The sequence below is a fragment of the Nereida sp. genome, from assembly GCF_965655635.1.
In the GTDB taxonomy this organism is placed as follows: Bacteria; Pseudomonadota; Alphaproteobacteria; order Rhodobacterales; family Rhodobacteraceae; genus Nereida.
Genome location: NZ_CBFHHE010000001.1, coordinates 55,970 through 151,754, shown reverse-complemented (window position 1 = coordinate 151,754; position 95,785 = coordinate 55,970). Strand labels below are relative to the sequence as shown.

The following is a 95,785-nucleotide window of genomic DNA, read 5'->3' as shown; positions in this document are numbered from 1 at the left end:
CATCAAAAACGGGTCGGGGTTCACGCCCAAAGACTGCACCATCTGGATGCCAATCGGGGCCGCCACTATGGTGGTTGCGGTATTGTTCAATACGTCAGACAGGGTCATGGTTACAATCATCAGTACCGTCAAAATGGCCCATGCGGGCAGGCCTGTTGTCAGATCAATGAAGCTGTCCGCGATCAATTCTGTGCCACCTGATGTCTCAAGAGCAGCACCAAGCGGGATCATTGAGCCAAGCAGGACCACCACGGGCCATTCGATATGGTCATAAACTTCGCGGACCGGGATTATTTTCAAGAAAACAAAACCGATCACCACGATCCCAAGGGCGATGGGCAGATAAATCCAGCCAAGAGAGGCAGCAATAACCGCAGCTGCGAAAAGTCCAATCGCCACCCAAACTTTATTATCTTGGGTTACGCTGAGGCCACGGTCCGCAAGGGGCAGACATCCAAGCCAATCAGTAACATCCGCCTCAGTTCCGTCAGGCAGCAACACCAGTAAGATATCACCGGGCTTAAGGGGGGTTTGGCGGATTTGGCTTTTGATTGCGCGGCCTTCGCGACTGATGCCCATCAAAATAGCCCGCCGTCGCCATGACATACCAACGGCCTGCGCGGTACGGCCGTTCAAACGTGACCCATCGGTCATAACTATCTCTATAACGTTTAGCCCAGCCCCATCAGCGCGCAGCAATTCTTCGCGGCGTTCATCTGCAAAATCCAACGAAAGGGCTGCACGGAATTCATCCAACGCCTCTGGGGAGGCTTCGATCACTAAGGCGTCCGCAGCTTTCAACGTGCGGGTTTTGGACAGCCCGCGCAGGCGTTTGCCATCGCGTATCAGCCCCAAAATTGCCACGTCGTTCTTCTCGGCCACCTCATCAAGCTCGGCCACGGTTTTGCCGATATGTTTGCGGTCCTCGGGCACAGTCAACTCAGCGATATATGAGGCAAACTCATCTGTGGTGTTGCTGCTATCACCTTTGCTGGGGATTAACCGCCACCCGATTAGCGCGATGAATGCCAAACCGGCGATGGCTGTGATCCCGCCGACAGGGGCGAAGTCGAACATCTTGAACGGCTCACCAAGGCTTTCTTCACGGATCGTTGCAATGATAATATTCGGGGGTGTCCCAATCAGCGTGGCCATGCCCCCAAGAATTGTAGCAAACGACAACGGCATCAGAGATAGCCCCGGCGCGCGGCCTGCTTTGCGCGCTGTTTGAATGTCGACAGGCATCAAAAGTGCCAGGGCCGCCACGTTGTTCATGAATGCTGATAACACCCCGCCGATGCCGCCCATCAACGCGATATGCCCGCCAAGTCCCCGTGTGGCGTCCACCAAAGTGCGGGTGATCAAGTAAACCGCGCCTGATCGACCAGACCTGCGGAAACGATCAAAACGAGTGCGACCACCAAAGCGGCTGGGTGCCCGAAGCCGCTGAACGCATCCTTTGTGGGCACAACGCCCAAAACCACCCCTATCATTAGGGCCGCAAACGCCACCAGATCATAGCGAAACCGCCCCCAAAGAAGCATGCCAAACACAGCACCGAAAAGAGTGAAAAGGATAATTTGATCAATCGTCATAAGGCACGCTCCGTTTGGGGCATGTGAAAGCAAGCCCCTGCCCATTGCAACCCGCTTTCACGCAGGGCTATAAGGCAGCAATACTAGATTAAAGAGGGAGGATGGCACATGGCTGGCCACTCAAAATGGGCGAATATTCAGCACCGCAAGGGCCGTCAGGATAAGCTGCGCTCCAAGCTGTTTTCCAAGCTCGCAAAAGAGATCACAGTGGCTGCCAAAATGGGCGACCCTGATCCAGACAACAACCCGCGCCTGCGTCTTGCGGTGAAAGAAGCCAAATCGCAATCGGTTCCCAAGGACGTAATTGATCGTGCGATCAAAAAATCCCAAGGTGGTGACGCGGAAAACTATGATGAGATCCGCTATGAAGGCTATGGCCCAGGTGGCGTCGCTGTGATCGTCGAGACGATGACCGACAACCGCAACCGCACGGCCAGCACCGTGCGTTCAACGTTCACCAAATCAGGTGGCAATTTGGGCGAGACCGGCAGTGTGGGCTTTATGTTCGACCGCAAAGGTGCGGTTAGCTACCCTGCATCCGTGGGCGATAACGACACGGTTATGATGGCGGCAATTGAAGCAGGTGCCGAAGATGTAGAGAGCGATGAAGAAGGCCACGTGGTCTATTGCGCCGACACAGATTTGCATGCGGTCTCACAGGCACTTGAGGCAGAGTTGGGCGAGTCAGACAGCACAAAACTGATCTGGAAACCCACCACGACGACTGAGCTTGATCTTGAAGGTATGCAAAAGCTAATGCGCCTGATCGAAGCACTTGAAGATGATGATGACGTGCAAACAGTCACTGCCAACTTCGAGGCCAGCGACGAGGTCATGGAGCAACTGGGGAGTGAGTAAACCCAGCTACTAGCTCTGTAAGGTTCCAATGTCGCGGCTCTGGGTCGCGGCATTTTTTATTTTGGATATTTTTAAACAAAAGAAGAAGAGGCTGTACCCATGGTGAACGGTGCGTTTTTCGCGGGCTATGGTGTTGCTTTGTCATTGATCGTGGCGATTGGCGCGCAAAACGCTTTAGTGTTGCGCTATGGTGTGCGCCGTGAGCATGTCCTGCCACTTGTGCTGTTCTGCGCAACTTCAGATGCCATCTTGATCACAGCAGGTGTCATGGGATTTACGGCCATGACGAATGCGGTACCATGGGTTGAGCCGCTTTTTACATATGGCGGTGCGGCGTTCTTGATCGCCTATGGCGCGCGTAGTTTTGTGTCCGCCTATAAAGGTGGGCAAGCGCTGGTGCCCTCTGAAGGGCAACGCACCCCACTGATCGGAGCTTTGGCTGCGGTGGCAGCCATCACATGGCTAAACCCGCATGTGTATCTTGATACGGTCATCCTGATCGGATCGGTGTCGGCGGAATGTGATGATAAAATGGCTTTTGGTATTGGGGCAATTTTGGCCAGCTTTTCGTTTTTCTTCACCCTCGGCTATGGCGCGCGGTTACTGACGCCTTTCTTTGCCAGGCCGCGCAGTTGGCAAATCTTAGATGCCGGTGTGGGGCTGTTGATGTGGGCGATTGCGCTGAAGTTGTTGCTGCCATGACCCAACCTTCTGCGCGCCGAGGTATTTTCTGGATGGTCGTCACGGGTGTAATGTTCGTGACAGTCACGGCATTGGTCAAATATACGGATGGCCGCGTGCCCGCCGCGCAAAGCGCGTTTTTGCGGTATCTACTTGGGTTGGTGTTCCTGATCCCAATGATCAAACCCATCTTTGATGCGCATTTGACCAAGCGCCAGTTGGTCCTGTTCTCGGCACGCGGGTTTGTACACACGCTTGCGGTGATCTGTTGGTTTTATGCGATGACGCGCATCCCCTTGGCCGAGGTCACAGCGATGAATTACCTAGGCCCTGTTTATGTCACCATCGGTGCAGCGCTGTTTTTGGGTGAAAAGCTTGCCTTGCCGCGCATCGCTGCGATTATCTGTGCGCTGATTGGCGCGCTGATCATTCTACGCCCCGGATTTCGGGAAGTTGATATCGGTCATATCGCAATGCTGTTTACGGCTTTTGGTTTTGGTGCGGGATATCTTTTGGCCAAACAACTCAGCGGACAGCTTGGACCGGCGGTGATTGTTGGCATGCTCTCGATAACGGTGACAATTGGCCTTGCGCCTTTTGCCTATGCAGTCTGGGTGCCGGTCAGTTTCCACGACACCGTTATCTTGTTTGGCGTTGCGTGTTTTGCCACCGCTGGCCACTACACCATGACACTTGCATTCGCGGCGGCTCCGGTCACCGTGACTCAGCCCGCCACGTTCCTGCAGCTTGTCTGGGCAACGCTTCTGGGGGTTGTGGTTTTTGGCGAACCTGTTGATGCTTGGGTCGTTTTTGGCGGGCTGGTCATTGTCGCATCCGTCATATTTATCACGTGGCGCGAGGCGCAGAAAAAGCGTGCCGTCACGCCAGTTACTCATGAAACGAAGGTATAAATAATGAAGCCGAATATCCTAATTCTTATGGTTGATCAGTTGAACGGCACACTCTTTCCCGATGGTCCCGCAGAGTGGCTTCATGCACCGAACCTCAAAAAGCTTGCGGCGCGTTCAACACGTTTCAAAAACGCCTACACGGCAAGCCCGCTTTGCGCGCCGGGCCGCGCTGCGTTTATGTCGGGGCAGCTGCCTTCCGCCACAGGTGTCTACGACAACGCGGCCGAGTTTCCGTCAAGTGTGCCAACTTATGCCCACCATCTGCGCCGCGCTGGCTACCGGACCTGCCTGTCAGGCAAGATGCACTTTGTTGGCCCAGATCAGATGCACGGCTTTGAGGAACGTCTGACTACAGACATTTATCCCGCTGATTTCGGTTGGACCCCCGATTACCGCAAACCTGGTGAGCGCATTGATTGGTGGTATCACAACATGGGCTCTGTGACCGGCGCCGGCGTGGCTGAAACATCCAACCAAATGGAATATGATGACGAGGTCGCCTATAATGCAAAGACCAAGCTTTACGAGTTTTCCCGTGGGCTTGATGAGCGTCCGTGGTGCATGACGGTCAGCTTCACGCACCCCCATGACCCTTATGTGGCGCGCAAGAAATATTGGGACCTTTATGAGGATTGTGAGCATCTTGAACCGGAGATTCCGGCGATGGATTACAAAGATCACGATACCCATTCTAAGCGTATTTTTGATGCGAACGATTGGCGCAGTTTTGACATCACGAAAGAAGATATCCGCCGCTCGCGCCAAGCGTATTTTGCCAACATCTCATACCTTGATGACAAAGTTGGTGAGCTGCTTCAGGTGCTTGAAGATACCCGCCAAGAAGCGATCATCGTCTTCGTTTCAGACCACGGTGATATGCTTGGCGAGCGTGGGTTGTGGTTCAAAATGTCGTTCTATGAAGGATCGTCGCGGGTGCCTATGATGATCTGTGCGCCGCAAATGGAAGCTGGCCTTCACGAAACCCCGGTTAGCAACATCGACGTATGCCCGACCTTATGTGATCTGGCAGGTGTCAGCATGGATGAGGTCATGCCATGGACCGCGGGACAGTCACTTGTTCCTATGGGGCAGGGCGTTGAGCGAACCGAGCCTGTGGCAATGGAATACGCCGCCGAGGCCTCTTACGCGCCACTTGTCTCGCTGCGCTATGGCCCGTGGAAATACAACCGCTGCACGCTTGATGCGGATCAGCTATTCAACCTTGACGATGACCCGCACGAACTGACGAACTTGGCGGAAGACCCCGCGCATCAAGGCAGGTTGCAAACCCTGCGCGCCAAGTCAGAAGCCCGTTGGGACCTTGCCCGTTTTGACGCAGATGTGCGCCACTCACAGGCCAAACGGTGGGTGGTTTACGAGGCGCTTCGCAACGGCGATTACTACCCTTGGGACTATCAACCGCTCAAGCGCGCGTCCGAGCAATACATGCGCAATCATATGGATTTAAACGTGCTGGAAGAAAACAAACGCTTCCCGCGCGGCGAGTAAGGAGAGCATCATGCAAACCCAACCCAAGGCGAGCCATTTTGTGGATGGCAAATACCTCGAAGATACTGCTGGCACGTCGATCGACGTGATTTACCCCGCTACTGGTGAAGTGGTGGCCACGGTTCATTCGGCCACGGATGCAGTGATCGAAGCGGCGGTGCAAAGCGGTCTGCGGGCGCAAAAAGAGTGGGCCGCGATGACCGGCACAGAGCGTGGCCGCGTGCTGCGACGGGCCGCTGACATCATGCGTGCGCGAAACCATGATCTGTCCGTCCTAGAGACTTATGACACGGGCAAACCCTATTCAGAAACCTCTGTCGCGGATGCCACGTCTGGCGCGGACGCGCTTGAGTATTTCGGCGGGCTGGCAGGCTCATTAACAGGCGAGCACATCCAGCTGGGCGATGATTTCGTCTACACCGTGCGTGAGCCCTTGGGACTTTGCGTTGGCATCGGCGCGTGGAACTACCCCACACAGATTGCGTGCTGGAAAGGCGCGCCCGCACTGGCCTGCGGCAATGCGATGATTTTCAAACCATCCGAAACCACACCGCTTTGTGCGCTGAAAATTGCGGAAATCATGATGGAAGCGGGCGCCCCTGCGGGCCTTTACAACGTGGTCCAAGGCTTGGGCGATGTGGGGGCAAAACTGGCGGGCGAACCGCGCGTCAACAAAGTATCGCTGACGGGTTCTGTACCGACGGGGCGCAAGGTCTACGCGGCCGCTGCGGCGCAGATGAAGCACGTCACGATGGAGCTTGGGGGCAAATCACCCATGATCGTTTTTGAAGACGCTGATATTGAAAACGCCGTAAGTGGCGCAATTTTGGGTAATTTCTATTCCTCGGGTCAGGTGTGCTCGAACGGCACGCGTGTCTTCGTGCATGCAGACATTCTTGAGCGGTTTCTTGAGCGGCTCTGCGCGCGCCTTGATACGGCAATCATCGGTGATCCGATGGACCCTGAAACAACTTTCGGCCCCATGGTCAGCGCCGCGCAGATGGAGATCGTCAAAAGCTTCATCGCCAAGGGCGAGGCCGAGGGCGCGCGTCTGGTCTACGGTGGTAAACAGCTGGCCCAAGACGGGTTCTACCTTCAGCCGACTGTGTTCGCGGACGTAACAGATGACATGACAATTGCCCGTGATGAAATTTTCGGCCCCGTGATGTCTGTGTTGTCATTCACCTCAGAAGACGAAGTGCTGGCCCGCGCAAATGACACGGAATTTGGGCTGGCCGCAGGGGTGTTCACCAAAGACATTACTCGCGCGCACCGCGTGGTGAAGGGCTTTGAGGCGGGCACGTGCTATATCAATACCTACAACCTTGCCCCTGTTGAGGCCCCCTTTGGCGGTGCGAAAGCGTCCGGTGTGGGCCGCGAAAACTCGAAAGAGGCGATCAATCACTACTCGGAAGTAAAGACCGTCTACGTGGCAATGGGGGACGTTGAGGCCCCGTTTTAAACGGTTAACCTTTCGCCCGATTTGACTTGCGCCACGGCGCGTTGGGGCACATCTTAACCAAATCGTAAGATGTGCCTTTTTCCTTTTTCTGACCCTCTTTTCAGCAACACTTGCTGCCGCTGACCAGTCAGGTGTTATCCGTGTGATTGATGGCGACACCTTTGATGTGGGCGGTGAACGTGTGCGGCTGCATGGTGTTGATGCTGTCGAAGTAGGCTAAACTTGCCGCTCTGCGCAGGGCGTGCGGTGGGACTGCGGCAGCTATGTCCAAGACGAAGTGCGCGCCCGTTACCAAGGCCAGCGCGCAACCTGCAAAATCCGTGACGTGGACCGGTATGGCAGGATCGTGGCCAAATGTTTTGTAGCGGGCCGCGACGTGGGCGCAGAACTTGTGGCTGATGGATTGGCGCTGGCCTACGTGAAATACTCGCGCGATTACGTCACCCTTGAAAAATCGGCTTCCGTACAAAACCGCGGGCTTTGGTCAAGCACCTACGAACGTCACGCCGTGGCGCGCCAGCAAGCGGCCCGTGGCCGTGACGCACCGGACCCAAGCTGTGCACTCAAAGGCAACATCTCAAAGAACGGCCGTATCTATCATATGCCCAGTGACCGGTTTTATGCGCGCACGGGCATCAATGAGAACCGCGGAGAGCGGTGGTTTTGCTCCGCATCCGAAGCGCAGCGCGCAGGTTGGCGGCGTGCGGGGCAATGACGGTCGGTTACGGGTCCAACGTATAAGGCAGGATTTCACGACTATTGGGGTCCGCGTTCAAACTACGCTCAAGGGGCGGAACGGATCGTTGGTGGCAATTTGATCGCTCACAAATGCGGCACGACACGCCGATTGGTTCAAAAACATGGGGCCCCGAAATATCCATTCCGTCGGCGTAAATGATTTGCGGGGCGTGCTGCACCTCGCAGCCAAGGGCAATGGCATAGCGGCGCGTTGGTGCATCAAAAGCACCACCTGATTTGCTGACGTCGCGGGCAATGCTGATATAGCGATGCCCATCGGGGGTTTCGGCCAGTTGGCGCAAGAAACGCCCCGGTGTTTCAAAAGCGCGGTGGACATTCCAAAGCGGGCAGGCCCCGCCGAAACGGGCAAATTGCAACCTTGTAGAGGAGTGACGTTTGGTGATCGTGCCCGCCGGATCAACGCGTACAAAGAAGAACGGAATCCCCTTGGCCCCAGGCCGCTGTAGGGTGGAAAGCCGGTGTGCGACCTGCTCGATTGACGCGCCGAAATGCGCAGCCAACCGTTCAAGATCATGGCGAGTACTGCGCGCTACATCCAAAAACTCGCCGTAGGGCATCATCGCAGCACCGGCGAAATAGTTAGCCAAACCAATCTTGGCGATGTCGCGCGCTTCAGTCGTTTGAAAGCGGGCCAGATCAAGGGTCGCCTCAAGCAGCTTGTCGTGGGTGAGCAACGCAATTTGCACCAGTGCTTGAAAGCGGTAAGTGGCGGGGCTGGCGCGTTCCGAAATGCGCAAAAAGCGCGTGGCCGGATCATAGCGCCGCAACGGGCCTGTGTCCGTGCGCAGCAACATTACACCGATCTCGTCAAATGCCTCATCTAGGGTCAGCTTACGCAACGCAAAGTTTTCAGCGGCCACATCGACTGCGTCAATGTAGTTATCGCAATAGTGAAAAAAGTCGCGCACTTCTTCCCAAGGCGACAGGCGTAGCCCCGTGCCATCGCGCCCAAGGGCCTCGTCGAGCGAGGCAAGCCTGTCGTGTACTTCGCGGTAGGCTTTATGCAAATCCAGAAACGACTTAGCAAAAGCCGGTGCGTTTGAGCTGATCAATTGAAGGTCGGGCAGGGGGACTTGATCGGGGAAAACAGGATCGGCCAAGGCTTCGCGGATATCAGTGACCATCCGCTCGGCCTCGCCCATGGATAGGCCGCGCACGTCATATCCAAACTCTGACGCCAGTGCCAAGACAACCCCCGTCGCAAGGGGACGGTTGTTGTTTTCCATCTGGTTTAGATAGCTCAAGGATACGCCCAACCGCTCGGCGAAAAGCTTTTGGGTTAGCCCGTGTTTGGTTCGGATGTCGCGTAGCTTTACGCCAGCGTAGAGTTTTTGCTGTGCCATCCCGAAATATTTGCAAATACGCTGCGGTTAATCAATGGGTTTGCAAAGTTACGCTTGGCGGGCCAATTGGCGCTCTCTGTGGATTGTGTGCAGGATGCACGCCAGTGCGGCGAAAGACGTCAGCATCATGATCCATAACAGTGGCCACGCGCCGGTCTCTTCATTCAGCATGATGCCTGCCAGGGCCGACAACGCAGCGCCCCCACCGATCATGATGGCGCTTCCCAGACCTGATGCGGTGCCCGCGAGTTGTGGGCGCACGCTTAGCATGCCCGCAGTGGCATTGGGGATGACCATGCCGTTGCCCAATCCCACGGTCGTCATGAAGCCGAAAAAGACCAATTCCGTTTGGATGCCGGCCATAAATGTCAGGAACAAAAGTGTCATCCCAACAGTGATCAAAATCGCGCCCACAAGCACCATCATGTTCACGCCGACGCGGGCTGCGTACTTGCCTGTGATCCAATTGCCCGCAAAATATCCCAACGCTGGCGCGCCAAACAGAAAGCCAAGCATCGCTGGATCAAGGTCAAAAAGGGTCGTTCCCACAAACGGCGCGCCACCGAGGTAGGCGAAAAACGCGCCCGATGCGAAGGCAGATGCAAGGCAGTAGCCCCAGAAGCGTTGTGAGAGTAGCAAGTGCGGATAGTCACGAATTTGGGCGCGAAAACTTTGGCCTGCGCCCAGACGGTCTGCGGGAAGTGTTTCTCCCAAATCCACGTAGACGGCGTAAAGCATCGCCACACCAAGCCCGAGGAGCAGCCAGAAATTTGCCTGCCATCCAAACGCTTGATCCAGCACGCCACCGATGCCGGGGCCAATCATCGGCACGATCGACATGCCCATGGTCACATATCCGATCATGCTGGCAGCTTGATCCGTGGGCACCATGTCGCGGACAACGGCGCGCGACAGCACGAGCCCTACGGCCATCACCGCTTGTGCCATGCGCGCGGCCAGAAACCATTCGGTCGTTGGGGCCACAAGCGTGCCAACCGTCGCCAGGCAAAAAAGAGAAAGCCCCCACAGCAGCACGGGCCGGCGGCCGTATCTGTCGGACAGCGGTCCAATAACGATCTGCAGTGCGGCGCTTACCGCAAGATAAAGCGCAACGGACAGCTGCATCACTGCGTAGTCCGCCCCGAAGTGTGCCGTCATTGTGGGCAGCGAGGGTAGAAAGATGTTCATCGTCAGTGCAGAGATGCCTGCGAGCGAGATTAGGGTTGCGATGTGGGGAGCCGTACGCGCTGGCTGCATGGTAAACTTCATGACTTTGCTTTAGCGGGTTTGGGGCGGCAAGGGGAAGCGGTTTCGTATGTTTGCAATTTCGCAATTGGCATATGCTACTATATGCAAACTACGCAGCTTGGCGAAATAAGCCTTCTGTTGGGGCTCGGTTAAGCCTATGGTCAGCGCAACTTTGTGCAGTCGCAGCATTTGTGACACTCCATGCGTTGATAAAGGGGACACCCGATGAAAGATATTCTGAGTGAACTTGAGGCCCGCCGTGACGAGGCCAGCATGGGAGGTGGCGAGCGCCGTGTCGCCGCGCAGCACTCCAAAGGCAAGCTAACCGCGCGTGAGCGTATTGACCTGTTGCTTGATGAAGGCAGTTTCGAAGAGTTCGATATGTTCGTGGCGCACCGCTGCACCGAATTTGGCATGGAAAAAACCAAGCATCCGGGTGATGGCGTAATCACCGGTTGGGGCACGATCAATGGCCGCATGGTCTATGTGTTCTCGCAGGATTTCACGGTTTTGGGTGGCTCGGTCTCGGAAACTCACGCCAAGAAAATCTGTAAGATCATGGATATGGCCGTGCAAAATGGCGCACCCGTGATTGGCCTGAACGACAGTGGCGGCGCGCGCATCCAAGAGGGTGTCGACAGCCTTGCTGCCTACGGCGAGGTGTTCCAGCGTAACATTATGGCCAGCGGCGTTGTCCCGCAAATCAGTGTGATCATGGGGCCGTGCGCAGGTGGTGCTGTTTACAGCCCTGCGATGACTGACTTCATCTTTATGGTCAAAGACACCAGCTACATGTTTGTAACCGGTCCCGATGTTGTGAAAACTGTCACGAACGAAGTGGTCACTGCAGAAGAGCTGGGCGGTGCGTCGACGCACACGCGTAAATCGAGTGTTGCGGATGCGGCATTTGAGAACGACGTCGAAGCGCTAACCGAAGTGCGCCGTCTGGTGGATTTGCTGCCGCTGAACAACAAAGAAAAGCCGCCGGTTCGCCCGTTTTATGATGATGTGCAGCGCATTGATGACAGCCTCAGGACGCTGATCCCTGACAATCCGAACACGCCTTATGATATGAAAGAGCTGATCACCAAGCTGGCGGATGAGGGTGATTTCTACGAAATCCAAGAGGATTTCGCCAAGAACATCATCACCGGTTTTGTGCGTCTTGAAGGCTCAACCGTGGGTGTTGTGGCCAACCAGCCGATGGTTCTGGCGGGGTGTGTAGACATTGATAGCTCGCGTAAGGCGGCCCGTTTTGTGCGCTTCTGTGATGCGTTTGAAATTCCGATTTTGACACTTGTTGACGTGCCGGGCTTCTTGCCGGGGACCAGTCAGGAGTACGGTGGCGTCATCAAGCATGGTGCAAAGCTGCTCTTTGCCTACGGCGAGGCGACTGTGCCGAAAGTAACAGTGATCACGCGCAAGGCCTACGGCGGTGCCTATGATGTGATGTCGTCCAAACACCTGCGCGGCGACATTAACTATGCATGGCCCACAGCCGAGATTGCTGTGATGGGTGCCAAGGGTGCGACAGAAATTCTGTATCGTTCTGAATTGGGTGACGCGGATAAGATTGCTGCGCGCACAGCGGAATATGAAGACCGTTTTGCCAACCCGTTCGTGGCCGCCGAGAAGGGCTTCATTGACGAGGTCATCATGCCCCAGTCAACACGCCGCCGCGTGTGCCGTGCGTTTGCGTCCCTGCGTGGCAAACAGTTAAGCAACCCTTGGAAAAAGCACGATAACATTCCGCTATGATCCGAGCTTGTCTGCCATATCTGATCGGCGCTGCGCTGCTGCCATCGTTTGCTTTCGCGATGGCGGATGTGGCGGACTTAGCGTTGCCGTCCGGGCAAACCGTGCAGATGCATGAGGTTTTGACCCAAGAGGATGTGGTGCGGTTCCGTCTGATTGCCCCAGAGATTACACGCGACGCCGGCGGTCTGAAATATGCGGATGTTGAGTTGGATTTTCAGCAACTCTGCGAGGGATATGCGCTTCATTGGCTTGATGAGAAAGCGCTGCGTCCCGAGCAGATTGTGATCTCCCTTGCGGATCGTGTTGTGCCGTTTGGGGCTGCGGACGCAAGTGCGACGCAGTTCTTTGAGGCGTTCTCACGTGATGGTGCGCGCTGTGTTTGGGAGCAATTCTGATGCGGTCCTGTGCAAGTACTCTTGATACGTGCCTACGCCCAACCTGTGACCAATTTGCAGCGGGATTTCACGCGATTTTGCAAATGAAGTATCTTTTGATCTCTGGGGTGGCTATGGTTTTGGATATGTCTGCATGGGCAGGCTTTAACACGTACGCAGTGTGCTGGCGAAACGCTGGTACAGATGCATTGGACACTGGGAGTATTTCATGTCGCAAACACTTAAACTCGTCGCCGTTCTTGGGGTTACTGCATTCTTGGCAGCATGTGCTGGCAAGCAAGCGGATGATGTTGTCATCATCGAGCAAGAGCCGATCAGCCAAGAGCCTGCTTTCACAGGCAAATACAAGTAATTACTCATGCGGGATGGCGGTTACGCCCTCCCGCTTCCATGCAGCATCTTATCTAGGGGGTGCGGTATGTTGAAACACCGTGGCTTTCCGGGCCGTTTACCTGGGACTGATTTCCAATTTGTCATTCGCCGTCCCGCAAAAGCAGGGCCAACCAAGCTTGTCTCGCGTGAGCGGTTTCGCGACCGCCGTCCGCCCGATAAGCGTGCAGACGAAGGCTTTATTCGCGCCCTTTGGGAGCATTTCGGCGATCAACCTTTTGAGCGCGGCAATCTTGATGCGGGTCGCCTAAGCTGGTTTTTCGAGCGTGAGGTGATCCCTGCGGAAGACCCGTTTGATCCTGAAAGTTACGAGGCGATGTTGGTGATTGATGTCGCCCGCGCGCAGGCTTCGTTTCCCGAGGTGATTGTGTGATGCGCTCTTTTGCTATTGAATTTCTGACATTTAAGACCGGTGCTGCCTCTGGGTTAGCCCATGAAAGGACACCCGATGTTTAAAAAGATCCTGATCGCAAACCGCGGTGAAATTGCATGTCGTGTTATCAAGACCGCACGCAAAATGGGCATTGCGACTGCCGCTATTTATTCTGACGCCGACCGCAATGCGCTGCACGTGAAGATGGCCGATGAGGCGGTTCACATCGGTCCTGCGCCCGCCAATCAGTCCTACATCGTGATCGACAAGGTGATGGATGCAATTCGCCAAACGGGCGCGGAAGCGGTTCATCCGGGATACGGCTTTTTGTCCGAGAACAAACTTTTCGCCGAGGCGCTTGCGGCAGAGGGTGTTGCGTTTATCGGACCGCCTGCTGGCGCGATTGAGGCCATGGGCGACAAGATCACATCCAAAAAGCTGGCCCAAGAAGCAAACGTATCGACTGTGCCGGGGTACATGGGGCTGATCGAGGACGCGGATGACGCGGTCAAAATCTCAAACCAAGTGGGCTATCCTGTTATGATCAAGGCCTCTGCCGGCGGCGGCGGTAAGGGGATGCGTATTGCATGGAATGACACCGAAGCCCGTGAGGGGTTCCAGTCGTCCAAGAATGAGGCGGCCAACAGTTTTGGCGATGACCGCATTTTCATCGAGAAATTCGTGACACAGCCGCGCCATATCGAAATTCAGGTGCTGGCGGATGCGCATGGAAACACGCTTTATTTGGGCGAGCGCGAGTGTTCTATTCAGCGCCGTAACCAAAAAGTCATCGAAGAAGCGCCTTCGCCCTTTTTGGATGAGGCGACCCGCAAAGCCATGGGCGAGCAGTCCTGCGCCTTGGCCGCTGCGGTGGGCTATACGTCCGCTGGTACAGTTGAGTTTATCGTAGACGGCGACCGCAACTTCTACTTCCTCGAGATGAACACACGCCTTCAGGTGGAACACCCTGTGACCGAATTGATCACCGGTGTTGATTTGGTTGAGCAGATGATCCGCGTGGCATACGGCGAGGCACTGGCGCTGAAGCAAGAGGACATCAAATTGAACGGCTGGGCGATGGAAAGTCGCCTTTATGCGGAAGATCCGTATCGCAACTTCCTGCCGTCAATTGGACGTTTGCAAACCTATCGCCCGCCGCTTGAAGTGGCCGAGGAAACCCGTGTTGTGCGCAATGACACTGGTGTTTTTGAGGGCGGTGAAATCAGCATGTATTACGACCCGATGATCGCAAAGCTGTGCACATGGGGCCCTGATCGTGCGACCGCAATTGAGCATATGCGCAACGCGCTTGACGGCTTTGAAATGGAGGGGATTGGTCACAACCTGCCGTTCCTTGCAGCAGTTTATGACCACGAAAAATTCACAAGCGGCAACATCACGACGGCCTTCATTGAGGAAGAATATCCTGACGGTTTCGAAGGTGTGACCCTTGCCGAAGCTGACCTTAAACGCCTCGCGGCGTCGGCGGCGGCGATGTACCGTGTTGCCGAAATTCGCCGTACGCGTGTTTCAGGCCGCATGGACAATCACGAGCGTAAAGTCGGCCTAGACTGGGTCGTCATGACGGGCGGGACAGAAATGCCTGTGCACATCGATGCAGACCAAGCTGGCGCCAGTGTACGTTTTGATGATGGCAGCACGCACCGTATTGAAAGCACATGGACCCCTGGCGATACGCTTGCAGAAGTCTTCGTCGACGGTGCGCCGATGCTGATCAAGATGAACAAAGTGACCGCAGGTTTCTGCATGCGGTGGCGTGGTGCTGAGGTTATCTTGAAATGCTACACCCCGCGCCAGGCCGAGCTTGCCCGATTGATGCCTGAAAAAGTGGCGCCTGACACGTCGAAGCTGCTGCTGTGCCCGATGCCAGGATTGATTGTGAAAGTGGATGTGGCTGTTGGCGATGAAGTGCAAGAAGGCCAGGCCTTGTGCACCGTGGAGGCGATGAAGATGGAGAACATCTTGCGCGCCGAAAAGACCACGAAGATTACCAAAATCAACGCTGCCGCGGGTGACAATCTGGCGGTTGATGACATCATCATGGAGTTTGAATAACCCAAATGTCTGCGCAACGGCTGTATCATAACATGCCGTATTCGGTGGTTGCTTTCGTGGCGCTGGTGCCCGTTGCTGCAGTCTGGGTTTTTCTGATCGGTGGGGGAATTTTGCGCGCCGGTGGTGTATTTGAATACCCCCTTGATGACGTCTACATCCACCTTGCCATGGCCGAGCAGATTGCGCGCGGTGGTTACGGCGTGAACGTAAATGAGGCGGCCAGTGCGGCCTCATCGCCTCTCTATCCCTTTCTTCTGGCGCCGTTTGCCCAAGATAGCATCGGGCGGATGGTGCCGTTTGCGCTTAATCTGATTGTGATGGTTGGTGCGGTTTTGGTTTGGGCGCTGATCTGTTGGCGGGCATTGCCTGAAGACAATGCAGGACGCGCGTGGGTGTTGATCGGCGCGGGGCTGGCACCTGCGGGTTTGAACCTTGCAGGCGCTACAATGACAGCGATGGAACACACCCCCCACATTGCGGCAACGTTGATGATTGTGGCCGGTTTGCAAAAATGGGCGCAGGGGCGCGGTGTGTCGTGGATGTTGGTGGCGGGTATTTTGCTTGCGCCGGCGTTGCGCCTTGAGGGGCTTGCCTTGGCGCTTGCCGCAGCAGTTGTGATTGGCGTTGAGCGGCCAAAGCGGGGTGCGATATTGGGTGCGGTGGCTCTTTTGCCGATTGCAGTATTCATGGTGTTCTCAAGCAGCCTGGGGCTTGAAGCCCTACCAAGCTCAGTGGTTTCAAAGCTAAGTGATGGGATCAGCCCAAGTGGCGGGGCTGTAGCGCAACTTTTCGGCGGTGTGGCGCAAAACCTTAACCAAACGGGCGGGTTGTTTTTGGCTGTGCTAAGCGGTTTGCTGTTGCTGTCAGCACGCGGCGTGTCTGGGCGGATGCGTAGTGCGGCTTTGGCTATTTTAGCGGCGGGGTTTGCCCAAGATTTTGCGAGAACTCCCGTGGCGGTAAATAACTTAGGTCGCGTGGCATGGGGCAACGAGAATTATGTGTTGGATCTATGGGGCCTCGCCAATGCGCAGGCCCGTGCGAAGCGCCTGAACCAACCGCAAGTTGGCTGGGCGGGCGAGTTGGTACGCGCGCAGAATGTTCCGCTGGTTATGGTCTATGATCACTGGATTGATGAGGGGCTGGGCGATGATTGGACGCGGCTTGGTGCTTTGCGCATGCAAAACCCAGCTGGTTTTTTGGGCGGCGCAGAGGTGCAGTTTTATGCAGCTGATCCCGCGTCTATACGGTCGCTAAACGCGGCGCTTCGTTTGTGGGAAAAAGGATTGCCGCGGGACGCGGTCTTCGAATTTTCGAAGGAGGGCGTATGAGTTATTCCGCCGTCAGACCTTCGCGGATTTCACGCTTGCGTACGGGCATTTTATCGATGGTCCGTGACAGTTCGCGTACGTCCCACGGAAACGGTTTGCGCAGTTTGATGCCACCGTCTTTGCCGATCAACGCCAGCATAAATCCGCGTGGTCGCAGCTTTTTGCGCAGCGCAGAGTTAGCAGAGGGCGCTGTATCCACCATCACAACCACGTCGCGCTCGGCCAGATCATCTGCGCGGGCGGCAAGCAGCTCCATTTGCTCGATGAAACGCGGGTCATTCGGGCTGTCGGCGAAGACAACAATGGGCCGTGCGAGCCATTTGAAATCATCAAGGGTAACTGCGTCTGTGGACAGTATCACCGCCCGATCAGCGCGCCATTCATCCACTGGCGACAGCGCGGGTGACAAGGGGGTGTCAGCCGCAAGGGCCGGACCACAACTGATAAATGCGCCAAGCGCGAATGCCAAAACTCGTTTCATACCCAATGATATAATCACCAATTTCCCGTTGCACAGCCCAAGGAGGCTCAGATGACGAAAAAGACCGAAAACAAAACCGAATGGACTGAATTGGCCAACAAAGAACTGCGTGGCCGTCCGCTTGATGATCTGAAGTGGCAGACGCCCGAAGGTATCGAAGTGCAGCCGGTTTACACAAGTGATGACGCCGAAGGGCTTGAGCATATGGGCGGCATGCCCGGGAGCGCGCCGTTTACGCGCGGGCCGCGTGCCACGATGTACACAGGCCGTCCCTGGACGATCCGGCAGTATGCGGGCTTCTCCACCGCGGAAGAAAGTAACGCCTTCTACCGCAAAGCACTTGATGCGGGGCAGCAGGGCGTCTCGGTTGCGTTCGATCTGGCAACGCACCGCGGGTACGACAGCGATCATGAACGTGTTGAGGGCGACGTCGGCAAGGCCGGTGTGGCGATTGACAGTGTTGAAGACATGAAAACGCTGTTTGATGGCATCCCGCTTGATAAAATCTCGGTCTCTATGACGATGAACGGCGCGGTTATTCCTGTGTTGGCAAGTTTCATTGTGGCGGGCCAAGAGCAGGGCGTGCCCACCGAGCAGTTGTCCGGAACCATTCAGAACGACATTCTCAAAGAGTTCATGGTGCGCAACACCTACATCTATCCGCCGGAGCCTTCGATGCGGATTGTAGCGGACATCATCGAGTTCACCAGCACCGATATGCCCAAGTTCAACTCGATCTCGATCAGCGGGTACCACATGCAAGAGGCGGGTGCGAACCTTGTGCAGGAGTTGGCGTTTACGCTGGCTGACGGGCGTGAGTATGTACGCACGGCCATAGCTAAGGGGCTTGATGTTGATGCGTTTGCAGGGCGGCTTTCGTTCTTTTTCGCTATCGGGATGAACTTCTTTATGGAAGCAGCAAAGCTACGGGCAGCACGCTTCCTTTGGCACCGCATCATGGAAGAGTTCGAGCCCAAAAAGCCAGGCTCACTGATGCTGCGTACACACTGTCAGACCTCTGGCGTGTCACTGCAAGAGCAAGACCCCTATAACAACATCGTTCGCACGGCCTACGAGGCGATGTCGGCGGTGTTGGGCGGCACGCAGTCTTTGCATACCAACTCATTTGATGAGGCGATTGCGCTGCCGACAGAGTTCAGCTCGCGGATTGCGCGCAATACCCAGCTTATCTTGCAAAACGAAACTGGTGTCACCAATGTGGTCGATCCACTGGCTGGTAGCTACTACGTTGAAAAACTGACCGCTGATCTTGTGGATGAAGCTTGGAAGCTGATCGAAGAGGTCGAGGAAATGGGCGGGATGACCAAAGCGGTTGCCTCGGGCATGCCGAAACTGCGCATCGAAGAAGCTGCTGCGCGCCGTCAGGCGGCTGTGGATCGCGGCGACGAAGTGATCGTTGGGGTCAACAAATTCAAGCTGGATAAGCAGGACGAGATCGACATTCGCGATATCGATAATGCGTCTGTGCGCGACAGCCAGATCAAACAACTTGAACGGATCAAAGCGAGCCGCAATCAAGCCGATGTAGATCACACGCTGCATGCGCTGGCCCAAGCCGCTGGGGACGGCACTGGCAACTTGCTGGCTTTGGCCGTGGAGGCTGCGCGTGCGCGGGCGACTGTAGGAGAAATTAGTATGGCGATGGAAAAAGCGTTTGGCCGTCACCGCGCCGAAGTTAAGACATTGGCAGGTGTCTATGGTGCCGCATATGACGGTGATGCAGGGTTTGCGGCGATCCAGAAATCTGTTGAAGATTTCGCCCAAGAGGAGGGCCGCCGCCCACGGATGCTGGTCGTTAAAATGGGCCAAGACGGACACGATCGGGGCGCCAAAGTGATCGCGACCGCCTTTGCAGATATCGGGTTTGATGTGGACGTTGGACCACTATTCCAAACGCCGGAAGAAGCTGCACAAGACGCCATCGACAATGACGTACATGTGATCGGTATCAGTAGCCAAGCAGCGGGTCATAAGACGCTTGCACCCAAACTGGTTGAGGCGCTGAAAGCTGCAGGTGCTGGGGACATCATTGTGATCTGTGGTGGCGTGATCCCGCAGCAGGACTACGACTTCTTGTACAACTCAGGCGTGAAGGCGATCTTTGGGCCAGGGACAAACATCCCTGAAGCCGCGCAAGATATCCTGCGTATTATCAAAGAGACGCGCAGTTAAGCCGTCTCAAGCGAAGGTAGGAAACGAAAAAGCCCACGCGTGATGCGTGGGCTTTTTGTTGTTAGTTTAAGAGCGTGCCCTAAGCGGCGACGGCTTGTTCTTTTTCGTCGCGTCGCGCGGCAATCTTGAGGGCCGTAAAGCCAAGAATTGCAGACACGACAGAGCCTGCCAGAACGCCTACGCGGACTTGGTTCATCAAGGCCGGATCATCAAAGCTGAGTGAGCCGATGAACAGCGACATTGTGAAGCCGATACCGGCAAGACAGGCAACGCCGTAGATGTGCAACCACTTGGCACCAGCGGGCAATTTTGCCAGCCCCGATTTGACCATCAGCCATGTTACGCCGAAGACACCGACCTGCTTACCGACAATCAAGCCAAGCGCAATACCAAGTGGTAGCGGTAGGAAGATGTCGGTTATGGACATTCCCTTGAAGACCACGCCTGCGTTAGCAAAAGCAAAGATCGGCACGATCAGGTACAGCACGTAAGGTGACAAAGCGTGCTCAAGCGAGTGCAGCGGTGACTTGCCCCATTTGTCCTTGAGCGGGATACAGAACGCCGCAACAACACCGGCCAGCGTTGCGTGAACGCCTGACTTCAAAACAAAGACCCACATGATTGTTGCAAGCAAGATGAACGGCGCAATACGGTGCGCACCTTTGAGGTTAAGCATCACCATACCAGCCAGCGGGATCAGCGCGAGATAGAGATAATCGACCTGCAGATTGGCTGTGTAGAACAACGCGATAATGATGATCGCACCCATGTCATCCAAAATCGCAAGGGTCAGCAAGAACACCTTAAGCGAGGACGGCACGCGGTCACCCATCAGTGCAAGGACACCTAGGGCAAAGGCAATGTCTGTTGCGGCGGGGATGGCCCAGCCTTTGATGCTGACAAGGCCAAAGTTCAAGGCGAAGAAAACAAGTGCTGGAACAACCATACCACCAACAGCGGCCATACCCGGAAGCACCACATCGCGCGGATTTTTCAGTTTGCCTTCAAGCAGCTCTTTCTTCAGTTCAAGACCGATCAGAAAGAAGAAGATCGCCATCAAACCATCGTTGATCCACAAGATCAGAGGCTTGGCGATGCCCTCATCGTTAAGTTTGACCGAGAAGTAGGAGTTCAACCAGCTCTCATAAAATGGTGCGAGCGCCGAGTTTGCGACGATAAGCGCCGCCACGGCAGAGAGCATTAGTAAGATCCCGCCGGAGGCCTCGGAGGAAAAGAAGCGATCGATAGCGCGTTGTAAGGGCATTTGACTGTCCACTTGGTTATTGTTGTGGGGAACAGCTTTTGCTGTCACATGATTTTGAAATGGTGTTTAGCAGGTGATTTTCAAGATATCTGACCTGCGAAATCGTCCGAAATTAACCGTAATTTCACCGTTGTAGCAAGCCTGTCTGATTTACATGTGTTGGAACGGCGCTTTGCACTGACAAAGGTCTCAAAAAGGCGTAACTTGGCGGTATGTCGATTTGGTCTCGAATAGCTGATGCGTTGTCTGCGCTCACCTTGGGTGAGGGCCTGTCGAGCGTATTTGAAAAGCTGCGCACCCCGCCCGAGCGGACTGTTGGTTTTACCATTGCGGTAATCGCTTTGGGGGCCAAAATGGCGAAAGCTGATGGGCATGTTACCCGTGACGAGGTCACTGCTTTTCGCGAAGTTTTCCATATTCCCGCACAAGAAGAAGATCAGGCTGCACGGGTTTTTAACCTTGCCCGTCAAGACGTTGCGGGCTTTGATATCTATGCTGCGCGAATAGCCAAGATGTTTGAACGCGACAGTCATGTGATTTGCGATTTGATGGAGGGGCTGTTCCATATCGCATTGGCGGACGGTGTTTATCATCCCAACGAGGATGATTTTTTGCACGAAGTCTCGAACATTATGGGGCTGTCTGAGGCACAATTCCGACAGCTTCGCGCGCGGTTTGTGGAAGGCGCGCACAAAGACCCCTATGATGTTCTAGGTGTCACGCCGAGCACTCGTTTGAGCGAAATCAGAACCGCATGGCGTTCCCTTGTGCGTGATACCCATCCAGACCGTCTGGCTGCGCGCGGCTTGCCCGCAGAGGCTGTGCGGATGGCTGAAAAACGTCTGATAGATGTAAATGCTGCTTGGGACGAAATTGCGGGTCAAAAAGTACACTGAGCCTTTTGGGACTTCAAATTTGGACAATCGATTTTAGGTGAATGGTATGAAAAGTATTCTTTATGTCGCAACGCTAACCTTTGCTTTGACGCTTTCGGCTACGGCACAGGACGTGGCGCAAGAACAGCCAGAGCAAGACGAACGATCGTTGATGCAGCGCGGTTTTGAGATGTTCTTTGAGGGGCTGTTAGACGAAGTAGAGCCGCTTAAGGAAGATTTGAATCAGCTGTCGGACGCTCTTGAGCCATCTTTGCAGGCGCTGATCGAAGAGTTTGGCCCTGCGTTGCGTGATTTAGCAAACAAGATCGACGACGCGACACGGTATGAAGCGCCCGAGGTTTTACCGAACGGGGACATTATCATCCGCCGCAAAGATGACGCGGCGCCGAACTCGGACGCACCCTCAGCGGACGGGCAGATCGAGATTTAGCGGCGGCGGCGCATGTTCACTTGTGGCGTAGCATCTAGGCTGCTGCACAGAGACATAAAGCGCGCTTCGGCGACCTCCCCGTAAAGGGGCTGCGCATCCGCTGATAGAACCAGCTCTAGAACCTTTTTCTTGGGATACCACTTCAGCTCGCCCATAGGCATGCCTGCTTGCATCCAAAGCATCGCGCCAAAACGAATGGCTTTGCCCAGAATTTCAGCCTCGCGCTGGGCCTCAACAGGGAGCAGGGAAGACAGCTCCTCAAAGCGCGTGCCTTCGCGGTTGTTGCGGTAGCGGTGGAGCAGGGCAAGGCCAAGATAGACGCGCTCTGCGTGCTTCAAACCACCAAGATTTGCGCGTGTTGCAGTGTCAAAACACACCTCCGCGCGGTAGTCAGGGTGGGCACGCCAGCTGACGTCATGAAGCAGACAGGCGGCTTTCACCATACGCTTGCGTCCATCGGGTAGGGCGCGAAACAGCGGTTTGATAAAGGCATAAAGCGTGCGACCAAAACCGGGCAGGCGGGCGTCTTTATCTTCTGCAAAGCGGCAGGCTTCGATCAATGGATCACGTTCGCGCAGGCGCTGTGGCATCTGCTCATACAGCATGCCTTCACGGATCCCATAGCTTGAGATGGCGATGTCTTTGGGCTTGAAACGGTTGGTCAGCACTTTGAGCACCTCAAGGGCGTAGGGCACAAGCGCCATCCGGCTGCCCGAAATGCCGCACAATTGGCGCAACTCCTCAAGGTCGTGGCCAGCTACAAATTGGGTAGTGGCACGCAGGGATCTCGATGTCATCCGGTATTCGTGCAGCACGTGCAGCGGATAGCCCAAGCGCTCCATATCAATGCGTGCGATGGCCCGCCACGAACCGCCTACTAAGAATAAACGGTGATTTTGGTCGCCCATTTTTGCGTGCAACTCATCCATGACCGCTTCGATGTGGGCCTTGCGCCCTTTCTTGCCGCCTTTGATATCGCGCAGCTTGAGGGGACCCAAAGGCGATGTTTCGCGCTTACCAACCCGTCCGTCACGCAACTCGGCCAACTCAAGCGAGGCGCCACCGATGTCGCACACCAGCCCATATGATTTGGGCCAGCCAAGCAATACACCTTGCGCTGAAAGGCGCGCCTCTTCTTTGCCGTCGATGATCCAAAGCTTCAGGCCGGTTTGCGCCTCGACCTCGTCTCGAAAGGCCAGCCCGTCAGAGGCTTCGCGCACGGCGGCCGTGGCAACGGCTGTCAGTGGTGGGATCCCCAAGCCTTCGGCAAGTTTTACAAAGCGCAAAATAGCGGCCAGCGCACGGGTTCGTCCTTCGGGATTTAGATGACCTGTTTCGGCAAGCCCCGCCCCCAAGCCGCACATGATTTTTTCGTTGTAGAAATAGGCGGGTGACCGTGCAGCGCCATCAAAAATGACCAAACGAACTGAGTTTGAGCCAACATCAATCACACCAACCCGTGACAAAGCACGCGCCGACGTCTCTTGGAAAAGGGGCCTGCCGAAAGGGCCCCATTCGGAAATGTCATCGCCAATACTGTCTTGACGCGGAGCGCTTTTGGGGGTGCTGGTTTTGGTCATTGCGCATCCGTCTTTGGCCACTTGCGCCCCTTGTATGGCCGATTTTGGTCTTGGCGCACAATCCTAGAAACAGCGCCGCGACGTTAGTCTTCGGTGTGGGTTAATTTGGGCACGTCTGCTGCACCTGCGGAGCCCCGCCCAGAAAGCGACGGGTTTTCCATAAAGAAACGGTGACAATTAAACGCAAAGCTGTCTTCAGGGATGTCGGGGCGGGTCCAGTTGCCGTTGCCGTCCATCACCCAGCTTTGCGCAACGTCAGCCAAATTAGCCGCCATCACTTGGCTGACAATCTGTGCTTTGACGGTGGGGTTTTTGATCTCAACTAAAGTCTCGACGCGTCGGTTAAGGTTCCGCCCCATCCAATCTGCGGAGCTGATGTAGACCCGTGCTTTTTTGCTGGGCAGGCCTTTGCCATTGCCGAAACATACAATGCGGCTGTGCTCCAAGAAGCGTCCGACGATTGACTTGACACGAATATTTTCTGACAGCCCTTTGATACCGGGCTTCAGTCCACAAATACCGCGCACCACGAGGCTGATTTGCACACCGGCTTGGCTGGCGGCATAAAGCGCGTCGATCACATTTGCCTCGATCAGGCTGTTCATTTTGGCCCAAATGGCGGCAGGGCGGCCTTCGCGGGCGTGTTTTGCCTCTTCCTCGATCCGCTCAAGCAGTGTTGATTTCAGGGTCATAGGGCTGATCGATAGGTTTTCCAGAACTTCGGGCTCTGCATAGCCCGAGAGGAAATTGAACACTTTGGTGGCATCACGCCCCAGGGCGGGATCGCACGTAAAGAGCGATACATCAGTGTAAATACGGGCTGTATCAGGGTGATAATTCCCAGTGCCGTAGTGGGTGTATGTGACCAGTTGGTCACCTTCGCGACGAACGACAGTGCTGATCTTGGCGTGGGTCTTAAGGGTCATAAAGCCGTAAACAACATGAGCGCCCGCGCGCTCAAGGCGGCGCGATTGGCGAATGTTGGCAGCCTCATCAAATCGCGCTTTTAGTTCCACCAGTGCGGTGACGGATTTGCCGTCCTCTGCCGCTTCGCAAAGTGCTGACACGATCGGGGAATTCTTGGACGTCCGATAAAGCGTTTGCTTGATGGCCAACACATTGGGGTCACGGGCGGCCTGCTGAACAAACCTGACCACCATATCGAAAGTCTCATAGGGGTGGTGCAGCAGCATGTCTTTTTGGCGGATGGCCGCAAACATATCAGCGTCGTGGTCCATAACCCGTTCAGGCACGCGTGGCTTGAACCCAGGCCACATCAAGTCGCTTCGGTCTTTGATGATCAGCGCTGACAGGTCTGCAACGCCAACAACCCCTGATACGTCAACGATCTCACTGTCTTCGACATCAAGGTTGTGCATCAGCATCTTGCGCAGTGCCGCGGGTGCGCCGGTAGACAATTCAACTCGGATAACCTCACCACGGCGGCGGCGTTTCAGCGCGGTTTCAAATTCGCGCACAAGGTCTTCTGCTTCTTCTTCAACTTCCAAATCACTGTCGCGCAAAATGCGAAACAGGCATTGCCCAACAGTTGCATAGCCGGGAAAGATCGTATCAAGACGCAGCAGCATAAGGTCTTCGACAGGCAGGAAACGCACAGCATCACCGGGCATGCGGACAAAACGGTCAATCTGCGCGGGGATCGGCAACAGGGCTTGCAGGGGTTCTTTATCGCGGCGGCGCTCAAGTTGCAGGGCAAGTGACAGACCGGCATTTGGGATAAATGGAAACGGGTGGGCTGGATCAATGGCCAGCGGTGACAGGACCGGAAAAACCTGACTGAGAAAATGCTCGTTCAAAAATTCCAGATCAGAAGGGGTCAGCTCATCACGCTCAAGAATGGTGATGCCTTCGTGTTCCATTTGATCGCGCAGCACACTGAACACGTCTTGTTGTTTGGCCATCAAAGCACCAGCATTGGTGTTGATCATGGCCAGCTGTTGTGCGGGCGTTAGCCCGTCCGCGGCGGGCGTCAGATTGCCTGCATCATCAAGCTCGCGCAGTCCGGCCACTCGCACGGTATAAAATTCGTCCAAGTTAGTTGCTGAAATGGACACAAACCTAAGCCGCTCAAGCAGTGGGACTTTGGGGTTTGCCGCTTCCTCAAGTACCCGCCAGTTGAATGCCAACCACGAGGCTTCGCGGTTAAAAAAACGGTCCGGTCCGCTTGTGTTTGCGTCGATTTCGATGGGCGCAGGAAAAGGGTGATCAAGGAAATTTGCGTGAGTCATGGCATAGTTATACATGGATATTTGTAACACCGAAGTAACGATTGCCACTTTGGTTACGTGCAGCGCGATTTAGTGTGCAAGGTCAGCCAAAACATCCCGTGCCAAATCACGGTTGATCGTTCGGCGCTCTGACAAGGCGCGTTTATCCATAGCGGCGACGATCTGGTGGGCGTGGGCAAAGCTACGCTCGGAATGGCGCAAAAGGTAGGTCAGCACGGCAGGTGTGGGTTGCAACTGTCGGTCGGCAAAGCCCTTAACCAAGACCGCCATCAGCAACATGTCGTCCGGCTCATCTATTTGTACGAGTGCCGTGCCCTGCAGACGGCTGGCCAAATCCGCAAGTGCGATGGGCCAGTGGTTTGGCGCGCCGATCCCTGTAAAAAGAAGCCGTCCCCCACGGCCCAAAACCGCGTTATGGATGTGAAACAGCATCTCTTCGGCGTCACGGTGGCCCGCAATAGTGTGCACGTCTTCAACGACAACAGCATTTTCTTCGGGCATCTCAAGGCTGGCGGCATCTATGATCTTGGCGCCTGACTGGCTGGCCCACACGTGGGATAAGTGGGTTTTGCCCGCACCTTTTGGTCCACTAAGGACAAGCTTGCCGTTTGGCCACAGATCGTCTTGTTCTACTTGGGCAACGGCTAGCGCATTGGCCTCGCTTATGAAAAAGTCATCGCGTCCAAGCGCCGTGCGGGACGGCAGATCAAAGCTTAGCTGTTGTGGCATTAAAAGTGGTTAGTCCTGCTTATCAAGGCCGCGATATAGCCGGCCATCAGTGTATTGCTCAAAGCCAAAGCGTACCAAAACGCCGATCATTGCGGCTAATGGTACCGCGACAAGCATGCCGACAAAGCCGAATATTGACCCAAAAACCGACAGTGCAAAAATAAGCCAGACGGGATGTAGACCTACGGACTTGCCGACGAGTTTTGGGGTAAGTACGTTGCCTTCAACCACCTGACCGATAACGAAGATCACTCCCACAGCGCCGATACGGAACCAGTCGGTTGCTACCTCAACGCTTGTGCCGTCGATCATTTGTGTGCCGCCCCAGAATTGGAAAAGGGCCAACCCGATCGCCAGAATGCCGCCCACCAACGCGCCCACATAGGGAATAAACGTCACAAGCCCTGCGATGAAACCAACGATCAGACCAAATTGCAGCCCCACGGTCATAAGGGCCACGGCGTAATATGCTCCCAAGACCAAACACACCGTGCCCATGCCGCGAATGAAGCTTGCCAAGGTCGCGTCAATATCACCGGCAAGTCGGCGGATCGTAGGGGCGTGGTCACGGGGCAAAAGCTCATCGACGCGGGCGGTCATGTTGTCCCAATCGAGCAGCAGATAGAATGCAACCACAGGCACCAATACGAGCAGGACCAAAATATTGATCAGACCCTTTGCGCTGGTCAAAAGCCCTTCGACCAATGCGCCGCCCTTGGCTTGGATTGCTTCGCCGATGCTTGAGAGTTGTTTGCGCATCACGGATTGGTCGTCAATCAACGATGGGAAGCGTTCGGTCAATGCCACGCGCAGGCGCTCGAACACGTCAGGCGCGGTGTTCACCAACAGGCCTGCTTGTTCAAGCAACGACGGTATTATCAATAAGAAGGAGAGACAGAAGATCAAGATCGCGACGATGGTGATGGTTACGGTCGCCAGAACGCGGCTCACGCCTAATTTTTCCAGCCGGTCCGCGAGGGGATCAAGGCAGTAGGCGATCGCGCTGCCAAGCACGAAGGGCAGGATTACGTCGCCCAAAAACCACAGGATCGCAAAGACAACCGCCGCTGCAATTCCCCAGTACTTTGCTTGTTGTTCGATGGGCAGGGCCATTGCCGTCTCCTTTGGACCTACATCGCGTCTTGCACGAGCGGTTTCAAGCAATATCGCCTGTTAAGACGGTGCTGGCAATCCGACGGCTGCGCGGCCCTCTGGGGTTTTGATGCTGAAGTCTGTGCCTGCGTATTTCGCACCGTCCGGCCCGCATAAGTATGCGATCGCTTTGCCGACCCATTCAGCAGGGATATGTGCGTCCCATGACATTTGGCTGACGGCGTTGATGCCACTTTTGGCGATGTCGCGCTGCATGTCCGTGGCGACTGTTCCGGGGCTAAGGCCTACACAGACAATTCCGCGGGATGCGTTTTCCAGATGCGTACATTTGGTCAGGCTCAGCACTGCGGCTTTAGTGGCGCAGTAGTGTGACCACCCTTCCAGCGCGCCCGTCGCTGCACCTGAGGAAATATTGATGATCGTGCCTTGGTCCATTGCGGGAAGCGCCGCGCGGATACCATAATAGACGCCCTTAAGGTTCACATCGACGATCTGCCCCCAAGCGGCAGGGTCGCTGTCTTCAATGCGCGCAATCGGGTCGATCAGGCCTGCGTTATTGACCAAAACATCCAAGCCGCCCCACTCAGCAACCACTTTCGCCACGGCTTTTTCCATTGAGGCGAAATCGCTAACGTCTGCGGTAATTGCGATGCCACCTATGTCTGCGGCAAGGGCTTCAAGGGCAGCGCCGTTCCGCGCAAGAACCGCAACCTTCGCACCGCGTTCGGCCAAAACCCGCGCGGCCGCTTCGCCAATGCCGCGTGACGCGCCGGTGATCAATATGCGTTTACCGTTCATAGCTTTGTCCCATCCTCTGTTTCGTAGTTTGCACCATTGTCGAACAACCGAAAGCCGCCCACAACATAAATAAAGCCCCGCCAGTTTGCACCGACGGAGCTTTTTCAGTTTACCGTTGTTTGATTAGTGGCAAGCGGGCCGTGTCCCGGGCAGCAACACTTTGTCGATCACGTGGATCACACCATTGTCTGCTTTGATGTTGGCGATGATGACATTTGCGCTTTCACCTGTCCCATCTGCAATGCTGACGCCGCCCGCACCTTTGGTGATGCACATCCTCTCGCTTGCCAAAATCGGCTTGAAGTAGTTTGAACCAGCAGGGATTTGCTCGGCGGTCAGGTTGCGATCATCCACATGATAGAGCAGCACATTCGTCAAATCACCCTTGTTTTCGGGCAGCAAAAGCGTCTCAATTGTGCCTTCTGGTAGGGCCGCAAACGCATCATTTACGGGTGCGAAAACGGTGAAAGGACCAGGTCCGGACAGTGTGTCGACCAAGCCTGCCGCGGAAACAGCGGCCACAAGGGTTGAGAACCGTTCATCGCCAACGGCGATATCAACGATTGACTGTGCGGAGGCTACTGTTGCCATTGTTGCGGCAACTGCACCTGCTGCGGCGGCTTTTAGAAAACGGTCCATACTCTTTAACTCCCATAAAATATACCAACGGCAACCAAACCACGCGGTACCTGTTGTATTTAGTTTACGGCGGGCAAGGAGAATGGATCACAATGAGTTTCCACAGCCATTTGCTGCTAAGCCTTACTGGCCACTAATAATCGTTGATTGCCAACGCTGGCCACATTGCCTAGACCTGCTTTAATTCAACACACAAAGGCCCCAAACACATGCGTATGTCCCTCTATTTCCTGCCCGTCCTGAAGGAAAACCCCTCTGAGGCGTCAATCGTGTCGCACCGTTTGATGTTGCGGGCGGGGATGATCAAACAGGCTTCTGCGGGGATTTATTCGTGGTTGCCGATGGGTCTGAAAGTTTTGCGCAATATCGAGACCATCGTGCACGAAGAACAGCAGCGCGCTGGGCATATTCCAGTTTTGATGCCAACGCTGCAATCGGCTGATTTATGGCGGGAAAGTGGGCGTTATGACGACTACGGAGAGGAGATGTTGCGCATTTCAGATCGCCACGGTCATGACATGCTGTACGGCCCTACCAACGAAGAACAAATCACCGATATATTCCGCGCTCACGTGGGCAGCTACAAAGATCTGCCGCTGACCCTTTATCAAATCCAGTGGAAATTCCGCGATGAACGTCGTCCGCGTTTTGGTGTTATGCGAGGCCGTGAGTTCTTGATGAAAGATGGCTACACGTTTGATTTGAGCAAAGAAGACGCGCTTCACGCCTACAACCGCCACTTGGTGACATATCTGCGCAGTTACGAACGGATGGGGCTACAAGCGATCCCGATGCGTGCGGACGGTGGCCCGATTGGTGGCGATTACACGCATGAGTTTTTGGTACTGGCTGAAACAGGCGAGTCCGAAGTGTTCTATGACAGTGAGATCACGGACCTTACGTTTGGCGACCGCGCGATTGATTTTGATGATGTTGCGGCTTGTGCTGGGGTACTGGATGAGTTCACATCACGCTATGCGCGCACGGATGAAACCCACGATGCGGAGTTGTTTGCTCAAGTCCCAGCTGATCGTCAGCGTACTGCGCGTGGTATTGAAGTGGGTCAGATTTTCTACTTTGGCACCAAATACTCCGAAGCCATGGGCGCCACTGTTGTGAACGATCAACAGCAAAAAGTACCTGTGCACATGGGCAGCCACGGCATTGGTGTTTCGCGTCTGTTGGGCGCAATTATTGAGGCCTCGCATGATGATAACGGTATTATCTGGCCCGAAGGTGTAACGCCGTTCCACTGTGGCATCGTCAACCTCAAGACTGGTGATGCCGAGGCCGATGCGGCCTGTGAGGCGCTCTATGATAGCATGGTCGCGTTGGGGCTTGAGCCACTTTATGATGACCGCAACGAACGGGCAGGCGGTAAGTTTGCCACGATGGATCTGATAGGTTTGCCATGGCGCATTACCGTCGGGCCACGCGGCTTGAAGAACGGTGTTGTTGAGCTGACATCGCGCCGTGCCGGCGAAAGTGAGGAGCTGTCACCGGAGCAGGCGCTTTTGAAGATTGCACAAATCTATGGCAAGGCGGCGTCTTAAATCCCAAGTTGGCGCGCTTTGTGATATTAAGCGCGTCGACACATTTTGAGTAATTAATACAGGGGTCGATCTTCATGCCCAAACCCTTTGCGGCATTTGAATGGATAATCGCTTGGCGTTATTTGCGCGCCAAACGGGCGGAGGGTGGCGTCTCTGTGATGACATGGATTTCGCTGATCGGGATCACCCTAGCCGTATTTGCGCTTATTGCGACATTGGCAGTACGCGCAGGTTTTCGGGCGGAGTTTGTTGATACGATTCTTGGTGCGAACGCCCATGTGACTGTCTATCAATCGTCTGAAATCACACCGAACGGTGGTGCCAGCCGTGTGATCGAGGATTATGACGCGGTGGCCGATCGCTTGCGCCAGATCGATGGTGTAACCCGTGCGGCGCCGCTCATTCGTGGCAATGTCATGGCCAATCAGGCAGATCGCAACACAGGCGTTCAGGTTTACGGCATCAGTCTGCCTGACCTGCTGACCATCCCGCGCATCGCCGCGCCCGAACAGAGCATCGGTGCGATTTCGGATTTTGAGCAAGGTGTGGCCGTTGGCTCAGGTGTTGCGCGTGAATTGGGTCTGGGCGTCGGTGACAAGATCAAAATCATCTCGCCCAATGGCGCACGCACGCCCTTCGGCACGAAACCACGGGTTGGCGCGTTTGAAGTGGTCTATATCTTTAGCGCCGGTCGCTATGACATTGACCAAACCCGCGTCTATATGCCGTTTGCCCAAGCGCAGGAATTTTTCAACCGTGAAGGCGTTGCGGATGAAATTGAAGTAATGGTGGATACGCCCGAACAGATTGAGCGGTTTGCGGGCTCATTGATGACGGCTGGCGGGGATCGCGCGATGCTGTGGACGTGGAAAGACGCAAGTGGGTCGTTCCTTCAGGCGCTTGATATCGAAGACAACGTGATGTTTATCATCCTGTCTATCCTTGTGTTGATTGCAGCCATGAACATTGTCAGTGGCTTGATTATGTTGGTGAAAAATAAAGGCCGCGATATTGGTATTTTGCGCACGATGGGCCTGACAGAAGGTGCAGTTTTGCGGGTCTTCTTTATCTGCGGCGCGTTTACGGGCGCTATCGCTACGGCGCTTGGGGTGATCTTAGGGTGTTTATTTGCGCTCTATATTGATCCGATTTTTGGGTTTGTGAACACGGTTGCTGGCGGTGGTGTGTGGGATCCATCGATCCGTGGAATTTATCAATTGCCCGCCAAACTAGAGCTTGAAGACGTCTTGTCAGCTATCGGTTTGTCACTGCTTCTGTCATTCACGGCGACAATTTTTCCTGCGCGTAAAGCAGCGCGCATGAACCCCGTTGAGGCGCTGCGTTATGAATGATCCTGTGCTGGAACTTAAGGGCGTAGCCAAGACCTATAATGCGGGTCAGCCGAAGCAGATTGATGTGCTGCGCGGTATTGATCTGTCTATTTCGGCCGGCGAGGTGGTGGCCCTTGTGGCACCGTCGGGTGCAGGCAAGTCGACGTTACTGCATATCGCGGGGCTGCTCGATACGCCCACAAGCGGAGATGTTTTGCTGGCGGGGCGCGAGATGACACGGCTTAATGACCGTGCGCGCACATCTGCGCGCCGCGATGACGTGGGGTTCATTTACCAGTTCCATCATTTGTTACCCGAGTTTTCGGCGACCGAAAACGTGACCTTGCCACAACTTGCAGCCGGTACCCCGCGGCGGGTGGCTGATGCGCGCAGTCTGGCGCTGCTAGGGCGTGTTGGGGTTGCGCACCGCGCAGATCACCGCCCCGCAGAACTGTCAGGTGGTGAGCAACAGCGCGTTGCGTTCTGCCGTGCGTTGGCCAATCAGCCTAAGTTACTGTTGGCCGATGAACCCACCGGCAACCTTGATCCTGAAACCTCTGAACGGGTGTTTTCAACGCTGTTGGACTTGGTGCGCGAGACGGGGTTATCGGCCTTGATTGCGACCCATAATCTTGAATTGGCCGCGAAAATGGACCGCCAAATCAGGCTCGATGCAGGCGCGCTTCGCACTGCCTGAAACTAACGTTCAAGACCAGCCACATCAGATGGCATGTGCGGTGGCATTGCCATTTTGGGATTAGGGGGTAAACCTGCGGCCAAAGAACAAAATCACTTCCCAACAGCGTGCAAGGATTTCGCCAGATGACCACAACACCCCAGTCGATCAATGATATTTATCAAGCGGCGAAAGAAGCACTGGTGGCTTATGGCGCGACGCAAAGCGTAGCCCACCATGTGGCGGATGCGACGGCGCGCTCCGAGAGCCTTGGCAATGTAATATGTGGTCTGGCGTATTTGGAAAGCTACTGCATTCAATTAAAAAGTGGGCGTGTAAACGGGTCTGTTGAGCCACGTGTGGAGCGTCAAAAACCTAGTGCAATTTACGTCGATGGTGGCTTTGGTTTTGCACAGCCTGCCTTTGCCGCAGGGCTTGAAACGGCTGTCGCTGCAGCCAAAGAAAATGGCGTGGCCAGTTTGGCTGTGGGGCATACGCATACTTGCACGTCGCTTGGGTATTTTACCGAACAAGCCACCGCGAAGGGTGTGATTTGTATCGGGATGACGAATGCTTCGCCTGTTGTTGCGGCTCCGGGTGGCAAAACACCAGTGATCGGTACGAACCCGATTGCACTTTCAGTGCCGGACGGGGTTGGCGGCATGGCGATGCATTTTGACTTTTCGACCAGTGCTGTGGCTTTGGGCAAGATCGCGATGGCTAAAGCTGCAGGTCAGCCGATCCCGCTTGGCTGGGCGGTTGATGCACAGGGCAATCCAACGACTGACCCAGAGGCTGCGTTGGCAGGCTCGCTGGTGTCGGCTGGCGGCTACAAGGGCTGGGGGCTTGGTCTGATGGTCGAGATCTTGGCCGCTGGCATGACCGGCTCCGTCAACTCGCTTGATGTAGGCGGGCTGAAAAAAGCTGAAGGCAGCCCACATGATTTAGGGCAGTATTACTTGATGATTGACCCAAGCGGCGCACCTGAATTTGCAGCGCGCATCGCACGAGTCAGTGACGCAATTGCCGCCGACGAAGGTGCGCGTGTGCCGGGCAAAAAACGCAACGTGATGAGCCGCGTCGAGGTCCCTGCAGCCCTATGGACACGGGTTCAGGAGTTGGCCAAAGGCGTGTAACAGCGCCCTTGGTTAAACGTCCAGCTCTTCAACGAACTGGGCGTTTTCCTGAATGTATTCAAATCGTTTTTCTGGTTTTTTACCCATCAAGCGCTCAACCAGATCACCAGTTTCACCGGCCACATCCTCGTCAATCGTGACGCGGATTAGCTTGCGGGTCATTGGGTTCATCGTGGTGTCTTTAAGGTCTTTGGCGTCCATTTCACCCAAGCCTTTGAAGCGCGAGACATCGATTTTGCCTTTGCCGCCCAGACCTTTTTCGAGCCATGCGTCGCGCTCAGCTTCATCAAGGCAATAGACACGCTTGGCCCCTTGGGTAAGTCGGAAAAGCGGTGGGCAGGCCAGATAGAGGTGGCCTGTGTCAATCATCGGGCGCATTTGTGTGAAGAAGAACGTCATCAGCAACGCGGCAATGTGTGCGCCGTCTACGTCCGCGTCGGTCATGATGATAATCTTGTCGTAGCGCAGATCATCGACGTTGAATTTGGTCCCAAGACCGACACCAAGCGCTTGGGTCAAATCAGAAATTTCGGCGTTGCTGCCAAGTTTAGAGGACGCCGCGCCAAGCACGTTCAGGATTTTACCGCGCAGTGGCAACAGTGCTTGGGTTTTGCGGTCTCGGGCCATTTTGGCTGACCCACCCGCGCTGTCACCCTCAACGATGAAAAGTTCCGTGCCTTCGCGGTTTGTCGCAGAGCAATCCACCAGTTTGCCCGGTAGGCGCAGTTTTTTGGTGGCTGACTTTCGCGCTGTCTCTTTCTCTTGGCGTCGGCGCAAACGTTCCTCGGCACGCAGGACGAGGAAATCCAAAATCGCGCCCGCGGATTTGGTGTCTGCGGCAAGCCATGTATCAAAGTGATCGCGTATGGCGTTTTCTACCAACCGTTGCGCCTCAACAGTGGCGAGGCGGTCCTTTGTTTGTCCGACGAATTCTGGCTCGCGGATGAAGCACGACACAAGCGCAGAGCCGCCGGTTGTCAGATCATCACGGGTGATGGAGGCGGCTTTTTTGTTGTTGGCCAATTCGCCGTAGGCACGAATGCCTTTCAAGATTGCCGCCCAAAAGCCTGCTTCGTGGGTGCCGCCTTCGGGGGTGGGCACGGTATTACAATAGGACTGGATGAAACCATCGCGCGAGGGCGTCCAGTTGATGGCCCACTCAACTTTGCCTGGCGTGTTGAACTTCTCTTGGAAATCAACTGTGCCTGCAAAGGGCCGCTCGGCATAAGTTGATAGCCCCGAGAGGGTCTCGCCCAAATAGTCTGCAAGGCCGCCGGGGAAATGGAAGGTGGCCTCTGTGGGTGTTTCGCCGTCATCAATTGCCGATTTCCAACGGATCTCAACGCCCGAGAACAGATATGCCTTAGAGCGGATCGATTTGAACATCCGCGCAGGCTTAAAGCGGTGCGAGCCAAAGATCTGCTCGTCCGCGTGAAACGTCACAGTAGTGCCGCGCCGGTTGGGGGCGGCTCCGATTTTTTCGACACCACCCAACGGTACACCGCGTGAAAAGCTTTGCTCGTAGAGTTTTTTGTTGCGCGCTACTTGCACGACCATGCTGTCAGACAGCGCGTTGACAACGGACGCCCCCACACCGTGCAGACCGCCTGATGTTTGATAGGCCTTGCCAGAAAATTTGCCGCCTGCGTGAAGCGTGCACAAAATAACCTCAAGCGCGGATTTGTCTGGAAACTTTGGGTGCGGATCAATTGGGATGCCGCGACCGTTGTCACGGATGGTCACGCTGTAATCAGCGTTCAGTTCGACCTCGATGCGGTTTGCATGGCCTGCAACGGCCTCGTCCATAGAGTTGTCGAGCACTTCGGCGACCATGTGGTGCAAGGCGCGCTCGTCCGTCCCGCCGATATACATACCCGGGCGTTTGCGAACAGGCTCGAGGCCTTCGAGCACTTCGATGCTGTCTGCGTTGTAGTCATCGGCTTGGGCGCCGGACAGAAGATCATTGGCCATGGTACTGCTTCTTTTTATACGTGTTTGGCCGCACTATGACACGCCGTGGGCAGCGGGGGAAGTGCGTCTCGTTTATCTGGACAGTCAGATTTTTGTTGCAAGGCCCACTGGGATGGATCAACGGTTTTGCGATGAACGCATCCGCACACCTTAGCGCCTTGTTGCGCCTCGGCATTCCGTTGATCGGCAGTTTTCTGGCAGGCTTTTTGCTGGGGCTGACCGACACGATTATGCTGGGCTGGTATTCGGTTGAGGCACTGGCCGCGGCTACGATCGCGGGTAGCTTTTTCATGACGCTGCAGGTGGTAGGCTCTGGCTTTGCATGGGCGATTACGTCGCTGGTGGCGGAAGCGGACGCGAGGTCAGATACGGTTCAGGTGCGCCGCGCCACGCGCATGGGGATGTGGTTGTCCGTTGCATTTGCAGGTGCTGTGATGCCGGCGCTTTGGTTTTCGGAAGGTTGGCTGATTGGGCTGGGTCAAACCCCTGAGGTCGCATCAGGCGCACAAACCTATTTACGTATCGCGGGATGGGGGCTTTTCCCTGCACTTCTGGTACGGGTTTTGGCAAGCTATCTAAGTGCTGTTGACCGCGTAGGACCCGTGCTTTGGGTCACGCTTTTCGGGGCGGCTATCAACGTTGTGTTCAATTATGCCCTGATCTTTGGGAACTTGGGCTTACCGGAACTTGGCATTCAGGGGGCAGCTATTGCCTCAGTTTTGGTTCAAGTTGCGATGCTGGTCGTCTTTATGGGCTATGCCCAACGGGTTCTGCCGCAATACGATCTGTTCCGCAGCCTATGGAAAATTGATGCATCTGCGTTGCGGCAGGTGTTTGCGTTGGGCTGGCCGATTGCGCTGACGTCCTTGGCTGAGACAAGTCTGTTTACGGCGGCGTCCACAATGATGGGCTGGCTTGGCACCGATGCTTTGGCCGCACATGGCATTGCACTTCAGGTGGCCACGGGAACGTTCATGGTTCATCTGGGGCTGTCCCAAGCCACGACCGTGCGCGCAGGAAACGCCGTTGGACGTAGGGATGCGGCCGGTTTGATTCTGGGCGGTAAAGTTGCGGTCGGTGCGTCTTTTGCGGTTTCTGCGGCGACGATGGTTGTGTTTTTTGGCGTGCCAGATTTGTTCGTCACAGCGTTTTTGGCCCCCGATGATCCTGCCCGCGATGTGATTATCCCTATTGGCGTGTCGCTTATTTATATGGCAGCGTTGTTTCAGTTTGCAGACGGGCTGCAGGTTATCTGCTTGGGCCTTTTGCGCGGTGTGCAAGACACCCGCGTGCCCATGTGGTTGGCGGCGCTAAGTTATTGGGGGCTTGGATTGCCCGCAGCGTATGTTCTTGGGTTTGTCTTGGATTTTGGTGGTGTTGGGGTATGGGCCGGATTGATCGTTGGCTTGCTCGGGGCGGCGGTTTTGTTGGTTTGGCGATTTACAGCGCGGCGCGGCGTTTACATCACGGCGTGACGGCGCCCTGAACAGAGGCTAGGCTGTGGGCACTTATTTGAGGAGCGTTTTCGATGAAGCTTGAATTCCACCATATCAATTTTGTGTCCCGCGATGTTGACCGCATGCACGATTTTTACACTGGTTTACTCGGGCTTGATGACATTCCTCAAGATAATTTTCCGCGCACGGATGAGACCGAAGAGGCGGGCTATAGTGGTTCAATCCGCTTTGCCACAGATGGCGCGATGCAGATGCATTTGGCCGAGCGGAATTTGGATGTAGCATTCAAGAATGGGCAAACCATCAACCCCGTTGATCGCGGACACATCGCATTTCGAACCGATGATATCGCGGCGTTTTTGAAGCTTTTGGATGAGAATGATGTGCCGTACTCAGATTACGGAACGGCTTTTGCCAAGGAATGGCATCAGGTTTTTTTTCATGATCCCGAAGGCAATGTGATAGAGGTACACCAGCAGGTGGGCTAGTCTTTGACCACGATGCGGTCGGCTTTTTTTGCGTACCAATACGCTGCGTAGGTCGCGCATCGCGAGTAGCAGCGAGTTGGTTACTTCATCAAGTTGATCGTCACTGGCTTTGGATTGCGCCCATTGTGCAGTCAAGTTCAGACTGTCGATCGCGCGGTGGATGTCATCCATATCACGGGCTGCGAGCAACTCTTGACGCTCTTCCATCCATTCGCGGATCACCGCAAGATCAGCCTCGCTTAGCTCACGCTCGCCTTGCGGTTTTATCTCGCCGTTGCGAATGTCGAGAACCGCCAGCGGCTCCATATCGATGCGCCGTTGACGGTTTTCTGCGTCCACCCGAAATACTAGTGCGCCGTTTTCACGGATGCGGAAATAGTACTCGGGTAGATCGCTACTCATAAAGTCTCTCGTTTAGCTTAGGGCTGCGCAGAAAGTCTGGATACGTGTGCAGGCTTCTTTCAAGTTATCGTCTGACGTAGCGTAGCTGACGCGGAAGTTTGGTGAAAGTCCGAATGCCGCACCGAACACCACGGCCACACCGGTGTCTTCCAAAAGCGCGGTTGAGAAAGCCTCGTCGCTTTCAATAACAGTGCCTTTGGGCGTAGTTTTACCAATCAGGCCGGTGATGTTGGGGTATACATAGAACGCACCTTCGGGCGTGGGGCAGGTAACGCCATCAATCGCGTTCAGCATGTCCACAACCATGTCGCGGCGGCGTTTGAAGACCACGTTATGCTCGGGCAAAAAGTGTTGCGTGCCGTTCAGTGCCTCAACGGCGGCCCACTGGCTGATAGAGCAGGGGTTCGATGTTGATTGCGACTGCACTTTACGCATCGCTTTGATCATGTGCTCTGGACCCGCCGCATATCCAATGCGCCATCCGGTCATCGCATAGGCTTTGGAGACGCCGTTGCATGTCAGGGCGCGCTCATAAAGCTTGGGCTCTACTTCCGCAGGGGTCGCAAATTTGAAATCATCATAGGCCAGATGCTCGTACATATCATCTGTCATGATCCAAACATGCGGATGCTTTAGCAGCACGTCTGTGAGTTTTTTCAGCTCATCGGCTGAATAGCCCGCACCCGTTGGGTTTGAGGGCGAGTTGAAGATGAACCATTTTGTTTTAGGGGTAATCGCTGCTTCAAGCTGTTCTGCTGTAATTTTGAAGTTGTTCTCAAGGGTCGCTTCAACGGCCACAGGCGTGCCGCCACCCAGCAGAACCATATCCGGATAGCTGACCCAGTATGGGGCGGGGATAATTACCTCGTCGCCTTCGTTTAGTGTTGCCATGAAGGCATTATAAAGCGTCTGCTTGCCACCGGTGCCCACGCTGATCTGTGCGGGTGTGTACTCAAGTCCGTTATCGCGTTTTAGCTTGTCACAGATTGCTTGCTTCAGCTCAGGAATACCGTCAGGGGCCGTGTATTTGGTTTTCCCTGCAGCGATTGCAGAAACGGCTGCGTCTTTGATGTTTTGCGGGGTGTCAAAGTCTGGCTCACCTGCGCCAAGGCCGATCACATCCATGCCTTTTGCCTTTAACTCACCAGCAAGGGTGGTCACGGCAATCGTCGGTGACGGTTTGACGCGATCGAGTGTTTTGGACAGAAAAGACATTGTAGGCTCCGTTTTGCTCGGTGATAAGAATGTGTTAGAACGATTAAAATATCCCTTAGACGGAAGAGGCATGTAATGGAAGATGTGACACAGCAAAACGAAGATTGGTTTAGCGAGGACACCTCTACTTTCGGGGATCGTCTTGCCGGCGCGCGTGAGGCGGCTGGCATGACCCAAGCACAACTGGCCAAGCGCCTTGGTGTGAAACTGACCACGATGCAATCGTGGGAGGAGGATCTGTCCGAGCCCCGCGCCAACCGGTTGACCATGATGGCGGGCATTATCGGCGTGTCTTTCAGCTGGTTGTTGAACGGCGAAGGCGAGGGTGTAGAGGCCCCAGATATGGGACAAGACCTGCCTGATGGTGTTGATGACTTGTTGTTGGAACTTCGCGCAATTAAAGCACGGGTTTACCGCGAAACCGAGCGTATGGGCATTGTAGAAAAACGCCTGCGCGCTGCGATTAAGGCGGGCACATGAGCGAACTTCCCCAAATTCCACAGCCGATCCCGCCCGCGGACGAGCCGCGCGAGACGCAAATCAAGCGTCTTTATATGCGATCAATCAGGCGGGGCATCAAAGAGATGGACGTCATTTTGATGGACTATGCGGATAGTAAACTACGTGAAATGACTGACGGAGAGTTGGCCACATATGATGCGCTATTGGCTGAAAATGACCACGATCTGTATCAGTGGATCACGGGTCAAGTCGAAACACCGCCAGCATTTTTGGATATGATTTCAGAGATTTCCGCACATATGCTGAAAGATGGCGGCGTTTTAACCGGTAATTAGCGATTGGTCTCTAAGCCTTGCGCAACATTTAGTTGACAGAGGCACGGCCATGAGCATGCAAGGAAATCTTCCCGGATCGGGCATTACCCAGCAAAAAGACCCATTTGCCTCAAGTTACCTTGATGCGTTGTCACTGGTGGAGCGGCTGCATAGGCTGCTCCTCGATGTTTTGAAAGACGAGTTTGAGCGCGTTGGTCTGCTCGATATCAATGCTGCTCAGGCACTGCTGTTGTTCAACATCGGTCACAATGAAGTCACCGCCGGAGAGCTTAAATCACGCGGGTACTACCAAGGCAGTAACGTAAGCTATAACCTCAAAAAACTTGTTGAGATGGGGTATATGCACCACCAACGGTGCGAAATTGATCGCCGCTCTGTTCGGGTGAAATTAACTGAAAATGGCAGGCATGTCTGTAAAGTGGTGGACGAGTTGTTTGCACGCCATTCAGATGGTCTGCAGGCCCATCAGGTGCTTGATCTTGAAAGACTAGATGACATTACGCACGGGCTGAAACGCGTGGAACGTTACTGGACTGATCAAATCCGATACATCTATTAAATGTGGCTGCGTCCATTTGGGCAAAAGGAGCGCGGGCTATCCGCACTCCTTTCAATTCAAGTTAACGAATGTTCAGCAGAACCAACCTAACGTCAGTTGTAGTAGGGCTGGTTAGAACGTGGTGTCTTCACCAGTGACCAGTGGTTTTCATGCTGGCCCATGGTTCTGCCGGAGCCAACGCGTCACCTGCTTGTAGCAATTCAATACTGATATTGTCTGGTGAGCGAACAAAAGCCATGCGCCCATCATGGGGCGGGCGGTTTATAGTTACGCCGTTATCCATAAAGTGCTGACAGGCTTCGTAGATGTTGTCTACGCGGTATGCCAGATGTCCAAAATGGCGGCTATCTGAAGGCAATTCATCATCGCCATCCCAGTTGTAGGTCAACTCAACAGGCGTCTCTTCCTGACCGGGAGCGGCCATGAAAACCAGAGTAAAGCGGCCCCCTTCGTGGTCAGTGCGGTGCGTCTCTTTCAGGCCCAACAGCTTGAAAAAAGCCATTGATGCCTCCAGGTTTTTCACGCGAACCATCGTGTGCAGGTAAGTTAAGGCCATATTTTTGGCTCCTTCGCTTTGAGAATTCGATTGCCGATCAGAAGACCGACGCTATCCCCAATGATACACCTGTTTGCCGGATATCATAGCGGTTGATGTTTGATTCTGTGCTTGAGGCGGACAGAGTTACGAGCGGTGCAAATCCGTAGACGTTGATCTTTTCCACTAAAAACTGTGCTCGGATCCCTGCTTGCCTATCTTTGCGGCTATCGGGACCAAAAATGCTAACGACTTGTGCATACTTGCGCTGACCAAATGAAACGCCAAATTCCGCTGTGGCGCCAAGTATCGGTTCCGCCGGCGCGTAGGTGATATTTGCAGAAACGCTTGCGTGCTCAATGAGGGCTGAACGTGAGGCTGTGTTTGAAGTGTTTGCTGACCAGCTTAGGCGTGAACCAACCGATAGGGTCTGTGTTCTTTTGAGCGTTGCCGATGCGACAGTGGAGGACCGCTCATCGGCGTCTAGCCGTTCGTTGCGCGTAATTCCAAATCCAATTGCGCCAGTTGCCGCATTCCCCCAGCGAAAGCGCCGTTCTGCTTCTACTTTTGCAAAATTCGTCAGCCTTCCGCCGCCGTACCAGTTTGCGCCAACTTCAAATCTGACGGTGTCGGCTGCATTTGCTGTGGGCTTTGCGTCGTAGCTTGCGTCAATTCCGACCTCATAAAACGCAAAGTCGCTTGGGTGCGCATCAGGGGCTTGGGCCTTTGCGGAATCTGAAAGTCGGTAATTGATGGCGTTCAGCCGCGTGCCAAAAGACAAGGCGGTGCCGTCATTTAATGGGCGTTTGTGACGAAGCTTAAGCCCGTACGAAATTTCGGTGCCGGAAAGCGCAAGGCTGGCACCGCTTGCCGCGATTTCGATCCCGTTGAAAATTAGGCTGTCTGACTTGGGCGCGTTGTTGATGTTGCTGTTCGGTCCTGCGCGAAATTCCAATTCAAACGTAAGCGGGTTCGCCCGCGCAACTTGCGCATAGTTTCTGGCAAGTGCCGCTTGTTGCGCCGGACCACGCGCAAAAGGCTCGGAACGTCTTAGCCAAATTTGGGCGCGCGTATGTTGCCCATGACGAAGATAACTTTCAGGAATAAGGATCGCCGCTGCAAATTTCTCTGACGGATTTGCGGTTTTGCGAAACGCTCTTTTGCCAGCAAACCGTGCGGCAGTGGACCGACCCAGTAAACGCTCGGCTGCCGCCAGTGAAAAAAGTGCTGAAACATCGTCAGGGTCGGCACGCAAAAGTCCAAGTGCCACCTCACGTGCGGCGCGTGGTTCGGATTGATTAACCAAGGTTTGCGCAAATACCCGTGCTTCTTCTTTGCTCAAACGTAACTGATCTGAGCTTTGGGCCATCACTGTTTGGGGCGCGCCTATAGCAAAAGCCACTAGGCAAACGCACAATAAGATGGGGTGCCTCATCACCACGTCACGGATCGCGGTTGACGCTATCTGTGCTGAAAGCACCAACTTCACGGGCGTTGAATTCTGAACTGAGCACAATCGTATCGGTTTCACGTTCAACCAAAGTAGCACCCGCAGGCAGCTGGAATACGAAATCTGCAATGACTTCACCGCGCCCAATACGCTCGCGCACAAGGCGCAAATCATTCGGTAGACTTGTTTGAGTAAAGAGCTGTGGTTCTTCATCAATGACCTGCGAATATGTGACCGTATCGAACCCCACACGTTGAATACCTGCGACACCTTCAATCTTTATAAACCCAGCAACGGCTGCGGCATCTTTGCCGTTAAAGCCCCCGTCATAGATACCGTTGTCGCGCGGGTCGCCCTCAAAGGCAGTTCCGGCCTCGGCTTCGTTGATTTCTCCGTCACGATTAAATTCGGTGTCCACAAGCAACACATTAGGTAGCGCATTTGGGATCGCAGCGCCGCCACCGGGGGCAGCACGTTGCCTATTTGTGATTGCGCCGCGCAAAGTGCCGCCAATGTTTTCGACTACATCAATATCTGCGAAATCGACATCAATGCGAAGGTCACCGGTCACCAGTTCAATTCCGCCGCGTCCCTGATCAAATGTGCGATACCCCGCATAATCGCCCGCGTAGGTGTAGGTGGCAACGCCTGGTAGCGTGATCGTGTTGCCGATGCGCCGAAGGTTTGCACCGCCATATCCAAACCCAAGATAATCGCCAGAGGCAACCGCAGTTGCTTCGTATTCGGGCGAACGTATGAAGACGGCGTAGTAGGTGTCAAAAGGCTGATCGCCTGCGCGCTCATTGCGGTATTCGATGGTGCGCGCGTTAATCTGTTGAACCTGCTCGTAAATACCGCCGGTTATGTCAGAGTTGTCGAATGGAAGGTTATTCAGGACCAACTGATTGGTTGTCTCGTCAAAATCCACTGAATTTAGAATGAGGTTCTCGGAGGGACTGAACAAAAAGCGATTGTCGGGCGTGGCTCCTGCACCCGTGTTTGGGTCACTTGTCGTGTCTTGTGCTGGAATGCCGTCGATGATGAACGGGTTCGTCCCGTCACCGCCACATCCTAAAATTGGCGCAAAGCCTAGGGTTGCAATCAACAATCGCGGAAAAATACCCAACATTTCAACACTTAAACTGGCAATCATTACACAGCCCAATAGTCTAATTTCTGGTGATTTAAGTCAACAAGCCAGCGGCGAAAAACCCCAGCATATGGCCGTTTATTGATGGGCAGTTCCCAGATATAGTGCAGAAGCGAATCTGGACAGAAAGACAACACCATGCCTGTAACGCCCGAGCAACAAGCCGAAATCGATGCACAACGCGCTATGCGTCACCAAACAGCGCGCGCCACAGTGCCTGGTATGGAAGCACATTTGTATGAGTCGAAACCTGTTCTGGATCACGGCTTTATCCGCGTCATTGACTACATGGGCGATGACAACGCGATTACGCAAGCGGCACGGGTAAGCTATGGTAAGGGTACCAAGTCAGTGCAAAATGACGAAGGCCTGATCCGGTATCTGATGCGCCACTGGCACTCCACGCCGTTTGAAATGTGCGAGATTAAGTTGCACGTGAAGTTGCCGGTTTTTGTAGCCCGTCAATGGATCCGTCACCGCACAGCGAACGTAAATGAGTATTCCGCGCGCTACTCAATTCTTGACCGCGAGTTTTATATCCCCGCACCCGAGCATCTTGCAGCTCAGTCTGTGATCAACAACCAAGGTCGCGGCGAAGCACTGCAGGGGGATGAGGCAGCACGGGTGCTTGAATTCCTGAAAGCCGATAGCAACCGCGCTTATGATCACTACGAAGAGATGATCAGTGAAGATGGCCAACAAGGGCTGGCACGAGAGCTTGCGCGGATGAACTTGCCTGCTAACATTTATACCCAGTGGTATTGGAAAGTGGACTTGCACAACCTTTTCCATTTCCTGCGCTTGCGCGCGGATAGCCACGCACAATACGAAATACGTGTTTACGCCGATGCGATCTGTGATGTGGTCAAAGATTGGGTGCCATTTGCGTATGGTGCTTTTGAAGATTACCGTATGGGCGGAGCACAGTTCTCTGGTCGCGGCGTTGAGTGTTTGCGTCGTATGATGTCAGGTGAAGAAGTGACCCAAGAAACATCGGGCATGTCCAAAGGTGAGTGGCGCGAATTCATGGCAATTGCCAAGCCCGACTAGGCAAAGCGTCGTAGTTTTGGAAACAGACCGTTTCCGTTGTATAGTTTGACCTATGCGGGGCAACGCGTCACCGTAGGAATGTTAACGAGTAATGCGCGTCGGTGCAGGGAGTTATTATGATCAAAACAATTGCAATGTGTGCCGGATTGGTCTGTACAACGACCGTCGCAGCATCAGCGGGAGACCGTGTTTACCGCTATGACAGCGCTGCCAATTATTGCCCTGCGGGTCTACAGCCTGTCACAATGAGTGGTGTTATTTGCTGCGGTAAGCCAAATGCTGGAAGCTATCAGCAGGCGATGATGCACCCTGTTTGGCACGCTCGAAAGCGCCACAAAGATGTAATCACCCATAGTCATGTAAAGCGCCACGGCTATGTCACATATCATTCGCATGGTGGGACTTCGCACAGTCAATAGGTACAGGTACCCCGTTGCAAACAAAAAAGCCCGCCACGATCAATCGTTGCGGGCCTTCGAATTTAGTAACGCGTGATTGACGGTTACAGCAGAACCAACTCACCAGCGCTTTCACGGCCATCACGGCCTGAAATCATTTCGTACTGAATTTTTTGGTCGTCGTTCAAGCCGCGCAAGCCAGCGGCCTCAATAGCTGAAATATGTACAAAAATGTCTTTGCCGCCATCATCCGGTGCGATGAAGCCGTAACCTTTTGTTTGGTTGAACCATTTTACGGTGCCAGTAGCCATCCGCTATCTCCTTAGTGTCGAACCGCGCTTGGCGGCAATCTTGATTGTATTCAAGCGGTGCGCCGCTGGAACAAACTGTGTAAGAAACTAGCTAGCACCGTAGTTTGAAAATCAAGTAACAAGAATGCAGGAGCTTCGAAATAAATGACCATCACAATTTACGGGATTAAAGCGTGCGATACGTGCCGCAAAGCTCTCAAAGAGATTGAGGGTTCAGTATTGCACGATGTGCGTGATGCTCCGCTGAGCGAGGCACGGCTTAAGATTTTCCACGATATGTTTGGCGAAAAGCTGTTGAATATGCGCTCAACCACTTGGCGTGGCTTGTCGGGAGAGGACCGTCAGATCGCACCGATCCAACTGTTGCTGGCGCATCCCACATTGATGAAGCGACCGATTATTGCGTCCCACGACCATACGACAATTGGTTGGGATGCGGCTGCGAAGGCTGTTTGGCTTTAGACGACGGCACGCTTTAATAATCGGTCCACTGAAAACGGACCGGCACCGCGTACGACCAAAACAAGCAACACAAAAACCCAAAGGGTGCGCTGATCCATGATCAACGCGCCTGAAGCTTTATCAAACCATGCGCCCAAATCGGCCCCGCCCACATTATGTCCGGTAATGTCGACGATCGATTGTACCAACACAAAGCCGATCATACCAATTGCTGCGAGGCGCGTCAGAAGACCAATGATAATCAGAAGCGGCAGGGCGTACTCCGCGTATGTCCCCGCCATCACGACCACCAAGTGAAAGACCCCAAGTTGTGACGTATCATAGCCAGCTGCTTCAACAGCTTTGGGAAATATTTGGATGTAGCCACCATCAGATGGACTGAAAAAGCCGTCAAGTTTTGTGCCTGCTGATGCCCAATAGTATTGCAGTAGAACCGCGCCAAACACGAACCGCGCCAATGTGGGGGTGATGATGTCACCGGCGGCAGAGAGACGCGCAAAAACCGCGTTATGCAGAGAGATAAGCGTATTCATGTCAGGGGGCTTTCTGTGATGGAGGTGATCGCATTTCCCGCCAGCAGCACACCAAGGGCTGCGCTTAGGTCAAAGCCCGGTGCTGCGGCTAGGGCAGTGTCGTGGGCGTTGCCGAAGTTATGTTCTGCGAGGGCGCCAATAAAGGTTGCTGTACCAACACCGAGTAGATGTGGCACCGGGTCAAATTCGGCGCGGGTTATCAAGACGGCTTGGCCTCGCGCTCCGTTGGGCAGTTCCGTACCCAACATATTTGCCGCCCAGATACTGTAAATAGGCCACCTAGAGCGTAAGATCTGAACCGCTGGCGCCAGTGTGAAATACATGCTCATCAATGCATCTGGCTCAATTGACCCCAGCAAGTCAGCAGCAACTGGGCGCGCATCAGCTGCGTGGTAACTTCTGCGCATTGCTAACTCGAGACGTGCCACATCGGACAGGTAACCAAGCTTCGTTGCGGGGGCAAAGCTGGTCAGAAACTTGGGCAGTTCCGCACCATAATGCATCATCATGGGGCTTTCAGGGGGATGTTTGCGAATGAAAACGCTGGCCATCGCCGTAAAGAAATCATCGCCGACCAGTTTGTGTACCACTGGAAACCCTTCTTTCAGGGCATTGGTCAGGCTAACTGCAACGTTGTTGCGATAGACAGCAAAGCGTTTGGGGGCCGTTTCGCCCTTCGGATCGATCAATCCCGCAGGCGTTGCTGCGTTTGGATCAAGCAGCGCCTGCGTGAATGCATCTTGGGAAAGCACGCAGGGACCGCCGTTTGCAAAGCGGTTTTGGCGCGTGCGGCCTCGGCTGCTAGCACGGGCCATTCGGGCACATCCGTATCCCATTCTATCAAAACGGGGCGCAACCCAGCCGTGCGCAACACATGATCTAGGAGCACCCAAACGGGTTCAGCTACCTCACGCCCGTGGCTATCAATAAGCAACGGTGCGCCGTGGTCATCAATATCATGATCATGGCCACTGATATGTATTTCGCCCACATGAGCCAGTGGAAACGCGTTTAAATATGAGAGCGGGTCTGTTTGCTGGTTGGTAGCTGAGATAAACACATTGCTTACATCCAGCAGCAGCCCGCAGCCCGTACGTTCGACCAGTTCTGTTAGAAACTCTACCTCAGGCATTTGGGTTTCTTTGAACGCGAGATAGTTGGACGGATTTTCCAACAGCATTTGACGACCAAGGGCATTTTGCACCTGATCAATATGTGCGGCAACTGTGTTCAGCGTTTGGTCTGTGTAGGGTAGGGGCAATAGGTCGTTTAGAAAGCCCATGTTATGGGTCGACCACGCAAGATGTCCTGAAAAACTTGCGGGGTCCACGCGGTCACAAAGTTTCTGGAGCCGTTTCAAATGCGCAGGATCAAGGGGCCCTTCGGAGCCAATAGACAGCCCAACACCACGAATGGAGAGAGGGTATTTCGCGCCAAGCGCCTCAAGCTGTGCAAGGGGACGCCCGCCGTCATCCATGTAGTTTTCTGCGTGTATCTCAAGCCAATCAACCGCGCCTCCGGATGGCATAATGTCAGAGAAATGCTGCGGTTTATAACCCACGCCAACGCCGTGCGTTAGCTTGGCAAAATCAGGGGTGTTGGAGTGGTCAAACATGAAGAAACTTTCGGCGATCTTTAGAATGTACACGCGCAAGGTCGTTCCCCGCGCGTGTACCAGTGCATCAGATTATGCTGGTAGGTCATGCTCAAGTGGCTCAAGTGACCCCATGCGGTCGCCGTCAACTTCAAGAGTGTCGCATGTGCCAGCTGCAACAAGTGTCCACGCGTTGCCTTGATAATCAACTGTTGAGGTGCCTGCGCACGTTGTACCAGGGCCTGCGGCGCAATCGTTTTTGCCAGCAAGAGATACGCCGTAGCATTTCTCTTTTGCGCCAGCAGCTTCAGAAACGGTTGCGTGAGAGGTCAGCGCTGCTGCGATAGAAGCGGCTACTGCAAGTGATTTAGCTGTTGTCGACATGTGAACGTCCTTTCAAGAGTGTGTGTCAAGGTCCCTAAAACATCAGGAATGACTTCAGATTGCGCTTGAAGGCGATAAGTTGCCACTCACGGGCGCGTGATGCACGGTGCCGGGATCTAACGTTATGGTTTGGGCCGCGCTTTTGCGCCAATCTGGGCTGTTTGTGTCAGTACAAACAGCAAAAGGCCGCCCCGTGCATGGACACGGGGCGGCCTTTGTAACATTTTCAGTAGTCAAATTTAGCACATCTCTGTGCAATGACTACAGATGTTTCAGTTCCGCAAATCGGGCGGTGTCGCGTCTTGGGCAAGCTGTGGAAGGGTCTCTGCAAAACTTTGCACAGACGTCTGCTTTTCACCGAGGCGGCGGATTGAGACAGTTCCTTCTTCAACTTCGCGGGCGCCAACCGCCAAGATCACAGGCACTTTACCCAAGCTGTGTTCGCGCACTTTGTAGTTGATTTTCTCATTGCGAATGTCTGCTTCAGCGCGGATGCCAGCGGCGCGCAGTTCCTCAACTTTTTGCAATACATAGTCATTCGCATCCGAGATAATCGCCGCCACAACAACTTGACGAGGGGCCAACCAGAACGGCAGCTTGCCAGCGTGCTCTTCGATCAAGATGCCGATGAAGCGTTCAAAACTGCCCAAAACAGCGCGGTGCAGCATAACGGGGCGGTGGCGTTCGTTGTCAGAACCAACAAAAGTTGCATCAAGCCGCTCGGGTAAGTTGGGGTCAACCTGCAGCGTGCCGCATTGCCAGTTGCGGCCAATGGCGTCTGTCAATGTGAACTCAAGTTTCGGGCCGTAAAATGCGCCTTCACCCTCCAGAAGTTCATAGGCGTAGCCTGCGTTTTGACATGCGTCACCTAGTGCGGCCTCAACGCGGTCCCAGCTTTCGTCCGATCCGATCCGCTTTTCTGGGCGCGTAGAGAGCTTGATTGTCCAATCTGTAAACCCAAGGTCGGCGTAGATTTCAGCAAGAAAGTCGATGAACTTCTTGGTCTCTGCCGTGATGTCGTCCTCAGAACAGAAGATGTGCCCGTCATCTTGTGTGAAACCGCGCACGCGCATGATGCCGTGCAGTGCGCCTGAAGGCTCGTAACGGTTACAGCTGCCAAACTCTGCCATGCGAAGTGGCAGGTCGCGATATGACTTCAGGCCTTGGTTGAAGATCTGTACGTGACACGGGCAGTTCATTGGCTTCAGTGCGTTCACCGCTTTTTCACGGGCGTGTTCTTCGTCGACTTCAACGATGAACATGTTCTCTTGGTATTTGTCCCAGTGCCCTGAGGCTTCCCACAGTTTGCGGTCAACCACTTGCGGTGTGTTCACTTCAACGTAGCCGCCGCCACGCTGTTTGCGGCGCATATAGTCCTGCAGCAGTGTGTACACCGTCCAGCCGTTGGGGTGCCAGAAAACCTGACCTGGCGCTTCCTCTTGCATGTGGAACAAGTCCATCTCGCGGCCCAGTTTACGGTGATCGCGCTTTGCGGCCTCCTCAAGCATGTTGAGGTATTTACGCAGGTCCTCTTTGTTCTGGAATGCCACGCCGTAGATACGTTGCAGCATTGCGCGGTCGCTGTCGCCGCGCCAGTAGGCGCCCGCCACAGACATCAATTTGAACGCATCTGCGGGAACTTGACCTGTGTGTTGCAAGTGCGGGCCACGGCATAGGTCTTGCCAGTCGCCGTGCCAATACATCCGAAGCGGCTCATCGCCCGGGATCGCTTCGATCAATTCAACTTTGTAAGGCTCACCGCGATCTTCGTAATGTTTGATCGCAACGTCGCGCTCCCAGACTTCGGTGCGCACTGCGTCCCGCAAGTTGATGATCTCTTTCATCTTCTTTTCTATGGCACCCAGATCTTCGGGTGTGAAAGGTTCTTTGCGGTCAAAATCATAATACCAGCCGTTGTCGATAACTGGCCCGATTGTGACTTTGACGTTTGGCCAAATTTCTTGAACTGCGCGCGCCATGATGTGCGCCAGATCGTGACGGATCAACTCAAGCGCAAGCTCGGCGTCTTTCATGGTGTTGATGGCAATCGCCGCGTCGGTGTTTATGGGCCATTGTAGGTCCCAGTGTTGGTCGTCGACAGTTGCGGAAATAGCCTTTTTGCCAAGGCTTGTGGCGATGGATGTCGCAACTTCGGCGGGTGTGACGCCTGCGTCGTAGCTGCGCTGTGATCCATCGGGGAGGGTGAGGGTGGTTTGGGCGCTCATTGGCGTGCCCTTTCGTCAGTTTCGCGCCTACAAAAGCGCGCGGTTGCGGGTGGGGTTCGGCACCGTTGTGCCGTTTGTTGCGAAACTCGTCAAGCGCAGGTTTCGACCGTGCGAAGGGGGCGTGCGCCGCGCCGCGTCAAGACTACAGCTGGCGCAGCGCAGAAACGTGTTGTCAGCTAGTCTTTTGCAAGCTTGTCTTGAGTTTTCGTGCTAAAATCTGAGGCATCATGGCGCTCATGCAATTGGTTTTCGGGCTCACCCCACGCACGATTTACTTTGTTGCCACGCACATAGGCAGGGCGCGCCATGATGTTTTCTGCCCAACGGGTCACATTGGTATAGCTTGCCGCATCCAGAAACTTCTGTGCGCCGGGATAAACCAAGTCTTTGACCACTGCGCCGTACCACGGAACCGTTGCAATATCCGCGATCGTGTATTCATCGCCTGCCAAATATTCACGGTCTTCAAGGTTACGTTCTAGCACGTCGAGTTGGCGTTTAGCTTCCATCGTGAAGCGGTTGATGGCGTATTCGAATTTTTCAGGTGCGTAGGCGAAAAAGTGGCCAAAGCCGCCGCCCAAATAGGGCGCGGAACCTTGCAGCCAAAAGAGCCAGTTCAACGTCTCGGTCCGTGCCTCGATATCTTTTGGGAGGAACGCATTAAATTTCTCTGCCAGATACAAAAGGATCGCACCGGACTCGAACACGCGCACGCCAGTGTCTTTGTCAAAAAGCGCGGGAATTTTTGAATTGGGATTAACGTCGACAAACCCGGTAGAGAATTGATGGCCTTCTTGGATGTTAATCAACCACGCGTCGTACTCAGCGCCAGTGTGACCTGCGGCCAACAGCTCTTCGAGCATCACTGTGACTTTGACGCCGTTTGGTGTTGCTAGTGAGTGAAGTTGCAGCGGATGTACGTCACTTGGCAAATCTGCGAAGTGTGTAGGGCCCGCGATGGGGCGGTTGATTGAGGCAAATTTGCCTCCAGATGCGCTGTCCCATGTCCAGACTTTTGGGGGCGTGTAACTCATGTGCGACCTCTTGGAATTGTGACCAGCCGGTTGGCCGGTGATGATCTCAGTCCAAGACCTAACCCGTTGTGAGCGGACTGCAATGGGACGGGCGCAGCGTTTGAATAAACTTAGGCTGCCCTACGTCACGTCGCGAATTGTGAAGTGCCGTGGGTAAGAAAGGCATTCAGGTTGGTGATATACCGCGCCCACGCTTCGGGCATCGCGGTGTCTGACGTGCCCAGCTTATCGTGCGCAATCGTAAGCCGTGTGTGACCTCCCGCGTCCCGAAGCGTAAATGCCAACAGCGATGTCTGCGTCTCGCCACCCCAAAGCGGGCGGAAAGACTGCTCAAGCCGGCGCTCAGGATCAACGTTTAGGTCAATCGTTTCAAGCAAGGTCGCCCCGTCACTCGCGTGGTGGGCCAGTCGTGCGCTGTCGCGCAAAACTTGGCCTGTGATGAAGTGGTAATGCGGAATTTCATCTGGATTTGTCAGCGCTTGCCAGACCCGCTTAGGCGCTGCTGTAAGTGTGCAAGACATCTCAAAATCAGGCGTGTGATCGGGCAGCGCGGCATCGGCCAGATGTGGTTTAAGGGTCATGACATCACGAACGGCTGGATGAATGCGCATCGGATCAAGCCACGTATCAAGCGCATCAAGAAGCGCCAATGGGGTAAGGGTGTGATACTTGAACCGCCCTTGCTTTTGGGTCTGGATAAGGCCCGCTGCTGTCAAAACTTTAAGGTGTTTCATCACGCCGAAACGGGTCATATCAAGGCGTTCTTCAAGCGCGGTAAGCGTTTGACCGTCTTGATCAAGAAGTGCGTGCAGCAGTGCACGGCGTGAGGGGTCAGCGATGGCTTTGAATATGTTGTCCATTTGTAGTGGATACGCTTAGGACATACAGGTGACAATATAGTCACAAGATAATCCAAATGCGCTTTTGGTTTAATCGCATTATGCGCCTGCTTGCGGTTGAACTTACGCGGGAAAGTCTTAGCCTAGGCGTATGAAAATGAGTTGGGGCGCTGTGCGATGAATAAGATTTTAAGCCATAACATGGTGAAGGGTGCAGTCGCATTCGGTCTGTGCCTTGGCCTTACAGCTTGTGGCGAAACCTCGGGTAGTGTCGCAGGGACATCCCCAAGCACACCGGCGAGTATATCCAAAAAAGCCGTACGTGCGCTTCCTGAGGGTGTTGGCGCGTCATCGCTCTATAAATCGCCTAATGGGTGCTATTCGGTCAGCCGCCGTGGGAGTGACGGGGCCTATCTGGAGCCGTTGATTGACCCGCTGTCCGGAGTTTTGGTCTGTGACTAAGCCGTCTGTTTGGCAGGCCCCCACGGGTCGCAAAATTGCCTACCACCTGACCGAAGGCAAAGGGCCTTTGGTCGTGTTCTTGGGCGGCTTCATGTCTGATATGTCAGGCAGCAAAGCCGTTTATTTGCAAGAATGGGCAGCACGCTCAGGCCGCGCGTTCTTACGCTTTGATTATTCAGGGCACGGTGTATCCGAGGGCGCATTTGTTGATGGGGCAATCGGTGATTGGTACGCTGACGCTGAGGGTTTGATCGCCCATGTCAGTTCGGGTCCTGTTGTCCTTGTTGGTTCATCAATGGGGGGCTGGATTTCGTTTCTGATTGCGCGCGCAGGTTTGGTGGATGTGGCGGGTATGGTTACCATCGCGGCGGCCCCTGATTTTACCGAGGACGGCTTTTTCGCAAGCTTTGATGCGCCAACCCGTGAGACCCTTGACCGCGAAGGTGTCGTGCATGTCCCGTCTGATTATGGCGCGCCATACCCGATTACCAAACGCCTGATCGAAGATGGCCGAAATAATCTGGTGATGCGGCAGCCTGTGGAATTACCATTCGTACTGCGCATGGTTCAAGGCACCGAAGATGCATCAGTCACCCGGGAAACTGCACTTGGTTTACTCGACCATGTAAGCTGTGAAGACGTTCGGCTGATGCTGGTCCGCGGCAAAAACCATTCGTTCAGCGATGATGATTGTCTCAAAATTATTGAGCAACAAATCGAAGACGTATTGGGTCTTGCCGGCTTGTGATTCTGCAACTTCAAGACTGCGTAGATTGAATGAGCCCGTTACGCGCCCCCTAAATGCTTGGCTGCACACTGCTTTGCATACCTTTGCAAAAACTGCTTGAGCCACGGGCGGAACGCTCTATTGTCACGCGAAAGGTGACATGACGCCAACCAAATTGGGGGACCTAAAATGGCTGAATATCTTAAGCGCGGCAAATCAGCAGAAGACGTAGCGGCTGATGATAAACAGACCCGTGACATCGTTGAGGGCATATTGTCCGATGTCGAAGCACGCGGTGATGCGGCGGTGCGCGATTTGTCCGTCAAGTTTGACAACTATTCACCGGAACGTTTTGCCCTGAGCCAATCTGAAATCGAAGCAGCCATGTCAAAACTGACCAGCCGCGAGATTGATGATATTAAGTTTGCCCAAGCGCAAATTCGTAACTTTGCCGAAATTCAGCGCGCCTCAATGACCGATGTTGAGGTCGAAACGATGCCGGGTGTTGTGCTAGGACACAAAAACATTCCGGTGCAATCCGCGGGTTGCTATGTGCCCGGTGGCAAATTTCCCATGATCGCGTCTGCGCATATGTCCGTTCTGACGGCTAAAGTGGCGGGCGTGCCGCGCGTTGTGGCGTCAAGCCCGCCCGTAAATGGTGAGCCCCACCCAGCTGTTGTGACTGCGATGCATTTGGCCGGCGCTGATGAAATCATGATTTTGGGTGGTATTCAGGCCGTCGCCGCTATGGCCATCGGTACCGAAAGTGTGAAGCCTTGCGACATGATCGTAGGCCCTGGCAATAAATTTGTGGCGGAAGCTAAGCGTCAGGTGTTTGGTAAAGTGGGCATCGATCTGTTTGCAGGCCCAACTGAAACCTGCGTGATTGCTGATGACACCGTAGACGCAGAAATTGTGGCCACGGATATTTTGGGTCAGGCGGAACATGGTTACAACAGCCCTGCAGTTTTGATCACAAACAGCCGTAAACTAGCCGAAGAAACACTAGTTGAGATTGAGCGTTTGCTCGAAATTTTGCCAACACGCGACACGGCACGCGTGAGCTGGGAAGAGTACGGCGAGGTCATTTTGTGCGACAGCTACGATGAGATGTTGAAAGTCTCTGAAGAGATTTGTTCCGAGCACATCCAAGTCATGACCGACCGTGATGAATGGTTCCTTGAAAACATGACCAGCTACGGCGCGCTTTTCCTTGGACCCCGCACAAACGTTGCAAATGGTGATAAAGTAATCGGTACAAACCACACGCTGCCGACCAAGAAGGCGGGTCGCTATACTGGTGGTCTTTGGGTTGGTAAGTTCCTGAAAACACACAGCTACCAGCGTGTCCTGACAGACGAATCTGCGACCCTTGTGGGCGAATACGGCAGCCGCCTGTGCATGATGGAAGGGTTTGTTGGGCACGCCGAACAGTGCAACGTGCGGGTGCGCCGATACGGCGGTGTCAACGTGCCATACGGTGGCGCAGCCCCTTACCGCGACGCGGCTGAGTAAGTTGAGGTCGCTCAAGGTAGTCTAAAAAGGGGCGCGCCGTCTGGTGCGCCCTTTTTGTATGGAGCCAATTTTACGGAGCAAAGACTATTCGTCGCGCACCAGCTTAGTCGTTGTCGGTCAAGCCTGCGCCTGCACCCGCCAGCCGTGATGCATCGCTTGCGGGGACATATGTTTTTGCGGCCAGCGTATTGAGGTGCGCGTTGAGCCCGTAAGACATAACAATACGCCCGATCGCAGGACGCGCTGTTGCTGTTTGAAAATAGCTAAGCGCCAGTCCCGTAAAGACGCCACATCCATCCGATGTGGGGTCAAGTAGATCGTCCATCATGGCGGGCAGCGTTGTGATTGGGCCAACGGAATGGGTCAATGCGTCGATCAAGTCGCCTTCGCTTCGTGACGCGTAGAGATGGAGGGCCGCTGCGATGCCAAAATCACGGGCTTGAGCGACGCCAAACCCTGCACCGCGGGCGGCTTTTTGAAGCAACATGCTTGCTTCATTTGCTGATTTTGAGGAAGTGCTCATGATCCAAATGTTGGCAGCCACCAGTCATCAGCAGCACTAAGTTCATTTGCAAGCGGCGCTCCTTGGTAAAGCGTCACGCGGGTCCAGCGGTCAGACTTCGGATCAAATTTGGAGGCCCCGAAAAATGATAACTTACACCGCAGCATATCAATTGGCAGGCATGTGTCGGCGATCAGGTTATCGCGGATTTCGGAATAAGGATGCTTGTCCAGACATTGCACACGTTCGGCAGCAAAGCGGTGTTCTGGGTGTGTAGCCAAAAACGCAGTCAATGAGCCGGACGCAGGAAGGTCTTTGGCCAAAGCCGCAACGCGGCGCGCAATATCAAGAGGGCTTTCAAGCTCCGCGCCATCTTCTTCGTGACGGTTGCCAAGACGGGGTTCTAACTTTTCTTCTGATACGTACCAAAACTGTGCACATTCGTCCCGTGCGCTGTAGTCGCGCGAAGTTGCCCAAGCCCAGTCCCGATTGATCAAGGCGTGTAGCTCTGAGGTGTCGCATGGGGTTAGCCGGGGCGCGCCAAACGGGTCGGCCATGCACTCTTCCAGCCCGTCTACCAATTCACCAAACGGCTCGATTATCATAGAGTAGAGCAATTCTTGCGCGTCCTCTGATAGGTCTTCGGCCTGCTGTAAAAGCGCCTCTATCGGAAAGGGTTTTTCGGCGGCTTCATGCCATGCTTCGCTATTAAGGTAGCCAACAATCGCTTCCCATTCTGCTTGCAGGGTCGATATGCGCGTTGCGGCGATAGCATCGGGCACAATCCATTCTGAAAGATGCTTTGCGGCGCGCTTGGCAAGGTTTTGCAACGTTGAGGCTGCACCGTTGGGCAGCTCTTCTAATGCTCTGATACGGGCCAATGCTGTCTCGCGGACCATAATCCAATTGTTCAACAAAACAGGGTGGGTGACCAAAAATGGGGCCATCCCAAGCCCTGTGGAATTACCGATCCCAAGGTGACGTTTAAGATGCGGATCAAGGGGGGCTTGGCCCACATGTTCGACCAACAGATGCGTGAAATGTCGGATCAGCCAAACAGTGAGCATTTCTGCTTGGAACGGACCTGAAAGCCCATCGCGTTCCGCTATGTCAGCGCGGTCTGCGATCCCGAATTTACCGTTTCCGTATACGGCCGTTGTGCGCATCAAATAACCTGTCTCGCGAACTATATGCTCATCTGGCTGCAGACCTGCCTGAAGGCGTTCAACCACATGCGACCAAAGCCGCACAGATTTATTCGCACGGCTCAAAACTAAATCAGAAGCGGTGAAGCGCGAGGCTTCCTGATGGGGCGCTGTAGCCACGATGCGATCAATTTCGGCTTGGGGTGGGATGCCGTCATAAAGGACAAATGCTGTGTCCCACGCCGTTGCAATTACGCGGTCGGTGCGTGCATCCGGATCAAGTTCAGTGCTGACAGCAACGAGGGAGTATACGTGCCCGCCAAGCGGTACGCTAATGACCGCGTGGCCGTATCCATCCGCGCTTATCTCCCAGACAGGGCAGGTGACAGTTGCATTTTCTGACGAAAGCCTGCGCAACAACGTGCGCAAAAAAGATAACCTTGTGGGGAATGATGCACCCAAACGACGCAGGCGCATCACGTCCGATGCGGGGCGCAGCTTAGCCTGTGGTGGGGGTGCAAAATCCTTCATGCAGGTCCAAACGCGTCAGCATAAAAACGATGCCAATTCGCGCCCATAATGCCGTCCACTTCGCCGGTTGTCATACCCGTAGCAAGCAATCCTTGGCGAATGTTGTCGAAGTCTCTGTTGTCTTTGAACCATGTGGGCATTGGGGGGAAACCTGCATCGGTGGCACTTCCCTCACCATAGTCAATGACCTTCGACCATCGTCCTACACGCATCCACTCGACAACGCTGTCAGGTTGATCTTGGCATAGATCTGTTCCGATGCCCAAATGCTCGGCACCATATTTTGAGGCAGCTTCTGCGATCATTTGGCAGAAACTTTCAAGCGTACATGCCGGGCCGCCGCTGAGGTGGTGGGGATAGATCGAAAAGCCCAACATGCCACCAGCAGAGGTGAGCGCGCTGAGAACCTCGTGGGACTTGTTGCGTTTTGCCGCATGCCACCAAGCGGGGTTTGCGTGGGTAATCGCGATCGGGCGGGTCGAATGATCAATCGCCTCAAGAGTTGAGCGATCAGCGCTGTGCGACATGTCGACAACCAAGCCAACGCGGTTCATTTCGGCAATGGCCTGTTTACCAAAGCGGGTCAGGCCCGTATCTTCATCCTCATAGCAGCCCGTCGCAAGCAGCGACTGATTGTTATACGTCAGCTGCATGAACCGCACACCAAGTTGGTGGCAAATCTCAATCAATCCAATGTCATCTTCGATGGGCGACGGGTTTTGAAATCCAAAGAAAATCGCTGTGCGGCCAGTCTCCATTGCGCGTGTGACTTCTTGGGCAGTGGTGCCGCGCATGATAAGATCGCCACAGGTCTCAAACCAACGGTTCCATGCTTCAAGTTGCAGAACCATTTCACGAAACGACTCGTGATAAACAATAGTAACATGAACAGCATCAACGCCGCCTTCACGCATCTGTTCAAAGATGCTGCGCGACCAGTTGCAATACTGCAGGTTATCAATCAGGGGCGTTTTCATAATTGCCACAAAAACGTGCAACTTGCGTTCTGTCCAGTCTATTTACGACAGTTCGTGAGTTTGAATTGCCGTCATTCTGTTTGATTGATTTTGGACCCACAAGGCTCTTGCCATTTGTGCCGCCAAGTCATTTGATGCTCGGATAACTATGGGAGACAATTACATGAAAACGACTACCGCTCTTTTTGCGGCCACTCTTTTGGCGTCTACCTCGCTGGCCTCAGCCGAGAGCCTGCGTTGGGCGCGTGCTGGCGACAGCTTGACGCTTGACCCCCATGCGCAAAACGAAGGTCCAACACATACGTTGGCACACCAAATCTATGAACCGCTGATCATTCGTGACACAGCTGGCGCGTTCCAGGCTGCCCTCGCAACTGAGTGGGCGCCTAAAGAAGGCGACGCAAATGTCTGGGTCTTCAAGCTGCGCGAAGGCGTGACTTTCTCTGATGGCTCTGCATTCACATCAGAAGATGTTGTGTTCAGCTTCGAGCGTGCAAAATCCGAAAAGTCAGCCATGAAAGAGCTGCTGACTTCCATCGTGGAAGTGCGCGCAGTAGACGACATGACCGTTGAATTCGTCACCGATGGTCCAAACCCGATCCTGCCCAACAACTTCACCAACCTGTTCATCATGGACAAAGGCTGGACTGAAGCGAACGGTGTTGTGAATGTGCAAGACATCGCCAACGGCGAGACAACATTTGCCGCAACAAATGCGATGGGCACAGGCCCATACACTCTTGAAAGCCGCGAGCCTGACGTCAAAACCGTCTTGAAAAAGCGCGATGGCTATTGGGGCGCAGGTGAGTTCCCACTGGAAGTAACTGAGATTGTCTACACACCAATCCAAAACGCCGCGACACGTGTTGCAGCACTTTTGTCAGGTGAGGTCGACTTTATCCAAGACGTGCCGGTACAGGACTTGGGCCGTGTTGATTCATCAGATGGCCTGAGCGTGAAAACAGCGCCGCAAAACCGCGTGATTTTCTTTGGTATGGATCAAGGCAAAGCGGATCTGGAAAACGACAACGTAGAGGGGGCAAACCCGCTGGCTGATGTTCGCGTTCGCCGTGCGATGTCCATGGCGATCAACCGCGATGCGATCAAACAGGTCGTTATGCGTGGTCAGTCACAGCCAGCAGGCATGATTGCACCGCCATTCGTTAATGGTTGGACTGCTGAGATGGATGGTTCATCGGCGACGGACGTTGAAGGCGCAAAAGCGTTGATGGCAGAAGCTGGTTATGCAGATGGTTTCTCCATCCAACTGGATTGCCCGAATGACCGCTATGTGAACGACGAAGGCATCTGTCAGGCGTCAGTTGGTATGCTGGCCCAAATCGGCATTACAGTTAACCTTGATGCGAAACCCAAAGCACAGCACTTCCCGCTGATCCAAAACGGCGAGACAGAGTTCTACATGCTGGGTTGGGGCGTTCCGACATACGATTCCGAATATGTCTTCAACTTCCTGACACACTCACGTTCTGGCGATCGTGGTTCTTGGAACAACACAGGGTTCTCTGATGCGGCGATTGATGCAAAAGTTGTATCCCTTGCGTCTGAAACTGACCTTGCCAAGCGCAACCAAACCATTGCCGATATTTGGGCCGTGGTTCAGGAAAACCAGCAGTACATCCCCATCCACCACCAAGTGTTGAACTGGGGTATGAGTGATGCAGTTGTCACAGAAGTGTCCCCTGAGGATGATCCCAAGTTCAAGTTTTTCACAATGAACTAATGACTGACGCGGCTGAAATACCTTCAGCCGCGTTTGTTTCTGTTATCAGAAATGACAAACGGCGGCTTTCATAGGGCCGCCGTTTTTTCGTGTCCAATGCCGCTGAAGTCAGTGGCGCATTTACATGGTGTCTTTTTCGGTAACCTGCTGCACCGCACCGGCAAAAAGCAGATATAGCGTCGTCAGGATCAAGCCCCAGTAAACGACGGGCTGCAAATCAAACTGTACCCAAGCGGCCCATCCTGCAAAGAACGTCCACGCCAGTGCCGTAGGTAGCGTGAGTGTACGCCAACGCTGTGTGCGTACAGGGTGGACGAATTTTACAGGGGCGAACATGGCGATTGCCAGCACAACGACTGCGGCCAAGATGACCCAGTGACCCGGTTGCAGCGCGAAGAAAACAAGCACAGCCATGTTCCAGCACCCTGGAAATCCCGAGAATGAATTGTCTTTAGTTTTCATGCGCGTATCACAGAAATAAAGCGCCGATGTGAACGTAATCACGATGATTGTGGCCCAGCCGGTCCACCCCTCGAGCAAACCTGATGTGAACAGCGCAAATGCCGGAATGAACACATACGTCAGGTAGTCAATGATCAAGTCCAGCAGCACCCCATCAAACAAGGGAGCGTTTGTTTTCACGTCATATTTACGGGCAAGCGGGCCGTCGATGCCATCTACAAAAAAGGCGACAACCAGCCATAAGAACATCATTGGCCAATCGCCCTTAACGGCCTCAAGCATAGCGAGCATTGCGAAAACAGCGCCAGTGGCGGTGAACAGGTGAACAGCGAGAGCTTTATTTTTAATCGACATTCGGTGGTGCTAATCGTTTTTTTCTAAATTGCAAAGCTTTCTTAACGCCTTCTCACCGTCGCGGGTGCGCGCGCTCGTAAACGTCCATCAAATGCGCAGTGTCGACTGCGGTGTAGGCTTGGGTTGTTGAAAGGGATGCATGCCCAAGCAGTTCTTGAATGGCGCGCAAATCTCCACCGGCACCAAGCAAGTGGGTCGCAAACGAATGTCGCATGGCGTGCGGAGTTGCGGTGGCCGGAAGGCCAAGTTGAAGCCTTGAGCGTTCCATTACTTTTTGAATGAGCCGTGGATTAAGCGCACCCCCGCGCGCGCCCCGAAACAGCGCCATGTCAGGTTCAGATGGGTGGGGACAGAGCGTTATGTAGGCGTCAACGGCCTCACGTGCAGCGCTTATCACAGGGACAATGCGTTCTTTGCCGCCCTTACCTTTGATGCGCAAAACATCTGCAAGCGGTGCGTCGCGTCCCTTGAGCCCAAGAGCCTCTGAAATACGCAGACCACAGCCGTAAAGCAGCGTAACAACCGCCACATCCCGCGCCCCGATCCAAGCCTCGGTTGCCTGAACCTCGAGATTATCCAGAACTTTGACAGCCGCGTCTTTGGTCAACGGGCGGGGTAATTTGTTTTGAAATTTGGGCGCGCGGGTTGATAGAAGGGCGGTAGGTTCAAACCCCTCGCGCTCGGCCAGCCAAGCATAAAAAGACTTCACCGCAGATAACGACCGCGCCAGCGAGCGCGCACCAACGCCGCGCCCGCGTTCAAACGCCATCCACGCGCGCATGTCTTGCACAGTGATTTCCTTTAGCGCGTTTAAGCCTTGTGGTGCGGGTGTGTGCTGGGTGATGAAAGTCAGAAAGCCAAGGATGTCCGTTTGGTATGCTTCGGTTGTGTTCTTGGCAGCACCTCGCAGCGCTGTCATTTGGCTTAGAAACGTCGCAAGGGCATCCGTCGCCGCCGGACTGATTTGAACGCCAAGGGTTGGTTTTTCTTGGGTCACGCGAGCCAGCGGCGTAGAGCACGCTCAAAAACACCACCAAAGAACGCAAGCAAATCAGTACCTTGCTGTGGTTTGAACATATGTGGATGTTCCGCGCCCATCACCAACATTCCTCCGAGGCGATCTTTTCCAAGGTCCAGCTTTATGCAAGCCTCAGAACGGATCCACTCGTGCTTATCGCCATATACGGCCGCACTTTTAGGGCTGACTTGGCGCAGGGAAACAGCACGGCTTTCACCACCTTTGCCGGCTGTCACATAGTCTTCGATAAAGCCCGCTTCATGGACGCTTAAGACATCTGCAAGTGTTTGCGCGGCTACTGTGCTGTCAGATTGGCTGCTTTCAAGAACAAGGCGGACACAATCTACGCGCAGAATTTCAGCGACCTCGCCGTCAAGGTTTTGCAAAAACGTCTCAAATTCTGTGGGGTCTAGCATCCGCAAAATTGCGCGCTGCACTTGGTTGGTGCCTGCAAGGTTTTCATAAGCTGCGGCAATAACACTGCGATGGGTGTCTTCAAGCCGGTCAAGACGTGCCTCAAGGCGCTCCATTGCAGCACCGCGCAGATCAACCACATTCGTGCCTTGCCCACGATCGTTTGCGGCGACCAAAGCCCTCATCACGTCATGATCCTCCAAAACCAGTTCGGGAGTTTCGATAATCGTTTTGCGTAGCGCCTCTTGGGCATCTGTCAGTTTATTTGTGTCAGTCATGGAACCTGCTCGTGCCGAATGCTGTCGTTGTTTTTTGCTCTTATAGCATGGTTGCGCAAAGCCGTGCAGGGGGTTTTGTGCGCATATGGCTTTGACGCAACAAAAAGGCCGCACCACCGTAATATGGTGCGGCCTAGTTATGTGTATTCGCAAGCCCTGAAAGGGCGAAATCTTAGACGATCTTGATGCCTGCCGCTTCGGCGTCTTTCATGAAGGTCGCCAGACCAGCAGCAGTCAGCGGGTGACCTGCCAGCTTTTCGATCACTTCGGGCGGAGCCGTCATGACGTCTGCACCGATCCGTGCGCAGTCTGCCACGTGGTTCACTGTACGGATTGACGCGGCGAGGATTTCAGTCTTGTAGCCGTAGTTGTCGTAAACAGTGCGAATATCTTCGATCAGCTCAAGACCGTCGATGTTGATGTCATCGAGACGACCAATGAACGGGCTGATAAAAGTCGCGCCCGCTTTGGCAGCCAACAATGCTTGGTTGACTGAGAAGCACAGAGTGACGTTAACCATTTTGCCTTCGTCTGACAGCACTTTACACGCCTTAAGTCCGTCCCAAGTCAGAGGCAGCTTTACAACGATGTTGTCAGCAATCTTGGCCAACTCGCGGCCTTCTGTGATCATGTCATCGGCGGTCAGCGCCACGACTTCTGCAGAAACTGGGCCACTGACGATGTCGCAAATCTCTTTGGTCACCTCAAGGATGTCGCGGCCTGACTTTTTGATCAGCGATGGGTTGGTTGTTACACCGTCTACCATCCCGGTTTCGTTCAGTTTCGCGATTGCATCGATATCTGCGGTATCTACAAAAAACTTCATTGTGGCATCCTCTGGCTTGGCCTTTGTCGCGTCAGCGTTTACCCCAGTAGAGGCACGTTTGAAAGGGCGCAGCGTGGGAGAGCAAAGGTATTTTCAACAAGGCGAGATCGTGGGCGTTTTGCCTGCCGGTGCGCTCGACCGCGTTTTGGATTACAAAGCGCCGGAGGGCGGCTGTGGACTTGGTGCGTTTGTTGAGGTGCCGCTTGGGCCGCGCAAGATTGTTGGCGTTGTGTGGAAAGAAGGTGCGGGTACTTGGGATCCTGCCAAAGTGCGTTCCATCAAGCGGGTGCTTGAGGCTACGCCCATGCAGCCCAATATGCGTTCTTTTCTGACCCGTGCAGCGGAATATACTCTGACGCCCATGTCTGCGATGCTGCGCCTTGCTACCCGTGCACCAGGTTTGGGTGACACGCCCGCGATGCGAAAAATCTACCGCCTTGGCGCAAATGTGCCAGAGCGTCTTACCCCGACCCGTGAACGCGTTTTGCAGGTGCTCAAGGACTATCCGTCTTTGTCTTTTTCGCTCAAAGAAGTGGCTGAAATGGCGGGGGTTACGCCATCTGTGGTTAAAGGCTTGGCAAAGATGGGCGCTGTGGTCGAAGCAGACGCTCCCCGTGACACGGCTTATCCCAAGCTTGATCCGAGCTATGCAGGCAAAACGCTTTCATCGGATCAAGACGCAGGTGCGCGTCAATTGCGCAGCGCAGTTGCGGCAGGCAGGTATGGGACCACGCTTTTGAAGGGCGTCACGGGTTCCGGCAAAACCGAGGTGTATCTTGAAGCGGTGGCGGAGTGTTTGGCGCAGGGCTGCCAAGCTTTGGTACTGCTGCCCGAGATCGCGCTGACGTCTGAATTTCTAACCCGCGTTGAGGCCCGTTTTGGCGCGCGCCCTGCCGAGTGGCACTCAGGCGTGACCATGGCCGAACGCCGTCGTGCGTGGAAAATGGTGGGCGAGGGTGCTGCGCAATTGGTCGTCGGCGCGCGATCTGCGTTGTTCTTACCGTTTCAAAACCTTGGGCTAATCGTCGTCGATGAGGAACATGACACCTCGTATAAACAAGAAGATGGGGTGCTGTATAATGCCCGCGACATGGCGGTTCTTCGCGCCTCAATTAGTGCGGCACATGTGGTTTTGGCAACTGCGACCCCAAGTTTGGAAAGCTGGGTCAACGCGGAGCAGGGCAAGTATGCCAAGCTAGAGCTTAAAAGCCGCTTCGGCCCCGCTGTGATGCCCCAGATGCGCGCCGTTGATATGCGTGAGCAAGACCTGCCGTCTGATCGCTGGATTAGCCCTGCTTTGGCGGATGCGGTGCGCAGCAGGATCGAAAAGTCAGAGCAGTCATTGCTGTTTATCAACCGTCGCGGCTATGCGCCGATCACGTTGTGCCGCGCTTGCGGGCACCAGATCGGGTGTGATGATTGTGACGCCCGCATGGTCGAGCACCGTTTTCTGAAACGCCTTGTTTGCCATCAATGCGGCGAGACGAAACCCATGCCGGCGGTGTGCCCGTCTTGTGAGGCTGAGGATAAACTGGCCCCCGTGGGCCCCGGTGTGGAACGTCTGACTGAAGAAGCTGAAGCGCTTTTTGAAGGCGCGCGTGTTGTCACGTTGTCATCTGATCATTTTGGATCTGCGCGGGCCATGAAAGAACAAATTGAAAGCATCGCAGCGGGTGATGCGGATGTGATTATCGGGACGCAACTGGTGGCCAAGGGGCACAATTTTCCCAAGCTGACGCTGGTGGGAGTGATTGATGCGGACCTTGGCTTGCAAGGAAGTGATCTGCGTGCGGCAGAACGCACGTTTCAGTTAATGCGCCAAGTTGCAGGGCGGGCAGGGCGCGCAGAAGTTGCGGGGACCGCTTTGCTGCAGACTTATCAGCCGGATCATCCGGTTATTCGCAGTATTTTGTCGGGGGACGAAGACGGTTTCTGGGCCGCTGAGGCCGCGGAGCGTGAAGCCGCAGGTGTGCCCCCTTACGGGCGCATGGCTGGGATCATACTGTCGTCTGAGAACGTGCAAGAGGTCTTTGATCTTGGTGCGGCCATGGCCCGCAATGATGGCCCGCTGCGCCAAGTCGGAGCAACTGTTTACGGGCCTGCACCTGCGCCAATCGCACGGATCCGGGGGCGGCACCGCGTGCGGATGCTGGTTAAGGCCGATAAAACTGTACCCTTACAGGCGGCGCTATCGCGGTGGACTGCGCAGTTCAAAATACCAAATTCAATTCGCTTGGCGATTGATATTGATCCGCAAAGTTTTTTCTAATCTCGCAAGTAGCTGTCTGCGCATCCTAGTGAGCGTAAGTTGTTGTCAATTTGATGTGCGGGTTCTAGGTCTTTGCATATGAAAATGATTATAGATACTGACCCCGGCGTGGATGATGCACTGGCGATTGCGCTGGCTTGCGTGATGGATGAAATCGAGCTGATTGGCCTGACGACGGTGTTTGGCAACACCTATGTCGAACAGTCTGCCCGTAATGCGCGCTATATGCTGGATATGCTGAAACATAAGGCACCTGTGGCCAAGGGGGCTGCGTTTGCATTGGGCCGCGACAGCCATGACCCGTCTGATTATGTGCACGGGCCCGAAGGATTTGGTGCGCTCACTGATATTCCTCAGATTGGTCTTGATGATCCGCGCAGTGCGGCACAGTTTTTGGTGGATGCAGCGGCTGAACATAAAGGTGAGCTGGTCATTTGTCCTATTGGCCCGCTGACCAATATTGCTCTCGCGCTTGAGCTTGATCCCAATTTTGCAGCCAACGTAAAAGACATCATATTGATGGGTGGCGCTTATCAGCATGCGGGCAACATTACGCCCCATGCGGAGGCGAATATCTATAATGATGCCGTTGCCGCAGATGCGGTGTTTGCAAGCGATCTGAACGTGACGATGGTGGGACTTGATGCCACGATGCAAACTCTTTTGACGTGGGATGACTTTGTTCAGATGGGCAAAGATGCCCCGCGCGTTGGTGGATTTATCCGTGATATTTCAGATTTCTACCTGCGGTTTTATCGCTCGATTGGTATTGAAGGCGGTTGTGCGATGCATGACAGCATGGCGGTTCTTGTTGCTGCCGTCCCTGAGCGGTTCACTTTTGAAGACAGTGGCTTACAGGTCATTCTTGACGGGGATGAGTTGGGCCGCACCTGTGCTGATCCAAGTCGCAAGAAAACCCGCATTGCCATGGGCGTTGATACCTCTTGGGCGGTACCTTACGTCAAAAGTGAAATTGCGCGCCTGTCGTAACGCTTGATTTATGCCGCTCCTGTGCCAGATTATGGCGCATGCGAGTACTTATTTCATCCAGCCTGGTCGCCGCCGTAGTTTTGTATGCGGCACCTGTCATGGCGCAAAATGCGCCACAAGATGCCTGCCCCGAGGTGCCCGACACTTTACGCGAACGCGGCGCACTTCACGCGGGGCTCTTGGAGGCGCCGAATGCAGCAGCCGCGCAAGTGCTCCAAGCACAGCTTTGGGAAGAATGGTTCAAAGCCCCTGATGCGCGGGCGAAAGACCTTTTGACTCATGGGCTGACCGAGCGTGAAAGCTTTGCGTGGGCAGAAGCCGAGGCGACGTTTACGCAACTGATTGAGTATTGTCCTGAGTACTCGGAAGGCTGGAACCAGCGTGCGTTTATCCGCTATTTGCGTGAAGATTATGCCAATGCACTTCCCGATTTGGACATGGCGCTGAGCATCACGCCAGACCATATTGGTGCGCTGTCGGGCAAGGGGCTGACGTTGCTCCGCATGGGGCGCGCGCGATTGGCGCAAGACACAATCCGCATCGCTGTCAGCCTCAATCCGTGGTTATCAGAACGTGCGCTGCTGGTCGAAGATCCCGCGACCGATCTATAGGCGCGAGGGTCTGACTGATAGCTGCCGGAGGCTTCGCCGTTAGGTTCGGGGCATTCTGCGCAGATTATGCCTTTACCTTTGTTTTGCGGTCAGTATGTAGGGATCACCTCTCGCCCTGACGCGACGCGTGCCTGCGTGGTGGAATGGTAGACACAGGGGACTTAAAATCCCTAGGCAGGAATGCCGTGCCGGTTCGAGTCCGGCCGCAGGTACCAGGTGTCAGGGCGAGGGGGCACCATCATATTGCAAAACACGACGGTGCGCACCAACGCGCATGACTTAGTTGTATGTTATCAATGCATTACTGGTTGTCTCACATTTAGCTTTGATTGCATGAATCTCGACTACAACACTGTAGTGTGTGCATCTGTAGTCGAATTGTGTGCATGAGTGGCAAGCAAGATGTTGAACCATCTGCTTAATAGCTGTCAGTGCTGTCAGCACTAGATTGTCCTGAGAATGATGCGAGACAGGGCTAAGCTGCAACTAAGCTGGCCAAGCAGTTCCAAGGGGCACAAGCTATATGTGAACTCACTGGAGCCAAAACCTACGACAGGGTCGTGGGATACTGTTCTATTGGTGGAAACGACTTTGGCTCATACATGATGCAGAACTCATCATGTAAGGTTTGGCCTAAGTACGATGTATGGGATAGGTACTAATGGATAATCTTCTAAACCCAGCTAATGCATACAAACAACGTTGCCCTAGATGTCAGTCACCACTGAACACTGTAGTCGTACATGGGCATGAGCAGTGTGCTGTTTGTAAGTCCAACATCTTTGAGTGCTGCTCAGGTGATACTTGCCTGACAGATTACAACCTGAGTGTTGGGTATAAGAGAGGGTGAACCTCTCGAGCAGTTAGAGCGGGTGCTCACGATTAACCCTGAGCTGCGAGGCTGAGGACCATACGTACCCAGCCTCACATTCTATTCTTACTTAGCTGCTTTCACCAGTTCAGAAGTTTGGTCGCCTTCTAAATACTCACTAAGTTTTCTGGATGATTTGTTACCGTTAAGTTCAAAGGTCACCATGGTGTCAGACTTAGACATAGCAAAGCAACGTTCTCCTTTATCAGAAGTGATGCAAATCTCATCAGGCTCCTTGGCATACCAAGTTCCATGGGTCACCTCACCAGTCTCAAGATCGGTAGACTTGTAACGGCCGTCAGCATAGTAGTAATTCGCATTGGCCTTGTTACCAGACAGAGAAGTGGTGTCTGAGTATAGTTCTGAGATTTGGTTGGTTGTCATGGTTTCCATCGTGCAAGCACTGATTAAAGGCAGTGTTGCTAGTGCAATTAGGTACTTTAGTTTCATCTCTCAAATCCGTTTTCTATCAATGATCTTTAACCCAGCGGTATCGGCTTTAGTTTCAACTTGATATCTATGTTGCCACAATCAATGCACAAAAAACTTCAAGCCCATCGATCGTCCTGAAAGGACTTAACAACAAGCTTATGCGTTGGAAGGTGAAGATTATGTGAATGCAGGGTGATCCAACTCAGGTATTGGCCCGCAGTAGGTACGTCTATTGCCCTGTAGACACTTCCACACTGGGCTGGGCCTTCGGGTCTGGCTCTTTTCTTTTGGTTCTACCACCAGTCTCACATGCCACTGAGAACCTCCCAGCCCTGCTGACAGCCAGAACTAAAGCCTCCCCCTAACCTACCCAGCCAAATGGATGTCATCGTCCCGTCAGCAGGTCCTCAATAGTGACAAAAGCAATAGAAGAAGAACTACTAAGATCACTAAGGATTCTAATTAAAGGCAATACCCTTAGCCACGACTACTGACCAACAATTGCGACGCATATCTACAAAGTTCCCACCCTCAACAACAGAAGTAAGCCTTAGCCATCATATTGCAAAGCACGACGGTGCGCGACAACGCGCATGACTTAGGTTTTAGTCACGTGTGCCCGCAAACCGCTCTGACCATTCTGCGACTTGATCATCGCTAATTTTTGCGAACAACACATCCGGTACATTAAATTCATGGCCTTGAGGCAGCGCGGTTAGGGCCGTGCGTATATCTGTGGGCCACGCCATATCAAGGGTATTCATATCTGCGCACACCCGCGCTGCAGCCGTTGGGATGAACGGTGCTGACAGAACTGCGTAAATTCGGATCAGGTTCAGGGCTAGTCGAATTTGTGCCGCAGCTTGGTCGGGGTCCGTTTTGAACGTGGACCATGGTGCCACGTCCTGCAGATACTCATTGCCTGCAGCCCACATGGCCCGCAATTCGGCTGCGGATTTGCGGACTTCCATGGCTTCCATATGCGCTTCATAAGCGTGCAAACGGCTTTCCAACTCCTCGATCAGCGCTTCTTCACGGTCGCCCCAAGTACCACCTGCAGGGATGGCTGGTTCGAATTTTGAGTTACAGAATTTGGTGACGCGGCTGATGAAGTTGCCCAACACATCTGCGAGGTCTTTGTTCACGCCGCCTTGGAACCCGTCCCACGTAAATTCGGCATCGCTGCTTTCAGGGCAGTTGCTCAGGAGCCACCAGCGCCAGTAATCGGCGGGCAAAATTTCAAGCGCTTGGTCCATGAACACACCGCGTCCCCGCGATGTTGAGAACTGTCCGCCGTCGTAGTTAAGGTAGTTGAAAGACTTGATGTAATCCACCAGCTTCCATGGCTCATTCGAGCCCATGATTGTGGCTGGAAAGCTCAGGGTGTGGAAAGGTACGTTATCTTTGCCCATGAACTGCGTGTAGCGCACATCATCGGCGCCTTTGTCAGTGCGCCACCAACGTTCCCAATCGCTGCCTTTGCCGGCTTCAACCCACTCGCCTGCGCAGGCGATGTATTCGATGGGCGCGTCAAACCAGACGTAGAAAACCTTGCCCTCCATACCGGGCCACAGGCCGTCGGCGCGCATCACTGGCACGCCCCAATCCAGATCACGGGTGATACCGCGGTCTTGCAAGCCGTCCCCGTCGTGCAGCCATTTTTTGGCGATCGATGTGGTGAGAACGGGCCAGTCGGCTTTCTGGTTGATCCAGTTATCCAACGTGTCGCGCATTTTGGATTGCTTCAAAAACAAGTGCCGCGTCTCGCGGACTTCAAGATCAGTGCTGCCTGAAATCGCTGAGCGGGCGTCGATCAAGTCTGTTGGGTCAAGCTGCTTGGTGCAATTATCACATTGATCACCGCGTGCGCTGTCAAACCCGCAGTTGGGGCAGGTACCTTCTACATAGCGGTCAGGCAGGAACCGGCCATCCGCTTCTGAATAAACCTGCTCTGTCACGATTTCTTCGATCAAGCCTTCCTCAGACAAGCGTTGCGCAAAGTGCTGCGTCAACGCGTGGTTTTGCGGGCTGGACGAGCGCCCGAAATGATCAAATGACAGCCCAAAACCTTCGGCAATCTTGGCCTGCACTTCCCACATATCGGCGCAATATTCAGCAACGGGCTTGCCAGCTTTTGCAGCTGCCAGTTCCGCGGGCGTGCCGTGTTCATCTGTGGCGCATAAAAACAGCACCTCTGCGCCACGTGCCCGTTGGTAGCGCGCAAACAGATCTGCCGGCAGTTGGCTTCCCACAAGGTTGCCTAAGTGCTTGATCCCATTGATGTATGGGATTGCTGAAGTAATCAGGTGACGTTTTGCTTGGCTGCTCATGTGGGGCGACATCCTACTGGAATACGAGAAATTTGGGCGTTGGTCACTCCGTGTAACCGCCTTGGTTGGCTTGCGCAATTACTGAGGGGGCCTGCGGTGACCCTTTCCCTTTTGGCATTCGCGCATTAGCAATACTGAAACGTTTGTCTGGCAGTTGGGTCGGGCGCCTGAATTTAAGGAGAAGCCGCAATGAAATACGTCACTCTTGGGCGCACCGATCTGTCTGTATCCGCCCTTTGTCTGGGGTCTATGACGTGGGGGTCGCAAAACACGATTGAAGACGCACACGAACAGATCAACACGTCCCTTGCGGCAGGTATCAACTTTGTCGACACAGCCGAGATGTATCCGGTCAATCCTGTGAAAGCTGAAACCGTAGGGCGGACAGAGCGTATTATTGGCCAATGGTTTGAGCGGGTAGGTCAGCGCGCAAACATTATCTTGGCGACCAAACACTCTGGTGAAGGTCTTAAACACGTACGCGACGGCGCGCCGATTACGCCCGAGAGTATTCCGCAAGCCATCGAAGGTAGCCTGCGCCGTTTGAATACTGATTATATCGATCTTTATCAGTTTCACTGGCCGAACCGCGGCAGTTATATGTTCCGCCAAAACTGGAGCTACGATCCATCGGGGCAGAAACCTGATGAGGTGCGCCAAAATATGGCAGATTGCATGGGCGCGCTGCAAGACGAGATTAAACGCGGCACCATTCGCCATTTTGGTCTTTCTAACGAATCTGCTTGGGGGATGTCCGAGTGGCTTAAAGCGGCGGAAGCAACAGGTGGTCCGCGGCCTGTATCGCTGCAAAACGAATACTCTTTGATGTGCCGCCTTTATGATACTGATCTGGGCGAGCTGTCGTGCAATGAAGACATCACTTGCTTGCCGTTTTCTCCGCTGGCGGCGGGTCTTTTGACCGGCAAATATCAAGGGGGTGCGATCCCTGAGGGCAGCCGAATGGACCTGAATGGTGATTTGGGTGGACGTAAATCCGCGAATGGTTTTGCCGCTGTTGATACCTATCTGAAAATTGCAAAGAAGTTCGGCCTTGATGCGACGCAAATGGCGCTGGCATGGTCAATGCAGCGTCCTTTCAAGACGTCTTCGATTTTTGGTGCAACAACGATGGCGCAGTTGGACAATTCTTTGAAAGCCGCGGATCTTGTTCTGTCGGATGAGGTGATGACGGCACTTGATGTGGCGGGTCGTGCGCATCCACAGCCATACTGACCTGTGTTAGGTGACTGGGTCGATTAATGGGCGGACGATGTTGCGGTCGTCCGTGTTGTCCATAAACATCGGGTAGGCGGGCCATACCTTGCGTGTCACAAATCTTTGCACCTCTGCCAAGACCACATCAGTGACAAATGGTAAATCGAGCTGCCTTGCCTCGGCCAATGGGACCCACCGCAGATGCGATAACTCGTCTTGCGCGCGATCAAAACAATCGGGGTCCGTCCGCAAGGCATCTGCATTCGCCACAAAAAACCGCGCATCGAAACGCCTTGGACGACCTTGCGGTGTTATCGCCCGAAAGATGAAGCGCAAATCGGTGCCGTTTGGTACGTGACCTGTCTGCGCATAGCTTGCCCATCCCTCGGGGACCTGATCGAATGGCCAGTCTCCAACCATGCCTAAAATCTGACCAGTTTCTTCCCAAAGCTCACGGATTGCTGCTGTGGCTAACGCGTGGGTGGGCACGCCACTTGCATCTCGCGCGCCGGCTATCTGTCCTTGCTGTGCTAATCCTACATCATAGTCGTCCCCATCAACCGCACCGCCGGGGAAGACAAATTTAGAGGGCATGAAAGCTGCCGCCGCACCCCGTTGGCCCATTAAGACTGCTGGACCGTCATCTGATTGCCGCAGCACAATAATGCTTGCTGCGTCTTTGATTGGTTTTTTGCAGGGGCTGCCGCTCATGACATATGCACGTTAGTCTTGTGAGAAACCATGCATGCGCTTGGCCCACTGTAGGCCAACGATTGCCCCTTTAAGCCGCGGCAAAAGATAAAGTGACAAAGCAACACATCCAACGGAAAGGCTTGTTGCTAAAATTAGGGGGTCAGGCTGCCAATGCGTGAATGCGATGTGCAAAAACGGCGCCATCACGTGGCCAACAATCAAAATGGTTAAATAGGCGGGTCCGTCATCGGCGCGGTGCCCGCTTAGGTCTTGCTGGCAATTCATGCACGAGCTGTCGACGGTCAGATATCCCTTGAACATATGCCCGACGCCGCATTTCGGACAGCGGCGTTTCCAGCCCCTGATCATGGCTGGCTTCGCGGGGCGTTCGGCGACGTCGTAGGTATCTTTCATTGGGTCGGCCAATCATTCAACTGCTCAGGTTTTCTTTATTGCACGGCTGTCCGCTGTAGCGAAACAGCGCATTTCCAATCGCGTCCCCATGTCGCGGAAATTGGGCTTCGGAAAATAATTTCCGTATTTTGCGACAGAAACTTTGGGATCCACCGTTTGATGAATATAACCGCCCCGAAATATCGATGGGGCACATCAGAGAAGAAAGAAGTAACAATGTCTCCCATTACCAAAATGAGCCTCGCCCTTGCTGCGGCACTGAGCTTGACAATTGGCATAGCCGAAGCACGCAAAGGCCCACCAGAGCCGGTAGCGTTTGAAGTAATTGATTTGGATAGTAACGGTCAAATTACGGCGCAAGAAATGAACGCGCACCGCAGCACACGCGCCGTCGATCGCATCGCCAAGATGTTTGAGCGGGCAGACGCTAATGAGGATGGTCTGTTGAGCATCGAGGAAATGCAGGCTGTGGCGCCGCACGCAAAGAAAGGGAAAATGCGTGGGTTTGGGCGCATGGACGCAGATGCGGATGGCGCGATAACCAAACAAGAATATGAAACAGCTTTGGAAGCGCGTGCAGAGCGTTCAAAGCAGGGTGGCAAGCAAAAGGAACACCGCGGCGAGTAACAAATGGTGCAGACGCGGTCTTGTTACAGGTCCGCGTCTGCGTCACGGTTATATTAGATGACAGCGCTTCCCAAACACACGCCTGAGATCGTGCATGAACATGATCCAAACGCCGCACTTCTCGCGGCTTATGTTGCGGGAGACGTCCATGCAGCGGCGGCTTTGACGCGGGCGGTAACGCCCATGATTTATGCGTTGGCTATGCGGATGCTGGGCGAGCAAGCTGCAGCGGAGGATGTGACGCAAGATGCGATGTTGCGGCTGTGGCGCCATGCGCCCAAGTGGGAATATGGTCGGGCTAAAATCTCAACGTGGCTCTACCGTGTGGCGTCTAATTTATGCACGGATCGGTTGCGCGCGCGGCGGGACTTTGTACAGCCCGACGCGGTTGCTGAAGTCATGAGTGATGATCCATCCGCGGCCGATGCGCTACAGGCGCAGGCGCGGGCGTCAGCACTTCGAGACGGCATCGCACAACTGCCTGAACGCCAAGCCAAGGCTGTGGCCCTAAGACACCTGAGCAATTTAACCAATCCAGAGATTGCCGAAATCATGGAGTGCAAAGTTGAAGCTGTAGAAAGTTTGCTTGCCCGTGGAAAAAGACAATTGGCGGCCGTGTTGGCGCCTCAGAAAGATGCATTAGGATTTAATGATGACTGATAAATCGAGATCTAAGCCACTAGACGTCGCGCAGCTGGACACCATGTTTGAGGCTGCATCAGACGTGGAAATCGCACCGACAGGGGCTTTTTTGGCGCGACTGACTGAGAATGCCGTAGGGGTGCATAACGGCGCTTTGGTTGCGTCTTCTGAACAAAGTACCAAAGCCGCATCGCTCAAAAGCAAACTGCAAAACTTATGGCAGGAGATGGGTGGCTGGCGTGCGCTGGGTGGCTTGACGGCAGTCTTGGCGATTGGCGTCATGATCGGGTTCAACCCACCGGATGTTGCCATGGCGTCTCTGGAAGATCTTGGTTTAGTGGCCAGTGACGAGGTGTTGCTGGTCGGCCTTGAAGGCGATTGGTTTGGATTTGACGCGATTGAAGGGGCAGAAGGATGACTGAGCAAATGACAAAACGAGTGAGCAATAAATGGCGCGTTGCTTTTTTCGTATCTCTGGCTGGAAACATCGCAATTCTAGGGATCGTTTTGGGTACTCTTCTTGGTGGTGAGCGTGGCCCTCATGGCGGGCCAGGTGGGGCAACGTCTGCTGCGCGTATGGGGCCTGTGGGTCAGGTTGTGCGGGCATTGCCACGCGAGGATCGACGCGCACTTGGGCAGGCCATGCGGCAATTGCGCGACGATAACCGCGCCAGTTTTGGCACGCCGGCTGCGCAAATAGACGCATGGATAAGCGCTTTATCTGCACAACCATTTGACGCTGCGCGGCTAAGTGATTTGCTTGCAGTATGGCGGGAGAGCCAAAATGCACGCGGCCTACTTGGTGGTGACTTGTTAATCGAGAAAATTACGGCGATGAGTGATGCAGAACGCGATGAATTGGTCGAAAATCTGCGTCGGGCCCGTGAGCGCGGTTTTGGGTCCAAAAGTGGTTTAGGCCGCTGATCGTTGGACCGTGACTTGGTCGCGACCGCCTTGCTTTGATAAATACATGCCGCGATCCGCTTAGGCGATCAACATGTGAACATCCGGCTCAGTCGTGCTGAGGCCGCCCAAAACCATGCCAATGCTGACGCTGATTTTGAGAGGGGTGTGATCTGCGGCGCATTCGATGCGGGTGTCATAAATAATCTGCCTTAGCCGGTTGGCTGCCGCGCGCCCCTCATCAAGGTCTGTGGCGGGCATTGCGACCAAAAACTCTTCACCACCAATGCGAGCGACCAGATCAATGGCGCGCAAATTGTCCCTTAGCCGATTTGCCACTTCGATAAGGACGGCATCGCCCACAGAATGCCCAAATGTATCGTTCACCAGCTTGAAGTGATCGAGATCCAAGAGCATGAGGGTAAATGGTTTGCTTGTTACCAGTGCCGTTTCCTGCATTCGTTCCAGGTGGGGAATGGCGTAGCGGCGATTGTAAAGGCCGGTCAGCGGATCACTCACAGCGGCACGCAGCCCATCGGCGACGAGATTGCGCAGGTAGGCACCCGCTTGTGCGCGGCGACCTTGTCGCCCAAGGCGCAGGGCCAATTCTTCTTGAGTGCAGTTTTGGCTGACCACATCATCCGCACCCAGATCTAGCGCGAAACTTACGATGGCATCTTGGTGCATCGGCAACACCAGCACGATCGCCGCGTGACGGGTGCTGCTGCGGCTGCGTAGGTCCGTAATGACCGAAAGATCGCAACCCGCGCCCAACTGCGGCGGTGTCACCAAAAAGATGTCAGAGGCCGCAACGCTTTCATGCTCAGGGTCGAATTCATTCCACATAAATGTCTGTGTATTGAATTGGTTTCTGCCTTTAAGCTGTTGTTTGGTATGGTATAAAATCTGCGGGTTCGGTGACAACATAGTTAGGTTGATGCGGCGTTCAAAAGTACTGATGGGGTCTGCAAACCCTAAAACGCGGTCGGTATCTTCGCGAAGGCGTGCTTCCTCGCGTGTGGTTTTTGCCCGCATGACACGGCGGATGCCTGCCAAAAGATGCTGATCGGCAACAGGACGGAAAAGGACATCCTCAGCGCCCGTACGCAGAACATCTGTGACGATGGAGCCATCGCCCTCGGCTGCCAGAATAAGTACGGGCACGCTGGCGAGCGCGTGATCTGAACTGACATGCTGGCAGCTTTTGAGCGGTCATATCACCGCAGTCAGGAGCACAGATCACCAGATCGGCACCTTGTTTGCGCAGAATACGCAGAGCGTCGTGTCCATTCTCCGCAAGCATCACATCATAGTTTTCCCGCGCGAGCCGCACTTTCAGAACGATACGGTTTGTGGCAACTTGATCAATGATGAGAATGCGTTCAGTCATAGCGGGGCGATCACTAAGGTTAATAGGGTTAACTCTTTGAACGCTAAAAACGTTAACAAACCATTATTTGTCGTAAACTTTTAAAGGATTGCTTCATGATTTCGCACGACGCCGCCGAAACGTTAGGGCTTAAGGCTTTGGCATTCCTGATTGGTGATGAGGATTTGCTGCCAGTCTTTATGGGGGCGAGCGGTACTAGTGCGGATGATTTGCGAACCCGCGCATCGGAGCCCGAGTTCTTGGGATCAGTTTTGGATTTCTTATTGATGGATGATGCGTGGGTCATCCGTTTTGGCGATGCAGCGGATGTCAGGTATGATCAAGTGATGCAGGCGCGTGCAGCCTTGCCCGGCGGGGGGCAAGTGCATTGGACCTAAGCCATATTCGCGGAATTGTGTTTGATAAAGACGGAACGTTATTTGGTTTCAATGCAACGTGGACGGTCTGGGCCAAGACGTTTTTGACCGATCTTGCCAAAGGTGATTTACAAGTTGCCACGGATTTGGGGCAGGCCATTGGCTACGATTTTGAAGCTGAAGCATTTCTGCCGACCAGTGTTGCGATTGCAGGAACGCCAGAAGACATCGCCGACGCCCTGTTGCCGTATGTGCGGGATCGATCAAAAAAAGACCTGATCTGGGTTATGAACGTGGCGGCAAGCGAAGCACCTCAGGCAGAGGTAACGCCTTTGGCTCCGTTTCTTTCTAAATTGCGCGATCGGGGCCTTGTGTTGGGCGTAGCTACGAATGATGCTGAGATGCCGGCGCGCACGCATTTGCGTTCGGCTAATATTGAAGGGCTATTTGCATTTATTGCGGGATCAGATAGCGGGTTTGGTGGAAAGCCGTCAGCGGGTCAACTAGAGGCGTTCTGTCAACAAGTGGGCCTGACGCCAGACGAAATTTTGATGGTTGGCGATAGTTCTCATGATATTGCAGCGGGCCGCGAGCTGGGCTGTTTGACATGTGGTGTTTTGACCGGGTTGGCGGCACGCAAAGATCTGGAGCAGATTGCTGATTTTGTATTGCCCGATATTTCGCATCTGTTTGTGGCATTGGAAAACGGCATAGAGGCTGATCCGTAAATTAATTCATCACTCCCTGTGAACTGTGTCTAGGGTGACTTGGGTCCCTTAAAGCCAGATGAATGGAAACTGGGTTTTAACTTTATAAATAACGACAATTTGAAGTGTTGAGGGCGTATTAACTTAGTCCATGATATAGCTGTCACCAACAGTCTGGAGGCGGTATGCACGGGTTAATAAATCGGTCAATTCAGTGTTTTATACGTGACGCGTACGGCGTGTCTGCCTGGCAAGATGTTGTGCGTCATGCTGATCTGCCCGTGAGTGAATTTGAGGCAATGTTGCATTATGACGACGTGTTGACCGAGAAAATATTGATGGGCTGCGCTAAGGCGCTTTCCCGTGATGTTGAGGATGTTCTCGAAGACCTTGGAACTCATCTGGTCAGTCATCCGACGACTGAACCGCTGCGGCGCTTGCTTCGGTTTGGTGGGTTCGATTTTGTTGATTTTCTGCATTCGCTTGATGAACTGCCTGATCGCGCGCGGCTTGCTGTTGCTGATCTGGAAATGCCGATGCTGAGTGTTCGTGATTGCGGAGGTGGCGCGTATACCTTGCAAATACGAGGCGCGATCCCGGGATTTGGCGCAGTTTTTGTCGGTATTTTACGCGCGATGGCGGATGATTATGGTGCGTTGGCGGTGATTGAGAGGCGTGCATTGGGTGATCGGTTTGACGCACTTGATGTGCGTTTGCTTGACGCGGGCTTTGCCGATGGGCGCAGCTTTGATTTGGCGCGAGGGGCCTGACATGAATGTCGCGGTGTCCCCTTCGTTTGGTGTTGTTTCAATTAACTTGTTACGGACGCTTTTGCCTCTGCACATCGTGGTGTCGGATGGCGGGGTAATTACCCAAGAAGGGGCTACTTTAAGCAAAATTTCAGGTGATGGCTCGTTAGTTGGCGAATTGTTCGACGATGTATTTGAGGTGATCAAACCTGCTGGTTTGCGGGGCGTCGTGCGCTGTTTGAGGCGGTTGGATCTGCGGTTTATCTGCGCTTCAAAAAGCCGCCCTACACGCGCCTTAAAGGCGTGGTTGCGGTCGACCACCGCGAAGGACTCATGGTTTTGACGCTGTCATTTGGGATCGGTGTTGTGGACGCTGTTCAGCGCTTTGGTCTGACTAGTCGTGATTTTGCGCCGAATGATCCAACGATTGAGATGCTTTATGTCGTGGAGGCAAAGTCTGCCGCGATGAACGAGTCGCGAAAGCTAAACGATCGGTTGCAGCACGCTAAACTTTCAGCGGAACACGACGCACAGACGGACCCGCTGACCGGGCTATATAACCGCCGTGCGCTTATTCAGGTTTTGGAAAGTGTCATTTCTGCTGCGCGGAAGTTCACTTTGATCCATATGGATCTAGACTAATTTAAAGCTGTAAATGACCAGTTCGGTCACGCGGCTGGTGACGCGGTGCTGTCAGCGGCAGCTGGTGTTATGCAGTCGCATTTTCGCGGCTCAGACTGCATTGCGCGCACTGGGGGTGATGAATTTGTCGCGGTCATGATGGATACGACAGACGGCAATGCAGTTAAAAAACTCTGTGAAAAATTAATCACAGCAATCGAGGTCCCAATTGAAGTTGATAACAATTCGGCCGTAATATCGGGGAGTATCGGGTTTACGTGTTCTGCCCAGTATAATGTGCCCCAGATTGAATGCATGATGAACGATGCGGATCATGCTCTTTATGCCTCAAAGCGTGCTGGTCGGGGCAGGGTAACTCAGTTCAAGCATCTGAGTGACGAGGCTACAAAAAAGGACGGCGGCCCACCTTAGGACCGCCGCATATTGGTATATATTAGTGTCTGAGTAACGCTATTCCCAACCAACTTTCGCAAATATTTTTTGTGCAGCAGGGATTTGTTTTGCAACTTTGCTAAGATCGACAGCGTCCGCTTTGAAGTCACCAAGCTTTGCTACTGATGGTGCAAGGTCGGTGCCCTTAACGGCTGGGTATTCATCGTTACCTGCGGAGAAATAGACCTGTGCTTGATTGCTGGCCAGATATTCCATGAACTTGACTGCGTTGTCTTTGTTCGGCGCGTGTTTGGCGACTCCTGCACCAGATAAGTTCATATGTGCCCCGCGACCGTCTTGATTTGGAAATACCCAGCCAATGTTGTCGATGCTGTCAGAGACACCTTTCACATCACTGCGGATTGCGCGCGCGAAGTAATAAGTGTTGGACACAGCAATCCCACATTCACCGGAAACGACCCCGCGAATTTGGTCAGTGTCACCGCCCTGTGGATCCCGCGCCATGTTGGCGACCACCCCTGTCGCCCATGAGGTTGCGGCTTCTGGGCCGTCGTTTTTGATGATCGAAGCGAGAAGCGTTTGATTATACGTGTTGGTCGAGGAGCGGATGCAAACGAGCCCTTTGTACTTTGGGTCTGCCAAATCGGCGTAAGTTTGAGGTGGGTTTTCTACAGTTGCTTTGTCGTAGAAAAAGATGCGTCCGCGCTGTGAGAAGCCGAACCATTCGTTGTCACTGTCTTGAAGGTTGGCAGGGATTCTTGCTTCAAGCACGTCGCTATCGATGCTTTGCAAAATATCTGCGTTTTTGGCGCGCTCAAGCCGGGATGTATCAACGGTCAGTAGAATATCGGCCGGTGAGTTGATGCCTTCGGCTTCCATGCGGGCAATCAGCTCGTCTGCTTTTCCCTCGATGCGGTTGATTGTGATACCGGTTTGGTCCTCAAAATCCGTATAAAGACGTTCGTCTGTATCATAGTGGCGCGAGGAGTAGAGGTTCAGTTCTCCATCTGCGAAAGCTGGAGCCGCCGTAAGGGCGGTAGCTGAAATAAGTACGGCGCGAAGCGCGAAAGCGGCCATTGGTCAGGATCCTTTTATATCTGATTGTTTTTATCAGATACATCGAAAGGCCAATTCAGCGCAAGAAAAAACTTATAAAAAAAGTCAGGAACAAAACTGAGCACACAAAAACATCAATCAGAGCGGAATTCTACGCTGCTTGTCTGAGTATATTACTATTTCCGTGGGGGGGGAGGTTCCGCATGGCAGCCCGTAGGGGAATCGAACCCCTCTTTCCAGGTTGAAAACCTGGCGTCCTAACCGATAGACGAACGGGCCACTGTGCGTGAGGGGTGAATAGTGCAAACTGCTGGTGATGCGCAAGTGGCTTTTTGCGAAAAAATCACAAAAATTTTATGACTGTTTTTGCGCTATTGCGCGAGTGCTGCATCCTCAAGGCGCAGCTGTACAGAACGCCGTCCACCCCATGTGTTTAGCTCAAGCCGACCTGCCAAATGGAACCGTTTGCCGCCGTGTTCCAGCAGCATTTTGCCCAAATCTGTTTCCATTGCGCCAAAGCAAATCGCGTCAATCCGCTGGCCCATGCCGTCGCCAAAATTAATCTTTAGGTGGGTCTCGCCCACGCGCTTGGCAAATCCGATTGCTACATCGGGAAACGCAAAACGTGGTGCGCGGGCACCGGCGCCAAACGGACCTGCATTTTCCAACTGTTCGATCAATTCAATCGTGGCCGCGGCAGGCATCAACATGCCGTCAAGTTTCAGATCAGCAGGGCCTGCTGTGCCCGCACCTTGCTTTTCAAGCAGATCAGACAATCGTTCCATCGCGGGTGCAAGCATATCTCGGGTAAGGCTAAGGCCCGCCGCCATTTTATGACCGCCGCCTTTACTCAAAAGCCCCTCGGAAGCTAGTTTTTGAATGGACGCCCCAAGATCTACACCAGACACACTTCGGCCAGATCCTTTGCCATCATCTCCGTCGAAACCAATTAGGATCGCGGGCCTATTGTAGGTTTCCTTTAAGCGCGAGGCCACAATCCCCACGACTCCAGGATGCCAGCTGTCGCCAGCTGCCCAAATGAGCGGCGCAGAGGTGTCACGGCTTTCGACCTGCTCAATCGCGGCCGCGCGGACGGCTGCCTCAATCTCGCGGCGTTCTGTGTTCAACACATCAAGACGCTCGGCCATTGCGGCGGCGTCATGTGAATTGTCGGTGGCCAAAAGGCGCGCGCCTAAGTCGGCTTGTCCAATGCGCCCGCCTGCATTCACCCGTGGCCCCATGACAAAGCCTAAATGATAGCTGTTTGGCGCTGTGTCCAGTTTTGCAACATCAGACAGCGCAACCAATCCGGCCCGCGCGCGTTTGCCCATCACCGTAAGGCCTTGGCGGACCAACGCGCGGTTGACACCAATCAAAGGCGCTACGTCGGCAACAGTTGCAAGGGCGACAAGATCAAGCATGGCCAACAGGTCGGGCGTTGCGCCACCTTCGGCGCGCGCTTGCCGGTTAGCCTCAACCAGCATCAAAAAGACCACCGCCGCTGCGCATAAATGTGCAAGATCGCCGGTTTCATCCTGCCTGTTGGGATTTACAACTGCCAACGCGGGGGGCAGTGTTTCGCCGCCTAAGTGGTGATCAAGAACGATCACATCCGCAGCGGTTGCGGCTGCTAGCGCCTCGTGGGACAGGGTCCCGCAATCGACGCAGATAATTAGATCATGATCCGCTGCAAGGCTTGCCATGGCGGGTGCGTTTGGGCCGTAGCCTTCGTCTATGCGGTCAGGAATATAAAGGGTCGCGCGAAGGCCGACCGAGCGTAGATAATCAAGAAGTAGAGCAGATGACGCGCCGCCATCCACATCGTAATCCCCAAAAACCGCAATGCGTTCGCGGTTTTTGATGGCCTGCAAAAAACGCTGTGCAGCCTTTTCCATGTCGCGCAAACAGCGCGGGTCGGGCAGCAAATCGCGCAATTGCGGGGCAAGGTAGCTCTCAGCAGTGTCCGGTGTCACGCCTTGGCGTACCAGAACATTGCATAGCACGCCTGGCAGGCCCGTTTGCTGGGCCATAGCGGATGCGTGCCTGTCGATGTCCGCGGTTGGGCCTACCCACTTGCGGCTCGATAAAGACGCCTCGACCCCTAAAAAGCTTTTGGCTGTGTCACTGGCGCCCAGCATCACAACTTAGACAGGGCTGCGATATGTCATGCGCCGAACGGATCCGGTTTTGGAGCGCATGAGGATCGTTTCAGTGGTGATATATCCAACTTCACGCTTGATGCCCGATACAATTGAGCCGTCGGTCACGCCAGTTGCTGCAAAAATCACGTCATCGGTGACCATCTCATCGCGGGTGTAGACGCGGTCAAGGTCAGTGATACCTGCTTTTGCAGCACGCGCTTTTTCATCAGCGTTGCGGAAAAGCAGACGGCCATACATTTGACCGCCCATGCATTTTAGCGCAGATGCGGCAAGCACACCTTCTGGTGCACCGCCTGAGCCCATGTACATATCAATACCCGTCAATGCAGGTTCGGCGCAGTGCATCACACCTGCCACATCACCGTCTGTGATCAGGCGAATTGCAGCACCCGTTGAGCGGATATCCTCAATGACTTGCTCATGGCGGGGACGGGTCAGAACGCACACCGTAATGTCGCGTACATCGCCGCCTTTAGCAGCGGAAAGTGCTGCAACGCGTTCTTTTGTGGTCATATCAAGGGTAACCGTGTCGGTGGCGTAACCCGGGCCGATGGCCAGCTTATCCATATATGTGTCAGGCGCATGCAGCATTGAGCCGCGCGGCCCCATGGCTATGACTGTCAATGCGTTTGGCATATCGTTGGCGGTCAAAGTTGTGCCTTCAAGCGGGTCCAGTGCGATGTCCACGCCGGGGCCTGTGCCGCTGCCGACTTCTTCACCAATATAAAGCATTGGGGCCTCGTCCCGCTCACCTTCGCCGATCACAACAACACCCGCAATTTCGAGACGGTTGAGTTGTTGGCGCATCGCGTTCACGGCCGCTTGGTCTGCTGCCTTTTCGTCCCCACGCCCGATCCAATCTGCGCTTGCGATGGCTGCTTGTTCTGAGACGCGGGCCAAGCCCAGTGACAGCATACGGTCGTGAAAGTCTTTGGGTGCGGTCATGTTCTTGGCTTTCTTAAGGGAAGTATTCGTGTAGCGGGTTAGACGTTTTCGATGCGCAGGGCGACAGGTGCATCATCAACAACACCGGTTGTTCCAAACGCCGCAAGTGCTTCATCAAGTGTGGCGCGGGTCGTGTCATGCGTGACGATGATGACCGGCGCACTTGTGCCTTCGTGATCGATCTGGCGCATGCGATCGATGCTAATGCCATGGTCGCCCAAGACGGCGGCCACTTTGGCCAGCGCACCTGGTTTGTCTGTCAGATGCAGGCGCAAATAATATGGCGCTACGGTGCTTGCTTGGGCACGCAGCGCGCTTGTTAGTGTGTTCGCAGGTTGGCCGAACGTGCTGATACGAATGCCACGGGCAATATCCATCACGTCTGACATAACCGCACTAGCCGTGGGGCCTTCGCCCGCGCCCGGGCCGCGCAGTACGATTTGCTCAACACTGTCGCCTTCCAGAACCACCATGTTCGTGCCACCCTGAAGCTGGCCAAGCGGCGATGTTGCTGGGACCAAGCAAGGCGTCATCCGCTGAACCAAGCCGCGGTCAGACATCTGTGCGACGCCAAGTAATTTGATCTTAAAGCCCATCTCACCTGCGCGGGTAATGTCATCAAGGCTGACGCGTTGGATGCCTTCAAGCTCAACGCCGTCAAAATCTACCTGCGTACCAAATGCAATAGATGCCAGCAGGGCAAGCTTATGACCTGCATCGATGCCGCCCACGTCCAAGTTTGGATCGGCCTCAAGGTAGCCCAGTTTGTCAGCTTCGGCGAAAAGCGCATCATAGCCTTGGCCGGTAGCTTCCATTTGGGTCAAGATATAGTTGCATGTACCGTTCATCACGCCCATCACGCGGCCCATCGCGTTGCCTGCAAGACCTTCGGTCAGTGACTTCACAACGGGAATACCGCCTGCGACTGCGGCTTCAAAACGGATGACACGGCCTGCCGCTTCTGCTGCCAAGGCAAGTGACTGCCCATGAATAGCTAGAAGTGCTTTGTTGGCAGTGACGACGTCTTTACCAGCCGCAATTGCGGCCTCGGTTGCATCTTTCGCAGGGCCTTCTGAGCCGCCCATGACTTCGACAAACACATCGATATCATCACGTTTAGCCAATGCAACAGGATCGTTTTCCCACACATAGCCATCAAGAGGCGCGCCGCGATCTTTGCCTTTTGAGCGTGCAGAAACAGCGGTAATTTGCACAGCCCGACCACTGCGAGAGGCCAGCAAATCTGCGTGCTGTTGAATGATTTTCACTACGCCAATGCCAACAGTTCCCAAGCCAGCAATTCCGAGACGAAGTGGGGGGAGGGTCGTTGTCATTATGAGGTCTCCGCGCGCATCGCGAATGCGCTGATTAGTGAACACTTTCGTCCCTGTTATCGCAGGCGCAACAGGCTTGCAACGCGCCAAAGCAGACAGGCGCCGTGGTTTGCGCTAACGCGGTTTTGTCCGGTCGTTTGGAGCTTTATTTTCGCTTAGTTGCTTTAGGTGCCACCCGTAAGGCGGGACTGGTCATCCGGAGTAATCACCTCTCCGTTCAGCCGGGCTGCTTTGGCGCGCAGGGACGATGACCGCGTGGCAAGGTTGTCAGCTGTGGTTTTACTGGCCTCATCGTCTGTTGCTGAGGCGATAATATCTTCTAGTGAGATCAGTACGGGGTAGGGGGCGTCTTGGGCGCGCGCAGAGACTGATTGTCCCAATTGCGGAACATCTGTGCAGCCTGCGATCGTGCTCAGGGCGGCTGTTGCGAAGGCAAGTGTGGTGGTGCGAAACATGCGTCCGTTAGATCGAAAAACACATACCAATACAAGCGCGCCGCGTAGGTGCCGGAAAAACAGCAGGGGTCGCGGCGCGCTTGGATCGTTTATTTTAATGCGCGGGTTTGATGAATGTGCCGTTGCGCAATTCACGCACGGCTTGGCGTAATTCATCTTCGGTGTTCATCACGATCGGCCCGTGCCAGGCGACGGGCTCTTCAATTGGCGCGCCTGAAATCAGCAAAAAGCGAACACCTTGCTCGCCTGCCTGAACTGTCACTTCATCGCCTGTGCCAAACCGAATTAATGTACGATCGCCGGACATGTCGCGGATGTTGACTTCCTCGCCCATGACTTCTTTTTCGAGCAAGACGCCAGATGGGGCAGACGCATCTGCAAACGCACCTTCACCCTCAAAAACGTAGGCAAACGCGCGTCGGTAGGTGTCAATCTTGAAGGTTTTCTTCACGCCAGCAGGCACGAAGATATCCAAGTACTGTGGGTCGGCGGCGATGCCATCAACCGGACCGGTTTTCCCCCAGAAGTTGCCGACAATGATTTTGACCTGAGTTCCATCATCGTCCGTAACCACAGGAATGTCCTTGGCGGTTACGTCCTGGTAGCGCGGTGCGACCATCTTTTGCGACGAAGGTAGGTTACCCCAAAGCTGAAAGCCGTGCATTTGGCCGGCGGCGTTTCCGTGTGGCATTTCTTGGTGCATAATTCCGCGACCAGCAGTCATCCACTGCACGTCACCCGCGCCCAAGGTGCCCCTGTTGCCAAGGCTGTCGCCGTGATCCACGGTGCCATTCAGCACATACGTAATGGTTTCGATACCGCGGTGCGGGTGCCATGGAAAACCTTTCTCAAAATGCGCCGGCAGGTCATTTCGAAAATCATCAAACAGCAGAAATGGATCAAGCTCTGACGGGTCCTGAAAGCCAAATGCGCGGTGCAGGTGAACGCCAGCACCTTCCATGGTTGGAACGGCGGGGCGGGTTTCTAGAACAGGACGGATCGACATATTTTTAGCCTCCAGGTTGTAGGATCGACATGGGGCGCTTCCCAAGTGTTAAGCCTAATTTACTCCTTAACAGAGGCGCACACAATTGGCATGTTTCGCAGATCAGTAGTGCGTAAATGCACATAGGCGATGTGCTCTTTCCCTTGGCGCATTGGGGGGGTATCAGGTCGCATGGAATTTCCTTTTGATATCCCCGCAGATGGTGTGATTGCACGTGTTCGTGCCAGCGCCGGTCGTCGCTTTTTTGGTTGTGGAACACTGCTGGCGTTAGGCGCCTTGTTGGTGCTGTTGGGCTTTACCCGCGCCGAGACAGGTTTGGGCTACCGTCTGTTTTTGATACTTGGCGGGGCAGGCGTGCTGGCGGCAGCAACGATCATGTGGCGCTCGACCCTCATCGCGGTTGAGCTGACGGTTGAGGGGCTGCGCGACACGACGGGCCGCGTCCTTGCACCGCTGGATGATATTGTGGGCGTTGACCGCGGCGTCTTTGCGTTTAAGCCATCGAACGGTTTCATGGTGCGTCGCAAGACAGCGGGCCTTAAAGGGTGGTGCCCTGGTATTTGGTGGGCGACATCCAAAATGCTGGGGGTCGGTGGGGTGACGCCAGCCGGAGAAGCCAAGTTTATGGCAGAGAGCCTGTCTATGTTAATTGCTGCGCGCGATGCCGGAAATTTGCCGCGCGGCTAAGCCGCTGATGTTAAGACGCGGTGTATGTTGGTGGGTTAGGCGCGCGTGAGCGGGCAAATGTCCGCGCTTTTAGATAGAGGTTGTTTTCAAAGAACCGGCCCCATGACAGGCTGAACCGCGAGACAGTCTCAACCATGACAATCTGATCCCCTGCTGCGATTGGCGGCATGTCTTCTTTCAAAACGTTGATGCCGTCATGGCTATAACTGCTAAGATCGGGGCCGCGGGCCTGTGACCACGCGGTTTTGTAGGGCTTGTCGGTTTTGCGAGTCGGAACCACCATGGTGATACTGATCGAGGTCCCTTGCGCCGCAGGCGTCATATACTGTGCGGTTTGTTTCATGCTGGTCATAAATGTCGGGGTAATGGTGCCCAGTTCGCGGCTGATCACATCGGCCACCACGTAGCTTGCCTTCGTGTTTTGCGCGTTTGTCCGGAATGCCTCAAAGAACGTAGCCATTGCCATAAAGCTCCAAAACAACAGCGGAAAAACCAGCACGGTTTCAATGGCAAGCGTGCCTCCTGTGTCATCGCGGAAGGCTCTGATGCGGGCGTTGAAGAGGCTCAACGAAGGCGGATGGAAACGGCGCATCACGCGGGCTCCGTCACATAAGAGGTGATGGCAACAAGACGGTATTCACCTGTTTCGGTTGTGGGCAGATACGGGTTTAAGCCGATGGTTGGCAGCAAAGGTGGCTGCAGCACGCAAACCCGCAGGAACATTAATTCATTCTGTCCGCCCGATAAAAATGGTCCGGCAGGGTTCACTTCACTTGGTTCATCATGGCATTGGGGCGCGTTCAGGGTCACGCTCACGCGCGTGTCGCGGCGTACCATTTCAAGCCTAAGGCTGTTTGAGCAATTATTTAGAAAAGTGGCCTCGGCACACATGACATCCCGCAAATCTTGATAGGAGGGGGCGCAATCGTGTTGAGGCGCACGTGGCGCACTGTCCTGTCGAGCGCCATTCCCAACATTGCTTGACGTGCTTGCATCACACCAAGTTCAACGCCCATGAACAACATCCAGTAGAACAAAGGATAAAGGATCACGAACTCAATCGAAGACACGCCGTCTTCGTCGCGCCAAAATTGGATGATGCGGCTAAATGCGCGGCGGCCCAACATCTACTTCACCAAGCGCAACTGGTTGATGTGGTTTGCGATGGCTGCGAAAGCGGTGCTGATCTCGCGTCCTGAAACGTCAAAGTAATAGGCATCCCCTTCCGTTGCGCAGTCACGCATTGGGCCTTCCCCAGTGTCTACTTCAAAGCCGATCGCGTAAATTAGGATGCCTTTCGCGCGGGCTGCGGCACAGATCTCGGACAAGTTTGTATTTGCTTGCCACCAATTCGTTTGGGTAACCATGGATGCCTTTAGCTTGTCCTCCATAGGATCTTCGCGGGTGCTCCAACCGTAGTAGCTGTGGTAGTACCGTTCAGCTTTGTCCCAGAAAAATTCGGCCATGTAATCCACATGGAAATCATCAAGCAGGTCAACCCAGTCCATCTGCGCAACACCGTCCCATGGGATTTCGCTGGTGCTGTACCGTTGATCATCCCAAGACGTGTTAGGGTCGCCTGGGCGGTACCAGCGGTTGGACCAGCTATTGCCGGGCACGTAGACCAAATACTGATCATACCATTCCATATTGCGATTCACGCTCCAGCGATCGTGACGCTTACCTTCATGTGTCGACCAGTTTTTGAAGCGCCAAACCGGTGCTGGGCTGTTTTTGAAGTTGATGTAGGGATACTGGTTTTCCGTTGTTTTCCCGTATTGGGTGGTATTCACACCGTCGGTCATCAGAACGATTACTTTGAGAGTTTCATCTTGTGGGTTCGCACTAACAGACGGCACCCAGTAGTTTGCTGGTCTGTCGTTGACCCGTGAAGGCACTGGAATTGTAGTGTCATCCGCAAGTGTTTTAATGCCAAAGCTTGCGTAACAGGTAAGCCAACCCACGCCGGTGGCATTGCTGGCCGTGTCGAGGCGACGGGACGTGGTGTGCAATATGCGCTACGCCAGTTTTTCCGTGATGAGCGGGGTATGAAAGCCGCAGGCTTAAGCGGGTCATTGAAAGGTAAACGGGTCATTGTGCAGGGGCTGGGCAACGTCGGCTATCACGCGGCCAAGTTTTTGGCAGAAGAAGATGGCGCGTTGATCGTTGGCGTCATTGAGCGTGACGGAGCTATCGTTGACACGAACGGAATTGATGTTGAGGCCCTTCGTACTTGCGTGGCCGAGACCGGAGGCGTGGCACGGTTTGAAGCAGGTAAGTACATCAAAAACGGTGCCGAAGTGCTTGAGCGGGGCTGCGATATTCTTATTCCAGCGGCCCTTGAAGGTGTGATTAATAAATCCAACGCCGAACGCGTTCAGGCACCACTTATTATTGAGGCCGCTAACGGTCCGGTGACGGCGGGGGCAAATGATATTCTTGCGGTTAAAGGCTGTGTGATTATTCCCGACATGTATGCAAACGCGGGCGGCGTGACAGTGTCGTATTTTGAATGGGTCAAAAACCTGTCGCATATCCGGTTTGGCCGGATGCAGCGCCGCCAAGAAGAATCCCGCCACCAGTTGATCGTAGATGAGTTAGAGCGTCTCAGCGCCGATAGCGGTGTCGGCTGGCAGCTTAGTCCGGACTTCAAGGAGCGATATTTGCGCGGTGCGGATGAGTTGGAATTGGTGCGTTTGGGGTTGGATGACACAATGCGGATTGCTTATCAGGCGATGCGTGACGTCTGGCATGGCCGCGATGATGTGCCCGATCTGCGCACCGCTGCATATCTGGTTTCCATCGATAAAGTTGCACAGTCTTACCGCGCCAAGGGCCTTTAGCATTTCACCTTTGGCGGTGTAGACTCTGCGCGCGAGACAGCAGATATTAAGCACATGAGTCTGCCGCCCGGTTTCCTTGATGAATTACGCAGCCGCCTGTCGATCTCCGACGTGGTGGGACGCAAAGTTATGTGGGACGCGCGCAAGTCGAACCAAGGCAAGGGTGACATGTGGGCACCATGCCCGTTTCATCATGAAAAAACGGCCAGTTTTCACGTCGATGACCGAAAAGGATATTACTATTGCTTTGGCTGTCAGGCGAAAGGTGATGCACTTTCGTTTGTGAAAGAAACCGAGAACGTTAGTTTTATGGAAGCCGTGGAAATTTTGGCAGGCGAGGCGGGGATGCAAATGCCTTCGCGCGATCCAAAGGCGGCTGAAAAGCTGGACCGCGCCAGCAAACTTGCTGAGGTCATGGAACAAGCGGTGCAGTATTTCCGTTTGCAGCTGCGTACATCGACGGCCGCCGAGGCCCGCAGATATTTGCAAGGGCGTGGTCTATCAGAGGCAGCACTTGAGCGCTGGGAAATCGGTTTTGCACCTGATGCGTGGCAGGGACTTTGGGATCATCTCGTTGGCAAAAACGTACCTGAAGACCTGATTTTAGGTGCTGGTTTGGCCAAGCCCAGCCAAAAAGGTGGCAAGCCATATGATACATTTCGAGGTCGGATCATGTTTCCGATCCGTGATGCACGGGGGCGCGCGATTGCTTTTGGGGGACGCGCGATGGACCCCAACGACAACGCAAAATACCTCAATTCTCCAGAGACTGAACTTTTTGATAAGGGCCGCAGTCTTTATAACCACAAGCCAGCTCGCGAGGCTGCAGGCAAAGGCCAGCAATTGATTGTGGCTGAAGGCTACATGGATGTCATCGCGCTGGGTGAGGCGGGATTTGCCGCGTCTGTTGCTCCCCTCGGGACGGCGGTTACAGAGAATCAACTGGCGCTTTTGTGGCGGGTCACCGACGAGCCTATCATCGCCCTTGATGGTGATACGGCCGGCTTGCGGGCGGCGATGCGCTTGGTTGATCTAGCGCTTCCGTTACTGCAATCGGGCAAGTCTTTGCGCTTTGCAATCATGCCAGAGGGACAAGACCCCGATGATTTGATCCGTGCTTCAGGGGCTTCGGCGGTTCAAAATGTGATCGATGGTGCTATTCCGATGGTTCAGCTGCTGTGGCGACGTGAAACTGAAGGGCGTAACTTTGACAGTCCCGAGCGTAAAGCGGCATTGGACAAGGCACTGCGCCAGAAAATTATGCTGATCACCGATCCAAGCATTCGTAGTCACTACGGTCAGGCCATTAAAGATTTGCGGTGGGATTTGTTCCGCCCCCAAGCAAAAGCGCGCCCATCCGGTGGCTTTACGACGCGCGGTGGGAAGCGCGGTGGCGGTTGGAAAGCACCTGCTGAGGGTGCTATGCCGACGACGCAATCAAGCTTTTTGGTAAGTTCTGAACGGGCCGCCGAGGGGCATTTGCGCGAGGCAGTGGTATTGGCAACTTTGCTGAAAAACCCAGCCGTTCTGCCCGAATTCGAAGACGCGCTTGAGCGTCTTGAGTGTCATGATCCCGATCATCGCCGTATTCAGGGGGCTCTGCTGCGCCATATTGAGGCCGATGCTGATATGCTGATCGAGAGTGTTGAGCATGAGATCGGTGTGGCGCTTTTGGAAAAACTATTTGCGCATAAGCACGTGGCGATCGCACCGCCCGTACGCCGCCCCGGAAACATCGATCTGGCATCCATGTGCGTGAACGACGCCCTCGCGAAACTTACGGCACAACGCGGTCATGAAGTTGAAGTACGCGAAGTTTCCCAAGACCTTGACCGAAACGATGGCGAACCCGTTGAGGAAAACCTGACGTGGCGGTTGCGAGAGGCCGCAGAAGGTCTGCAAGGGGGCGGTGGCGGTGATGACGCGGATGACACAGCAGATTTTGACGTGGCCGATAACGGCGCCAAACTAAGCCGCGATGAACGTGATGCATTTGCAGCACTCCTGGGCAGCATCGGTAAGGCTGAAAATAGTAATTAACGAAGGGTTATCCTCTTACAATTAGGGTTTTCAATGCCCATCTCTCAAGGCATGTGGTTAAGCTCACACCGACCCATGGTCGAATCAGTCAAAATGTTAGATGAGTCGGAGAGGGGTTGATTCGTTTTCCTGAGTCGCGTGCGCGTGGATTAAGGCAGCCTAAAGTTACACCGCGCGGCCTTCACGCCGCGTCGCCTCCGCCGCAAAGGACTTTGCTCATGGCCAAAGACACCGACGACCGCAAAAACGAAGATCAGGAAAACGCGCACAACTTGGACATGTCCCAAGCCGCCGTAAAGAAAATGATCTCCGAGGGGCGTGAACGGGGCTACATTACGTATGGGCTACTTAATCAAGTTTTGCCGCCAGAGCAGGTAAGCTCGGAGCAAATCGAAGACGTGATGTCGATGCTGTCGGAAATGGGCATCAACATTATTGAAGACGACGAGGCCGAAGAGGAAGACGCCAAAGGCTCGACAGCTGTCGTTACCAAAGATGATGCGCGTGAAGTTGCCCTTGCTGGTGCTGAAAAAGAAAAGCTGGATCGCACTGATGATCCCGTGCGCATGTATCTGCGCGAGATGGGCAGCGTTGAGCTGTTGTCCCGTGAAGGCGAAATCGCGATTGCGAAACGTATTGAGGCTGGCCGCAACACGATGATTTTGGGCCTTTGCGAAAGCCCTCTTACATTCCAAGCGATCACTATTTGGCGCGACGAATTGCTTAGCGAAGATATTTTGCTTCGTGACGTTATCGACCTGGAAACAACGTTTGGCGATCAGCTGGCAGAGGAGGAAGAAGCCGTTGTGCCGACGCCCGGAGCCGAGCCCAAGCAAGAGAGCACGACACAAGAACTGGATGCCGACGGTAACCTGATCCAGTCTGATGATGACGATGATGAAGATGAGCAGGCGAACCTTTCTCTTGCGGCGATGGAAGCTGCGCTTAAGCCACGCGTTCTGGAAGCGCTCGAAATCATTGCGCATAACTATGGCAAGTTGAGCGAGATGCAGGATCTTCGGATGTCTGCCACGTTGAATGAAGGCAGCTCTTTCAGCGAGAAAGCTGAAAAGAAATATCAAAAACTGCGCTCTGAAATTGTTGCCCAAGTGAACGAGCTTCACTTGCACAACAACCGTATTGAAGCGCTGATCGACCAGCTTTACGGCATCAACCGCCGCATCATGTCCATTGACAGTGCAATGGTGAAACTTGCGGACCAAGCGCGTATTAACCGCCGGGATTTCGTTGATGCGTATCGTGGTCGCGAGCTTGATCCAAACTGGCTGACTGACATGGGTGATAAACCCGGCCGTGGCTGGCAGGCGCTGATTGAGCGCTCGACTGATAAAATCGAAGAGTTGCGTTCTGATATGGCGCAAGTTGGCCAGTATGTTGGTCTGGATATTTCTGAATTCCGCCGTATCGTACAGCAGGTGCAAAAAGGCGAGAAGGAAGCCCGTCAGGCCAAGAAGGAAATGGTCGAGGCAAACCTTCGTCTCGTTATTTCGATCGCCAAAAAGTACACCAACCGTGGTCTGCAATTCCTCGACTTGATCCAAGAGGGTAACATCGGCCTGATGAAGGCGGTTGATAAGTTTGAATATCGCCGTGGTTATAAATTTTCGACCTATGCCACATGGTGGATCCGTCAGGCTATCACGCGCTCGATTGCCGATCAGGCGCGTACAATCCGTATCCCTGTGCACATGATTGAAACGATCAACAAGCTGGTGCGTACGGGTCGTCAGATGCTCCATGAAATTGGTCGTGAGCCGACACCGGAAGAATTGGCCGAAAAGCTTCAAATGCCGCTCGAAAAAGTGCGCAAAGTGATGAAAATCGCCAAAGAGCCAATCAGCCTTGAAACGCCCATCGGGGATGAGGAAGACAGCCAGCTTGGTGACTTCATCGAAGATAAAAACGCGATCTTGCCGCTTGATAGTGCTATTCAGGAGAACCTGAAAGAAACGACAACACGGGTTCTGTCATCGCTCACGCCGCGTGAAGAGCGGGTTTTGCGGATGCGTTTCGGTATTGGCATGAACACAGACCACACCCTTGAGGAAGTTGGCCAACAGTTCTCGGTCACCCGTGAACGTATTCGCCAGATTGAGGCTAAAGCATTGCGCAAGCTCAAGCATCCGTCGCGTTCACGCAAGTTGCGGTCTTTCTTGGATCAATAAACTACCCTGCTAAACTCTGGTTTTGCGGATATATTGACAAAACGGCGCCTATTTCAGGCGCCGTTTTTGCATCTGACGGCACAGCCTTCCCCCAGATGTTGTTTGTGAATTTTTCTTCTACCCAAATCTAGATTGCTGTCCTATAGTCTGTTGATAAGTAGGGCGCAGACCCTATCGAGGCAGTAATAAACGAGAAGGGGCATAGCCAATGCGCTGTCCATTTTGCGGTAACGTAGACACACAAGTGAAAGATTCCCGTCCCGCTGAGGACCATGTCGCAATTCGCCGCCGGCGTTTTTGTCCCGCATGTGGTGGACGTTTTACGACTTACGAACGTGTTCAGTTGCGTGACTTGGTTGTCATCAAATCTAACGGACGCCGTGAAGATTTTGACCGCGACAAGCTGGAACGCTCAGTTCGGATTTCTCTGCAAAAACGGCCTGTTGAGCCTGAGCGCGTGGACCAGATGATCTCTGGAATAGTGCGCCGATTGGAAAGCATGGGCGAGACTGACATTAGCTCCAAGCAGATCGGTGAGATCGTCATGGAGGCTTTGGCCCGCATAGACACCGTTGGATATGTGCGATTTGCGAGCGTGTACAAAAACTTCCAAGCAGCTGATGATTTTGATAAATTTGTTAGTGAACTGCGCCCGAACGTGTCGCCGGAAAACGATTGATCAACAAAGCCTTAGCATCCGTGGATGAGCAACACATGCGCCACGCGCTTGCCCTCGGGCGGCGCGGGCAGGGGCGTGTGTGGCCAAACCCAGCGGTTGGTTGTGTCATTGTGAAGGACGGCGTTATTGTTGGGCGTGGCTGGACCCAAGACGGTGGCCGCCCGCACGCCGAGCCGATCGCGTTAGCGCAGGCAGGACATCTGGCACGTGGTGCGACGGCATATGTGACGCTCGAGCCTTGCGCGCATCATGGTAAGACGCCGCCCTGCGCGCATGCGCTTATTGAGGCGGGAGTGTCTCGGGTCGTTTGTGCGATTGAGGATGAAGACAACCGTGTTTCAGGGCTCGGATTTCAAGCGCTCCGCGATGCAGGGATTTCGGTAGATATCGGCGTGCTCTCGGCAGAGGCCGATGAAGATCATCGTGGGTTTTTCAAAGTTGCGCGTGAAGGTTTACCTTTGGTGACACTCAAGATGGCAACATCTTTTGACGGAAAAATTGGGACATCAACCGGAGACAGCCAGTGGATCACTGGGGCACATGCGCGGCGCGCTGTTCATATGATGCGGGCCCGACACGATGCAGTGATGGTTGGCGC

Annotated in this window: 92 protein-coding genes, 2 tRNA genes and 4 pseudogenes (1 of these 98 only partly in view); 50 read left to right on the top strand and 48 right to left on the bottom strand. The window is 54.3% G+C overall.

Annotated features, from left to right (window positions below):
* Window positions 1-1,595 (bottom strand): annotated as a pseudogene (locus ACTF5M_RS00770) (SLC13 family permease); the annotation flags it as partial.
* A 108-nt stretch (window positions 1,596-1,703) separates the two neighbouring features.
* Between ACTF5M_RS00770 and ACTF5M_RS00765 the strand changes: the two are divergent.
* The 6 genes from ACTF5M_RS00765 (at window position 1,704) to ACTF5M_RS00740 (ending at window position 7,731) form a co-directional block, all read left to right on the top strand.
* Window positions 1,704-2,453, top strand: coding sequence for a YebC/PmpR family DNA-binding transcriptional regulator (locus ACTF5M_RS00765; RefSeq protein ID WP_048597319.1), 750 nt, complete (start codon window positions 1,704-1,706; stop codon window positions 2,451-2,453).
* A gap of 99 nt (window positions 2,454-2,552) precedes the next feature.
* Window positions 2,553-3,155 carry a LysE/ArgO family amino acid transporter gene (locus tag ACTF5M_RS00760; RefSeq protein WP_438959206.1) on the top strand — a complete coding sequence of 201 codons (603 nt, stop codon included), beginning with the start codon at window positions 2,553-2,555 and terminating at the stop codon, window positions 3,153-3,155.
* Window positions 3,152-4,045, top strand: a complete 894-nt coding sequence (locus ACTF5M_RS00755; RefSeq protein WP_438959213.1) for a DMT family transporter — start codon at window positions 3,152-3,154, stop codon at window positions 4,043-4,045. Before ACTF5M_RS00760 ends, ACTF5M_RS00755 begins: the two co-directional genes overlap by 4 nt.
* Window positions 4,046-5,554, top strand: a complete 1,509-nt coding sequence (gene betC / locus ACTF5M_RS00750) for a choline-sulfatase (RefSeq protein WP_438959212.1) — start codon at window positions 4,046-4,048, stop codon at window positions 5,552-5,554.
* A 10-nt stretch (window positions 5,555-5,564) separates the two neighbouring features.
* The gene (gene betB / locus ACTF5M_RS00745; RefSeq protein ID WP_438959205.1) at window positions 5,565-7,016 is read left to right on the top strand and encodes a betaine-aldehyde dehydrogenase; all 1,452 of its coding nucleotides are present in this window, start codon (window positions 5,565-5,567) and stop codon (window positions 7,014-7,016) included.
* Window positions 7,017-7,257: 241 nt separating this feature from the next.
* Window positions 7,258-7,731 (top strand): thermonuclease family protein, encoded by a 474-nt coding sequence (locus ACTF5M_RS00740; protein WP_438959204.1) that lies wholly within the window; start codon window positions 7,258-7,260, stop codon window positions 7,729-7,731.
* Window positions 7,732-7,738: 7 nt separating this feature from the next.
* On the opposite strand, the gene ACTF5M_RS00735 is transcribed toward ACTF5M_RS00740, so the two are convergent.
* Entirely contained in the window at window positions 7,739-9,118 is a 1,380-nt protein-coding gene (locus tag ACTF5M_RS00735; protein ID WP_438959203.1) for a helix-turn-helix domain-containing protein, read from the bottom strand.
* Between the two features lie 48 nt (window positions 9,119-9,166).
* Window positions 9,167-10,387 carry a multidrug effflux MFS transporter gene (locus ACTF5M_RS00730; RefSeq protein ID WP_438959202.1) on the bottom strand — a complete coding sequence of 407 codons (1,221 nt, stop codon included), beginning with the start codon at window positions 10,385-10,387 and terminating at the stop codon, window positions 9,167-9,169.
* Between the two features lie 204 nt (window positions 10,388-10,591).
* Here ACTF5M_RS00730 and ACTF5M_RS00725 point away from each other — a divergent pair, with 204 nt between their 5' ends.
* The 6 genes from ACTF5M_RS00725 (at window position 10,592) to ACTF5M_RS00700 (ending at window position 16,686) form a co-directional block, all read left to right on the top strand.
* Window positions 10,592-12,124, top strand: coding sequence for an acyl-CoA carboxylase subunit beta (locus ACTF5M_RS00725; RefSeq protein ID WP_438959201.1), 1,533 nt, complete (start codon window positions 10,592-10,594; stop codon window positions 12,122-12,124).
* Complete coding sequence (locus tag ACTF5M_RS00720) at window positions 12,121-12,519, top strand: DUF6497 family protein (RefSeq protein ID WP_438959200.1); 399 nt, start codon at window positions 12,121-12,123, stop codon at window positions 12,517-12,519. Before ACTF5M_RS00725 ends, ACTF5M_RS00720 begins: the two co-directional genes overlap by 4 nt.
* Before the next feature lie 208 nt (window positions 12,520-12,727).
* Window positions 12,728-12,871, top strand: coding sequence for a hypothetical protein (locus ACTF5M_RS00715; RefSeq protein WP_177193447.1), 144 nt, complete (start codon window positions 12,728-12,730; stop codon window positions 12,869-12,871).
* 66 nt (window positions 12,872-12,937) lie between these two features.
* Window positions 12,938-13,282, top strand: coding sequence for a hypothetical protein (locus ACTF5M_RS00710; protein WP_347198281.1), 345 nt, complete (start codon window positions 12,938-12,940; stop codon window positions 13,280-13,282).
* A gap of 75 nt (window positions 13,283-13,357) precedes the next feature.
* Window positions 13,358-15,358, top strand: coding sequence for an acetyl-CoA carboxylase biotin carboxylase subunit (locus tag ACTF5M_RS00705; RefSeq protein ID WP_438959199.1), 2,001 nt, complete (start codon window positions 13,358-13,360; stop codon window positions 15,356-15,358).
* Between the two features lie 5 nt (window positions 15,359-15,363).
* Window positions 15,364-16,686, top strand: coding sequence for a hypothetical protein (locus tag ACTF5M_RS00700; RefSeq protein WP_438959198.1), 1,323 nt, complete (start codon window positions 15,364-15,366; stop codon window positions 16,684-16,686).
* Window position 16,687: 1 nt separating this feature from the next.
* Here ACTF5M_RS00700 and ACTF5M_RS00695 read toward each other — a convergent pair whose 3' ends face one another.
* The gene (locus ACTF5M_RS00695) at window positions 16,688-17,167 is read right to left on the bottom strand and encodes a DUF4174 domain-containing protein (RefSeq protein WP_438959197.1); all 480 of its coding nucleotides are present in this window, start codon (window positions 17,165-17,167) and stop codon (window positions 16,688-16,690) included.
* A gap of 51 nt (window positions 17,168-17,218) precedes the next feature.
* On the opposite strand from ACTF5M_RS00695, the gene scpA reads away from it, so the two are divergent.
* Window positions 17,219-19,360, top strand: a complete 2,142-nt coding sequence (gene scpA / locus ACTF5M_RS00690; RefSeq protein ID WP_438959196.1) for a methylmalonyl-CoA mutase — start codon at window positions 17,219-17,221, stop codon at window positions 19,358-19,360.
* A 79-nt stretch (window positions 19,361-19,439) separates the two neighbouring features.
* On the opposite strand, the gene nhaA is transcribed toward scpA, so the two are convergent.
* Window positions 19,440-20,624, bottom strand: a complete 1,185-nt coding sequence (gene nhaA / locus ACTF5M_RS00685) for a Na+/H+ antiporter NhaA (protein ID WP_438959195.1) — start codon at window positions 20,622-20,624, stop codon at window positions 19,440-19,442.
* A gap of 212 nt (window positions 20,625-20,836) precedes the next feature.
* On the opposite strand from nhaA, the gene ACTF5M_RS00680 reads away from it, so the two are divergent.
* Both ACTF5M_RS00680 and ACTF5M_RS00675 read left to right on the top strand, forming a co-directional pair.
* Window positions 20,837-21,520, top strand: a complete 684-nt coding sequence (locus ACTF5M_RS00680) for a TerB family tellurite resistance protein (RefSeq protein WP_438959194.1) — start codon at window positions 20,837-20,839, stop codon at window positions 21,518-21,520.
* Between the two features lie 46 nt (window positions 21,521-21,566).
* Entirely contained in the window at window positions 21,567-21,950 is a 384-nt protein-coding gene (locus ACTF5M_RS00675) for a hypothetical protein (RefSeq protein ID WP_438959193.1), read from the top strand.
* On the opposite strand, the gene ACTF5M_RS00670 is transcribed toward ACTF5M_RS00675, so the two are convergent.
* The 6 genes from ACTF5M_RS00670 to ACTF5M_RS00645 form a co-directional block, all read right to left on the bottom strand.
* Window positions 21,947-23,530, bottom strand: coding sequence for a Ppx/GppA family phosphatase (locus ACTF5M_RS00670; RefSeq protein ID WP_438959192.1), 1,584 nt, complete (start codon window positions 23,528-23,530; stop codon window positions 21,947-21,949). The genes ACTF5M_RS00675 and ACTF5M_RS00670 overlap by 4 nt on opposite strands.
* A gap of 83 nt (window positions 23,531-23,613) precedes the next feature.
* Window positions 23,614-25,779 (bottom strand): RNA degradosome polyphosphate kinase, encoded by a 2,166-nt coding sequence (locus ACTF5M_RS00665; RefSeq protein WP_438959211.1) that lies wholly within the window; start codon window positions 25,777-25,779, stop codon window positions 23,614-23,616.
* A 69-nt stretch (window positions 25,780-25,848) separates the two neighbouring features.
* Complete coding sequence (locus tag ACTF5M_RS00660; RefSeq protein WP_438959191.1) at window positions 25,849-26,508, bottom strand: chromosomal replication initiator DnaA; 660 nt, start codon at window positions 26,506-26,508, stop codon at window positions 25,849-25,851.
* A 9-nt stretch (window positions 26,509-26,517) separates the two neighbouring features.
* Window positions 26,518-27,621, bottom strand: coding sequence for an AI-2E family transporter (locus tag ACTF5M_RS00655; protein WP_438959190.1), 1,104 nt, complete (start codon window positions 27,619-27,621; stop codon window positions 26,518-26,520).
* A 60-nt stretch (window positions 27,622-27,681) separates the two neighbouring features.
* Entirely contained in the window at window positions 27,682-28,419 is a 738-nt protein-coding gene (locus ACTF5M_RS00650) for an SDR family oxidoreductase (RefSeq protein WP_438959189.1), read from the bottom strand.
* A 123-nt stretch (window positions 28,420-28,542) separates the two neighbouring features.
* A complete protein-coding gene (locus ACTF5M_RS00645; protein ID WP_438959188.1) occupies window positions 28,543-29,058 on the bottom strand; it encodes a fasciclin domain-containing protein in 516 nt (171 codons plus the stop codon).
* A 209-nt stretch (window positions 29,059-29,267) separates the two neighbouring features.
* On the opposite strand from ACTF5M_RS00645, the gene proS reads away from it, so the two are divergent.
* The 4 genes from proS to ACTF5M_RS00625 all read left to right on the top strand — a co-directional run bounded on the left by proS (window position 29,268) and on the right by ACTF5M_RS00625 (window position 33,754).
* The gene (gene proS / locus ACTF5M_RS00640; protein ID WP_438959187.1) at window positions 29,268-30,611 is read left to right on the top strand and encodes a proline--tRNA ligase; all 1,344 of its coding nucleotides are present in this window, start codon (window positions 29,268-29,270) and stop codon (window positions 30,609-30,611) included.
* Between the two features lie 74 nt (window positions 30,612-30,685).
* Window positions 30,686-31,963, top strand: a complete 1,278-nt coding sequence (locus tag ACTF5M_RS00635; protein ID WP_438959186.1) for a lipoprotein-releasing ABC transporter permease subunit — start codon at window positions 30,686-30,688, stop codon at window positions 31,961-31,963.
* The gene (locus ACTF5M_RS00630; RefSeq protein ID WP_438959185.1) at window positions 31,956-32,639 is read left to right on the top strand and encodes an ABC transporter ATP-binding protein; all 684 of its coding nucleotides are present in this window, start codon (window positions 31,956-31,958) and stop codon (window positions 32,637-32,639) included. Before ACTF5M_RS00635 ends, ACTF5M_RS00630 begins: the two co-directional genes overlap by 8 nt.
* A gap of 125 nt (window positions 32,640-32,764) precedes the next feature.
* Window positions 32,765-33,754, top strand: a complete 990-nt coding sequence (locus ACTF5M_RS00625; RefSeq protein ID WP_438959184.1) for an Ldh family oxidoreductase — start codon at window positions 32,765-32,767, stop codon at window positions 33,752-33,754.
* Window positions 33,755-33,766: 12 nt separating this feature from the next.
* On the opposite strand, the gene parE is transcribed toward ACTF5M_RS00625, so the two are convergent.
* Window positions 33,767-35,725 (bottom strand): DNA topoisomerase IV subunit B, encoded by a 1,959-nt coding sequence (parE, locus tag ACTF5M_RS00620; RefSeq protein WP_438959183.1) that lies wholly within the window; start codon window positions 35,723-35,725, stop codon window positions 33,767-33,769.
* Between the two features lie 131 nt (window positions 35,726-35,856).
* Between parE and ACTF5M_RS00615 the strand changes: the two genes are divergently transcribed.
* Together ACTF5M_RS00615 and ACTF5M_RS00610 are read left to right on the top strand one after the other, a co-directional pair.
* Window positions 35,857-37,200 carry an MATE family efflux transporter gene (locus tag ACTF5M_RS00615; protein ID WP_438959182.1) on the top strand — a complete coding sequence of 448 codons (1,344 nt, stop codon included), beginning with the start codon at window positions 35,857-35,859 and terminating at the stop codon, window positions 37,198-37,200.
* A gap of 53 nt (window positions 37,201-37,253) precedes the next feature.
* A complete protein-coding gene (locus tag ACTF5M_RS00610; RefSeq protein ID WP_438959181.1) occupies window positions 37,254-37,670 on the top strand; it encodes a VOC family protein in 417 nt (138 codons plus the stop codon).
* Between the two features lie 21 nt (window positions 37,671-37,691).
* Here the strand turns inward: ACTF5M_RS00610 and ACTF5M_RS00605 are convergent.
* Both ACTF5M_RS00605 and ACTF5M_RS00600 read right to left on the bottom strand, forming a co-directional pair.
* Window positions 37,692-38,072, bottom strand: a pseudogene (locus ACTF5M_RS00605) (hypothetical protein); the annotation flags it as partial.
* A gap of 12 nt (window positions 38,073-38,084) precedes the next feature.
* Window positions 38,085-39,287 carry a pyridoxal phosphate-dependent aminotransferase gene (locus tag ACTF5M_RS00600; protein ID WP_438959180.1) on the bottom strand — a complete coding sequence of 401 codons (1,203 nt, stop codon included), beginning with the start codon at window positions 39,285-39,287 and terminating at the stop codon, window positions 38,085-38,087.
* Between the two features lie 75 nt (window positions 39,288-39,362).
* Here ACTF5M_RS00600 and ACTF5M_RS00595 point away from each other — a divergent pair, with 75 nt between their 5' ends.
* From ACTF5M_RS00595 to ACTF5M_RS00585, 3 genes are read left to right on the top strand one after another with little or no spacing between them, the layout of a single operon-like run.
* Window positions 39,363-39,767, top strand: a complete 405-nt coding sequence (locus ACTF5M_RS00595) for a helix-turn-helix domain-containing protein (RefSeq protein ID WP_438959179.1) — start codon at window positions 39,363-39,365, stop codon at window positions 39,765-39,767.
* The gene (locus tag ACTF5M_RS00590; RefSeq protein WP_438959178.1) at window positions 39,764-40,084 is read left to right on the top strand and encodes a succinate dehydrogenase assembly factor 2; all 321 of its coding nucleotides are present in this window, start codon (window positions 39,764-39,766) and stop codon (window positions 40,082-40,084) included. Before ACTF5M_RS00595 ends, ACTF5M_RS00590 begins: the two co-directional genes overlap by 4 nt.
* Window positions 40,085-40,139: 55 nt before the next feature.
* Window positions 40,140-40,643: a MarR family winged helix-turn-helix transcriptional regulator gene (locus ACTF5M_RS00585; RefSeq protein WP_438959210.1), complete on the top strand. Its 504-nt coding sequence runs from the start codon at window positions 40,140-40,142 to the stop codon at window positions 40,641-40,643.
* Window positions 40,644-40,770: 127 nt separating this feature from the next.
* Here the strand turns inward: ACTF5M_RS00585 and ACTF5M_RS00580 are convergent, their stop codons facing one another.
* Genes ACTF5M_RS00580 through ACTF5M_RS00570 form a run of 3 tightly spaced genes read right to left on the bottom strand, consistent with a single transcriptional unit; the run spans window position 40,771 to window position 43,781 of the window.
* Entirely contained in the window at window positions 40,771-41,199 is a 429-nt protein-coding gene (locus ACTF5M_RS00580; protein WP_438959177.1) for a VOC family protein, read from the bottom strand.
* Window positions 41,200-41,236: 37 nt separating this feature from the next.
* Window positions 41,237-42,580, bottom strand: coding sequence for a surface lipoprotein assembly modifier (locus tag ACTF5M_RS00575; protein ID WP_438959176.1), 1,344 nt, complete (start codon window positions 42,578-42,580; stop codon window positions 41,237-41,239).
* A gap of 40 nt (window positions 42,581-42,620) precedes the next feature.
* Entirely contained in the window at window positions 42,621-43,781 is a 1,161-nt protein-coding gene (locus tag ACTF5M_RS00570; RefSeq protein WP_438959175.1) for a hypothetical protein, read from the bottom strand.
* 135 nt (window positions 43,782-43,916) lie between these two features.
* Between ACTF5M_RS00570 and thyX the strand changes: the two genes are divergently transcribed.
* The gene (thyX, locus tag ACTF5M_RS00565) at window positions 43,917-44,828 is read left to right on the top strand and encodes an FAD-dependent thymidylate synthase (protein ID WP_438959174.1); all 912 of its coding nucleotides are present in this window, start codon (window positions 43,917-43,919) and stop codon (window positions 44,826-44,828) included.
* 502 nt (window positions 44,829-45,330) lie between these two features.
* On the opposite strand, the gene ACTF5M_RS00560 is transcribed toward thyX, so the two are convergent.
* Window positions 45,331-45,537, bottom strand: coding sequence for a cold-shock protein (locus ACTF5M_RS00560; protein WP_438959173.1), 207 nt, complete (start codon window positions 45,535-45,537; stop codon window positions 45,331-45,333).
* A 144-nt stretch (window positions 45,538-45,681) separates the two neighbouring features.
* Between ACTF5M_RS00560 and ACTF5M_RS00555 the strand changes: the two genes are divergently transcribed.
* Window positions 45,682-45,999: an arsenate reductase family protein gene (locus tag ACTF5M_RS00555; RefSeq protein ID WP_438959172.1), complete on the top strand. Its 318-nt coding sequence runs from the start codon at window positions 45,682-45,684 to the stop codon at window positions 45,997-45,999.
* Here the strand turns inward: ACTF5M_RS00555 and ACTF5M_RS00550 are convergent.
* The 7 genes from ACTF5M_RS00550 to ACTF5M_RS00520 form a co-directional block, all read right to left on the bottom strand.
* Window positions 45,996-46,532 carry a hypothetical protein gene (locus ACTF5M_RS00550; protein ID WP_438959171.1) on the bottom strand — a complete coding sequence of 179 codons (537 nt, stop codon included), beginning with the start codon at window positions 46,530-46,532 and terminating at the stop codon, window positions 45,996-45,998. The two genes, ACTF5M_RS00555 and ACTF5M_RS00550, sit on opposite strands and share 4 nt — an antisense overlap.
* The gene (locus tag ACTF5M_RS00545) at window positions 46,529-47,284 is read right to left on the bottom strand and encodes an HvfC/BufC N-terminal domain-containing protein (RefSeq protein WP_438959170.1); all 756 of its coding nucleotides are present in this window, start codon (window positions 47,282-47,284) and stop codon (window positions 46,529-46,531) included. The genes ACTF5M_RS00550 and ACTF5M_RS00545 overlap by 4 nt, the downstream gene beginning before the upstream one ends.
* Window positions 47,218-48,147: an MNIO family bufferin maturase gene (gene bufB, locus ACTF5M_RS00540; RefSeq protein WP_438959169.1), complete on the bottom strand. Its 930-nt coding sequence runs from the start codon at window positions 48,145-48,147 to the stop codon at window positions 47,218-47,220. Before bufB ends, ACTF5M_RS00545 begins: the two co-directional genes overlap by 67 nt.
* A gap of 72 nt (window positions 48,148-48,219) precedes the next feature.
* The gene (locus ACTF5M_RS00535; protein ID WP_438959168.1) at window positions 48,220-48,510 is read right to left on the bottom strand and encodes a BufA1 family periplasmic bufferin-type metallophore; all 291 of its coding nucleotides are present in this window, start codon (window positions 48,508-48,510) and stop codon (window positions 48,220-48,222) included.
* 272 nt (window positions 48,511-48,782) lie between these two features.
* Complete coding sequence (gene thrS / locus ACTF5M_RS00530; RefSeq protein WP_438959167.1) at window positions 48,783-50,735, bottom strand: threonine--tRNA ligase; 1,953 nt, start codon at window positions 50,733-50,735, stop codon at window positions 48,783-48,785.
* A gap of 176 nt (window positions 50,736-50,911) precedes the next feature.
* Complete coding sequence (yghU, locus tag ACTF5M_RS00525; protein ID WP_438959166.1) at window positions 50,912-51,769, bottom strand: glutathione-dependent disulfide-bond oxidoreductase; 858 nt, start codon at window positions 51,767-51,769, stop codon at window positions 50,912-50,914.
* 125 nt (window positions 51,770-51,894) lie between these two features.
* Window positions 51,895-52,629 carry an ArsR/SmtB family transcription factor gene (locus ACTF5M_RS00520; RefSeq protein WP_438959165.1) on the bottom strand — a complete coding sequence of 245 codons (735 nt, stop codon included), beginning with the start codon at window positions 52,627-52,629 and terminating at the stop codon, window positions 51,895-51,897.
* Between the two features lie 156 nt (window positions 52,630-52,785).
* Between ACTF5M_RS00520 and ACTF5M_RS00515 the strand changes: the two genes are divergently transcribed.
* From ACTF5M_RS00515 to hisD, 3 genes are all read left to right on the top strand, one after another.
* Window positions 52,786-53,070, top strand: a complete 285-nt coding sequence (locus ACTF5M_RS00515) for a hypothetical protein (protein ID WP_438959164.1) — start codon at window positions 52,786-52,788, stop codon at window positions 53,068-53,070.
* Window positions 53,063-53,818: an alpha/beta hydrolase gene (locus tag ACTF5M_RS00510; RefSeq protein WP_438959163.1), complete on the top strand. Its 756-nt coding sequence runs from the start codon at window positions 53,063-53,065 to the stop codon at window positions 53,816-53,818. Before ACTF5M_RS00515 ends, ACTF5M_RS00510 begins: the two co-directional genes overlap by 8 nt.
* A gap of 168 nt (window positions 53,819-53,986) precedes the next feature.
* Window positions 53,987-55,312: a histidinol dehydrogenase gene (hisD, locus tag ACTF5M_RS00505; protein ID WP_438959162.1), complete on the top strand. Its 1,326-nt coding sequence runs from the start codon at window positions 53,987-53,989 to the stop codon at window positions 55,310-55,312.
* A gap of 103 nt (window positions 55,313-55,415) precedes the next feature.
* Here hisD and ACTF5M_RS00500 read toward each other — a convergent pair whose 3' ends face one another.
* Genes ACTF5M_RS00500 through ACTF5M_RS00490 form a run of 3 tightly spaced genes read right to left on the bottom strand, consistent with a single transcriptional unit; the run spans window position 55,416 to window position 58,467 of the window.
* Window positions 55,416-55,835, bottom strand: coding sequence for a hypothetical protein (locus ACTF5M_RS00500; RefSeq protein ID WP_438959161.1), 420 nt, complete (start codon window positions 55,833-55,835; stop codon window positions 55,416-55,418).
* Window positions 55,832-57,490 (bottom strand): hypothetical protein, encoded by a 1,659-nt coding sequence (locus ACTF5M_RS00495; RefSeq protein WP_438959160.1) that lies wholly within the window; start codon window positions 57,488-57,490, stop codon window positions 55,832-55,834. Before ACTF5M_RS00495 ends, ACTF5M_RS00500 begins: the two co-directional genes overlap by 4 nt.
* Window positions 57,487-58,467 carry a membrane dipeptidase gene (locus ACTF5M_RS00490; RefSeq protein ID WP_438959159.1) on the bottom strand — a complete coding sequence of 327 codons (981 nt, stop codon included), beginning with the start codon at window positions 58,465-58,467 and terminating at the stop codon, window positions 57,487-57,489. The genes ACTF5M_RS00495 and ACTF5M_RS00490 overlap by 4 nt, the downstream gene beginning before the upstream one ends.
* Window positions 58,468-58,630: 163 nt before the next feature.
* On the opposite strand from ACTF5M_RS00490, the gene ACTF5M_RS00485 reads away from it, so the two are divergent.
* Window positions 58,631-60,208: an ABC transporter substrate-binding protein gene (locus ACTF5M_RS00485; RefSeq protein ID WP_438959158.1), complete on the top strand. Its 1,578-nt coding sequence runs from the start codon at window positions 58,631-58,633 to the stop codon at window positions 60,206-60,208.
* Window positions 60,209-60,328: 120 nt separating this feature from the next.
* Here the strand turns inward: ACTF5M_RS00485 and ACTF5M_RS00480 are convergent, their stop codons facing one another.
* From ACTF5M_RS00480 to fsa, 4 genes are all read right to left on the bottom strand, one after another.
* Window positions 60,329-61,024: a CDP-alcohol phosphatidyltransferase family protein gene (locus tag ACTF5M_RS00480; protein WP_438959157.1), complete on the bottom strand. Its 696-nt coding sequence runs from the start codon at window positions 61,022-61,024 to the stop codon at window positions 60,329-60,331.
* Between the two features lie 52 nt (window positions 61,025-61,076).
* Complete coding sequence (locus ACTF5M_RS00475; RefSeq protein ID WP_438959156.1) at window positions 61,077-62,021, bottom strand: tyrosine recombinase XerC; 945 nt, start codon at window positions 62,019-62,021, stop codon at window positions 61,077-61,079.
* Complete coding sequence (locus tag ACTF5M_RS00470) at window positions 62,018-62,734, bottom strand: DUF484 family protein (protein WP_438959155.1); 717 nt, start codon at window positions 62,732-62,734, stop codon at window positions 62,018-62,020. Before ACTF5M_RS00470 ends, ACTF5M_RS00475 begins: the two co-directional genes overlap by 4 nt.
* A gap of 172 nt (window positions 62,735-62,906) precedes the next feature.
* Window positions 62,907-63,560, bottom strand: coding sequence for a fructose-6-phosphate aldolase (gene fsa / locus ACTF5M_RS00465; protein WP_438959154.1), 654 nt, complete (start codon window positions 63,558-63,560; stop codon window positions 62,907-62,909).
* Between the two features lie 73 nt (window positions 63,561-63,633).
* On the opposite strand from fsa, the gene ACTF5M_RS00460 reads away from it, so the two are divergent.
* The 4 genes from ACTF5M_RS00460 (at window position 63,634) to ACTF5M_RS00445 (ending at window position 67,645) form a co-directional block, all read left to right on the top strand.
* Window positions 63,634-65,829, top strand: coding sequence for a primosomal protein N' (locus ACTF5M_RS00460; protein WP_438959153.1), 2,196 nt, complete (start codon window positions 63,634-63,636; stop codon window positions 65,827-65,829).
* 78 nt (window positions 65,830-65,907) lie between these two features.
* Window positions 65,908-66,819, top strand: a complete 912-nt coding sequence (locus ACTF5M_RS00455; RefSeq protein WP_438959152.1) for a nucleoside hydrolase — start codon at window positions 65,908-65,910, stop codon at window positions 66,817-66,819.
* Window positions 66,820-66,857: 38 nt separating this feature from the next.
* Window positions 66,858-67,430, top strand: a complete 573-nt coding sequence (locus ACTF5M_RS00450) for a tetratricopeptide repeat protein (protein ID WP_438959151.1) — start codon at window positions 66,858-66,860, stop codon at window positions 67,428-67,430.
* Between the two features lie 129 nt (window positions 67,431-67,559).
* Window positions 67,560-67,645: transfer RNA gene (locus ACTF5M_RS00445), tRNA-Leu, on the top strand.
* A 722-nt stretch (window positions 67,646-68,367) separates the two neighbouring features.
* On the opposite strand, the gene ACTF5M_RS00440 is transcribed toward ACTF5M_RS00445, so the two are convergent.
* Window positions 68,368-68,694 carry a hypothetical protein gene (locus ACTF5M_RS00440; RefSeq protein ID WP_438959150.1) on the bottom strand — a complete coding sequence of 109 codons (327 nt, stop codon included), beginning with the start codon at window positions 68,692-68,694 and terminating at the stop codon, window positions 68,368-68,370.
* 644 nt (window positions 68,695-69,338) lie between these two features.
* Complete coding sequence (gene metG, locus ACTF5M_RS00435; RefSeq protein ID WP_438959149.1) at window positions 69,339-71,063, bottom strand: methionine--tRNA ligase; 1,725 nt, start codon at window positions 71,061-71,063, stop codon at window positions 69,339-69,341.
* Between the two features lie 189 nt (window positions 71,064-71,252).
* Here metG and ACTF5M_RS00430 point away from each other — a divergent pair, with 189 nt between their 5' ends.
* On the top strand, window positions 71,253-72,296 hold the full coding sequence (locus tag ACTF5M_RS00430; protein WP_438959148.1) for an aldo/keto reductase: 1,044 nt from the start codon (window positions 71,253-71,255) through the stop codon (window positions 72,294-72,296).
* 6 nt (window positions 72,297-72,302) lie between these two features.
* Here ACTF5M_RS00430 and ACTF5M_RS00425 read toward each other — a convergent pair whose 3' ends face one another.
* Together ACTF5M_RS00425 and ACTF5M_RS00420 are read right to left on the bottom strand one after the other, a co-directional pair.
* Window positions 72,303-72,989 carry an NUDIX hydrolase gene (locus ACTF5M_RS00425; protein ID WP_438959147.1) on the bottom strand — a complete coding sequence of 229 codons (687 nt, stop codon included), beginning with the start codon at window positions 72,987-72,989 and terminating at the stop codon, window positions 72,303-72,305.
* A gap of 12 nt (window positions 72,990-73,001) precedes the next feature.
* Window positions 73,002-73,385: a DUF983 domain-containing protein gene (locus ACTF5M_RS00420; RefSeq protein WP_438959146.1), complete on the bottom strand. Its 384-nt coding sequence runs from the start codon at window positions 73,383-73,385 to the stop codon at window positions 73,002-73,004.
* Between the two features lie 159 nt (window positions 73,386-73,544).
* Here ACTF5M_RS00420 and ACTF5M_RS00415 point away from each other — a divergent pair, with 159 nt between their 5' ends.
* From ACTF5M_RS00415 to ACTF5M_RS00400, 4 genes are read left to right on the top strand one after another with little or no spacing between them, the layout of a single operon-like run.
* Window positions 73,545-74,012, top strand: coding sequence for an EF-hand domain-containing protein (locus ACTF5M_RS00415; RefSeq protein ID WP_438959145.1), 468 nt, complete (start codon window positions 73,545-73,547; stop codon window positions 74,010-74,012).
* Window positions 74,013-74,069: 57 nt separating this feature from the next.
* A complete protein-coding gene (locus ACTF5M_RS00410; protein WP_438959144.1) occupies window positions 74,070-74,672 on the top strand; it encodes a sigma-70 family RNA polymerase sigma factor in 603 nt (200 codons plus the stop codon).
* Window positions 74,665-75,072, top strand: a complete 408-nt coding sequence (locus tag ACTF5M_RS00405) for a hypothetical protein (protein WP_438959143.1) — start codon at window positions 74,665-74,667, stop codon at window positions 75,070-75,072. The genes ACTF5M_RS00410 and ACTF5M_RS00405 overlap by 8 nt, the downstream gene beginning before the upstream one ends.
* On the top strand, window positions 75,069-75,578 hold the full coding sequence (locus tag ACTF5M_RS00400) for a periplasmic heavy metal sensor (RefSeq protein ID WP_438959142.1): 510 nt from the start codon (window positions 75,069-75,071) through the stop codon (window positions 75,576-75,578). The genes ACTF5M_RS00405 and ACTF5M_RS00400 overlap by 4 nt, the downstream gene beginning before the upstream one ends.
* A gap of 60 nt (window positions 75,579-75,638) precedes the next feature.
* Here the strand turns inward: ACTF5M_RS00400 and ACTF5M_RS00395 are convergent, their stop codons facing one another.
* Window positions 75,639-76,721: a diguanylate cyclase gene (locus ACTF5M_RS00395; protein ID WP_438959141.1), complete on the bottom strand. Its 1,083-nt coding sequence runs from the start codon at window positions 76,719-76,721 to the stop codon at window positions 75,639-75,641.
* A 321-nt stretch (window positions 76,722-77,042) separates the two neighbouring features.
* On the opposite strand from ACTF5M_RS00395, the gene ACTF5M_RS00390 reads away from it, so the two are divergent.
* The 5 genes and pseudogenes from ACTF5M_RS00390 to ACTF5M_RS00370 all read left to right on the top strand — a co-directional run.
* On the top strand, window positions 77,043-77,324 hold the full coding sequence (locus tag ACTF5M_RS00390) for a DUF3572 domain-containing protein (protein WP_438959140.1): 282 nt from the start codon (window positions 77,043-77,045) through the stop codon (window positions 77,322-77,324).
* Window positions 77,315-78,031, top strand: coding sequence for an HAD family hydrolase (locus ACTF5M_RS00385; protein WP_438959139.1), 717 nt, complete (start codon window positions 77,315-77,317; stop codon window positions 78,029-78,031). The genes ACTF5M_RS00390 and ACTF5M_RS00385 overlap by 10 nt, the downstream gene beginning before the upstream one ends.
* A 164-nt stretch (window positions 78,032-78,195) precedes the next feature.
* Complete coding sequence (locus ACTF5M_RS00380; RefSeq protein ID WP_438959138.1) at window positions 78,196-78,780, top strand: heme NO-binding domain-containing protein; 585 nt, start codon at window positions 78,196-78,198, stop codon at window positions 78,778-78,780.
* A gap of 312 nt (window positions 78,781-79,092) precedes the next feature.
* Window positions 79,093-79,401, top strand: a complete 309-nt coding sequence (locus tag ACTF5M_RS00375) for a GGDEF domain-containing protein (RefSeq protein ID WP_438959137.1) — start codon at window positions 79,093-79,095, stop codon at window positions 79,399-79,401.
* A 12-nt stretch (window positions 79,402-79,413) separates the two neighbouring features.
* Window positions 79,414-79,812 (top strand): annotated as a pseudogene (locus tag ACTF5M_RS00370) (GGDEF domain-containing protein); the annotation flags it as partial.
* 39 nt (window positions 79,813-79,851) lie between these two features.
* Here the strand turns inward: ACTF5M_RS00370 and ACTF5M_RS00365 are convergent.
* From ACTF5M_RS00365 to ACTF5M_RS00335, 7 genes are all read right to left on the bottom strand, one after another.
* Entirely contained in the window at window positions 79,852-80,871 is a 1,020-nt protein-coding gene (locus ACTF5M_RS00365; protein ID WP_438959136.1) for an extracellular solute-binding protein, read from the bottom strand.
* Between the two features lie 183 nt (window positions 80,872-81,054).
* Window positions 81,055-81,129, bottom strand: a tRNA-Glu gene (locus tag ACTF5M_RS00360).
* A gap of 92 nt (window positions 81,130-81,221) precedes the next feature.
* A complete protein-coding gene (gene recJ, locus ACTF5M_RS00355; RefSeq protein WP_438959135.1) occupies window positions 81,222-82,988 on the bottom strand; it encodes a single-stranded-DNA-specific exonuclease RecJ in 1,767 nt (588 codons plus the stop codon).
* Window positions 82,989-82,994: 6 nt separating this feature from the next.
* On the bottom strand, window positions 82,995-83,957 hold the full coding sequence (gene glpX / locus ACTF5M_RS00350; protein WP_438959134.1) for a class II fructose-bisphosphatase: 963 nt from the start codon (window positions 83,955-83,957) through the stop codon (window positions 82,995-82,997).
* Window positions 83,958-83,995: 38 nt separating this feature from the next.
* Window positions 83,996-85,291, bottom strand: coding sequence for a homoserine dehydrogenase (locus ACTF5M_RS00345; protein WP_438959133.1), 1,296 nt, complete (start codon window positions 85,289-85,291; stop codon window positions 83,996-83,998).
* Between the two features lie 164 nt (window positions 85,292-85,455).
* On the bottom strand, window positions 85,456-85,746 hold the full coding sequence (locus ACTF5M_RS00340; RefSeq protein ID WP_438959132.1) for a hypothetical protein: 291 nt from the start codon (window positions 85,744-85,746) through the stop codon (window positions 85,456-85,458).
* 94 nt (window positions 85,747-85,840) lie between these two features.
* Window positions 85,841-86,752 (bottom strand): pirin family protein, encoded by a 912-nt coding sequence (locus ACTF5M_RS00335; protein WP_438959131.1) that lies wholly within the window; start codon window positions 86,750-86,752, stop codon window positions 85,841-85,843.
* A gap of 171 nt (window positions 86,753-86,923) precedes the next feature.
* Here ACTF5M_RS00335 and ACTF5M_RS00330 point away from each other — a divergent pair, with 171 nt between their 5' ends.
* A complete protein-coding gene (locus ACTF5M_RS00330; protein WP_438959130.1) occupies window positions 86,924-87,439 on the top strand; it encodes a hypothetical protein in 516 nt (171 codons plus the stop codon).
* Between the two features lie 10 nt (window positions 87,440-87,449).
* Here ACTF5M_RS00330 and ACTF5M_RS00325 read toward each other — a convergent pair whose 3' ends face one another.
* From ACTF5M_RS00325 to ACTF5M_RS00310, 4 genes are read right to left on the bottom strand one after another with little or no spacing between them, the layout of a single operon-like run.
* Window positions 87,450-88,031, bottom strand: a complete 582-nt coding sequence (locus ACTF5M_RS00325) for a TadE/TadG family type IV pilus assembly protein (protein ID WP_438959129.1) — start codon at window positions 88,029-88,031, stop codon at window positions 87,450-87,452.
* A complete protein-coding gene (locus tag ACTF5M_RS00320; protein ID WP_438959128.1) occupies window positions 88,031-88,276 on the bottom strand; it encodes a hypothetical protein in 246 nt (81 codons plus the stop codon). Before ACTF5M_RS00320 ends, ACTF5M_RS00325 begins: the two co-directional genes overlap by 1 nt.
* A gap of 29 nt (window positions 88,277-88,305) precedes the next feature.
* Window positions 88,306-88,566 carry a TadE/TadG family type IV pilus assembly protein gene (locus ACTF5M_RS00315; RefSeq protein WP_438959127.1) on the bottom strand — a complete coding sequence of 87 codons (261 nt, stop codon included), beginning with the start codon at window positions 88,564-88,566 and terminating at the stop codon, window positions 88,306-88,308.
* Window positions 88,567-89,451 carry a hypothetical protein gene (locus ACTF5M_RS00310; protein ID WP_438959126.1) on the bottom strand — a complete coding sequence of 295 codons (885 nt, stop codon included), beginning with the start codon at window positions 89,449-89,451 and terminating at the stop codon, window positions 88,567-88,569.
* Here ACTF5M_RS00310 and ACTF5M_RS00305 point away from each other — a divergent pair.
* The 5 genes and pseudogenes from ACTF5M_RS00305 to ribD form a co-directional block, all read left to right on the top strand.
* Window positions 89,368-90,282: pseudogene (locus ACTF5M_RS00305) on the top strand (Glu/Leu/Phe/Val family dehydrogenase); the annotation flags it as partial. The gene ACTF5M_RS00310 and the pseudogene ACTF5M_RS00305 sit on opposite strands and share 84 nt — an antisense overlap.
* Window positions 90,283-90,336: 54 nt before the next feature.
* On the top strand, window positions 90,337-92,322 hold the full coding sequence (dnaG, locus tag ACTF5M_RS00300; protein ID WP_438959125.1) for a DNA primase: 1,986 nt from the start codon (window positions 90,337-90,339) through the stop codon (window positions 92,320-92,322).
* Window positions 92,323-92,540: 218 nt separating this feature from the next.
* The gene (gene rpoD / locus ACTF5M_RS00295) at window positions 92,541-94,508 is read left to right on the top strand and encodes an RNA polymerase sigma factor RpoD (protein ID WP_438959124.1); all 1,968 of its coding nucleotides are present in this window, start codon (window positions 92,541-92,543) and stop codon (window positions 94,506-94,508) included.
* Between the two features lie 208 nt (window positions 94,509-94,716).
* Window positions 94,717-95,187 carry a transcriptional regulator NrdR gene (gene nrdR, locus ACTF5M_RS00290; RefSeq protein ID WP_438959123.1) on the top strand — a complete coding sequence of 157 codons (471 nt, stop codon included), beginning with the start codon at window positions 94,717-94,719 and terminating at the stop codon, window positions 95,185-95,187.
* Between the two features lie 35 nt (window positions 95,188-95,222).
* Window positions 95,223-95,785: the 5' portion of a bifunctional diaminohydroxyphosphoribosylaminopyrimidine deaminase/5-amino-6-(5-phosphoribosylamino)uracil reductase RibD gene (gene ribD, locus ACTF5M_RS00285; RefSeq protein ID WP_438959122.1), read on the top strand. It continues 466 nt past the right edge of the window; the window shows 563 of its 1,029 coding nt (coding positions 1-563); it begins with the start codon at window positions 95,223-95,225; its stop codon lies off the right edge, out of view.

What these genes read in the sequence shown, in the direction of transcription:
- ACTF5M_RS00515 (WP_438959164.1), top strand. Translation starts at nt 52,786, where the DNA reads ATGAATAAGATTTTAAGCCATAACATGGTGAAGGGTGCAGTCGCATTC.
- bufB (WP_438959169.1), bottom strand. Translation starts at nt 48,147, where the DNA reads ATGTTTGACCACTCCAACACCCCTGATTTTGCCAAGCTAACGCACGGC.
- ACTF5M_RS00610 (WP_438959181.1), top strand. Translation starts at nt 37,254, where the DNA reads ATGAAGCTTGAATTCCACCATATCAATTTTGTGTCCCGCGATGTTGAC.
- ACTF5M_RS00725 (WP_438959201.1), top strand. Translation starts at nt 10,592, where the DNA reads ATGAAAGATATTCTGAGTGAACTTGAGGCCCGCCGTGACGAGGCCAGC.
- ACTF5M_RS00420 (WP_438959146.1), bottom strand. Translation starts at nt 73,385, where the DNA reads ATGAAAGATACCTACGACGTCGCCGAACGCCCCGCGAAGCCAGCCATG.
- ACTF5M_RS00615 (WP_438959182.1), top strand. Translation starts at nt 35,857, where the DNA reads ATGAACGCATCCGCACACCTTAGCGCCTTGTTGCGCCTCGGCATTCCG.
- ACTF5M_RS00425 (WP_438959147.1), bottom strand. Translation starts at nt 72,989, where the DNA reads ATGAGCGGCAGCCCCTGCAAAAAACCAATCAAAGACGCAGCAAGCATT.
- nhaA (WP_438959195.1), bottom strand. Translation starts at nt 20,624, where the DNA reads ATGCCCTTACAACGCGCTATCGATCGCTTCTTTTCCTCCGAGGCCTCC.
- ACTF5M_RS00325 (WP_438959129.1), bottom strand. Translation starts at nt 88,031, where the DNA reads ATGCGCCGTTTCCATCCGCCTTCGTTGAGCCTCTTCAACGCCCGCATC.
- ACTF5M_RS00590 (WP_438959178.1), top strand. Translation starts at nt 39,764, where the DNA reads ATGAGCGAACTTCCCCAAATTCCACAGCCGATCCCGCCCGCGGACGAG.
- proS (WP_438959187.1), top strand. Translation starts at nt 29,268, where the DNA reads ATGCGTATGTCCCTCTATTTCCTGCCCGTCCTGAAGGAAAACCCCTCT.
- rpoD (WP_438959124.1), top strand. Translation starts at nt 92,541, where the DNA reads ATGGCCAAAGACACCGACGACCGCAAAAACGAAGATCAGGAAAACGCG.
- ACTF5M_RS00765 (WP_048597319.1), top strand. Translation starts at nt 1,704, where the DNA reads ATGGCTGGCCACTCAAAATGGGCGAATATTCAGCACCGCAAGGGCCGT.
- ACTF5M_RS00695 (WP_438959197.1), bottom strand. Translation starts at nt 17,167, where the DNA reads ATGAAACGAGTTTTGGCATTCGCGCTTGGCGCATTTATCAGTTGTGGT.
- nrdR (WP_438959123.1), top strand. Translation starts at nt 94,717, where the DNA reads ATGCGCTGTCCATTTTGCGGTAACGTAGACACACAAGTGAAAGATTCC.
- ACTF5M_RS00735 (WP_438959203.1), bottom strand. Translation starts at nt 9,118, where the DNA reads ATGGCACAGCAAAAACTCTACGCTGGCGTAAAGCTACGCGACATCCGA.
- ACTF5M_RS00405 (WP_438959143.1), top strand. Translation starts at nt 74,665, where the DNA reads ATGACTGATAAATCGAGATCTAAGCCACTAGACGTCGCGCAGCTGGAC.
- ACTF5M_RS00755 (WP_438959213.1), top strand. Translation starts at nt 3,152, where the DNA reads ATGACCCAACCTTCTGCGCGCCGAGGTATTTTCTGGATGGTCGTCACG.
- ACTF5M_RS00490 (WP_438959159.1), bottom strand. Translation starts at nt 58,467, where the DNA reads ATGAAAACGCCCCTGATTGATAACCTGCAGTATTGCAACTGGTCGCGC.
- ACTF5M_RS00645 (WP_438959188.1), bottom strand. Translation starts at nt 29,058, where the DNA reads ATGGACCGTTTTCTAAAAGCCGCCGCAGCAGGTGCAGTTGCCGCAACA.
- ACTF5M_RS00635 (WP_438959186.1), top strand. Translation starts at nt 30,686, where the DNA reads ATGCCCAAACCCTTTGCGGCATTTGAATGGATAATCGCTTGGCGTTAT.
- ACTF5M_RS00480 (WP_438959157.1), bottom strand. Translation starts at nt 61,024, where the DNA reads ATGTCGATTAAAAATAAAGCTCTCGCTGTTCACCTGTTCACCGCCACT.
- parE (WP_438959183.1), bottom strand. Translation starts at nt 35,725, where the DNA reads ATGGCCAATGATCTTCTGTCCGGCGCCCAAGCCGATGACTACAACGCA.
- ACTF5M_RS00520 (WP_438959165.1), bottom strand. Translation starts at nt 52,629, where the DNA reads ATGGACAACATATTCAAAGCCATCGCTGACCCCTCACGCCGTGCACTG.
- ACTF5M_RS00570 (WP_438959175.1), bottom strand. Translation starts at nt 43,781, where the DNA reads ATGATTGCCAGTTTAAGTGTTGAAATGTTGGGTATTTTTCCGCGATTG.
- scpA (WP_438959196.1), top strand. Translation starts at nt 17,219, where the DNA reads ATGACGAAAAAGACCGAAAACAAAACCGAATGGACTGAATTGGCCAAC.
- thrS (WP_438959167.1), bottom strand. Translation starts at nt 50,735, where the DNA reads ATGAGCGCCCAAACCACCCTCACCCTCCCCGATGGATCACAGCGCAGC.
- ACTF5M_RS00655 (WP_438959190.1), bottom strand. Translation starts at nt 27,621, where the DNA reads ATGGCCCTGCCCATCGAACAACAAGCAAAGTACTGGGGAATTGCAGCG.
- dnaG (WP_438959125.1), top strand. Translation starts at nt 90,337, where the DNA reads ATGAGTCTGCCGCCCGGTTTCCTTGATGAATTACGCAGCCGCCTGTCG.
- ACTF5M_RS00470 (WP_438959155.1), bottom strand. Translation starts at nt 62,734, where the DNA reads ATGACTGACACAAATAAACTGACAGATGCCCAAGAGGCGCTACGCAAA.
- ACTF5M_RS00555 (WP_438959172.1), top strand. Translation starts at nt 45,682, where the DNA reads ATGACCATCACAATTTACGGGATTAAAGCGTGCGATACGTGCCGCAAA.
- ACTF5M_RS00560 (WP_438959173.1), bottom strand. Translation starts at nt 45,537, where the DNA reads ATGGCTACTGGCACCGTAAAATGGTTCAACCAAACAAAAGGTTACGGC.
- ACTF5M_RS00625 (WP_438959184.1), top strand. Translation starts at nt 32,765, where the DNA reads ATGACCACAACACCCCAGTCGATCAATGATATTTATCAAGCGGCGAAA.
- ACTF5M_RS00335 (WP_438959131.1), bottom strand. Translation starts at nt 86,752, where the DNA reads ATGTCGATCCGTCCTGTTCTAGAAACCCGCCCCGCCGTTCCAACCATG.
- ACTF5M_RS00600 (WP_438959180.1), bottom strand. Translation starts at nt 39,287, where the DNA reads ATGTCTTTTCTGTCCAAAACACTCGATCGCGTCAAACCGTCACCGACG.
- thyX (WP_438959174.1), top strand. Translation starts at nt 43,917, where the DNA reads ATGCCTGTAACGCCCGAGCAACAAGCCGAAATCGATGCACAACGCGCT.
- metG (WP_438959149.1), bottom strand. Translation starts at nt 71,063, where the DNA reads ATGAGCAGCCAAGCAAAACGTCACCTGATTACTTCAGCAATCCCATAC.
- ACTF5M_RS00670 (WP_438959192.1), bottom strand. Translation starts at nt 23,530, where the DNA reads ATGACCAAAACCAGCACCCCCAAAAGCGCTCCGCGTCAAGACAGTATT.
- ACTF5M_RS00535 (WP_438959168.1), bottom strand. Translation starts at nt 48,510, where the DNA reads ATGTCGACAACAGCTAAATCACTTGCAGTAGCCGCTTCTATCGCAGCA.
- ACTF5M_RS00550 (WP_438959171.1), bottom strand. Translation starts at nt 46,532, where the DNA reads ATGAATACGCTTATCTCTCTGCATAACGCGGTTTTTGCGCGTCTCTCT.
- ACTF5M_RS00710 (WP_347198281.1), top strand. Translation starts at nt 12,938, where the DNA reads ATGTTGAAACACCGTGGCTTTCCGGGCCGTTTACCTGGGACTGATTTC.
- ACTF5M_RS00315 (WP_438959127.1), bottom strand. Translation starts at nt 88,566, where the DNA reads ATGTTGGGCCGCCGCGCATTTAGCCGCATCATCCAATTTTGGCGCGAC.
- ACTF5M_RS00410 (WP_438959144.1), top strand. Translation starts at nt 74,070, where the DNA reads ATGACAGCGCTTCCCAAACACACGCCTGAGATCGTGCATGAACATGAT.
- ACTF5M_RS00705 (WP_438959199.1), top strand. Translation starts at nt 13,358, where the DNA reads ATGTTTAAAAAGATCCTGATCGCAAACCGCGGTGAAATTGCATGTCGT.
- ACTF5M_RS00375 (WP_438959137.1), top strand. Translation starts at nt 79,093, where the DNA reads ATGGTTTTGACGCTGTCATTTGGGATCGGTGTTGTGGACGCTGTTCAG.
- ACTF5M_RS00400 (WP_438959142.1), top strand. Translation starts at nt 75,069, where the DNA reads ATGACTGAGCAAATGACAAAACGAGTGAGCAATAAATGGCGCGTTGCT.
- ACTF5M_RS00580 (WP_438959177.1), bottom strand. Translation starts at nt 41,199, where the DNA reads ATGGCCTTAACTTACCTGCACACGATGGTTCGCGTGAAAAACCTGGAG.
- ACTF5M_RS00330 (WP_438959130.1), top strand. Translation starts at nt 86,924, where the DNA reads ATGGAATTTCCTTTTGATATCCCCGCAGATGGTGTGATTGCACGTGTT.
- ACTF5M_RS00340 (WP_438959132.1), bottom strand. Translation starts at nt 85,746, where the DNA reads ATGTTTCGCACCACCACACTTGCCTTCGCAACAGCCGCCCTGAGCACG.
- ACTF5M_RS00700 (WP_438959198.1), top strand. Translation starts at nt 15,364, where the DNA reads ATGTCTGCGCAACGGCTGTATCATAACATGCCGTATTCGGTGGTTGCT.
- ACTF5M_RS00595 (WP_438959179.1), top strand. Translation starts at nt 39,363, where the DNA reads ATGGAAGATGTGACACAGCAAAACGAAGATTGGTTTAGCGAGGACACC.
- ACTF5M_RS00380 (WP_438959138.1), top strand. Translation starts at nt 78,196, where the DNA reads ATGCACGGGTTAATAAATCGGTCAATTCAGTGTTTTATACGTGACGCG.
- betB (WP_438959205.1), top strand. Translation starts at nt 5,565, where the DNA reads ATGCAAACCCAACCCAAGGCGAGCCATTTTGTGGATGGCAAATACCTC.
- ACTF5M_RS00760 (WP_438959206.1), top strand. Translation starts at nt 2,553, where the DNA reads ATGGTGAACGGTGCGTTTTTCGCGGGCTATGGTGTTGCTTTGTCATTG.
- ACTF5M_RS00440 (WP_438959150.1), bottom strand. Translation starts at nt 68,694, where the DNA reads ATGGAAACCATGACAACCAACCAAATCTCAGAACTATACTCAGACACC.
- ACTF5M_RS00630 (WP_438959185.1), top strand. Translation starts at nt 31,956, where the DNA reads ATGAATGATCCTGTGCTGGAACTTAAGGGCGTAGCCAAGACCTATAAT.
- ACTF5M_RS00650 (WP_438959189.1), bottom strand. Translation starts at nt 28,419, where the DNA reads ATGAACGGTAAACGCATATTGATCACCGGCGCGTCACGCGGCATTGGC.
- glpX (WP_438959134.1), bottom strand. Translation starts at nt 83,957, where the DNA reads ATGACCGCACCCAAAGACTTTCACGACCGTATGCTGTCACTGGGCTTG.
- ACTF5M_RS00495 (WP_438959160.1), bottom strand. Translation starts at nt 57,490, where the DNA reads ATGAAGGATTTTGCACCCCCACCACAGGCTAAGCTGCGCCCCGCATCG.
- yghU (WP_438959166.1), bottom strand. Translation starts at nt 51,769, where the DNA reads ATGAGTTACACGCCCCCAAAAGTCTGGACATGGGACAGCGCATCTGGA.
- ACTF5M_RS00585 (WP_438959210.1), top strand. Translation starts at nt 40,140, where the DNA reads ATGCAAGGAAATCTTCCCGGATCGGGCATTACCCAGCAAAAAGACCCA.
- ACTF5M_RS00665 (WP_438959211.1), bottom strand. Translation starts at nt 25,779, where the DNA reads ATGACTCACGCAAATTTCCTTGATCACCCTTTTCCTGCGCCCATCGAA.
- fsa (WP_438959154.1), bottom strand. Translation starts at nt 63,560, where the DNA reads ATGAAGTTTTTTGTAGATACCGCAGATATCGATGCAATCGCGAAACTG.
- ACTF5M_RS00415 (WP_438959145.1), top strand. Translation starts at nt 73,545, where the DNA reads ATGAATATAACCGCCCCGAAATATCGATGGGGCACATCAGAGAAGAAA.
- ACTF5M_RS00345 (WP_438959133.1), bottom strand. Translation starts at nt 85,291, where the DNA reads ATGACAACGACCCTCCCCCCACTTCGTCTCGGAATTGCTGGCTTGGGA.
- ACTF5M_RS00450 (WP_438959151.1), top strand. Translation starts at nt 66,858, where the DNA reads ATGCGAGTACTTATTTCATCCAGCCTGGTCGCCGCCGTAGTTTTGTAT.
- ACTF5M_RS00500 (WP_438959161.1), bottom strand. Translation starts at nt 55,835, where the DNA reads ATGAGCACTTCCTCAAAATCAGCAAATGAAGCAAGCATGTTGCTTCAA.
- ACTF5M_RS00715 (WP_177193447.1), top strand. Translation starts at nt 12,728, where the DNA reads ATGTCGCAAACACTTAAACTCGTCGCCGTTCTTGGGGTTACTGCATTC.
- ACTF5M_RS00320 (WP_438959128.1), bottom strand. Translation starts at nt 88,276, where the DNA reads ATGGTACGCCGCGACACGCGCGTGAGCGTGACCCTGAACGCGCCCCAA.
- hisD (WP_438959162.1), top strand. Translation starts at nt 53,987, where the DNA reads ATGGCTGAATATCTTAAGCGCGGCAAATCAGCAGAAGACGTAGCGGCT.
- ACTF5M_RS00675 (WP_438959193.1), top strand. Translation starts at nt 21,567, where the DNA reads ATGAAAAGTATTCTTTATGTCGCAACGCTAACCTTTGCTTTGACGCTT.
- ACTF5M_RS00430 (WP_438959148.1), top strand. Translation starts at nt 71,253, where the DNA reads ATGAAATACGTCACTCTTGGGCGCACCGATCTGTCTGTATCCGCCCTT.
- ACTF5M_RS00455 (WP_438959152.1), top strand. Translation starts at nt 65,908, where the DNA reads ATGAAAATGATTATAGATACTGACCCCGGCGTGGATGATGCACTGGCG.
- ACTF5M_RS00730 (WP_438959202.1), bottom strand. Translation starts at nt 10,387, where the DNA reads ATGAAGTTTACCATGCAGCCAGCGCGTACGGCTCCCCACATCGCAACC.
- recJ (WP_438959135.1), bottom strand. Translation starts at nt 82,988, where the DNA reads ATGCTGGGCGCCAGTGACACAGCCAAAAGCTTTTTAGGGGTCGAGGCG.
- ACTF5M_RS00720 (WP_438959200.1), top strand. Translation starts at nt 12,121, where the DNA reads ATGATCCGAGCTTGTCTGCCATATCTGATCGGCGCTGCGCTGCTGCCA.
- ACTF5M_RS00485 (WP_438959158.1), top strand. Translation starts at nt 58,631, where the DNA reads ATGAAAACGACTACCGCTCTTTTTGCGGCCACTCTTTTGGCGTCTACC.
- ACTF5M_RS00390 (WP_438959140.1), top strand. Translation starts at nt 77,043, where the DNA reads ATGATTTCGCACGACGCCGCCGAAACGTTAGGGCTTAAGGCTTTGGCA.
- ACTF5M_RS00365 (WP_438959136.1), bottom strand. Translation starts at nt 80,871, where the DNA reads ATGGCCGCTTTCGCGCTTCGCGCCGTACTTATTTCAGCTACCGCCCTT.
- ACTF5M_RS00660 (WP_438959191.1), bottom strand. Translation starts at nt 26,508, where the DNA reads ATGCCACAACAGCTAAGCTTTGATCTGCCGTCCCGCACGGCGCTTGGA.
- ACTF5M_RS00680 (WP_438959194.1), top strand. Translation starts at nt 20,837, where the DNA reads ATGTCGATTTGGTCTCGAATAGCTGATGCGTTGTCTGCGCTCACCTTG.